A 115343-nucleotide genomic window follows, 5' to 3' on the forward strand; every position below is an offset into this window, starting at 1 on the left:
CCGCCCCCTTGACCAGGTTGTCAATGGCGGATATCAGGATCAGCCGACCGGTTGCATGGTCTAAGTGGCAACCGATATCACAGCAGTTCGTTCCCCTGACATGGGCCATGGCAGGAAATTTGCCCGGGGGTAAAATCCGTACAAAGGGTTCATCCTTATAGTATTTATCGTAGGTTTCTTGGATGTTCTCCAAAGAGACTTTCGGGTTCACCTGGGTATAGATGGTGGAAACCATTCCCCTTGTCACAGGTACCAGGTGGGGAACAAAGGTCAGGTTGATATTTTTACCGGCCGCCAGTCCTAAGACTTCTTCTATTTCAGGGGTATGTCTGTGATTTCCGACCTTGTATGGGGTAAAAGATTCATTGACCTCACAATAATGGGATCCCAAAGACAGAGACCTGCCTGCACCGCTGACCCCTGATTTTGAGTCTGAAATGATGCCTTTCGTATGGATCAGTTTTTCTTTGATCAGGGGCAGAAGGGGCAGAAGAATCGAGGTGGGGTAGCAGCCGGGGTTGCCGATGATTCTGGCCTTTTTAATCTCTTGTCTATAGTGCTCACACAGACCGTAAACGCTTTCCTTTAACAGATCAAGATCGGAGTGGGGCTGGTATGCGGCTTCATAGGCCTTGGCATTGGTAAACCTGAAGTCTGCCGACAGATCCACCACCTTAATTCCCTTGTCAATTAATTGGGGGGCAAATGCCATGGAGACCTTGTGGGGCAGGGCCAAAAACATGAGATCTACCTTTTGAGACAGGGCTTTGGCGTCAAATTCTTCACAGATCAAAGATTCAAACCCTCTCATGGAAGGGAAGATATCAGTAAAGGGTTTACTCTTGTAAGAATTGGAGGTGACGGCCCTAAGGCAGGCCTTTGGGTGGTTAGAAATGAGCTTGACCAACTCTGCCCCTGTGTATCCTGTGGCTCCTGCTATACCTGTTCGAATCATTTTTTTCTCTTTATCATTTTGAATTGTCATGGTTTGGGCCATAGTTTTAAGACAGAACCGTGAATTTTGCAAACCAAAATCTTAAATTCTCCATAAGATTTCCAGGTTAACGCACCACCAGGGTGTGGTTTTCATCAGCCAATGCCTGGTCAATGATTTTTTGGATCACCTCCCAGTTCCCCTTGCCAAGACCGGCGCCGATTTTAGGATATCCCATGCGCTTGCCTGAAAAATCTGTTTTTAATTGACTAAACAGGGTCTCAATGGCCTTATAATCTGCCAAAACCCCCTTGCCTGAATAGTGAAACTGGGTATATCCATTGATGATAATCACCTTGTTGTTTGGTGTTTCAACCACGGCCTTGGAATAGGTGCCAAGCTTTGTTTTTTCTCCGGAAGCCGTTGACTGATCTGCCTGAAATGCCTGGGGAAAATAGTCACGGATTTGACGGGCAATGCCTGCCCCCATGGCACAAAAACAATTGCATCCGTGGATGATCAGGTCAAATTTCCCTGCCAGGGTCAGTTCGATCAAATCTCCTGTTATACATTTCATGGGTCTGGGCCTTATGCTTAAGCTGCCTTTGCAGCGTTGGGTATGAATCATGGAAAATAAAAAAGGCTGCAAAAACCGTTCCCCGGCATCCCCAGGGCAGGACCCCTGTTTTGTGGTCATATGTCACAAGGTTAGTGCTGTTATATCATTGGTGCGGTGAAATATCATCATTCATTGAAACAGCTGCCAGGAGGTAAGGCCTGGCAGCGTTGGATTTCAAAAAGGGGAGGTTTAATGGATCAATGCAGGATTTGGCTGAGGAAAAACCGGGTCCGTTCATGTTCTGGATTTTCAAAGAAATCAATGGGGTTGTTTTCTTCGAGAATCATTCCTGCATCCATGAGCATTACCCGCTGGGCAACGGTTTTGGCAAATCCCATTTCATGGGAGACCACGATCATGGTCATGCCTTCGTCACTGAGCTGGACCATGACATCCAGCACTTCTTTGACCATTTCAGGGTCCAAAGCGGATGTGGGCTCGTCAAAGAGCATGACCTTGGGTTTCATGCAAAGGCTTCTGGCAATGGCCACCCGCTGCTGCTGACCACCGGAAAGCTGACCCGGATATTTATTGGCCTGTTCTGCAATCTTGACCTTTTCAAGGTAGAACATGGCAATTTCTTCGGCCTCTTTTTTCGGGGTTTTTCTCACCCACACAGGACCTAAAACCAGGTTTTCAAGGATGGTTAAATGGGGAAAAAGATTGAAGTGCTGAAAGACCATCCCCACTTCGGTCCTTATTTTTTCTATGTTTTTCAGGTTGTTGGTCAGCTCTATGCCGTCAACAATGATTTTGCCTTTTTGATGTTCTTCCAACCGGTTGATGCACCGGATCAATGTGGATTTTCCGGAACCTGACGGGCCGCAGATCACTATTTTTTCTTTTTTCTTTACTTCCAGGTTGATGTTTTTCAATACATGGAAATCACCGTACCATTTATTTAGATTTTTTATCTGGATAATGGTGTCGTTGTTTTTTACATCATTCATTTTTTCATTCCTAACAATTAACGGTTCTGTTGCAAAAAAGATTTCCAGGACAAAGAGATCGTTCAGGCGTAAAATTTACGCAGCATAAGAAAACAGATTTTCGACGAATTTTTTCTGCTTTAAAATTTCTCCCTTCCTGATATTTTTAACTTGTCCTTTTCTGATCATGTTCATAATTTCATAGCCTTTTAGCGTCCGCCAGGCAGAATGAAATGTCTTGAACCCCATACCAGCTCTGACAAGCTTTTTGATAAACCGGTGGTCTTGCTCAATAATATTGTTCAGATATTTATTCTGTCTTAGGATACAGTCCTTATTCAGAAGCTTTTTTTCTTTCAAAGCCTTTACAGCCGGAGGATATGCAGGATTTCCGTCAACACTCAGAACCCGAGGTCTGGAGCTATTGGAAGCTCGCAGCATCTTTTTAAAAAATCGTTTGGCAGATTCCATATTACGTCTGCTGCGAAGAAGAAAATCGATGGTATTTCCACGGGAATCGACCGCTCGGTAAAGATACTTCATTTTCCCCCGCACCTTGATATATGTTTCATCAATACGGTAAGAATCATTTGATTGCCGCAGATACTTCCTGCTTCGCTTTTCCATTTCAGGAGCATAGCGCTGAACCCATCGGTAAATGGTACTGTGATCCACAGACAAGCCCCGTTCTTGCATCATCTTTTCCAGATTCCTGTAACTCAGTTGATATCTCAGATACCAGCGAACATTCAACAGGATGATTTCTTTTTCATAATGACGCCACTTGAAAGGGTTTTCATTTTTCATATTATCTCTCTGCAAATAAATTAGTGCCAAAACGGACTTGTATCAGACATTAATAATTTTTTGCAACAGAACCCTGCTGGATACAAATAAGGAATCGGAATCATACCGCCTCTTTGAGTTCAGAGGATTTTATTAAAGATCTTTTACTTGTTCCCGATAATTTAATGATTGAATCAATTATTGCGATGGGGTATTCTGACGAGCAGAAGAAAGGGCATGGGGAAAATAGACTTGAATTTGATAAAATCTTCACAAATTATTTTGGCCGCAAAGGATAAATGGAAGTAAAAGAAAAAATTCTCAACATGATCCAGAAACGGGAGAGTGATCTTCCAACGCTGCCGACGGTTGTAGACAGAATCATCTCTGTAGCATCGGATGAAAACACCACCACAGAGAAACTGGCCGAGGTAATTTCCTATGACCAGGGCATGACCAACAAACTTCTCAAACTGGCCAATTCGATCTATTATGCCCAGAGAAACCCTGTGGAAACCATCAAACGCGCCATATCGGTAATCGGATTTGACGAGATCATCGGCATTGCCCTGGGTATGGGAATTTTATCCAGTGTTTCCAGCAAAAATGGGCTGACTCTGGATATGAAAGCCCTGTGGATCCACGGCATTGGCGTGGCCACGGTATCCAAAGAGTTGGCCAAACGGACAAACCCGAGTATTGCCGGCAAAATATTTATTCCTGCCCTGCTCCATGACATGGGGAAAATCATATTTTCAGTCAGTGATGTCCGGTTAGGTTTTTGCTTGCTCAATAATTTTTTGATCTTTGACAATATTGTCCCTGTTTGAACTATGAGAGCCCTGCTCCTCGCAGCCAAACAGGTCATTTAGAATGGCGGTTCGCAGCTGCCGAACTCTTTTGATCGTGACCTTTTCATTAAACTGTTTTTGGCAATGGATTGCCAGTAACAGGTAAGTGATAAGGCCGCCAAGAATCTGAACCATAAGGCCGTATTCACTGCGGGCAATGAGATGATATACCTTCAGATGTTCTTTCCACCATTTGAAAAAATCCTCAATGGTCCACCGGAGTTTATAAATTGTTGCTATTTGTTCCGCTGTTAAATCATGCCTGTCAGTTGCCACATAGTATTTGACGCCAGCAATTTTATAGCCAACAACCCGAACAGGCCTTTTCGTCTGGTTTTGATTCGGAGTACCAAGTTTAACCAGTGCATCATAAAAAATGTAGCTGTCGGAAGGGGTCTCGTGGTTATCAATAATTGTTCTTGTTGTCCTGGTTTTTATACGGCAGACAAAATGTTTGCCTTGCTCCTGAAGCAGGTCAAATTCTTTATGGGATTGATATCCACGATCCATAACACCTGTTTGCCCCTTGGAAAGTATTTTGGGAACAAAAGTGCGTTCAGCGCCGTTGCCTTCAGTCAAAAAGATTTTGTTTGGGATTCCGTGATTAATGTCAAATCCGCAATGTACTTTGGCTTTTTTACTTCCTTTTCTGTAGTTCGCCCAGTGCATTGAAAGGACTGCATTTATGAGACTACCGTCAATGGAAACCAACTCTCCTAACTCGGCGTGTTCACCCGGATGACACTCAAGAGCCTGTTTATAAAGATCCTCAAAGATAAATTGCAGTTGTTCGAGTCCCCTGTGATTGATGGCTTCACAGAAACTACTACGGCTGATACCACCGTCTGGCGCAATATTTTCTTTAGCAAAAACATTCTCCTTGAGATCCTGAATTAAATGTCGGGCAGACTTGTGCTCCTGAAGATGGAAATAAACCAAAGCATTTATCTGGTCTTCGAATGTCATTTTTAAAGGGCGGTCTCCTCGAGATTGTAATTCCGGTGCTTTTGAAAGTGACTTTATCAGAGGGCACCTGAAATTGTCAAAGTTCAGGGACCGTAGTTGTTTTTTAGGGACTGAGATGTGCGTCATTTGAGCTCCTTGAGTTAAATTTTCAAGGAGCTCAAAAATTTTTACGCACATTTGTCAACACAAAACCGACTGTTTTTTCAATGATTTTAGATGCTTTTTATATGCAACAACCTAACCGGACACTACTGGGCCCGGACAAAAAAAAGATTCAAGCCCTGGAAAAAAAAATGACGGATCTGGGTATTTTAAAGGCAGATATTCTGGAAAAGTTCATTCGGGCTTCGGGCAGGGGGGGGCAAAAAGTGAATAAGACTTCCAGTGCTGTCTTTTTAAGCCATGGACCCACTGGAATTTGCGTTAAGGTGGGCAAGCATCGTTCCCAGCATTTGAACCGGTTTTTAGCCTTGCGCGCCCTTGTGGAAAAAATTGAAGCCCTGAAAATCGGGGTCAGGGACAAAGAGGCTGCCAAAATTGCCAAGAAGAAAAAACAAAAGCTGAACAGGAAAAGAAAAACGCGTAAAAAGCTTTCCGCCACCCTTGAAAACTCGGGGATTAAACGTGGATGATTTCCATGGTTGTATCCGCAATATAGGCCAGGCCCATGTCATGGGCCATGTTGAAAATCTTGTCAATTTGACTGTTTATTTTCCTTGCATCTCTGCCTGCGATGGCAAATCCGATTTGGGCCCATTCCAGGCTGTCGTTAAGGTCTGTTTCGGCAATGGAAACATGAAAGGTGTTGGATATTCTTGCGATCATTGATTTAACAATCTTACGTTTTGCCTTGAGCGAGGATATGCCGAAAAGTTTGAGCTTTAGCTGTCCGGTTCCCACGACCATGGGATCTTAGAATGCACCCAGTTGGCAGGGTTTTATCCTGATATCAAGTTTTTCACATGCAGAGCCCATGGCCAGTTTTGAAATCCCATGGGCTTTTGCAATATCCCAGCATTGGCGGCAGGATAACCGTGAGTTTTTCTGGGTATTAAAAATCGTGAGTTCAAGGGCTTTAGAGACGTTCACCTTTGGGTTGATCTTTTTTTTGTCCGGAAAATATCCAAATAGCCCCAGTTGGCAGTGGGCAATACAAAGTTCCATCAGGTCGGTTTGGATTCCGATTTGGGCAGGTGTCTGGCCCAGAACTTTGGCAAGTCTGTGGGCAGAGGCGCAAAAAAGCTGTCCTTGTTTGGCTGCCGCCTTAATTTCTTGTGCAATGGCAGGATCGATTTGCAGTCCTGGATGTTTTCGGGCGTAATGGCCTCTGTCCTCGTGTCCCATGGTGTCTTCTTTGTTTGACTCTTGTTTATGCTTTAAGGTATGAGATCTTTATAACCTAAAATAAAGAGGGGATAAAGGGCTTATTTTATGATTGATGAACTTGCCTCAAATAAATTTCAAATGATTTACATTGCCTCCTGCGGGGAGGGAATCAATGCGTTTCAACTGGTTGAATCTACTTTGGTTCAGTTTCCGGATTCAAATATTACCGTGGTCAAAATGCCCCAGATCAGAACCGAAAGTCAAGTGGACGAGCTCATTGACAGGGTTAAGGATATAGAAAGCCTCATCGTCCATACCATTGTGGATTCAAAGCTTAGAAAATATCTCACCCGTAAGGGTATTGACAATCATATTGTGACCATTGATCTGATGGGGCCGATTCTGTCTAAGATTGAGACCTTTTTAGACAGGCCTCCCCTTGAAACCCCCGGGCTTTACCGGGAAATTCATCATGTGGATTTAAAACAGGTTTCGGCCATTGATTTTGCCCTGGCCCATGACGACGGGCTCAATCCCGAGAGCCTGGCCGATGCAGAGCTTGTCTTGGTCGGGCTTTCCAGGGCCGGTAAAACCCCTTTGTCCATGTACATGGGGGTGATGGGGTGGAAGGTGGCCAATATCCCCTATGTGCCCGGGGTACCCATGCCCAAAACCCTTGATCAGGTGGACAGACGGCGGGTCATTGCCCTGAATATCAATGTGGAGCAATTGCTTGCCCATAGAAAGATGCGCCAGGAAAGCCTGGGGACCAAAGACCTCTACGCCTATGCCGGAAAAGAGGATGTTAAAGCGGAAATTCGTCATGCCCAAAAATATTATATCACCAAAGGCTTTTCCATGATCAATGTGAGCAATAAACCCATTGAGACCAGTGCCGAGGAAATTGCTGAAATGATAACAAGACGATTCAAGGCGGATGCCCATTTTACAAATTAAGGGGATCTCTAATAATCAGGATTTTGGTTTGAGTTCAAGGCGCAGGCAAATTTTAACCATAGGAATATATAGAATATTTGGAAGGTTCAAATTTGCCTGCAACAAACGAATCGAGCCAAAAGACAATTATTAGAAGTGGCCTTAAACCCGTTTATGGGGATTTTTTTACTTGAGATAAAGGCTGGGAATTTTGGGGATGGGTTTAAACTTGTGGTTCAGGTTCATGAGGCTTTCGGCATTGCCAATGGCAAAATATCCCTGGTGCCGGATGCTGTGGTAGAGTTTGTTGACCACTTTTTCACTGGTGCTCATGTCAAAATAAATCATCACATTTCTACAGGACACCGCGTCAAATTTATCCGGGGGCGGTGAATCCGTGACCAGGTTAAACCGCTCAAACCGGATATGGGCTGCAATTTCTTTTTTAATTCGAACAAATCCTTTGAACTTGCCTGATCCTTGTTGGAAATATCTGCGGATTAAGCTTGTGGGAACGTTTTTTAGCTTGTCTGTTCTGTAAATTCCCCGGGTGGCTGTTGCCAGGACTGAATGGGAAATATCCGTGGCCAGAATGGAAAAGGGGCGGCCTATAGCGGCCAGCTGGATGGCTATGGTATAGGGCTCATCTCCGGTGGAACAGGCAGCACACCAGATTTTAAACGGCCTTTTTCCGGCCGCAGGCCAGGTGTTGAGCTGGTTGACGATATGGGCAATACTTTTATTTTCCCTGAAGAAAAAAGAGTGGTTTGTGGTCACCGTGTCAATAAACTCAATGACTTCATTTTCATTGGTTTTCAAATAGTGCAGGTAGTCTTTGAAATTTTTTTTAGTCATTCGCATCCGTTTGGCCAGCTTGGATTTTAAGAGTTCAAGCTTTCCCTCGTGGAGATAGATACCTGACAGAGCATAGACCATATCTTTTAATTCATTGAATTGTTTTTTGGAAAGAACTATGGAATTCATGGGAAAATAATAATATAAAGCCCAAAAGAAAGTAAACAAAAATAAGGGCAATATCTGGAGGTCGATTATAAATCAGGGCAAACAATTTATAGAACGCCGGCGATCAAGGGATTTGTGGACCCGGTTATTTATCCTGGTCAATTATGTTTCCTGGACCATTCTTTTTGTCGCCCTTCTTGTCTTTCACAAGGCCCAGCCTGAATTTGATACCTTGTTTGACCGGTTTTATCAGCTGAATTTAAGAACCCACTGGGATAAGGATTTTGTCCGATATTTTGTTTACACCGCAGGGCTCGGGCTGGGTGCAAGTGCCTTTGGACTTGGTTTGGCCATTTTCAGGGCCCGCAGAAGGACCGATCATAAAATTCCCATCAGGGTTCTGGGCGGACTCTATCTTATTCTTTTAGTTCTGGCATGGATTTTATTGTAGAGACCCCAATTTTGATCAAGAATTATGCCCCAGTATCCGATACCTAATCTTATATGGCCTTTAATTAAGGAATCGTGGTTATGAAACGTATGTTAATATGTATTGCGGCATTGGTTTTGATTTGTGTCAACACCGGTTTTGCCAGGGATTTTATGGTCTCTTTTGTGGAGGAAAATTACAAGGAAACATCCATACCCTATTCCAATACCCCAAAGATTTATCATTCCATCCAGGTGAAATCAAATGCCGGCCCTAAACTGCTGGTGCTTTCAGGTGAAAATTTAGATTACCGAAAATGGCTCCGTCAGTACATTGCCCAGGATAAAACCTTTATGGTCAATGTGCCGGAAAATGAGAATGATCAATTTATTTCAGCCAAGGTGTATGAGGTTGATGTGACACGGGTCCATCCGTTTAACGGGGCCAAATGGGCACCCGAAGAAAAGGTTGGCAGTCGTTCACATGGGGTGCGCATGCTTCACGGGGATCGCCACATCATGGTTCTTGACCAGAATACCAAGCGCAGCAATCTCATTACCTCTGTGATTAACCGCATGGGGTACACGGCCATGATTTCCAGAAACGGTGAACAGGCGTTGCGCCTTTTTCGCACCCAGCCTGAAAAATTTAAAATGATTATTACCAACCATGAGATCCCGGGCATGAAAACAGAACAATTTGTAAACAGCCTGCTTAAAATTGATCACCAGATTCCCATTCTCGTGGAAACCGGGTATAACAATGAAAGGGCCAGGGAAGCGTTTATAACAAAATTTTCAGGCGCAGGAACCGTGACCGTTAAACCCGTGGTATTGGATAATCTTCAGAACACCATCAAACAACTGGTCAAGCCAGTTAAGGCTAAGGGATGATATGGGCCGAATACTTTTTATCGTGACAATGCTTGGGATCTTAATTTTTCCAGGCAGTTTAATGGCTAAAGATTCTGAATACAACCGGTATGATGCAGGGTTTAAAAATTTTTTAACCTGCGAACTGACACGAACCGATGCCGAGGATCATTTTAAGGGCAAAGATTTTACCATTACCATGATCAGCCTTCATTCCATTGTCCAGGAATCGGGCATTGTGATTCTTACGGGCGCGGTTCAATGCTTTGTCAAGGATGAGTATCATACCTTGTATCCGGCCGTGGGCATTGAAATGCTGGCCGGAAAAGAGGTGGTTTTCTATTATACCATTCGAAAAAAAAATTTTTCCATTCTGGCCACAGAACTGATTCGTTTTCCGTACAAAGAAAGGTGTCCCTGGACCCGGTACTGGATTGATCAGGATTAAGCTTTTTTTTAACGAAAAATAAAAAGAGTATAAACGGCCGGGTCCCAAATTTGGGACCCGGCCGTTTGTATTGTTTTTTAGGGATTGAGAATGGCTGCCTGGGAGGCTGCCAGTCGGGCGATGGGCACCCGGTAGGGTGAACAGGAGACATAGGTGAGTCCTGCCTTATGGCAGAAGACCACAGAGTCCGGGTCTCCCCCGTGTTCGCCGCAAATGCCCAGCTTAATGTCGGGCCGGGTTTTTTTCCCGCCTTTCACAGCCGTGGTAATCAAACTGCCCACAGCTTCCTGGTCCAGGGTTTCAAAGGGATCAGAGCTGAGAATGGCATTGTCAATATAATCGTTCATAAAGGATCCGATATCATCCCTTGAAAACCCGAATGTCATCTGGGTGAGGTCATTGGTGCCAAATGAGAAAAATTCGGCATATTCTGCCATTTTGTCTGCAATCAGGGCGGCTCTCGGGATTTCGATCATGGTTCCGAACATATGGGGCAAAGCGTCTATCTTGTACTTGGCAAGGGCCTGTTCATGGCATTGATCAACAATTTTTTTGGTAAAGGCCAGTTCTTTTTCATTGCAGGTCACCGGCACCATGATTTCAGGCTGGGGATTAAACCCATCCAAAATCAGTTCTGCACAGGCCTCAAAAATGGCTTTGACCTGCATATGGGTGATTTCAGGATAGGTAATGCCAAGCCTGACCCCTCTGTGGCCGATCATGGGGTTGGATTCCATGAGCAGTTCACTTCTTTTGATCACCTCTTCAATATCAATTCTAAGGGCAGCTGCAATTTCCTGTTGGTTCTGGGCATTCTGGGGTACAAATTCGTGGAGCGGAGGATCCAGAAGGCGCATGGTCACCGGCATCTTATCCATTACTGAGAGGGTGGCGATGATTTCTTTTTTAACAAAGGGAAAAAGTTCTTCCAGGACTTGTTCTCTTTCATCCAAAGTCTTGCTTAAAATCATTTTCCGCAGCAAAAACAAGGGCTGGTCAGAATCAGACCCGTAGAACATATGTTCTGTTCTGAACAGGCCGATCCCCTCTGCACCGAATTCAAGCGCAGTTTTAGCGTCAGCAGGGGTATCTGCATTGGTTCTGACTTTCATGGTTCGGTATTTGTCGGCAATGGCCATAAATTTTTGGAATTTAGGGTTTTCAGAGGCATCCTTCATTTTAAGTTTGCCGTCGTAAACCACACCCTTGGTGCCGTTGAGGGTGAAATAATCCCCCTCTTTAAACAGGCGGGTGCCCACTTTCAGCTCTTTGGTTTCAAGATTGATTTTCAAGGCACCGGCGCCAACAATGCAGCATTTGCCCCAGCCCCTGGCCACAAGTGCGGCATGGGAGGTCATGCCGCCTCTGGCGGTGAGAATGGCAGCCGCCGCCCGCATGCCTTCAATATCTTCGGGGTTGGTTTCTTCCCTGACCAGGATGACTTTTTTGTCGGCTTTGGCCCATCGGACAGCATCCTCCGAGGTAAAGACGATCTGCCCCCATGCGCCGCCAGGTCCTGCGGGCAGCCCTTCTGCAACATGCACAGCTGTGAGTTCTTCTCCCGGATCAACAATGGGATGGAGCATGTCGTCTAAGATTTTCGGATCCAGGCGGCAGACCATGGTTTTTTCATCGATCATCCCCTGGTCAAGCATGTCCATGGCCATGTTCAAAGCGGCTGTGGCCGTTCTTTTTCCCACCCGGCATTGGAGCATGTAAAGACGGCCTTCCTGGATGGTGAACTCAATGTCCTGCATATCGCTATAGTGGGATTCCAGCCGGTTGCGAATCTCGAACAACTGGGCATAGAGGTCGGGCATGGCCTCTTCAAGTGAGGGCAGGTGCTGGTTCTGATTGTTTTTAGTGTCCGTGTTCAAGGGATTGGGCGTACGGATACCTGCCACCACATCTTCGCCCTGGGCATTGACCAGCCATTCACCGTAAAATTTATTATCTCCTGTGGCAGGGTCCCGAGAAAAGGCCACCCCTGTTGCAGAAGAGTTGCCCATGTTACCAAATACCATGGTCTGGACATTCACGGCTGTGCCCCAATTATCAGGAATGTGTTCAATTCGGCGGTAGGAGACGGCCCGTTTTCCGTTCCAGCTTTTAAAAACCGCGCCAATGGCGCCCATGAGCTGCTGGTGAGGATCATCCGGAAAATCCAAGTCCAGGTCTTCCTTGATTTTTTTTTTGAAGCGTTCACACAGGTTTTTCAAGTCATCCGTAGAAATATCTGTGTCATTTTCATAGCCTTTGTCATTCTTGAGATTGTTCATCATCATCTCAAGGTTGAGACGGATTCCCATCCCGTCCTTGGGGCGTATCTGTTCTGCCTTTTCCATAACCACGTCAGAATACATCATAATCAGGCGGCGGTAGGCATCATAGACAAACCATTCATTTTGGGTCTTTTGGATGAGTCCGGGAATGGTAGCAGAGCATAACCCTACATTGAGAATGGTCTCCATCATACCGGGCATGGAACTTCTGGCACCTGACCTGCACGAGACCAGAAGGGGGTTGGAAGGATCTCCGAATATCATCCCTGTCTGGGCCTCTATATGGGTCATGGTCTTGAGGGTATCCGCCTCTAAGTCTTTTGGAAAACTGCCCTTGAGTTCAAAGTAGTGGTTGCAGCATTCCGTGGAAATGGTAAAGCCCGGAGGAACAGGGAGGCCCAGCTTTGCCATTTCAGCCAGATTGGCGCCTTTCCCGCCGAGAAGGTCTTTTTGGCCGGCATCCCCATCTGTTTTTTCAGGACCGAATTCATATATGTACTTGGTCATTTCATCCTCAGTTTGTTGATGTTGTAAATGTTAAAACACAACTATTAATAATCATGAAAAATCAAGTCAAGTAAAATCTTGTATTTATAATTTTACACGGCAATGCTATGGTACTTAATTTACTAATATCCCTAGGCGCGGCAGTGAACAGGGGATCTAAACTAAGAGGGGCAACCAAAGTCCATACATGCTGAATATTGAGTCCATTTCCAAAGGGTTTGGAGACCAGGTGCTTTTAGAAAATACCGGAATGCAGATCAATCCGGGTGAACGGGTCGGGCTTGTGGCCCGGAACGGACATGGAAAAACCACTCTTTTAAACATGATTGCAGGCCTTGATCACCCGGATGATGGGCGTATCAGTATACCCAACGGGTATCGACTGGGGGTGCTTTCCCAGCATATCCGCTTTGAAAAAAACACCGTTCTTCAAGAGGCCATGCTCGGCCTGCCTGACCATGAGCAGGATCATTTCTGGAAGGCTGAAAAGATTCTTGCCGGTTTAGGGTTTACCAACGAGGCCATGGAAAAGGATCCCATGCAGTTTTCAGGGGGATACCAGGTTCGTCTCAACCTGGCCAAGGTCCTGGTCTCAGAACCGGATCTGCTTATTTTGGACGAACCCACCAATTATCTTGATATCACTTCCATTCGGTGGATATCCAGGTTTTTGATCTCCTGGCCAAGGGAAGTATTATTGGTGACCCATGACAGGGGATTCATGGATAATGTGGTCACCCATATTGTGGGTATTCATCGCAAAAAAATGAAAAAAATTAAAGGCGATACCCAAAAATACTATGTCCAGGTGGCCCAGGACGAAGAAATATATGAGAAAACAAGACAAAATGAAGCCAAGCGGAAAAAAGAGATAGAGTTGTTTATTTCAAGGTTCAGGGCAAAGGCACGACTTGCCAATATGGTCCAGTCCAGGATAAAGACCCTGTCCAAACTCGACGCCAAGGACAAGCTGGCCCAGCTTAAAAATCTTGAATTTACCTTTAACTCCCTTGCCTTTGCAGGCAAACAGGTGCTTACGGCCAAGAATTTAACCTTTGGGTATGATCAAAACCTTCCTTTGATTAAAGATTTTTCTTTAACGGTCTATCCCGGAGACCGGGTGGCGGTCATTGGAAAGAACGGCAAGGGCAAAACCACTTTGCTCAAACTGCTCAACCAGAGCATGACCCCTGGCAGCGGATGGGTAAAGCCCAATCCCGGGGTGGAGTTCGGATATTTTGAACAGACCAATGTCAGTTCTCTAAATCCTGGGTTCACCGTTGAAGAAGAGATGATTCATTCATACCCGGACACGGACCGCCAGGCAGCCAGAAATATCTGCGGGGCCATGATGTTTGAACAGGATGCCGCCTTAAAAAAGATATCAGTCCTTTCTGGCGGGGAAAAAGCCAGGGTCATGCTGGGAAAACTTTTGATCCGTCCCTTAAATCTTCTGATTTTGGACGAGCCTTCCAACCATTTGGATATTGAGGCCTGCGATGCCTTTGTTGCAGCCTTAGATCAGTTTGAAGGGGCCGTGGTTCTGGTCACCCATAATGAGATGTTTCTCCATGCCCTGGCCAATCGTCTGGTGGTGTTTACCCAAGCGGGCATCGAGGTCTTTGAGGGCGGTTACCAGGCGTTTTTGGACAAACAGGGCTGGGAAGATGAAGACCTGGGCGTGGTGAAAAAGAAAAAAATAAAAACCATATCCAAAAAGGAAATGAGGAAAAAAAAGTCAGACCTTGTTGCTGCCCGATCAAAAGAAATAGGCCCCCTTCAAAAACAGATTTCTAAAATCGAAGATGAAATCGAACAAAAAGAAGAAAAAATTGCCCAGGTCAACACGGATCTGCTGGAGGCTTCAGCCCAGATGGACGGTGCAAAAATTCAGGCCTTGTCCAAGGACCTGGCTAAATTTGAGGCTTGTGTGGAAACCTTGTTTGAATCCCTTGAGGAAAAAACCGACCGGGCCGAGGTCATTCAAAAAAAATATGACAAACAATTATCAGATCTTGAAAGGTGTTAATTAAGATGGACAAACCAAATTTTACATTTTATTATGGGATTGTATTAATTGCCGTGGGTCTTGGGGTCATTTTCAGGATACCTGAGGTCGTTCCCCAGGTTGAAGCCATAGAATTTTTTAAAAATAAAATCGGAATCGTGACCTTTTGTTTTTATACTTTGGGTGCTCTTTTGATTCTTGCCGGCGGCATCAGGGTGGTTAAAAATTTTAAAAAAGAATAATCAATAAAGCATTCTAAATTTTAGGTTTTCAGGATAAAATATGGCCAATGGTGTAACCTCAAAATCCGGATCCACCCTCAAATCCACCATCAAAGATCAGTCTGGTGCCGGGAAGACTAAAATCGGTGAAATCCTGTCCAAAGAGGGGCAGATCACCAGTATGCAGCTCAACGAAGCTCTGGATGTCCAGAAAAAAACCCAGGAACGGCTCAGTTCCATTCTGCTCAACAAGGGATATATTGATCCGGATACCATTATCAATGTACTGGGCCGGCTGTATAATTACGACGTCTTGCCATTTTCCAAGATCAAGCCGGATCCGGCCGCCTTTAAGGTGCTGCTCTATGAAACGGCAAAAACAGATCTTGTCTTTCCGCTCAAGCTTACAGGCGAAGATCTTCTGGTCACCATGGCCGAACCCACGGATACCTCTGTGGTCGAGGCGCTGGGAAAAAATACAGGGAAAAATATCCAGGTTTTTGTCTCCACTGAAAATGATATCATCCAGGCCTATCGCGATTTTTATAAAATTTCAGATGAAGAATATAAAAGTTTTCTGCATTTTGAAGATGACATGGATGATGATGAGCCGGTTACCTCTGTGGGTTCTGTTGCAAAAAATATTTCCAGGACAAAGAGATCGTTCAGGCGTAAAATTTACGCAGCATAAGAAAACAGATTTTCGACGAATTCTTTCTGCTTTAAAATTTCTCCCTTCCTGATATTTTTAACTTGTCCTTTTCTGATCATGTTCATAATTTCATAGCCTTTTAGCGTCCGCCAGGCAGAATGAAATGTCTTGAACCCCATACCAGCTCTGACAAGCTTTTTGATAAACCGGTGGTCTTGCTCAATAATATTGTTCAGATATTTATTCTGTCTTAGGATACAGTCCTTATTCAGAAGCTTTTTTTCTTTCAAAGCCTTTACTGCCGGAGGATATGCAGGATTTCCGTCAACACTCAGAACCCGAGGTCTGGAGCTATTGGAAGCTCGCAGCATCTTTTTAAAAAATCGTTTGGCAGATTCCATATTACGTCTGCTGCGAAGAAGAAAATCGATGGTATTTCCACGGGAATCGACCGCTCGGTAAAGATACTTCATTTTCCCCCGCACCTTGATATATGTTTCATCAATACGGTAAGAATCATTTGATTGCCGCAGATACTTCCTGCTTCGCTTTTCCATTTCAGGAGCATAGCGCTGAACCCATCGGTAAATGGTACTGTGATCCACAGACAAGCCCCGTTCTTGCATCATCTCTTCCAGATTCCTGTAACTTAGTTGATATCTCAGATACCAGCGAACATTCAACAGGATGATTTCTTTTTCATAATGACGCCACTTGAAAGGGTTTTCATTTTTCATACTATCTCTCTGCAAATAAATTAGTGCCAAAACGGACTTGTATCAGACATTAATAATTTTTTGCAACAGAACCAAAAAAACGATACTTGTTTTTCACATAGTTCCCCCTCTATGAAACAGATTTATTTGAGTCTCAGGATATCTGCCCCCAGATTCAAAAATTTGTCTTCAATGCCTTCATATCCCCTGTCCATATGATATACCCGTGAAATCAGGGTGGTGCCTTCAGCCACAAGGCCTGCTATGACCAAGGACGCACTGGCCCTGAGATCAGAGGCCATGACAGGAGCGCCCTGAAGCCTGTCCACTCCCCTGACCATGGCAAAATTTCCATTGGAAATGGAGATGTCAGCCCCCAGGCGAAGCAGTTCATTGGCATGGATAAACCGGTTCTCAAATATGGATTCATGGATCACACTATTGCCCTTGGCAATGGTCATTAAGGCCATAAACTGGGCCTGCATATCGGTTGGGAATCCAGGATAAGGAAGGGTTTTGATATCAATGCTTTTGATCTGGGCCTTCCCCTGGACCCGGATTTTATCTTCACCCACATCCACGGTGGTACCCGTGGCTTTGAGTTTGCTGATGATTCCTCCGATATGATCCGGTATGCAGCCGTTTATGGTAACATCGCCTTGTGTGGCTGCCGCTGCCACCATAAAGGTGCCGGTTTCAATCCGGTCGGGGATGACCCTGACCTCAACCGGATTCAAGGTTTTGACCCCTTCAATATGGATAATGGCGGTGCCTGCGCCTGAAATTTTTGCCCCCATCTGGGTTAGCGCTTTAGCCAGGCAGACAATCTCAGGTTCTCTGGCTGCATTGCGAAGCACGCTCTTGCCCTTGGCAAGGACCGCTGCCATCATTAGATTTTCAGTGCCTGTCACTGTGGGAACATCAAAATAGATCTCATTGCCCACAAGTTTCTCGGCCTTGGCCTCAATATATCCGTGTTCAATATTGATTGTGGCCCCAAGGGCCTCAAGCCCGGTTAAATGCATGTTGACCGGGCGTGCCCCAATGGCGCATCCTCCCGGCATGGAGACTTTTGCATGGCCGAACCTGGCCACAAGCGGACCTAATACCAGAATGGAGGCCCTCATTTTTCTGACCAGTTCGTATTCAGCCTCGATTTTATGGATGCCGGATCCGTCCACGGTCATGGTATGGTTTTCAAATTCGCAGCCGGCCCCAAGATCTTCCAGCAAGAGTTTAATGGAGTTGATATCCATAAGTTTTGGAACATTGGTAAAGGTGGTTTTGCCGTTGACCAGGATACTCGAGGCAATTAAAGGCAGGGCTGCATTTTTTGCACCGCTGATCCAGACCTCGCCTGCAAGCTGTCTGCCGCCGTTGATTTGAATTTTATCCATAAGCTTGATTGACTTTCAGGGGTTATTAAAAAAGGGTTTTGGTGATAAGGCCAAAACCCTTTTTTATATTTAAGATGGTACCTGGGACGAGAATTGAACTCGTACAGCCTTGCGGCCGAGGGATTTTAAGTCCCTTGCGTCTACCAGTTCCGCCACCCAGGCACATGGTTGGGTCTAAATATAGTATTTGGCTTTATTTTGCAAGACAAAATCCATTGGCCTGGGCCAATGGATCATGCCCTGAATTATCCAACGACCTGTTTTATATCATGAACAAGCCTTTTTTATCATGGCAAATTGCCCTTTAAAATTTGGATTATAAATAAGCCTGGCACTCTTATCAATAGATAAAACATTAATTTTTCATTATGGGTATGATCACTGATGAATTTAAGGAGAAATGATTCTCTAAACAAAGGATTTTACGGCAACGGGTTTGAGGTTCAGACATCTAATGCATAGCCCACGGACAAGGGAAGATCGGGAAAAGTTCAAATTTAAGATTTTTGATCGTCCATAAATTTTGTTTTGATCTCATCTGTTTAATCGGGTATTGTATTGGCGGCCTTTGTTGATTGACCCTTGCATCCGGGACAAAGGTGAGTGCACATAAAAAAAGTATTGGAGACCCTAATGTCAGAAGTCATACTCGAAAATCTGGAAAAACAACTCAACCAACACCTTGGCCAGACGGTTCCCTTTCACGCGGCCTATGATATTAACCCGGCTCTGGAACTGGCTGGAATCATGGAAAACAAAGGGTACTCTTTTCAGTTGAAAGACCTTTATCCTAAAAGTATGACCAATACCGGGTGGCAGGCGGTCTTTTCCAAGGACGGCCAGAGGTTTTCAGCCGAAGATCCCGCCTCTCCTGTGGCCGTATGCACTGCCGCCATCAGTGCCTTGACCCGCCAGTAGTTGACGGTGCCCTTTTTGTTTTACCCGGGCGGTTATAAACCATAAAAGATCATTAAAATTTGGCAGAATTCACCTGGATCATGGAAAAGGGTTTAATTATTTAATAATGATCATGGATATATTCAAAGTCTTTTTTATATTTTGTTATGGTTTCAAAGATGATCGGGTTCTGTTGCAAAAAATTATTAATGTCTGATACAAGTCCGTTTTGGCACTAATTTATTTGCAGAGAGATAGTATGAAAAATGAAAACCCTTTCAAGTGGCGTCATTATGAAAAAGAAATCATCCTGTTGAATGTTCGCTGGTATCTGAGATATCAACTGAGTTACAGGAATCTGGAAGAGATGATGCAAGAACGGGGCTTGTCTGTGGATCACAGTACCATTTACCGATGGGTTCAGCGCTATGCTCCTGAAATGGAAAAGCGAAGCAGGAAGTATCTGCGGCAATCAAATGATTCTTACCGTATTGATGAAACATATATCAAGGTGCGGGGAAAATGAAGTATCTTTACCGAGCGGTCGATTCCCGTGGAAATACCATCGATTTTCTTCTTCGCAGCAGACGTAATATGGAATCTGCCAAACGATTTTTTAAAAAGATGCTGCGAGCTTCCAATAGCTCCAGACCTCGGGTTCTGAGTGTTGACGGAAATCCTGCATATCCTCCGGCAGTAAAGGCTTTGAAAGAAAAAAAGCTTCTGAATAAGGACTGTATCCTAAGACAGAATAAATATCTGAACAATATTATTGAGCAAGACCACCGGTTTATCAAAAAGCTTGTCAGAGCTGGTATGGGGTTCAAGACATTTCATTCTGCCTGGCGGACGCTAAAAGGCTATGAAATTATGAACATGATCAGAAAAGGACAAGTTAAAAATATCGGGAATGTTCAGAATTCTGTGTCACGGTTTCGGTTCCCGGATCTGTCTCGGCGCCAGCGGAAGTAAAAGCCAGGTCCGAGAATGGGCCTTCAATCTGCCACGTCGGAGGAGTTGGCTTTTGCTGGAGCGGAGTTCCTGGAACCATCTTTTCCATCTGTAAATAAATCCCTATCAAATTCCCAGCTCTTTATCCAGCCGGCCTTCAAAGAAAATTGCCAACTGGGAAATTGTCAGTGACCAGTTTTGAACCGGCATTGTCCATTTCTTACTGGCGTTCTGGATCCCCATGTAAAGCAGCTTTAACAGGCTGTCCTGGTTAGGAAACGATCCCTTTGTTTTGGTCAGTTTTCGAAACTGTCGATGCACAGCCTCAATGGTATTTGTGGTGTATATTATCCGTCGGATCTCTTCTGGATATTTAAAGAAATGACTGAGGCGCTCCCAGTTGTTCCGCCAGGATTTTATCACAATCGGGTATTTGTCATTCCATTTATTTTCCAAGATATCCAGTTCTTCTTCGGCCAGATCCTTATTGACCGCTTTATAAACACGTTTTAGATCTGCCATAAATTCCTTTTTATTTTTGGAACCAACGTATTTCAATGAATTTCGGATCTGGTGGACTACGCAGAGTTGAACTTCTGTGTCCGGGAATATGGTCTCAATGGCCTCGGGAAAACCTTTTAGACCATCAACACAGGCAATCAGGATATCTTTTACCCCTCGGTTTGAAAGGTCTGTTAACACCTGCAGCCAGAAGTTCGCACCCTCATTCTCGGATATGTACAGCCCAAGAACCTCTTTGCGGCCCTCGATATTCACCCCAAGAATTGTGTAAACGGCTTTGCTGCCGACCTTTCCGTTTTCTCGTACTTTATAATGTATGGCATCAAGCCATACGATTGGGTACACATTTTCCAACGGCCTGGCCTGCCATTCTTTAACGGTATGAATAATTTTATCGGTAATAGCGCTAAGGGTGGCATTTGAAATCTCAAGTCCATAGATTTCCTGTAAATGGGCAGCCATGTCATTATAGCTCATGCCCAGGCCGTAAAGGGCTATTATCTTTCTTTCAATTTCATCGCTGAGCGTTGTTTGGTGTTTTTGACGATTTGTGGAGAGAAGGTTCCGTTCCGATCACGCGGGGTTTTTAGCTCAAATTTACCATCCAGGGACTTAATGGTCTTTCTGCTTTTTCCATTACGGCGGTTGGCAGAAATTTCCTGTCCGAGATGGGACTCCAACTCTCCTTCAAGAGCAGCTTCCGCAAGATTTTTGATTAATGATGTAAGGACGCCGCCCTTACCTGTGAAGGGTTTACCTTCCTGAATACCTTTAAGAGCTTTTTGAAAATCAAATTCGGTGTTGTCTTCGGTCATGTCAGTTCTCCTTATTTAGCTGAGTATATCAGCTTTGATTCAACTGACACAGAATTTTGAACGCCCTCAAAATATCAGGAAGGGAGAAATTTTAAAGCAGAAAGAATTCGTCGAAAATCTGTTTTCTTATGCTGCGTAAATTTTACGCCTGAACGATCTCTTTGTCCTGGAAATATTTTTTGCAACAGAACCCTGGGTATAATAACAATGCTGGCGGCGGGTATTTTTTTCCCTGGCCCTGTCTTCAAAATAAAAGGGTAAAAACACATAATCTGTTTTTTCAAGCAGGTATTTTACATGGCCGTGGAGGGCCACCACCGGAGCGCAGAATTCTGCATTGGCAATTTTCTTTCCCTGCTGCACAGGATCCTTAAGATGGGTGCTTGTCTTCACCTTTACCCCGAGATCGGCAAAAAACATCTGCCAGAAAAAAAGATCCTGGGTCATGTGCAGACCATCGGGAATCCCGATGGTCAATCTGTTTTTTGGGGATTTTGGCCCTAACACCGGGGTCGAAACCGTTTTTCTCAGGGCGAAAAGATCGTACTTGTCCTTTTGCTGAACCCGTTTTTGAGTCTCATAATCTCTGCCGCATAAAAACCCGTATGCCTGGGGTTTGCCCCCCACGTCTGCAATGGTGATCTTGTAATGATTGGTACAGAGTTTACAGACTTCCTGGCGTATGGGAATCTTTTGTTTGTACAGGTCAAACCCCCTGAAATCGGACTGGGCTATGGTGTTGTTTTCCGCCTCTTTTTTTGCCAGAAGTGCCACCCCGAGTGCGCCGGTTAAATGACAATATTTAGAGACATGGATGGGCTTGTTGAGCTTTTGTTCAAACGCTGCCACCAAAGCCTTGTTCCTGGCTGTGGCGCCCTGAAAAAGGACCTGGTCACCGATTTTACCAATACTGGCCACCTTGGTCAGATAATTATCGCGAACCGAGTGAAGCACAGAGGCCAGAATTTCATTTTTTTCAAACCCTTTGGCAAAAAAATAGTTGATATCCCTTTCCATAAAAACCGTACACCGGTCACTGGACACCGGCGCTTTCACCCCTTCGGTCCTGGCAGAATATTCAGACAAGGGACAATCTAACTTGGCGGTCTGTTCTTCAACAAAACTGCCGGTGCCTGCGGCACACACCGTATTGCATCACCGAAGAGGTGACCATGCCGTCCCTTAAAAGGGTGAATTTAGCGTCCTGACCTCCGATTTCAATGATGGTATCTACCTTGGGATTTAAATTTACCGCAGCACAGGCATGGGCGGTAATTTCATCAGGTTCGATATCTGCCCCGATAATTTTGGCTGATATCCGCCGGCCCGACCCCGTGGTGCCACAGCCGTTGATGGATAAATCAAGGGAATAGATAGTTATAAAATGATCACAGGCCTTGAATAATTGTTGAACCGCCTGAACCGGCCTTGAGGCTGTTTTAGTGTAAAACCCGGCCAGAGGATCTCCCTTGATATCCACAATAATGGCCTTGGTTGAAGTCGATCCCACATCCAGGCCGAGAAAGCCTGACACTGAGGAACCCCTATCCGGATCTTTGTAAATATCCACCTCAACCTTCTCGTGATCATAGGAGTTAAAACAGGTAAAATCCGGATAATCAGAAAGGGTCAGGCAAAGGGCAGGGTATCTGTAAACAGACTCATTTTCCTGAATTTTAAAATAATCATCAGGACAAGAATAAGAATTGGGGGATATCCGGGCCATCCCATCCATAAGAGAGAGGGCAGCACCCAGGGCTCCATAGGCCAGACTATTGGAATCTGTTTCCAATTTGATTCCGACAATCTGCTCAAGGTGACGGCTTACAGCTGCGTTTAAAGAGACCCCGCCGCAAAAGACGATGCTGCCTTGGACCTTTTTTTGTTTGAACAGGGTATTGGCGATATTTTTGGCCAGACCATAGCAAAGTCCGTCACAAATCTGGTTTAAATCGTATCCTTCCTGCTGGGAATGGATAAGGTCTGTTTTAGCAAATACGGCGCACCGGGTGGCAATGTCCGGCCTTTTTTTTGTATTCTTAAGGGCCATGGATGAAATTTCTTTAGAACCGGACAAATGCAGGCGGCCTGCCTGCTGGTACAGAAAACTGCCCGTACCTGCAGCACAGGAGGTGTTATGCCTGGCGCCGGTATAATTACCCATCTCATCAAAAAGGCTGAGTGAAAAATTTTCCCCCCCGATATTTAAAACAGCGCCTGCCTTGCCATGATGCAGATGACGAACAGAACGGATAATGGCAACCTGATCGTCAACAATAAAATCTGATTGGATAAAAGAAGGGGAGGCCGCAGTTTTTGCCACATGGGTCACCCCGGTGAGCTCATTTTGTTCAACAAGCCGTGCCAATGCCGCTTTCACCTCACCATGATGATAGCAACTGGTTTGAAAAACCAGGGTTTTGTCAGGGGCAACCAGCGCAAGATGAATGGAAACCGAGCCCACATCAATACCGAGTATTAAAGATGATTTTTTCATTTTCAAATTTGCTCCCTGACTTCTTTCCAAAATAAAGTGACCCCGTCAAACCAGCCGTCCATAAATTTTTGCTCGTGATCAACCCCACCCTGGACAGAATATTTGCCAAGGTCGTGGGCCTCATATATTTTCTGAAAATAGGATTTAAACGTCTCATGCCCGATGATCTCGTACGTATGATCGCAATGCAGTACGTACAACAGATTTTCATAATGGGCAGACCTGGCCCATTTCACGCCCTGGGTTTTTCCTGAGTTGTAAAAATTATTTTCCCAATCCAATTTTTCCTGGCGAAGACGCTTGACAATATCGGGCATGTCAAACTCTTCGGAAAAACGCTTTTGCAGTTCTTCTTTCTTCTGAATGGCATCGGTCAACGCCTCTTGAAACATTTTTGAAAAATTAAAAGAGCTTCGCCATTCGGTGAGTTTTTCATGGAGCATATCTGGAATGCTCAAGGTTATTTTCTGGGCCATTTTATCCATCCAAATCGTAAAATTCAAAAATTGAGGTTGCCCTGGCCGACAAAAAAAGTCTGCACCTGGATTTAGATTAAATTTCAATTAAGTGAAAAATCTACATTAAAGGGGGTGCAGTTTAAACCAGCCCAAAGGGGGGAATCACCTCTGTACAATCTTTGTTATACGTATAAATTTTTGGGTCACGTGTCAATCTGATTCACAAAATTTTACAAATTCAGTTCAATTGCCAACATTTTAACTGGGCCCAGGTACTTGTGTTTTTAGGCCAAACTTTATATAAGCCTTTGTATGCTAAAGCAACAATTGGAAATACTTGGAACCCAGACCCTATTTCGCCTGGAATCCTTGGGCAGGCTTATCCTGTTTCTGGGTGCAGGCCTTGTCCAGGCATTTGTCCCTCCCTTTCAGTGGGCAAAAATCATGGAACAACTCTGGTTTATCGGTGCAAAATCCATGTTTGTTATTATATTAACGGCATTGTTCACCGGCATGGTTTTAGGACTTCAAGGCTATCACACCCTTGTCAGCTTTGGGTCGGAAGCAGCCCTCGGGTCAGCCGTTGCCATGACATTGATCCGGGAACTTGGGCCTGTGCTTTGTGCCATAATGATTGCAGCACGTGCCGGATCTGCCATGGCAGCCGAAATTGGGGTCATGCGAATGTCAGAACAGATTGACGCCCTTGAAACCATGGAGATTCACCCGGTCAGGTTCACCTTTTCCCCGAGAATTATAGCGGCCCTGATCAGTTTTCCCCTGCTCACGGCCCTGTTTGACATCACAGGCATATTGGGCGGATATTTAACCGGATCAATCATGCTGGGAATCAATGAAAATATTTATATGGAAAAGGTCGTCCAAAGTATCAGCCTCGGGGATATTACCGGCGGTTTTTTCAAGGCATTGGTCTTTGGCCTGCTGGTCACCACAGTCTGCTGTTACAGGGGGTATTATGCACACCTGGCTGGAAATGAACAAGGATATGGAGCCAAAGGGGTTTCTCTGGCCACAACCAATGCCGTTGTAAACTCTTGTATTCTCATTTTGATTTCAGACTATATCATCACCTCTTTTTTGGTATAAATCATGTCAAAACCCTTTATTGAACTCATCGACATCCATAAATGCTTTGACACCAATGCGGTGCTCAAAGGGGTAAACCTGACGATTGACCAAGGAAAGATCACCACGGTGATCGGAAAAAGCGGCACTGGAAAATCCGTGCTCTTAAAACATATTATCGGGTTGCTTCACCAGGATTCGGGTCAATTGCTCATCAACGGCATTCCCTTGGACAGGATGAATAAAAAAACAAAACACGGATTCCAAAAAGAACTCTCCTACATGTTCCAGGACAATGCCCTGTTTGATTTTTTAACGGTCTATGAGAACATTGCCCTGCCCTTAACGGAAAAAACAAAACAATCTTCAATGGATATCAAAAAGCATGTATTGGAAAAAATGCGGGTTCTCGGTCTGACTGGCACCCAGAACAAATACCCCTCCCAGCTTTCAGGCGGGATGCGAAAACGGGTGGCCCTGGCAAGGGCCTTGATTACAGATCCCAAGGCCGTTCTATTTGACGAACCCACCACAGGGCTTGATCCTGTAAGAAAAAACAATGTCCATTCAATGATTGCCCAATACCAGAAAGAATTCGGATTTACGGCCATTATTGTCACCCATGACATTCCTGAAATATTTGAAATCACCCAGGATATTGCCATGCTGGACAGGGGTAAAATCATCTTCCAGGGAACTACTTTAGAAATTCTCAACTCAGACAATCCAAGTGTTAACTCCTTTATTCAAGGACAAAACTACAGCACAAAGGCCAGTTAGGAAAACCTATGAAAAATAAAAATATTGAATTGTATGTGGGCGTATTTGTTGTCATCTGCTCCATCTGTGTGGGATACCTGGTCCTGGTCATCGGAGATGTTAAGCTCTTCGGCGGAGAGCGGTATGCCCTTTACGGCTATTTTTCATCTGCCAGCGGATTAAAAACCGGGGCCCGGGTCGAGATGGCCGGCGTAGATATCGGAAATGTGGGTGAAATCTCCCTTGAACGGGAACGTCAGGTGGCCAAGGTGGTCCTTCATATCGATACAAGTGTGGAAATTAGCGAAGATAGTATTGCCTCGGTAAAAACTTCTGGTATAATAGGAGAAAAATTTATCGCTATTTCACCTGGCGGGGCTGAGATACTGCTTGAAGATCAAGATGAAATATTTAATACGGAATCTTCACTGGATATTGAATCTTTGATCCGAAAATTTATTTTCAGCAATGAAAACCCATAACCACCTCAGGAATAAAATGAAATCACCCAAAATTTATCCGTTGTTCATTTTCATCCTCCTGTTTTTCACGGGTATTTCATCTGCCAATTTAGATACCAGTTCACAAAAAAAAGCAGACCAGGCCCAAGAGCAGCTCGAGGAACTTGTTGATCAGGTCTTGTCCATTATCCAGGATTCCAAGCTTGCCCAGGACCCTGTAAAATATAAACAGGTCTTGTATGAAAAGGCGATGAAAATCTTTGATTTTAAAACCTTTTCAAGGCTGGCTTTGGGAAGAAAATACAAGGCCTTTTCTCCTGACCAGCAAAAGGATTTTATTTTATACTTTTCAAAGTTGATTTCAAACACCTATTTTCCCAAACTTGCGGGCCAGGATGTTCACAATATCCAAATTTTTTATCTGGACACCCATGCTCTGCCCACCAAAAGGAAAATCTACAGAACAGACATACACACCCAGCTTGTCCATGGCCAGACCCGCATCCCTGTTGTTTACAGAATGATTCAAAAACCGGACCTGGACTGGAAAATTTATGATATTAAAATTGAAGGGGTATCAATGGCTGCCAACTACAACGAACAATACCGGCAGCAAATTTCACTCACCCCCGAACAGATAATCTTTCAGCTTAAGGAAAAGGTTGAACAATGAAACATCTGCCAACACTCATTCTTGCCTGTCTTATAATCCTAGTTCACGGAGCTTACGCCCTGGCAGAAGAAAATCCTGTCCCTCCCCCTCAGACCATGAGCAGCCAGACCGGTACAGATCCTGTTGTTTTGTCCGAGGACAGCCTGGATGATGAAGAGTTCAGCGACGATCTCTTTGACGAGTATGATACGGACACCACGGATGATCAGATGGTATCAGATCCCATCTATTATTTTAACTATGCCATGTACCAATTCAACGATTTTTTATACTTTTACGGTCTCAAACCTGTTTCCCGGGGGTATAAGGCCATTGTGCCCACACCGGCCAGAAGGGGAATCAATAATTTTTTCAACAACCTGCTCTTTCCGGTCCGTTTTGTCAACAACCTGCTCCAGGGCAAGGTTGAAGGCGCTGCAACTGAATTTTCAGCTTTTTTTGTCAATTCAACCCTCGGCATCTTTGGGTTCAACGATTTTGCTCAGAAACATATGGATATCACCTTGAACGAAGAAGATCTCGGACAGACCCTTGGATCCTATAATATCGGAGACGGGTTTTACCTAGTCTTGCCCGTACTCGGTCCTTCCACCCTCAGGGATACCATTGGCAGGGCAGGGGACTGGTTTATCACCCCGGTCAATTATGTGGAGCCCTGGGAATTATCCTGGGGCGTATGGGGAGTGGACAAGACCAACAGAACCTCTTTTAGAATCGGCGATTACGAGGCCCTTAAGCAGGCAGCCCTTGATCCTTATGTGGCCCTGAGAAATGCCTATATTCAAAACCGAAGGTCCCTGATCAGACAATAATTGATCAGACCATAATTCAAGGCACTTATTCGATAAGATCCGGTCTGCGGTTTGGCAGAAAATAACGCATTTTATGGGATCTGACCCGGGTGATGGCGGACAGGTCCATTTCAACCATGTGAATTCCTGGTTTATTTCCCATTTTTTTAGACATGAGATGGCCGTCCGGCCCGATGGCAAGGGCAAGCCCTGGAAATTCAAGTCCTCTTCCATTTTCACCCGTCTGGTTGACTGCAGCAACAAACACACCGTTGTCAAAGGCCCTTGCCGGCAGATGGCGCATCCATGATAAAAACTTTTCCTCTGGGCTCGTCCTTGGAGAGGCATGGGGAATAAAGATCATATCTGCCTTTTTCAATGCCATGGCAGTGGCAAGTTCGGGAAAATGGGCATCATAACAAAGCTGAATACCAAAACAGGCCTTTTTGAACTTAAAAACCTTTACACTGTTGCCCGGGGTAAAATAAGGGGCTTCAAAGGGGGAGAGATGAATTTTACGGTAAAACCCGGGATCATATCCCGGCCGGATCACCAGATGGGTGGCATAGACCTTGTTGTCCGAAGCCCGTTCCAAAAGACCTGCAAGAATCGCCATATTGTATTTTGATGCGGCGCAAGATATCTGGCCGAGCCAGTCTGGCTTAATTGACCGGGCAATGGAGACATCTGCCGGTGCATACCCGGTAAGGTTCATTTCGGGAAAAACAAGGATATCCGCCTTTAACCCGGCGGCAATGGATATGGTATCGAGGGTGGAGTCAAGGTTGCGCTCAAAATCGCCGGCCACACAGGTCTGAATTACAAGGGCTGCCCTGATTGTCGTCATATTTACGTTCAGATCATACTTTAAAGTTGGCTGAAATTTTAAAGACATGGGTGGCCGGAAGGTTGAGAATGGTCGTCACCCCGGTCTCTTTGGCAATGAGTTCAAGATTTTTTTCAATGGTGTCAACGGACGGGGCAATAAAGGTGAACCAGATATTAAACTTGTGGTCCCGCCTGTAATTGTGTGTCACCCCGGGAAACCGGTTTACGGTTTGTGTAAATAGTTCCACCTTGTCTTCTTCCACCTGGGCCGCACATAAGGTGGAATGGTATCCAAGACGGTCCGGGCTGAAATTTCCTCCGATCCTCCGAATCAGCAGATCTTTTTTCATTGTCTTGATCCGCCCGATCACATCCTCTTCCGAGAGTCCGAGTTTTTCTCCAATAATCTTAAAGGGTCTTGGATGGATGGGAAAATCAACCTGAATGCTGTTTAGAATATCTTTATTGGTATGGTCTATCATTGGCCTTGCCACCCCTTTTAAAACAAAAGGCCCTGTTTTTTCAAACAGGGCCTTTAAAACCGAACAGAAAAACTAAAAATCAGTTTGACTATACACAACCGGTAGGTTTGGGCAGACCGGCCATTTTACAGGCACCTTTACCAGGTCCTGAGGGGAACAATTCGTAGATGTGTTTCAGTTTGAACTTGGTCAGTTTAGAAAGAACACGTACCATGGGAGCAATACCATTTTTTTCGTAGTAGTCCTGAAGAACTTTAACCAGCTGCCAATGTTCGTCAGTCAACTCTTCGATACCTTCCTGGCCTTTTACATAATCAACCCATTCTTCGCAGTACAGGTTGTAGTCAAGCAGGAATCCGTCTTCATCTATTTCAAAAGTTTTTCCGGTAAATTCGACTGTTGCCATTTACATTTTCCTCCTAAAAAAAAGTTTTTTCTTACCTAATTCAGTTAAGCCTATCATTAAGACATACCGTCTTCACATCAATAGTTACTTTAATAATTGACGACTAAACATATCTCAGCAGGGTATGGTTGTCAACAAAGAATCCTTGCTGATTGTTAAAAAAAACCACGGGCCTAAACCCATTGTTTTTAATACTCTTTAGGCGTCTTGTTAATCTCTGCCAGGGTAAAAACCGGACCGTCTTTACAGACCAGCTCTTTACCGATATTACACCGTCCGCACATACCAATGCCGCACTTCATCCTGTTTTCAAGGGACATGATGATCTGGTCCGGCCCGTAACCGAGTTTGGTCAGGGCAGGCTGGGTAAACTTGATCATAATCGGGGGCCCGCAGATAATGGCATAGGTGTCTTTGTCCGCCTTGGGGGCGTTGTCTTCAACCACCTGGGGAACAAATCCTGTATGGTATTGCCAGTCAGGATCATCAGTCCCGTCAACCGTGATATGCATGTTGATATCATCACGTTTTTCCCAGTCAAAAAGTTCCTCTCTGTAGAGCAGCATGCCCGGAGATCTTGCACCGTATACCACGTCAATATTTCCAAATTTGGCACGGTTGGCCGGATCGAGCATATAAATAATAGAGGAACGCAGGGTGGTAAATGCAAATCCACCACCGATAATGACCACGTTTTTACCCTCAAGTTTGTCCCAGGGATACCAATTGCCCAAGGGGCCGCGGATTCCCATGATATCTCCCACCTTCATATTATGCAGATGGGAGGTGACCACCCCGGTTCTAAAAACCGTGAATTTTACAAACCCCTTTTCAACCGGTGAAGAGGCAATACCTATGGGTATTTCACCCACACCCGGGATGGACAATTCAGCAAATTGTCCTGCCTGGTAGGCAAACTTTTCTTCATCACCCTCGTTGATAAAAACAAAGGTAAAGGTTTTAAGGGACCTGTCTTCCGTAGCCACTTCAATATTGTCAATGCGAACCGGATACGGCATATATGGATTTTCCATTTTCTTATCTCCTTTGTCCGCTATTCTTGTTTCTCATATGAATTCATTGTTTGGCAGACCTCTCTGATGTCAATGTTCACAGGACAGCTTTTGACGCATCTGCCGCATCCCACGCACATAATCCCCTGGTCATACTTATCCAGAAAATATTTAAGCTTGTGCATGAACCGCTGTCTGACCCGCTGGTTTTTTTCACCCCTGGGGTTGTGACCTGTAGCATGGCGGGTAAAGAGAGGAGACATGCAAGTATCCCAGTTGCGGAACCTTACCGAAGCCTTCTGCTTTGCCTCGTCCTGGATGTCAAAACACCAGCAGGTGGGGCATACATAAGTACAGGTCCCGCAGTTAATGCAGGAAAAGGCAATGTCATCCCAGAAGGGTGCCTGGTGAAGATCAAGTATGGTTTTATCCTTAAGCCTGTCCGTGTCAACAGAAGAACTGATATTGGACTCGGCCTCTTTTTTGAGCACATCCAAAAGCACCTGGCTTTCTTTTTCATCGGCCCCGGTTTCAAATCCGCAGGCAGCGGCAAAGGCCTCTCCCTTGGGAGTGAGCACCTTGGCCAGAAATTTGTCGTCCAGGTCGGCCAGCAGGATATCAAGGCCCTGTTCATCAAAGGGGCCGGATCCTGTGGACGTGGAAAAATCAAAGGGTGAAGGCTTGTTAATACCCAGACCCACAAAGGTGGTGGCCTCATAGGCATCACACCAATACGGATCTTTGTAATCGTCGGTATCAAAGTTAAGTTTCACCAATTGGACGGCCTTGGCATCATAGGGCCTTATACCGATGACTGCCCTTGGGGTGTAATCCGCTTGCGCCCGTTTCATGATGTGATGGTCTTCAACAGACTCGTCCAGGCTTACGGTCAAAATTTTCTCTGTCTGGGGAAAAAGAACGGATTTGGCAGAGAGCACAGAATCCGTGTAACTCATATCCGGCTGAACGTCAGCAGCAAGTTGCCTGATCTGACAGCCGTTTTCATCTTTAACCGGGCCGAAAAGCTGATAGGTTTTTCTGGATTTATCAATGCCTTTGGTCCAGTCTTTTTTATCAATTGTAATGAATTTCATTTTCATATCCTTATTGGGATTTACGCTTATTTGATAAAATCATTTGGATCATCCGGACTATAGGCATCCAGAGGCGGCCGTTTGGTTACGTCCAATCCCGCTTCCCAGCCAAACATATCCAAGGCATCCTTGTTGAGTTTCCGGGTAAAGGCCCTGACATTGATTCCCATGGGACAGGCTTCCACACAGGCCCCGCAATCGGTACACCGTCCTGCACAATGAAAGGCGCGCAGAAAATGGAAGGTATCCACATCTGTCTTGTTCTGGCCCTTGCCCACCCATTGGGGACCGGTTTCATCCACAAAGCAGGTGGGACAATAACACAGGGGACAGGCATTTCTACAGGCATAGCACCGAATGCAGTTTTGGGTCAGATCCTGGAAATACTGCCACCGTTGGTCCCCGTCCATTGCGGCAATCTTGTCCACATCGGGAAAGGGATTTTCAAGTGCCTGCTCTTCAACCAGATCCCCTGCCAATACATCGTAGAGCACAGGATTTCTATGGGTGCAGTATTGACAGTTTTCCTTGAGCACATCATTTTTGTCCACAGTCAGGGTCTGGAGGGTAGAGGTGACCGTCAAGGTGCCGGCCTCTTCCTCAAATCCGGTTATCTCGCCCTCAATTGCAGATGCAATCTTAACCTTGTCCACCATTCCGGAACAGGGCATGCCAATAATATACAGGTTATCCCTTTGGATCTGGTTTTCAACAATATGGGTCACCAAATTCCGGGAGTCGCACCCTTTGGCGATAACGGCAATTTTTCCTTTTTCCTTGGAAGCATAATTGGCAAGGTTCAGTCCGCAGGTGGAATTGAACACAAGTTTTTCAACATCATCCTTAGAGGAGATCACAATAGGACGGGTTGCCATGGGAACGGTCCCTTGGGCAAAGCCAATCACTTTTTCAACCTCACCTTTTTCAAGAAGATCCGCTGCAAGCTCCCTGATTTTTTGTATACAGGTATCCATAAATATCGCCTTTTTTAATTATAGTCCTTCACAAATTTTGTATTGGGTCCAAGGGCCTTTACTTTTTCCGAAATTTCTCTGACCACATCCACAAACTTGGTGGCTTCGGCAGAAGAGATCCAGGAAAAATGAACCCGGTCCTTTTCAATACCCATGTGTTCAAGAAGGTTGCCCATGAGTGCAAATTTTCTACGTGCATAATAATTACCATCCAGGTAATGACATTCGCCGGGATGTCAGCCGGAGACCCAGACCGCATCTGCGCCTTCTCTCAATGCCGACAAAATAAATTTAGGACTCAGTCTGCCCGTACAGGGTATTCTGACCACCCGGACGTCCGCGGGGTATTGCATTCTGCTGACGCCTGCTAGATCCGCTGCACCATAGCTGCACCAATTACACAAAAAAGCAACTATTTTAGTATTGTTCTCAGTCATTGTCTCTCCTTATACTGCTTCATTCAAAGCAAAGATTTGTGCAAGTATCTGGTTTGTATCAAAGCCTTTCAAATGAAGGGCACCGGACCTACAGGATGCCACGCACAACCCGCATCCCTTGCAAAGCACGGGATTTACCGCTGCCTTGCCTTCAAATCTGCCTTCGGTCTCAAAGGCAGGAGCCGAATAGGGACAGATGGATACACAGACGCCGCAGGCACTGCACTTCATGGGATCGACCTGGGCCACATTGCCGGAGGTATGAACCGTCTCTTTGGCCAGCAGGGTCACCGCCCTTGAGGCTGCGGCTTGTCCATGGGCAATGGCTTCGTCAATGGGTTTGGGGTAATGGGCAAGTCCGCATAAGAAAACCCCGTCTGTGGCAAATTCCGAAGGCCCGAGCTTGGCATGTCTTTCAACAAAAAACCCGTCTTCGTTCAGAGGCACCTTAAAGAAATTGGCCAGTCGTTCATCTTTATTGGGCACGATGGCGCTGGCCAGGGTCAATAGATCTGCCTCGATCTGCACAGGTAGGTCAAGCACATGATCAGTTGCAGTGATCAAAATCTTGCCCTCTTTTATCTCCACCCCGGGTTTATTATCCACTGAATAGCGGATAAAAATAACGCCTGCTTCCCGGGCCTGCTGGTACTTATATTCGCGTTCCCCATAGGTTCTGATATCCCGGTACAGGATATAGACATCCATGTCCGGATTGAGTTTTTTAAGCTCTAAAGCATTATCAATGGAATGGGTACAGCATACCCGTGAACAATAGGGCCGCTGTTTTTCCCTTGATCCGACGCATTGAATAAATACGGCGGATTCAAGTTTTTTAAGGGACTCATCCTTTTCAATGAATCTTCTGTCCAGATCCAGGCTGGTCATGATCCTGTCATCTTGACCATAGCAGTATTCATCAGGCGTATGGGCGTGACCACCGGTTGCAACCACGGCAACCCCGTGTTCAAGCGTCGTAACCGTGCCTGATTCTTTTAATTCAGAGGTAAAATTACCCACAAAGCCCTCAACATTTTCCAAACTTGTGTTGAGGTGGAGCTTTACCTTGTCATTGGCCTTAACATCCTTGATCAGGGAGGCAAGCTCTGTAGCAATATCTTCATCCTGATAGGTATGGTACAGATTGTTTGCCTGGCCGCCCAATACCCCGTCTCGTTCAATGAGATGAACCTCATAGTTCTGTTCTGCAAGGTTCTTGGCAGCCACCATTCCTGAAATACCGCCGCCGATAACCATGGCCACGGGTTTGACCTGAAGTTCAGCCTCTTCCAAGGGTTCCATCAGGGCCACCTTGGAGACGGCCATGCGGACAAGATCCTTGGCCTTTTGGGTGGCCAGAACCGGAGAGTCCTTGTGTACCCAGGAGGCATGGTTTCTGATATTGGTCATTTCAAATAAATACTTATTGAGCCCCGCATTGATCAGGGTTTCCTGGAACAGAGGTTCATGGGTTTTAGGGGTACAGGCCGCCACCACGATTCTGTTGAGCTTGTTGGTCTTGATAATCTGGGTCATGGTCTCCTGGGTGTCCTGGGAGCATGAGTATAGGTTATCAGAACAATATTCAACATAGGGCAGGTCAGCTGCATAATCCCTGACTTCGGGAACATTGACCACCCCTGCGATATTGGTGCCGCATTTACAGACAAAGACCCCGATTCTGGGACGCTCTCCCACAATATTGGTTTCAGGAATCTCTTCAGGCACTTTGGTCAAGGTATTTCGGGCCGAGGACAATAGGGCGCCGGCTTCACCGGCTGCAGCAGAAGAGTCGACAACCGCCTGGGGAATATCCTTGGGACCCTGAAAGGCACCGGCCACAAACACCCCTTTTCTGCTGGTTTCCACAGGAGAAAAAGAAGCTGTTTTAGCAAAGTTCCCATCCGTAAGTTCAATGCCTAATTTTTTGGCCATGTCAACGATTTCAGGAGAAATCTCAAGGCCTATGGAAAGAACGATCATATCAAAGGTTTCTTTGATATTTTCTCCGGATTCACTGGTGTAGGTGATATTAAGATCCCCTGTGCTGTCATCGGGAACCACGGTATGAACCCGGCTTCTCAAGAATCTGACCCCCTGGTCCTGGGCCCTGTTATAATATCTTTCAAAGTCTTTTCCATGGGTTCTCATGTCCATGTAGAAAATGGCACAGTCCAGATCATCTCCGGCATGCTCCTTGGCAATAACAGCCTCTTTAAGGGCATACATGCAGCAGACAGACGAGCAGTACTTATTGTCGCATCTGTTCTGATCCCTGGATCCCACACATTGGAACCAGGCCACTTTCTTGGGTTCCTTGTGATCGGACATCCGGGTTAAATGACCTGCGGTAGGCCCTGATGCAGATAAAATCCGCTCAAACTCCATGGCGGTCATGACATTGGGATGGTTTGCATATCCGTAATTGTCAAACTTGGACGGATCAAAGGGCTCAAATCCCGGAGAAAGAACCACGGCCCCTGCATCCAGCTCAATAATCTCGTCCTGCATGGTATGGTCAATGGCATCCATCTGACAGACTTCTGAACAGACCTGGCATCCGCCGGTTTTAAAATGCATGCACACATCCCTGTCAATGGCAGGGGTGTTGGGCACGGCCTGGGCATAGGGTACATAAACCGGTTTTCTGCCCTTGAGTCCCATCTCGTATTCATCGGGGATCAAAGAGGGATGAGCCTTGGTAAATTCTTCCTTGATCTTTTCAAGGGTGATGTGTCCTGTGGGGCAGACCGATGCACAGGCCCCGCAGGCCATGCACACATCCGACTGAACCCCAAAGGGGGTGTTAATGTACATGTCCGTACCGCGGCCGGTTAAGCTGATGGCTGCATTTCCGACCTTTTCACACATGCGCACGCAAAGCCCGCACAATATACAGTCATCTCCCTGGGATTCAAACCGGGGTTTTTCAATGCCGTATTCCTTGGCCAGTCGCTGGAGCAGGGGGACCTCAGGACACCTGGCCAAAAGCATTTCAACAATGAGTTTTCTGCCCTGAATGACAGCATCACTGTTGGTGGTGATTTCCATGCTTTCCCAGATGGGGTAATTACAGGCAGTGACAAATTTTGTCCGTCTGCCGTCAAAAAGTTCCACTGTACAGATCCGGCACATCCCTGCCGGTTCCAATGCCTTGTGGTGGCAAAGGGTGGGGATATCCACACCGTATTTCTCAGCGACGTGAATAATATACTGGCCCTCTTCTCCCTGTACTTCTTTACCGTTGAGTTTAAAAGTTACCATAGATATTATCCCTCGTGATTATTTGATAACGATTGCGTTAAATTTACAGGCATCGTAACAAATTCCACATTTAATACATTTGTCCTGGTCCAGGACGTGGGGTTCTTTTTTGTCACCTGTGATGGCATCCTGTGGGCATTTTTTGGCACAAAGCCCGCACCCGGTACAGGCACTTTCGTCAATTTCATAGACAAAGAGATTCTTGCAGACACCTGCCTTGCACTTTTTATCCCGGATATGGGATTCGTACTCTTCCCTGAAGTATTTAATGGTGGTCAGCACGGGATTAGGCGCTGAGGTGCCCAGACCGCAGAGTGAAAAGTTTCCAATCATCACCCCGAGTTCTTCGAGCAGTTCAATGTCACCTTCCTTGCCGTTGCCCTCGCAGATGGCGGTCAAAATATCCAGGGACTGTTTGATCCCTTCCCGGCAGGGGTTGCACTGGCCGCAGGATTCATCCTTGAGAAAATCCAAGAAATATCTGGCCACATCCACCATGCAGGTATTTTCATCCATGACAATCATGCCACCGGATCCCATAATGGATCCCACACTTGCCAGCTGCTGGTAATCCACTGGGGTATCCATGAGGCCTTCCGGGATACATCCTCCGGAAGGTCCGCCGGTCTGGACCGCCTTGAATTTCTTTTTGCCGGGAAGTCCCTCGCCCATATTAAACACAATATCTTTCAAGGGGATGCCCATGGGCACTTCAAGAAGTCCTGTGTTTCTGACTTTGCCCACCAGGGAAAAGGCCTTGGTGCCCTTGGAGTTGTCCGTACCGAAACCGGCATACCAGGGTGCACCCTTTAAAACGATGGCAGGCACATTGGCATAGGTTTCCACATTGTTCAAATTGGTGGGCTGATCACGAAAGCCCTTTTCAACCGTATGGACGTACTTGGCCTTGGGACGGCCGACCTTTCCTTCAAGGGAGGCCATAAGCGCCGTGGATTCACCGCAGACAAAGGCGCCGGCCCCGGTGGATATCTTGATTTTAAAAGAAAAGTTGGTTCCTGCAATATTATCCCCTAAAAGACCGTAGTCCGTGGCCTGTTTGATGGCCGTAACCAGGCGTTTTACGGCTAAAGGATATTCGTTTCTCACATACATAAACCCCTGGGAAGAACCGATGGCAAGGCCTGCGATGAGCATGCCTTCGATCACAGAATGGGGATCGCCTTCAAGGATGCTTCGATCCATATAGGCTCCGGGGTCCCCTTCATCTGCATTGCAGATAATGGATCTGTCCCCCTCATGTTTGGCACAGGTGGCCCATTTGATGCCGGTGGGAAATCCTCCGCCGCCCCGGCCCCTGAGGCCTGATTCTTTAACAGCGGTGATGATATCCTGGGGTTTGGTATTGTGAAGGGCATTTAAAAAGGCAATATACCCTTGCTTGCCAAAGTATTCTTCAATGGAATCCGGATCCACATACCCGCAGTTTCTCAGGGCAATTTTAACCTGACCCTTGAAAAACGGGGTCTCTTCAAGAAAGGGAATATCCTCTAAAGGGGCGACCTTTTCCTGGGGATTTTCCATGTCATCTTCCAGAAGGGATCTTGGGTCCTTAACCTGGCCGAGGATATGCTTTTTAATTTTTTTATCACTATAGTCGTTATTGATATAGGCATTGATAATATCAACGATTTTGTCTTTGGTGACATTTTTAAACATCATCCGGGGTTGATCCTTGGCAATGACTTCAACTAGGGGTTCAACCTCGCAGTATCCGATGCAGCCGGTCTGACAGATATCAATTTTTTTATTATCTGAAAATGCTTGTTTAGCAGTATCAAAGGAATCCTTGGCACCTGCGGCAATACCGCAGGAGGCCATACCGATGTTTACCTTAACCGTCTCAGGAAGATTGAGCTTTATCCGGTATTCCTCTTTTATGGTTTCCAGATCTTTTACAGACTGAATGGTCATGATTCATACCTCTTAAGATTTATTCGTATTGGTTTAACACCTTTTTAATTTCGTCAGGCTTAATCCGGCCATGCATATCTTCATTGATTTTAATGACAGGGCCTAAACTGCAGCAGCCAATGCAACGAACAGACTCAAGGGTATATCTTTGGTCTTCGGTGGTTCCACCATCTTTTATGTTAAGGGTTGACTCAATCTGTTCTTTGGCGCGTTCCGCCCCCCTGACATGGCAGGCAGTACCCGTACAAATGGAGATGATATTGCGTCCCCTGGGTTCAAGACTGAAGGTTGAGTAAAAGGTAGAGACTTCGTAGATTCGGCTGTAAGGTATGGACAATTTTTGGGATAAGTATAAGAGTGCTGGTTTGGGAAGGTAATTATAACGGCGCTGTATGGCTTGGAGAATCATAATTAAATTCTCTTTGTCCTCGTGAAAATCCGTTTCAATTATCTGGTCTAGCTCCAGATAATCTATTTGCTCACCGCTGTCGTGCTGAGTACTTATTGTGCTCATTGGGTAATTTCTCCTCTCTGGTTCTTCTCCTCACTACTGAACAATTATTAAAAGCATCAAATAAGACTTAACAGGCCTGCTGGGTGACGGGACACGCCTCAACGCAGGCGCCGCAACCGGTGCAGCGATCTGTAAATATGCTTCTTGCTCGTTTTTTAACCTTGACTTTGAAATTTCCAGCAGTTCCTTCAATGGATTCAATGTCGGAATAGGTGATCAGTTCAATGTTTAGATGCCGGCCGACCTCGACCAGTGTGGGTGAGATAATTCACATGGCACAGTCATTGGTGGGAAAGGTCTTGTCCAGCTGGGACATGACACCGCCAATGGACGGACTTTTTTCCACCAGATAGACATAATACCCGGAATTTGCAAGATCCAGGGCTGACAGCATGCCTGAAATACCACCGCCGATCACCACTACAGATCCTATTTTTTCAGAGTTCATTATCTTCTCCTATTTTTTCATTTAAAAAAACAAATGCAACAACTCGTCAAATTTGGGTCCCTGTTTCGTTCTGGGAATGGTGTAATCCTTATTTATTACCTCTCTTTTAATTAATTCTTATTAATCAAAAAAATTATGTTATAAGGTCTTATAGCAAAGCTTGTCAACCATTATTGAAACAAAAAAAGACTTAATTGAACACCAGACCAAGCCCATAAAAACCATGATGAAAAAAATACTGACCATTTGCGGTCCAACAGGCATCGGCAAGACAGGGTTTGCCATCCAACTGGCCCAAAAATTCAACGGGGAAATCATCGGGGCCGATTCCATGCAGATATACAGGCATATGGAGATTGGAACGGCCAAACCCGATGCCAAGGAAAGGGCCATGGCCCCCCATCATCTCATTGATTTTCTGGACCCTGGTTGTGAATTTGATGCCGGAAAGTATGCTGCCGCCGCAGACAAGGCCATTGGTGATATTATTTCCCGGGGAAAACTGCCCATTGTTGCCGGGGGCACAGGCCTTTATATCCGGGCGCTTCTTTACGGACTTTTCAGGGCAGCACCTGTGTGCACCAAAACCCTGGAGCGTCTGACACAAGAACTTGAAGAAAAGGGAAGCCAACACCTTTATGACCGGCTGGTCCGTTGCGACCCTGGTGCGGCTCAAAAAATCCACCCCAACGACCAATTCAGGCTGATCCGTGCATTGGAGGTTTATGCCACCTGCGGCGAGGCCATATCCGGCAAGCAAAAAGAGCACGGATTTAAAGAACCGCGCTACCAAAGCCTGACATTCGGGCTTTCCATGGACCGGCCCCAGCTCTATGAACGGATCAACCAGCGGGTGGACATCATGGTTGAACAAGGCCTGCTTCACGAGGTCAATGCCCTGGTAGAAAAGGGATATTCACTGGATCTCAAATCCATGCAGTCCATCGGCTACCGGCAGATGGGTATGTTTATCAGGGGGGAGGTTGATTTTAACGAAGCCGTCCGGCTGTTAAAGCGGGATACCAGACGGTATGCCAAACGCCAGTTTACCTGGTTTAACAAAGAACCCGGCCTGATATGGATTGATCCCGTTCAAAAGGACAAGGCCTTTGATCTGGTGGATCAATTTTTAGCTGATGAATAATTATTTTTTTGTTCTTTATGCCGATAGCGCATCCATTGCCCTTGCCCCTTTAGCCTGCATGGGGTAATTGCTTCAAAGTTAACTGGATATCTTTTGGATAATTTTTAAAAATCCTCAAGATCGTATACAAGGTATTAAATGTATTCTTGCATTACTCTGAATGAGTAAGGATATTCACCATTAATCTTGACTTTAATCCCAATATTTAAAAACATTGGTTATGTTGTTGTCTGGGAATTTCGACAAAAAGCGGCCATTCATAGACATTCGTCACTCATACCACAATCATAAATTATGTTAGCATTTGGCTTGTTTATCGACGCTCTCAATTTTTAAAAACGATTTTAAACACATCTCTAAAGTTATGGGCAAAATAAAACACGATACCCTCTTTAATGTGGGCCGGCAGTTTTTTAATCTGGGGAATACTTCCTTCAGGTATTATAATTTCATTAATCTTTGATCGACGTGCGGCAATGATTTTTTCTCTAATACCACCGACGTCAAGCACCTCACCCGTCAACGTTATTTCTCCGGTCATGGCAAGGGGGCGTTTGATTGCTTTTCCTGTTGCAAGTGATACCAGTGCCGTTGCAATGGTGATACCGGCGCTTGGGCCGTCCTTTGGGGTTGCACCTTCCGGCACATGGATATGGATAAAAGCCTTATCAAAATATGTTTTGCTGATGTTAAATAGGCTAAGATTTGACCTGACATGACTATAGGCAATAGCTGCAGACTCCTGCATTACGTCACCAAGTTTTCCCGTCAGTTTAAATCCCTGATTATTTTCATGGACCCTTACAGTCTCAATGGGAAGGGTCGCTCCTCCCATGGGGGTCCAGGCAAGGCCGGTGGCAATCCCAATTCCTGACATGGGTTTTTCATTTTTGAAAGTCGGAGACCCAAGTAACTTGTCTAAAGATTTTATCGTGATCCTGATTTTCTCTTTCTTTTCTTTTAATAGGGTCACAATACTTTTTCTGATAATTTTATTTAAAAGCTTTTCAATATTTTTTACCCCGGCTTCCCTGGCAAAACCTTCGATCAGATACCGGATCGTAGAATCTGTGATGGTGATCACTTTGGAAGTGAGATGGTTCCGTTTTAAGAGCTTTGGCCACAGGTGTTTTCTGGCAATCGCAATTTTTTCTTCTGTGATATAGCCGGAAAGATGTATTTTGTCCATCCGGTCCAGCAAGGGCCTTGGAATGGTATCAAGCTGATTGGCGGTGCAAATAAACAACACTTTTGATAAATCCATCCGAAGATCCATATAATGATCCATAAATTCGACATTCTGTTCCGGGTCAAGCACTTCAAGCAATGCAGATGCAGGGTCTCCCTGGTAAGAAACCCCGATTTTATCCACTTCATCCAACATGATCACAGGATTGGATACTCGTGTATCTTTTAAGGCCTGAACCAGTCTTCCGGGCAACGCGCCCACATATGTTCTTCGATGCCCTTTGATTTCTGCTTCATCTCTTATCCCCCCTAAGCTGAAGCGGTAAAATTGCCGCCCAAGGGCTTCTGCAATTGATTTTCCAATAGAGGTTTTACCCACACCCGGAGGCCCCACAAACAGGATAATGGAGCCTGCGATATCCTGTCTGTAGATTCCAGCAGCAAAAAACTCTATGATTCTGTCCTTTACGTCACTCAAGCCCGCATGATCCCGGTCAAGAATCTTCGCTGCCAGCCCAATGTCAACATTGTCCTTGGAATGGATTCCCCAGGGAAAAGATGTGATCCAATCCAGGTAATTTCGGGTCACCCCATATTCCGCAGATCCTATCTCAAGCACCGACAATTTTTCAATTTCATCATCAAACCGCTCCACCACCTGCTCAGTCGGAAAAAGTATTGCAAACTTCTCCTTAAATTTTTCCACATCCGAGGTTTTATCATCTTTGAGTAATCCCAGTTCCTTTTGAATGGCGCGCAGCTGTTCTTTTAAGAAAAATTTGCGTTTATTTTCATTCATTTGCTGATTGAGATCGTTATTAATTTTACTTTGAAATTTTGCAATTTCAATTTCTTTTTGCAGCAGCATCATTGCTTTTTTCATCCGATCTAAAACAAGCGGGGATTCTAAAACTTCCTGTAATTCACTCCCTGAGGCCGTTGTGATGCCTGTGGCAAAGTCAGTCAACGGTGAGGGATTCTCCGGACCAAACATTGACAGATATTGCTTTACCTGTTCGGAATATAATAGGCTCAATGCGGCCAATTGTTTAATGGAGTTAATAATTGCGATGGCATAGGCTTTCAATTCAGTTTCATTTTCTTCTGTTTTTTCAAAATACGTTACCTGGACTGCAAAAGGCGGCTTATCAGAAAGAAACCGCTTAATTCGAAATCGTTCTAGCCCCTGGGCAATAAACTGAACACTGCTATGGGGCGCATTCCCATTTTCCCGGTTTTAAAAAGGCCTGTCTTTTAGAGCAAAAAGAATGATATCCTCTGTTACGCTGAAATGAACATAAATGGATTGTGCTAATGAAGAAAGCTGAAGATTGTAATACTGTTGATGAAGTCCTTGCATGCCTCAAAGAACTGGAAGAAGATCCAAATCGCTTGGTTCGTAACGCTAACGAATTAGAACAGATGGAGCAGGAAATCCTTGAGTATACAAATCGGATAAGCGCCTTTTTTTTAAAAAAAAGATCCAGGCCTCAGTAGATTCCTCTGAACAGGTCGACCAAGAAAAAGAATTGATGTCCAATTGGCCGGGACGGATGAAAAGCGAAGGGCTTGAGACCGTTTGGATTCAGCTTTGTACAGATAGTTCGGTTGATATTCATGTTCGATACTATCGAAGGTCCTGTGACCGCCGAAAAGGAAAAAGATATAAAGGTGCATACGCTGGCTTAATCCTTCTTGGAATCCATGATCGCTGCTCGCCTGCTTTGGCTTCTATGGTGAGTTCTTGGTCAGCCTTATTAAGTTCTTTTGAAGAAGTCCGTCAAGTGCTTTGTGACCGTGGGATGACGTTGGGTATAAAGGTCATCCGTAAACTGACCTATCGGTACGCATAGCGGGCTCGAGCCGAACAACAAGCGGGCCGAATCCCATTAAATGATAGAGATTTACTTGAAGGGCGGCGAGTCGTTATCAGCACTGATGGTGGCCGCACTCGGCTCAGAGAGAAGAAAAGGGGACCAAAAACCCAAAAGGATAGAACCCGATTTCGTGGGGCATGGCGAGAACCCAAGCTTTTGATCATTTATGTAGTGGACGCCCATGGAAAACAAGAAAAAAGCTTTTCACCATTTATTGATGGCTGTTTCAATGGACCGGATGGTGTATTCCACTTGTTAAAGGGTTATTTGAACTCCCTTCATATTCAGAACTCAGACAAAATACTGTTTGTTGCAGATGGGGCACATTGGATTTGGAATCGAATCCCCGGACTGCTAAAAGCATTGGGTTTGGCTCCTGAGCGTGTGTATGAACTTCTCGATTTCTACCATGCAGTTGAGCATCTGGGTACAGTAGCAGGCTTAAGGAAGACCTGGTCATCCAAGGAACGCAAACGCTGGGTATCGAAGCAGCGAGGTCTTCTGCTGAAGGGAAAGGCGATTGAGGTGGTACAGGCCGTCCAGAAGCTTTGTAGAGGCAGAAACAGTAAGGCTATCAAGACGGAACGGGATTATTTTGTGCGCAATGAACTGAGGCTTAATTTCTCAACTGTAAAAGCGTTGAACTTACCTATTGGCAGCGGTGCTATTGAAAGTTCGATTCGGAGAGTCGTGAATTTACGTCTTAAAGGTCCATGCATCTTTTGGTATCGGGAGAATGCAGAAAAAATGATTATGCTGCGATCATTTTATAAAGCAGGGCGTTGGAACTGCCTGAAGCAGATGGCAAACATTCACAATCCAGTGCCAGCGGTATAACCGGGAAAATGGGAATGCGCCCGCTCAACCTGCACAGAAAAAAAATTGTCGACCTGAGATAAGGGTATTATAAAAATGAATTTTAGGCAGCCATAAATGGTTCAGCGAAAATATTGAAAAACTTTGGAGATCTGGCCATGGGGGTCGAGTAGAATCTGCTGAAGGCAGAAATCTCAAGGGTTGTCCTGGGCTTTCTCAAGTCAGTCCTCTCTTTTTGGGTTAACTCTGTTGTCACCCGCTTTTTTCCCTTAAAAATAACATCCGGTTTCAAACTTGGAATGATCATTTTTCAAATAGAAAAATTGTTTTTGTCAACTCAAATGTTGATTTTCATTGACATAAAATGAACGGCAGACTAATAAGAATAACATTGTTTTGACGCGTTCTTTTTAAACCTTTTTCAATGGAGAAGAATTATGAAAACAAGTTTCAGGCTCATCATCCTCACGTCTATCCTTACCCTGTTCATTTTAAGCACCGCATATGCACAGGCATCGGTTGTTGGAAAATGGAAAACCATTGATGACGAAACCAATGAACCCAAATCCATTGTTGAAATCTTTGAAAAAGACGGAAAATACTATGGAAAGATCGTCAAGCTTTTCCTCAAACCCGGAGACGACCAGAACCCCACCTGTGACAAATGCAAGGATGATGACCCGAGAAAAGACAAACCCACCCTGGGTATGGTCATTATGCAGGACATGGTGAAAAAGGGTGAAAAATATGGTGACGGCACCATTTTAGACCCTAAAAAGGGAAAGGTTTACAAGTGTAAATTCTGGACTGAAGAGGGCAACCTGAAACTGCGCGGCTATATCGGGTTTTTTTTCAGAACCCAGACCTGGCTGCCGGCTGAATAAATCAAACCGGGGTCAAAGCGCAGAAATTATCGTAATAGGCCGCCTGATGCCCCATATCAGTCAACCGTTCTCGTGTTAAAAAATTAACAGCACCGCTTTTATGCCAAAATCCCTGGTAAATAAAAGCGGTGTTTTCATATACAGCATCATCACATTCAACCACCGCCTCAATCTGGCCGTTTTCCCCTTTTACCGCAACCTTGTCCCCGGAATTGAGCTTGAACCTGGCGGCCGTCTTTGAATGGATATGAACCGTGGGAATCTTCTGGTTCTCCATAAATCCCTGGGAATGCATGGCGTTTTTGCAATGACAGGTTAAAAGACGAAGGGGAAAATTTTGGGGCGGAATCAACGGGGAAATAAATTCAGGCAAGGGGCTTAAGCCGTCAGCCTCTGCTCGTTCACTGTAAATTTCAACCCTGCCCGAAGGGGTTAAAAATTGTTTTTCCTTCCATGCAATATCATGGGATTGAATCCGGGTATAGGCAAAGGGAAGATCCTTAAATTCCATGTCTGAAAATTCTCGTTCGGTTCTTAATTGATCAATCAAAGGAGCGGCACATTGCTCAAGGAAATCCCGGGAAGATAAAACCCCAAGATCCATTCCCATATGTTTTGAAAGCGCCAAATAAAACTCAAATTCAGGCATCAGCGTTTTGGGCGGGTCTAAGGCTTTCTGGGAATAGTTTAAGATATGGGAATACATGGAGGTGGCAAAAATATCGTCCTGTTCAAACACGGTTGCTCCGGGCAGGATCAAATCAGCTGCCCGGGCTGTATCGGTTAAAAAATGATCTATCACCACTTTAAAGGGAATCTTTGAAAAGCCCTGGATGGCCAGGTTGAGATCCGGGGTCTGAACCAGGGGATTGGCCCAGGAAAAAAAAACCATCTGCAGGGGCGGAGTTTTTGCCTCTGCCAAAAAAGACCCAAGCTGGGGCGCTGGAAAAAAACGTTGGGTTGTCACGGCGGATTCGCTTTTTTCTTCAACACAAGACAGATAAGGGGCCAGAGATTTGGAGGCATAATTAACACCGGCCCCCGGTCTTGCCATATGGCCTGAAACAGCTGCCAGGGTATTGATGCACCGAACAGCATTTCCCCCGTTTTCATACCGCTGCATCCCGTATCCAATATAGATACAAGGCGCTTTGGCCCGGCCATAGGCAAGGGCAAGATCCTGGATTGTTTTTTGGGGAACACCGGTGATCTTTTGGACAAAGGCCGGGGTAAAGGGGGTTACCTTTTGTTCAAACCGTTTAAAGCCTTTGACATGATCCCGGATAAAAGGTGGGTCTGTCAGATTCCGGTCGATCAAAACATGGGCCATTGCAAGGGCAAGGGCACCATCGGTTCCCGGGCGTATTTTTACGTGGGTGTCAAACCGTTGAGCGGTCGGGGTTTCAACAGGATCAACCACAAAAATTGGGGTCCCCTTTTTTTGGGCCCGGGTCAACAGATTATACAAATGAAGGTTGGTCTCCTTTGGATTTCTTCCCCAGACAATAACAAGATCACCCCTCTGTGACAATGTGAGTGAGACACTTACCCATTGATAAATTAGTGTAGGGCGGGTAAGGATTATTACTTATGAAACCGATAAAAATGAACCCACTACCTGAATCCGAAAATCAGGCAGCCCCCAAGGAGGCCCCAATGGAAGGAGCCCATGGGGCGACTGAAGTTGGGGCCTCCTTGGGGAGCCAGGATTCAATCCCTGATCCTGAAGTACCTGAAAAAAAACCCCGGCGTAGATTCGTTGCTTCTTATAAACTGCGTATTCTCCAAGAGATTGAAAATTGTACCGAAATCGGAGGGATCGGCAAGATTCTTCGAAGAGAAGGCCTTTATTCATCAAATTTAACCGATTGGCGCAAAGCTCGGGACAAAGGACTTCTCAATGCCATGGCACCTCGAAAACGAGGAAGGAAACCAAAAAAGAAAAACCCATTGGCCATAGAGGTCGCCAGACTTCAAAAAGAGAAATTCAAATTAGAGCACAAGCTAAAGCAGGCGAAACTCATCATTGAAGCTCAAAAAAAAATTTCTCAGATCCTGGGAATCCAGCAGAATCTGGACGACCTCAAAGGAGAAGACTTATGAATGCCGCCCTAACGTTAAGTTGCGATATTGGAAAAAAGCCTTCATGTGAGGCTTTCGGTATTCCCCGATCATCTTTTTACAGATTTCATTCTCCAAAAAAACATATTGGAGTTAGTCGGACCGGATCTCCCCTTTCTTTGAATTCTGATGAACAACAAACGGTTTTGGATATTTTACATTCTGAAAAATATCAAGATCGAGCCCCATATCAGGTATATGCTTCTCTTCTTGATAACGGGCAATACTATTGTTCCATCAGAACGATGTATCGGCTTCTTCACAAAGAACATGGTTCTGTGCCGGAGCGAAGACGGCAGGTAAATCGCCCGAAATATAAAAAACCTGAATTGCTGGCAACAGGACCTAATCAGGTTTGGTCCTGGGATATTACCAAGTTGAAAAGTGTCACAAAATGGACCTACTTCTATCTATATGTAATCATGGATATTTTCAGCAGGTATGTTGTCGGCTGGATGGTCGCCCATAGAGAACAAACAGCATTGGCCAAAAAGCTAATTGAAAAGTCCTGTGAAAACCAGAAGATATTACCCGGTCAGCTTGGGCTACATGCAGATCGGGGAGCCAGTATGAAATCCAAAGGGGTTGCCCAGCTTCTTGTCGATTTAGGGGTAACCAAAACCCACAGTCGACCACATGTCAGCAATGATAACCCATACTCTGAAGCCCAGTTTAAAACATTGAAATATTGTCCACAATTTCCCAAAACTTTTGGTGCTATTCAGGATGCAAGAGCCTTCTGCCAGGATTTTTTTGGATACTACAACAAAGAGCATTACCATTCTGGTATTGGCCTGGTAACCCCAGAACAATTTCATTATGGCATTGCTAAAGATATTTATGAATCTCGCTGCCGAACATTGGAGGATGCATTTATTCAAAACCCAAAACGATTTAAGGGAAAAATACCGAGGCCACCGGCTTTACCAGAAGAAGCCTGGATTAACAAACCGGAACAAAAAGAGAAGGATATTATTGGAGCTTAATTTTAGGCATAGAGTGTCTCATTGTCATTGACACATTCCGCACTGTTGAGCAGATCCAAAGGATGGCTGGCCATGGCCTTGCCAAAATCATAGTCCTGGGCTTTGAGGCCGGCACTCCAGCAAAGTGATCCTGTAGCACGGGTGTCTCCGCCGAAATGATTGAAAAAAATGTTCTGGATCTTATTTTTTACCCCTCCGTACCCGTCACTGGTGTAGTTGAGAACGGCTTGGGGACCAAACTCTTTTTTAAGATCTGTCAATTTTTGGGCCAGAAGATCAAATACCCGGTCATAGCCAATGGGTTCAAATCCATTTGAACTACGGATCAAAGGAGAAATAATTCGTTTGGGATGGGTGACCCGGGCCGCAAGCTGCCGGGCCTTTGCGCAGACCACCCCCTGGGTCAGGGGATGATCAGGATCCCCTTTCAGATGGACAATCTTATTATTTTTAACCGTGACGATAAACCGGCACAGGTCAAAACAATCCATGGGACAGGAGACAAAGAACTGATTTGTCATAAGACTCCTTACAATTAAATAATAAAAGCCCAGGTCCTCCGCAAAAGGCCTGGGCTTTTATAATCTCAGATAAAATTTAATTCAACACATTACGCAGTCGCAATACCGAACAATTGGCATGCTTGACTAATTTTCTGGCACAGGTATCTGAAAAAGCCTCATTGATTTTGCGTCTGTGGTTGTGGTAGACCACGATGAGATCGGCCTCCCATTTGTCCGCCACTTTGAGAATTTCTTCATAGTGTTTTCCCACCAAAATTCTATGGGAGACCTTTGTTCCGCCGGTACAATTTTTTTCAACAAAATCGTTGAGCGCCTCCTTGAACTGCTGCCGGGCTTCATTTTTAATTTTATCGGTTACAAAAGAGGCCACAATGGGCATGGAGAAATCAGGCATCACACTGACGATCCTGATCTCAGCCCCGCTCAGCGACGCAAGCTCCATGGCGTTTTGAAACACAGCCCGGGAGGTTTTAGGATAATCAATATCCACTGGAACAAGTATTTTGTTAAACATATAGGATTTCTCCTTCATCTCTAAGTTTGATTTAAACTTCTCCAAGCCGCTCTTTGCGCTTTTTTTGGAGCAGGTAGATCAGGGCCATCAAGGCCAGGGCCGGTATGAACATGATCTGCTTGGGCGGCCGGTCTGACGGCAGTTTCACCTGAAGAATCTCCTGGTCAAAATCAATGCCCATTTTTTCGGCATTGGACGAAAATACCACATTGTCCACCAGCACTTTGCCCGGTTTTGGTGGACCTTCAAGTATGAAGACGTTTATCCCAAAGCCTACAGTGATGGTCATGCGCTTTATAGAGGGCTGGATGCTTATTTCAGATACTATAATTGCGAACGAAAGCATTCTGCACTGGACAAGCAAACCCCGGCTGAGGTATTCATGAAAAGCTTTGTCAACAAGGAGGTTCATAAGGAATCATGATTGAATATGCCTCCGGCGGCCCTACGGGGTATTTATTCCGCGCTAAGGCGCGGGGATTTAACGCATTAAGAACAGAAAAATGGAAGAGAGGGCAGCATAAAACTGACTGTATGCTGCCCCCATGTCTCCGTTACCAGTCATGGCGCTCAGGTTGCTTCCCAGCATTGCCTTATCCTCCAGGCTGGCGGCAGGAGGATACCATGGTGCTATAAAATTACAAGAGGATTATGGCACAAAAGTATTTAAACAGGCGGCTCTCAGGCCGCTTAAATCACGAACCATAGGAACGCATTTTCCACTTAAGAAATCCAGTTCCGTGGTCTAAGTTTGGGGGCAGGCGCAGCCAGAGGTCGGAACGCTGTTCATTTTTTTTGGGTTACTCTTTTTTTTTGTTGGAATTTTAACATTAAAAAAAAAAAAGAAACAAAGCTCTTATATATGTTGCCATTGTGAAAAACAATTCAATGGAGATCACGTTAAAATATCCATTTGCTCTTACTGTAATAGTAAACTGATTAAGTCTGAAATTAAAAAATCGGAATCAGATTAGAAAAAAAGGAGAGATTGATTTTCATAAAGACTCAATATTTTTAGCTTTCTTTTTCGTAGATTCCAGATTTTTAAGTTGTTCAATCCCGGAGGGGATGGACATGAAATTTTTCCACCTAACACAAAATCTTAATTCAAGAATTATGTCTTAAATAGGGAGCCTAATAAAAGGAGAACCGTTTTAAGAAATGAATTGGTCTGAAATTTTGAAAAACGCAGCAGGGTTCTGTTTCCTATCAGAGGGCGTTAAAAATTCTGTGTCAGTTGAATGAAAGCTGATATACTCAGCTAAATAAGGAGAACTGACATGACCGAAGAAAACACCGAATTTGATTTTCAAAAAGCCCTTAAAGGCATCCAGGAAGGTAAACCCTTCACAGGTAAGGGCGGCGTCCTTACATCATTAATCAAAAATCTTGCTGAAGCTGCTCTTGAAGGAGAGTTGGAGTCCCATCTCGGGCAGGAAGTTTCTGCCAACCGCCGTAATGGAAAAAGCAAAAAGACCATTAAATCCCTGGATGGTAAATTTGAGCTGGAAACCCCGCGTGACAGGGCTGGAACCTTCTCTCCACAGATCGTCAAAAAACATCAGACAACGCTCAGCGATGAAATTGAAAGAAAGATAATAGCCCTTTACGGCCTGGGCATGAGTTATAATGATATGGCTTCCCATTTACAGGAAATCTATGGACTTGAGATTTCAAATGCCACTCTGAGCACCATTACCGATAAAATCATCCATACTGTCAAAGAATGGCAGGCCAGGCCGTTGGAAAATGTGTACCCAATCATATGGCTTGATGCCATACATTATAAAGTACGAGAAAACGGAAAGGTCGGCAGCAAAGCCGTTTACACAATTCTTGGGGTGAATATCGAGGGCCGCAAAGAGGTTCTTGGGCTGTACATATCCGAGAATGAGGGTGCGAACTTCTGGCTGCAGGTGTTAACAGACCTTTCAAACCGAGGGGTAAAAGATATCCTGATTGCCTGTGTTGATGGTCTAAAAGGTTTTCCCGAGGCCATTGAGACCATATTCCCGGACACAGAAGTTCAACTCTGCGTAGTCCACCAGATCCGAAATTCATTGAAATACGTTGGTTCCAAAAATAAAAAGGAATTTATGGCAGATCTAAAACGTGTTTATAAAGCGGTGAGGGCGTTCAAAATTCTGTGTCAGTTGAATCAAAGCTGATATACTCAGCTAAATAAGGAGAACTGACATGACCGAAGACAACACCGAATTTGATTTTCAAAAAGCTCTTAAAGGTATTCAGGAAGGTAAACCCTTCACAGGTAAGGGCGGCGTCCTTACATCATTAATCAAAAATCTTGCTGAAGCTGCTCTTGAAGGAGAGTTGGAGTCCCATCTCGGACAGGAAATTTCTGCCAACCGCCGTAATGGAAAAAGTAGAAAGACCATTAAGTCCCTGGATGGTAAATTTGAGCTAAAAACCCCGCGTGATCGGAACGGAACCTTCTCTCCACAAATCGTTAAAAAACACCAAACAACGCTCAGCGATGAAATTGAAAGAAAGATAATAGCCCTTTACGGCCTGGGCATGAGCTATAATGACATGGCTGCCCATTTACAGGAAATCTATGGACTTGAGATTTCAAATGCCACCCTTAGCGCTATTACCGATAAAATTATTCATACCGTTAAAGAATGGCAGGCCAGGCCGTTGGAAAATGTGTACCCAATCGTATGGCTTGATGCCATACATTATAAAGTACGAGAAAACGGAAAGGTCGGCAGCAAAGCCGTTTACACAATTCTTGGGGTGAATATCGAGGGCCGCAAAGAGGTTCTTGGGCTGTACATATCCGAGAATGAGGGTGCGAACTTCTGGCTGCAGGTGTTAACAGACCTTTCAAACCGAGGGGTAAAAGATATCCTGATTGCCTGTGTTGATGGTCTAAAAGGTTTTCCCGAGGCCATTGAGACCATATTCCCGGACACAGAAGTTCAACTCTGCGTAGTCCACCAGATCCGAAATTCATTGAAATACGTTGGTTCCAAAAATAAAAAAGGAATTTATGGCAGATCTAAAACGTGTTTATAAAGCGGTCAATAAGGATCTGGCCGAAGAAGAACTGGATATCTTGGAAAATAAATGGAATGACAAATACCCGATTGTGATAAAATCCTGGCGGAACAACTGGGAACGCCTCAGTCATTTCTTTAAATATCCAGAAGAGATTCGACGGATAATATACACCACAAATACCATTGAGGCTGTGCATCGACAGTTTCGAAAACTGACCAAAACAAAGGGATCATTCCCGAACCAGGACAGCCTGTTAAAGCTGCTTTACATGGGGATCCAGAACGCCAGTAAAAAATGGACAATGCCGATTCAAAATTGGTCACTGACAATTTCCCAGTTGGCAATTTTCTTTGAAGGCCGGCTGGATAAAGAGCTGGGAATTTGATAGGGATTTATTTACAGATGGAAAAGATGGTTCCAGGAACTCCACTCCAGCAAAAGTCAACTCCTCCGACGTGGCTGATTGAAGGCCCATTCTCGGACCTGGCTTTTACTTCCGCTGGCGCCGAGACAGATCCGGGAACCGAAACCGTGACACAGAATTCTGAACATTCCCAAAGCGGTCAATAAGGATCTGGCCGAAGAAGAACTGGATATCTTGGAAAATAAATGGAATGACAAATACCCGATTGTGATAAAATCCTGGCGGAACAACTGGGAACGCCTCAGTCATTTCTTTAAATATCCAGAAGAGATTCGACGGATAATATACACCACAAATACCATTGAGGCTGTGCATCGACAGTTTCGAAAACTGACCAAAACAAAGGGATCATTCCCGAACCAGGACAGCCTGTTAAAGCTGCTTTACATGGGGATCCAGAACGCCAGTAAAAAATGGACAATGCCGATTCAAAATTGGTCACTGACAATTTCCCAGTTGGCAATTTTCTTTGAAGGCCGGCTGGATAAAGAGCTGGGAATTTGATAGGGATTTATTTACAGATGGAAAAGATGGTTCCAGGAACTCCACTCCAGCAAAAGTCAACTCCTCCGACGTGGCTGATTGAAGGCCCATTCTCGGACCTGACTTTTACTTCCGCTGGCGCTGAGGCAGATCCGGGAACCGAAACCGTGACACAGAATTCTGAACATTCCCTCCTATCGGGCTTTATTCTTTTTATTTTGGTAAGCTGGGCGCACGGGGGAGGTTATCGAATGTCTCCATCTGATCCATATCTGAAAAACAAGATATCGCCTTTTGGAATAAAATGCTGCATTGCTGCTGGGATATTAATTTTACTGGCAATTCTTTTTTTGTTGGGGTCTCAATTCTGATAGTTTTCTATCTCATTTTTCATCCTTCATCCATGAAAGTGTATAATTCTGGATGGTATTGGCATACTTCAAACATTAAAACCCGATTCTTCTAACTGAAGAATAATTTAGCCGGCTCATGAAAATTCTTTGGGTGCGTTTGATGCACATTTCCCGATGCTGCTACCCATAAAACTGGATGCGCTCATATTCTTTACAATATCTTTACTTTTACATTTTGGACAAAATATTCCTTTTTCGTCTCCTGAAAAAACAACCCTCTCAAACTCTTTTTCACATTGCTTGCACGTATATTCAAAGATGGGCATAAGGCCTCCTCATAAATTTTATGGTCATTGAAATGGAAAATATGTCTTTATTGCCGTTTATCAAGGAAGACTTTAAAGAACAGTCCCTTTACCTAACTTTGGATGACCTGAAGAAACTGCTCCCTGAATAACTCGGCTCCCCCCATTGCCGGATGCCTTACCTTCACTGCAGATATGCCAATCATAGTTAAGATCGAGTCTGCTTTATTTCCCAAAGCAATGATCTTATTAAAGTTAAAGGCTTGTAATAGGGCTTTTAAGACAGGTGCTCCTTCTTTTATCTCTGATCTGCCCGGTGTCCTGTTTGACAGCATTCCCTTTGAGCCTTTATACGGATGCCATGGGAAAGCATTCCATAAAACAAAATTTCTGGTATCCAGGTTTTCATCAATTAATTTTTGCCAAACGATAGTGGCCGTGGGTTCGTTGAATCCGTGTTTATGTTTTTTATTGTTGCTTGTTCTGTGAAGTTGTGAATGGCAGATATGATCCGGTAAAATGCCTTGATTTATTTTATGACCCAAAACAATCCGCTCTGATGTCATTGGGATGCCGGTGAAATGACCGCCTTGATACCCCAAAGCCTCTGCTAAAAGAAGATATTTCGCATTCCTGCGTTCTTCCAGATACGCTTGTAAATTGTAGAGCCTTTTTTCGGAAGATGTCTTGTCAATGTCATTTATGGTATCAATCTCAAACCAGGGATTGAAAACCTGTTTTGTCTTCTTTTTTTTTAACAGCGTTATAAAGGCGTCCATTAGTTCCAATTCTCCACAATGATAATTCTTTTCAATCATCTCCCATTCAATATAATCCTTTAAGGCACATAGTAAGCCGGCTCAAAGGTTATAAAATAGAAGCATTTCGTTGAACAATTATAATAATTGGTAATTTATACCACCTGGGTTTGCAAATGTCACCTGGCATGGATTCTGAGATATGAGGTTTTTCCAGTTGCAGATATATAAAGGAAAAAATTGCTATTTATATCACAAGGATTTACTCGAATAAGCTGTCCTGTTCTAATTTTTTTTCATGAATGAATTGTTAAGACATTCATGAAAGAAGGATTAAAACAGATGGGCCTGCCGTATTTCTTGGTTAAATTATTAAGGCACTGCCATAAAAAATCAGTGATGTCCGGTTAGGTTTTTGCTTGCTCAATAATTTTTTGATCTTTGACAATATTGTCCCTGTTTGAACTATGAGAGCCCTGCTCCTCGCAGCCAAACAGGTCATTTAGAATGGCGGTTCGCAGCTGCCGAACTCTTTTGATCGTGACCTTTTCATTAAACTGTTTTTGGCAATGGATTGCCAGTAACAGGTAAGTGATAAGGCCGCCAAGAATCTGAACCATAAGGCCGTATTCACTGCGGGCAATGAGATGATATACCTTCAGATGTTCTTTCCACCATTTGAAAAAATCCTCAATGGTCCACCGGAGTTTATAAATTGTTGCTATTTGTTCCGCTGTTAAATCATGCCTGTCAGTTGCCACATAGTATTTGACGCCAGCAATTTTATAGCCAACAACCCGAACAGGCCTTTTCGTCTGGTTTTGATTCGGAGTACCAAGTTTAACCAGTGCATCATAAAAAATGTAGCTGTCGGAAGGGGTCTCGTGGTTATCAATAATTGTTCTTGTTGTCCTGGTTTTTATACGGCAGACAAAATGTTTGCCTTGCTCCTGAAGCAGGTCAAATTCTTTATGGGATTGATATCCACGATCCATAACACCTGTTTGCCCCTTGGAAAGTATTTTGGGAACAAAAGTGCGTTCAGCGCCGTTGCCTTCAGTCAAAAAGATTTTGTTTGGGATTCCGTGATTAATGTCAAATCCGCAATGTACTTTGGCTTTTTTACTTCCTTTTCTGTAGTTCGCCCAGTGCATTGAAAGGACTGCATTTATGAGACTACCGTCAATGGAAACCAACTCTCCTAACTCGGCGTGTTCACCCGGATGACACTCAAGAGCCTGTTTATAAAGATCCTCAAAGATAAATTGCAGTTGTTCGAGTCCCCTGTGATTGATGGCTTCACAGAAACTACTACGGCTGATACCACCGTCTGGCGCAATATTTTCTTTAGCAAAAACATTCTCCTTGAGATCCTGAATTAAATGTCGGGCAGACTTGTGCTCCTGAAGATGGAAATAAACCAAAGCATTTATCTGGTCTTCGAATGTCATTTTTAAAGGGCGGTCTCCTCGAGATTGTAATTCCGGTGCTTTTGAAAGTGACTTTATCAGAGGGCACCTGAAATTGTCAAAGTTCAGGGACCGTAGTTGTTTTTTAGGGACTGAGATGTGCGTCATTTGAGCTCCTTGAGTTAAATTTTCAAGGCGTACAAAAATTTTTACGCACATTTGTCAACACAAAACAGACTGTTTTTTCAATGATTTTAGATGCTTTTTATATGCAACAACCTAACCGGACACTACTGATTTTCAGTATATTTCAAAAAGGAATATACCCAGGTCAGACAATTTGCCATGGAAAATAAAAAGCCCCTGTACTTCAGTGAAAATGCGGTTTTAAAGCTCGACCATGCCGTGCTGTCGGCTTTGCTGATGAAACGATGGAATTTTCCAAATTCCATCATCATCCCATGCCGATTCCACCACAACCCGGAATCCTCTCCTGCCCAACTCAGACACCAGGCCCTGATCATCAACCTTGCCGATTATTTGACCCAGAAAGCCGGGGTCGGCCATTCAGGAAATCCCGTGCCGGTCACCATTAAAAATGCGCCCAAAAAAATCGGTGTAAACGAATCGGTTCTACGGCTGATCATAGATCAACTCAAGCGCAAAGAAACAGAAATAAAAGAATTTTTTAAAATCACCACCTCATGAAGAACCTGTTTTAATCTAAATATCCTTTATTTTCCGTTCTCCTATACACCCCCTTGCGGCATTGTCAAAATCATCCAGGCTTGCCTCAAGAGCCTGTGAGACCATGGTTGCGGTTTCAATTTTTGTATCCCCCTGAATGTCAACCGCAGTCAACACATCCATAATGGGGTTCTGTTGCAAAAAATTATTAATGTCTGATACAAGTCCGTTTTGGCACTAATTTATTTGCAGAGAGATAGTATGAAAAATGAAAACCCTTTCAAGTGGCGTCATTATGAAAAAGAAATCATCCTGTTGAATGTTCGCTGGTATCTGAGATATCAACTGAGTTGCAGGAATCTGGAAGAGATGATGCAAGAACGGGGCTTGTCTGTGGATCACAGTACCATTTACCGATGGGTTCAGCGCTATGCTCCTGAAATGGAAAAGCGAAGCAGGAAGTATCTGCGGCAATCAAATGATTCTTACCGTATTGATGAAACATATATCAAGGTGCGGGGGAAAATGAAGTATCTTTACCGAGCGGTCGATTCCCGTGGAAATACCATCGATTTTCTTCTTCGCAGCAGACGTAATATGGAATCTGCCAAACGATTTTTTAAAAAGATGCTGCGAGCTTCCAATAGCTCCAGACCTCGGGTTCTGAGTGTTGACGGAAATCCTGCATATCCTCCGGCAGTAAAGGCTTTGAAAGAAAAAAAGCTTCTGAATAAGGACTGTATCCTAAGACAGAATAAATATCTGAACAATATTATTGAGCAAGACCACCGGTTTATCAAAAAGCTTGTCAGAGCTGGTATGGGGTTCAAGACATTTCATTCTGCCTGGCGGACGCTAAAAGGCTATGAAATTATGAACATGATCAGAAAAGGACAAGTTAAAAATATCAGGAAGGGAGAAATTTTAAAGCAGAAAGAATTCGTCGAAAATCTGTTTTCTTATGCTGCGTAAATTTTACGCCTGAACGATCTCTTTGTCCTGGAAATATTTTTTGCAACAGAACCAATTAAAAAATAGATAAAATTTGAAAACATATCACCGCCCTTTTATAAGACCGTTCCGAAATCGGCGAATTGTTCCAGCACAATCCAGGATTTCACATCAAAAAGAAGGTCCGGCGACGATAGCAGCTGCCTTGACTCCTTTGGGGACAGCAGAACCGTCTCTATTTCCTCTGAACTTTCATTAAAATCACTGCACGGGACACCCTCGCATTCCACATACATCAGACAGATGCTTTCATCGGTCATCCCGGATGAAGAAAAAATAGGAGGGCTCAGCTTGAGCACCCGGGTCAGGCTCAGCCCGGTTTCCTCGTAAAGCTCTCTTTTACCGGCGCTTTCAACAGTCTCTCCCGGGTCAACCAGCCCTGCGGGAAAACCAAACTGGATCCCCTGCAAAGGGATTCGAAACTCTTTGATGACCACCAATTTTCCAAGGGTCTTATGATAGGGCACCACCACTACGGCATCGGGGCGAATTTTATTTCCCCTTGAGGCATAGATCCAGGTCTTGTCGGATTGATTCTTGTCCTGGTACCGGACCGACACCAGATTCAGATGTTTCTGGTCGGTTATTTTCGTGGTGTTACAGATCTTCACAGCCTTCTCCTTTTGGTCTCTTTAGGAAAAATAAGCATCAAAGGGATGAACGGCCACCCCAAAGCCAAGAGTTTTACAAAGATGGAATCAAATAACAAGAAATTTGAAGGCCGGGATGAATATTTAGGCCCGAAAAAAATTCAGATATACATTAAATATCGAAAGGAAAGCCAGAAATGACAGGCACTGCCCAGGATAACAAAACAATGCCAGATTTCATGGAACCCTAGTATGCCCGGAAAGGGGTTGGGCTTTTTAAGGGCGTAAATCACAGCCCCCACACTGTAGAACACCCCGCCCAGCGCCAGCCAGAACAGGGCAATGGGTGCAAGCGTTTTAACCAGAGGATAGGCCGCCACCGTGCACAGCCATCCCATCATCAAATAAATAAGGGTGGAAATCCATCTTGGGGCGTTCATGAAAAAAATTTTTAAAAAAATCCCCACAATGGCAATGGCCCAGACCGTGGCGAACAGGCTCCACCCCCAGGGTCCCCTCAAGGGAACCAGACAAAGCGGGGTGTAGGACCCGGCAATCACCATAAAAATCATGATATGATCGATGCGGCGAAAAATCATCAAGGCCTTTTCGGAAATCCGCAGCCCATGGTAGAGAAAACTTGAGGTATACATCATAATCAGGGTGGCACCGAAAATGGAAAAGGAAACCACATGCCAGACATCTGCCTTTAAAACGGCAAAAACCACCATCAATGTGAGTGCGGCAATAGACCCTAAAGCACCTGCCCCGTGGGAAATGGCATTTACCGGTTCCCTTAATATTTTTTTATAAACACACATAAGATACCCATCTAATCAATATAGAACCAAGGCTCAAGATCTTTTCTGAAATTTACAAAAATTTTACCAAAACCGCATCAAATCCCCCCAAAAAACACCGACAAAAAAGTAAGATCTCCCGGCACTCGATTAAAAAAAACAGGTCATACGGTAAAAACCTTTGAAATTTCAAATTCCTGTGCTAATAGTGGCAAAGGTTTTCGTAACATACATCATTTGTGGTTCTGTTGCAAAAAATATTTCCAGGACAAAGAGATCGTTCAGGCGTAAAATTTACGCAGCATAAGAAAACAGATTTTCGACGAATTCTTTCTGCTTTAAAATTTCTCCCTTCCTAATATTTTTAACTTGTCCTTTTCTGATCATGTTCATAATTTCATAGCCTTTTAGCGTCCGCCAGGCAGAATGAAATGTCTTGAACCCCATACCAGCTCTGACAAGCTTTTTGATAAACCGGTGGTCTTGCTCAATAATATTGTTCAGATATTTATTCTGTCTTAGGATACAGTCCTTATTCAGAAGCTTTTTTTCTTTCAAAGCCTTTACTGCCGGAGGATATGCAGGATTTCCGTCAACACTCAGAACCCGAGGTCTGGAGCTATTGGAAGCTCGCAGCATCTTTTTAAAAAATCGTTTGGCAGATTCCATATTACGTCTGCTGCGAAGAAGAAAATCGATGGTATTTCCACGGGAATCGACCGCTCGGTAAAGATACTTCATTTTCCCCCGCACCTTGATATATGTTTCATCAATACGGTAAGAATCATTTGATTGCCGCAGATACTTCCTGCTTCGCTTTTCCATTTCAGGAGCATAGCGCTGAACCCATCGGTAAATGGTACTGTGATCCACAGACAAGCCCCGTTCTTGCATCATCTCTTCCAGATTCCTGTAACTCAGTTGATATCTCAGATACCAGCGAACATTCAACAGGATGATTTCTTTTTCATAATGACGCCACTTGAAAGGGTTTTCATTTTTCATACTATCTCTCTGCAAACAAATTAGTGCCAAAACGGACTTGTATCAGACATTAATAATTTTTTGCAACAGAACCGCCCGGCGTGCCCTTGAAGTTAAACAGGCCTCTTTTATTCTAGACACCTATGTTGAAGCCTTGTTCGTCAATGATTTTAAAAAAGAGGCATTGGATGCCGCCAAGCGAGCATTGGCACTTGCTTCGGAAAAACGAGCCTATTACCGGGACCAGGTGGTTCGGTTTGAAAATCGGCTATAGCCGGAATATTCCATGAAATTTTAAGTGTTTTGCCAAAAAGCTATATTATTACAACCGGTTATGTCTTTTTTTAAGTCGTTTTCCATTATACAAAACCTCACCCTCCGGCAAAGCGGTTTACCTCATCTGCTGGGTTACAGTCCGCTCGCAGTAAAGGAATAGGGCTTCTCGGTCTGTGCCTTGCAGCTAAGGCAAAAACGCTTTGTGAAATATGGGGGCTAAATTCCCACCGGGAAAAAGGCTATCCCGGCGATGTGAACCACCTGCTTGATCATCCGGTCCCCCCGGCTTTCCACGATCAGGGACATGGTGTCCGTCAGTGAGATCAGCTTGCCAAACAATCGTTCAAAGCTCAGGTTTTTTTCCGGGCCGTCACAGATATTGGTGGTCAGATAGAGGCTGTTGTCTGGGGTTCGCCGGGTTTTGAGCCGCCAGACCAGAATTTCAATGTTCCGGGCGGAATTGTAAAGATTCTGGGCATCCAGAAAATCAAGTATGAACAAATCACATTTTTCATTGTATGCGGTGAAAAGCATGGTGAAAAGCCCGTACATCATTGCATATACCCGGTCCCCCCTATACTCGGGTTCAAATCCCTTGAGAATGGCGTCCGTGCTTCGGGTCTCGTTCAGTTCCGGTTCAGGAGGCAAGGGCGGGCATTGGAAAATTTTGGATATCTGGGAGTCAATGGTGGCCCCGGGAGATTTTGCAAGTTCCAGGGAATTCATTTTATAGAGTTTGCGGGTCAGGGTTTTCAGCAGGATAAGGGTCTGGTCTATGTGAATGTCCGATACCTGGTTGATATCGGTTTTGGCCAGGGTCTCAACCTTGAAATCCGTTGAGACACACCCGGCCGTCGCAAATACGAAGCAAACTATTAAGATTGGATATTTAAGAAGCGTTTCCAGACTTCAGCTCTTCAATTCCCTGGTGCATGGTTTTTACTGCCAGCTGGATGCAGTGGTGCTTTTTTTCAGGGATATTTTCAAGCACTTTGAAAACATCTCCGTCATTGATGGATAAGGCCTGGTCTAAGGTTTTGCCTTTGGCCAGGTCCACCGCGGCCATGGCAGCTGAAATAGCACCGGCACAGCCTGTGATTTCATACCGGACATCCTGGATGACCTGGTGGGTGTCTACCTTGATGTAAATCTTCATTGTATCTCCGCAGGATCCCACTTTTTCAGAGATCTGATCTGCGTTTTCAATCATACCCATATATTTTTTTTCAAGGTAATAATCAATTGCCGGTGCCGCATAGCCGGCGTCTGACAGCATTTTGCGTTCCGCATCCGATGTTGTAATTTCAGTGACCACTTAAATTTCCCTTATTTTACGCCCTAACCAAAAACAAAATATTTTACCGGGCAATGGAATAAAATATTCTTTGAGTTCATAAATATAATAACCTTCCTAAAATAATGAATTTCTTTTTGATGTCAAGGGAAATGAAGCAGATGATAAAAAACCCATGGAAAATCTCTTGACAGAATTTGCCGGGTTTGGGCAATAATAGGTTGTAATTTAAGTAAATTCTAATAAGGGGGGCCTCATGGAAGAAGAAAAAAATAAGGCGTTTTTTCTAAAGGAGAGGATTGTCCGGCTCAAGCTTTTTGACGGCACCTTGATAAACGGCCAGGTGAATATCAGCCGAAATCACGGATATGAACGTCTTTCTGATTTTATCAGTGATAAAAAAGATCCCTTTCTGGTGGTCTTCAATGCCACACTTTACGATAAGACGATTGAAAATTCTGAAAAGCATAAAACATTGTTTGTTAATAAAACTCATATTCTTTGGGTGGAACCCGACGAAGAGCAGAAATAGTGCTTGTGATTATAGACGGTTATGATATGGTATTAAAAATATACTCGTTTGATCAGCCCTTAATCGTTAAAAGTTGTAGCTTTATATACCATATTCATTATCACCTTGGCTAAAGGAGATCAGGTTATGAAAGAGTTGATTAAGTTTATTGCACAGGCACTGGTTGATGACCCGGAACAGGTTGATGTTCAAGAGATTAAAGCCCAGCAGACTCTTGTGCTGGAACTTCGGGTAGCCAAAGAAGACCTTGGGAAAGTCATTGGAAAAAAAGGAAGAACAGCCCAGGCCATGAGAACAATTCTATCCTGCGCCTCTGCCAAGGAACAAAAAAGGGTGATTTTAGAGATCGTAGAGTAAATGTTTATGGAATAAATCCTTTTTGGATTTAAAGATCTTACGAACAGCCATTTACCGAAAATGGGTTAAAGGCCGGAATTTTTCCGGCCTTTTTGTTCCTCTATCAGATGGGCAATCTTTTTTGAGGCGGGCATGCGCTTGGTTTGGTATTCCAGACAAAAGGCCTGTCGCTTTGTCATGAAAGGGCTTTGGGCCACACAGGTCACAGGCAGCCGGCCTCTGGTATACTTTGATGCCCGTCCCAGGTTGTGGGTTTTAATCCTGGCATCAAGGTCTTTGGTCACCCCGCAATACAAACTTTTATCCGAGCATTCCAGCAGATAGACCTGCCAGTCTTTTTTTTCTTTGTTCATGGTCTGGGTCTGATATCATTTTTCCCCTTGAAAATCCAAAGGGGCCTTTTATCTATAAGTTTCAAAAATTTGTTGAAGTTTCTGGTTTCCCGGACACAACTCTTTTTGGGTCAAAGTATTCAATGGTTTGTCAGTTGTTTCAAGAATTTCATGGGTCTCTTTAAGACTTTGATTGATGTGCAAAATTCCCGTGGGGATCCGGCCTTGTTCACGGTGGTCCTCGATCTCATTGATGGCCGTACGCCTATTGGTGACATCAAAGGCTGCGTCGGTTTTGTGAAGATGGATGAGGGTTCCGTCGTGCAGGGTGACAGACTGGGTTTTCCCTTGTTCACAGCTTGCCGTGATTTCCTCTTTTTCAGGGATGAAATCAACCGTGGCCGTGGCCTCCATATGGTCGCGGACCCAGTGGTAGCTTTTGGTCGAGGCCGGGGTGTTGTTAAAGGTCACACAGGGGGAAATCACATCCACCAGGGCAAAGCCTTTGTGCCGTATGCCGGCCTTTAAAAGCGGAACCAATTGCTCCTTGTCTCCTGAAAATCCCCTGGCCACAAATCCGGCCCCCATCTGAACGGCTGTTGCGCACAGGTCAATGGCTTCAAATGGATTTGGCCGTCCTTTTCTGCTGGAGGATCCCCGGTCAGCCGTGGCTGAATCCTGGCCCTTGGTGAGCCCGTAGCAGCCGTTGTTCATGACGATATAAACCATGTTCAGATTGCGCCGGATCAGGTGAACAAATTGTCCCATACCAATGGAGGCGGTGTCACCGTCGCCGGAAACACCGATGAACAAAAGGTCTTTGTTGGCCATGTTGGCACCGGTGGCAATGGCGGGCATGCGGCCGTGGACCGTGTTAAACCCATGGGATTTGTTGAGAAAATAGGCCGGTGTCTTGGACGAACACCCGATTCCGGAGAGTTTGACCACCTGGTGGGGGGCTATGGATAATTCAAAGCAGGCCTGGATAATGGCGTTGCTGATTGAATCATGGCCGCAGCCGGCGCACAGGGTGGAGTCTAATCCTTCATAATCTCTGCGGGTATAGCCTAAATCGTTTTTCGGCAGGTTGGGATGACGGAACACAGGACGTCTGGAATTCATAGAACACCTCCTTTGGCCGTCTGCGACAGCACAGTTTCAATGGATCGGCTGATATATCTTGCATCAATGGGGGTTCCGTCGATATGGGCAACAGAGACCAGTTTGTCCAGAAGAATGCCCAGTTCGTTGATGAGCAGGGTCTGCATCTGGCCGTCCCGGTTTTGTTCAATCACAAAGGTTTTGTCATGCTGGTCAATAAAGTCCAGAACCTCATCTTGAAAGGGAAATCCCCTCAACCGCATGGTGTCCAGGGCAAATCCTTTTTTCTCCAGCATCTCTATGGCCTCATAGGCCGCATAGGTGCTGGTGCCGAAAAAGATAACCCCCCAGGCTGATCCGGGGTCATTGCATTTGATTCGGGGCTTGGGCACAAGGGTTTTTGCGGTATTCCATTTTTTGGACAATCGCTCCATACACCGTTTATAGGCGTCAGTATCCTCGGTATAGGCCGCATATTCGTTGTGGGAGGATCCCCGGGTAAAATAGGCGCCTTTTTCCGGATGGGTGCCGGGCAAGGTCCTGTAGCAGACCCCATCGCCGTCCCGGTCCAGGTATCTGCCCCAGTCTTCGGTCATGGCGTCAAGCTGGTCTTTGTCAAGCACTTTTCCCCGGCAGTATTTTCGGTTGTCATCCCAGACCATGGGCAGACAGACATGGTCATTCATACCCAGGTCCAGGTCACTCATGAGAATCACCGGGGTCTGAAGTGATTCTGCAATATCAAAGCTGTCCGCCGCCATTTCAAAGCATTCTTTAGGATCGCAGGGAAAGAGCAGTACATGTTTGGTATCGCCGTGGGAGGCATAGGCACAGGCCTGGATGTCTGACTGCTGGGTCCGTGTGGGCATGCCCGTGCTGGGGCCTGCCCTTTGAACATCCACCACCACCACGGGGATTTCGGTAAAATAGGCCAGGCCCAGCAGTTCATTCATCAAAGAGATGCCGGGGCCTGAGGTGGCGGTAAAGGCCCGGGCACCGTTCCACCCGGCCCCCACGGCAATCCCCAGGGCTGCCAGTTCATCTTCCGCCTGGATAATGGCGGCCTGGCGTTTTCCCGAGGTGTCCAGCCGGTGCTGGCGGGTCAGCTTGTCAAAGGCTTCAATCACTGAGGTGGACGGGGTAATGGGATACCACCCGGCAACAGTGGCACCGCCGTACATGGCCCCAAGGGCCGTGGCCGTGTTGCCGTCCATGAGAATATGGCTGGACAGCTGGGTGCTGGGTTGTAATGAAAGCTTGCATACCCCGGGAAAATGTTCTGCTGCGTATTCAAATCCCAGTTCCAGGGCCCGGATATTGGGAGCGGCCAGCTTGGGTTTTTTGCTGAACTGTTTTGTAATGGAGTCGGTGAGAATGCTAAAATCCATATCCAGCAGATGGGCCAGCGTCCCCACATAGATAATGTTTTTAAGCAGGGGCCTGAGCTTGGGGTTTTCAATTTCTTGGTTGCAGATATGGGTCAGCGGCATGCCGATAAGGGTGATGTCCGTGCGGTTGTACCGTTCTGACAAAGATCTTGTGGAATCATAGAAAAAATATCCTCCGGGCAGAAGATCCTCATAATCTTTTTCAAGGGTCTGGCCGTTGACAGCCACAATGAAATCATATCCTCCCCGGCGGCCCTGGTAGCCCGCTTCATTCACCCTGACCTCATACCAGGTGGGCAGGCCCTGGATGTTGGACGGAAAAATATTTTTGGGGCTCACCATCACCCCGAGTCTGAAAACCGCCTTTGCAAATAAATTATTGGCACTGGCGGAGCCGGATCCGTTTACATTGGCAAACCGGACAACAAAGTCATTGACAGATTCAAGTTTTTTCATTTTTGCCCTGCCTTTGGGGGATTATAGGTGTATTTTTGCATGTCCCAGGCCGCGGTTGGACACCGTTCTGCGCACAGTCCGCAATGAAGGCAGAGGTCTTCATCTTTTACCATGACGCGTCCTGTGGCAAGTGTATCAGAGACATACAGGGGTTGGCTTTCATTTTTTGCAGGAACTCCAAGGCTGGATCTCAGCTCCTGTTCATCCTTGTTTTTAACAAAATTAATGCAGGTGGTGGGGCAGACATCCACACAGGCATCGCATTCAATGCACAGGTCCGGGGTAAACACCGTCTGGATATCACAGTTGAGACAGCGCAGTGACTCTTTGGACCCCACTTTGGGGTTGAATCCCAGTTCCACTTCAAGGAGGCGGTCCTTGATGGATTTAACCTTGGACACCATGGGCACCGGATGCCGCATCTTGTCCGAGACCTGGCTGTTGTAGAGCCAGTCCTTCATCCCCATTTTCTGGCCGGCAAGGGTGGTCACGGGCAGGGGCCGTTTTTTAAGATCCTTTCCATTGCAGAACAGGTCAATGGAAAGGGCGGCCTCGTGACCATGGGCCACGGCCGTGATCACATTTTTCGGGCCAAAGGCGGCATCACCGCCGAAAAAAACATGATCCAGATCAGACTGAAAGGTGAGTTCATCCACCCGGGGCCGGCCCTGATCATCAAAGGTGAGGCCGATATCTTTTTCAATCCAGGGAAAGGCATTCTGCTGGCCCACGGCCAGCAGGACTTCGTCGCAGGGGATAAACAGGAGTTCTCCTTCTGCCTTGTCCGGCAGCAGCTGTTTGAAATTCATCCCTTTTAAGACCTTGCCTTTCATGACAAAATCTACAGGAGAGAGGTGCTCTAAAATCGGGATATCCTCCCTGACAGCATCTTCAATCTCCCAGGGGGAGGCCTTCATCTGTTCACGCCCGCCCCGGATGATCACCTTGACCTTTTTTCCCCCAAGTCTGCGGGCGGTCCTACAGCAGTCCATGGCCGTATTGCCCCCGCCGATCACCAGGGTGGTTTTGCCGGTTTTTTTGGTGTGCCCGTATTGGACACCGGCCAGCCATTCAATGCCGACATGGACAAACGCTTTGGCAGCCTTTCGTCCGGGCAGATCAAGGTCACGGCCCCTTGGGGCGCCGGTGCCCACAAAAACAGCATCATGGCCTTTGGCGAGAAATTCTTTCATGCTGGGGATATAGGTATTTAAATGGGTATTCACCCCCATGTTCAAAATGGCGTTTACCTCTTGGTCCAGCACTTTTTTGGGCAGCCTGAACGAGGGCACCTGACTTCTAACAAATCCGCCGGCTTCAAGCTGGTCATCATAAAGATCAATGGTATAGCCCAGCCGTACAAGATCCCGGGCCACGGTAAGAGATGCAGGGCCTCCGCCGATCAAGGCGATTTTCTTTCCGTTTTTTTTAGGGGGTGGTCCTGGCATGAGATTGGTCACATCCCCTTTGTTGTCCGCGCAGACCCGTTTGAGCCGGCAGATGGCCACGGCCTTTTCTTCCACCCGGGTCCTTCGGCAGGCCGGCTCACACGGCCTGTCGCACACCCGGCCCAGAATGCCGGGAAAGACGTTGGATTCCCAGTTGAGCATATAGGCCTGGGCATATTTTTTTTCAGCAATCAGTCTGATGTATTCCGGTACCGGGGTGTGGGCCGGACATGCAAACTGGCAGTCGATCACGCGATGAAAATATTCAGGATCGTTAATATCTGTTGGATTCAATGCCTTTTCTCCCGCTGTTATAAAGGTGAATTCAATCGATGCCAAAGATGACAACAAACACAGCCATGGTTTAGCTGTATCATCTTGCCGGATTCATGCGCTTTGATTAAATGTCGTTAATTTTTAAACGAAAAATGAAAAACATCTGCATGAATACCGTCTGTGCTGAAACCATGGTGGAGTTTACCTGTTTTTCATGGAAACGGTCAAGGACGTTTTCTAGTCTGTGAATCTCTTTGCCCGAAAAAGGGTGAAGGCAGATGATGCAGAAGAATTATATTTTTTTTCGATTATGGGTTTGGTGTAAGAGGGGACCGGATAAACCATACTAATTTGATAGGAAATAAAAAATGAAAAAATTCATGGTTTTTGGCCTGGCCGTTTTTGTATTGTTCGCCCCGCTATCTGCCTGCTTTGCAGACTATCACGGGGAAGACCACCTGTGTTTTATGCAGGTTGACATGGACCAGGACGGGCGTGTGACTTTTCAGGAATTTGAAAAGGCCTATGGTAATGATCCTGAAAAATTCCAGGCAATGGACCAGGACCATGATGGTCAACTTACCCATGATGAGTATGAAGAATACGTGTACAATCAGGAAGGTTCTGTTGCAAAAAATTATTAATGTCTGATACAAGTCCGTTTTGGCACTAATTTATTTGCAGAGAGATAGTATGAAAAATGAAAACCCTTTCAAGTGGCGTCATTATGAAAAAGAAATCATCCTGTTGAATGTTCGCTGGTATCTGAGATATCAACTGAGTTACAGGAATCTGGAAGAGATGATGCAAGAACGGGGCTTGTCTGTGGATCACAGTACCATTTACCGATGGGTTCAGCGCTATGCTCCTGAAATGGAAAAGCGAAGCAGGAAGTATCTGCGGCAATCAAATGATTCTTACCGTATTGATGAAACATATATCAAGGTGCGGGGGAAAATGAAGTATCTTTACCGAGCGGTCGATTCCCGTGGAAATACCATCGATTTTCTTCTTCGCAGCAGACGTAATATGGAATCTGCCAAACGATTTTTTAAAAAGATGCTGCGAGCTTCCAATAGCTTCAGACCTCGGGTTCTGAGTGTTGACGGAAATCCTGCATATCCTCCGGCAGTAAAGGCTTTGAAAGAAAAAAAGCTTCTGAATAAGGACTGTATCCTAAGACAGAATAAATATCTGAACAATATTATTGAGCAAGACCACCGGTTTATCAAAAAGCTTGTCAGAGCTGGTATGGGGTTCAAGACATTTCATTCTGCCTGGCGGACGCTAAAAGGCTATGAAATTATGAACATGATCAGAAAAGGACAAGTTAAAAATATCAGGAAGGGAGAAATTTTAAAGCAGAAAGAATTCGTCGAAAATCTGTTTTCTTATGCTGCGTAAATTTTACGCCTGAACGATCTCTTTGTCCTGGAAATATTTTTTGCAACAGAACCAGCTGGAGGCCGGAGTAAAAAATTGAATAGAGAAAGGCGGCCAGAACAGTGAGCCAGCGAACGCCTTCATTGTTGTAGTAATAGGCAAACATATCTCCGGGAGTGATAAATCCGTAACGTTTGCCCCAAAGCCAGTTTCTTTTGGCAAAAAAGGCCCCTGTAATGGGAATGGTTAATACGTAAAAAGAGGCAAAGGCATATACAAACCCTGCTTTCCAGATCAAACCTGGATGCCCGATAAAGGTCCAGCCTGAAAATGAGGCAGCCGTGGCTGCCATCAAAAAGGCAATAAAGGGAATGGAGCGCCCGGCTATGGCGTAACCAGAAGCCTTCTTCTCCGTGAAGAATCCCCTAAGTCCCCACCAAAGGGAATGTTCAGAATTCTGTGTCACGGTTTCGGTTCTCGGATCTGCCTCAGCGCCAGCGGAAGTAAAAGTCAGGTCCGAGAATGGGCCTTCAATCAGCCACGTCGGAGGAGTTGACTTTTGCTGGAGTGGAGTTCCTGGAACCATCTTTTCCATCTGTAAATAAATCCCTATCAAATTCCCAGCTCTTTATCCAGCCGGCCTTCAAAGAAAATTGCCAACTGGGAAATTGTCAGTGACCAATTTTGAATCGGCATTGTCCATTTTTTACTGGCGTTCTGGATCCCCATGTAAAGCAGCTTTAACAGGCTGTCCTGGTTCGGGAATGATCCCTTTGTTTTGGTCAGTTTTCGAAACTGTCGATGCACAGCCTCAATGGTATTTGTGGTGTATATTATCCGTCGAATCTCTTCTGGATATTTAAAGAAATGACTGAGGCGTTCCCAGTTGTTCCGCCAGGATTTTATCACAATCGGGTATTTGTCATTCCATTTATTTTCCAAGATATCCAGTTCTTCTTCGGCCAGATCCTTATTGACCGCTTTATAAACACGTTTTAGATCTGCCATAAATTTCTTTTTATTTTTGGAACCAACGTATTTCAATGAATTTCGGATCTGGTGGACTACGCAGAGTTGAACTTCTGTGTCCGGGAATATGGTCTCAATGGCCTCGGGAAAACCTTTTAGACCATCAACACAGGCAATCAGGATATCTTTTACCCCTCGGTTTGAAAGGTCTGTTAACACCTGCAGCCAGAAGTTCGCACCCTCATTCTCGGATATGTACAGCCCAAGAACCTCTTTGCGGCCCTCGATATTCACCCCAAGAATTGTGTAAACGGCTTTGCTGCTGACCTTTCCGTTTTCTCGTACTTTATAATGTATGGCATCAAGCCATACGATTGGGTACACATTTTCCAACGGCCTGGCCTGCCATTCTTTGACGGTATGGATGATTTTATCGGTAATGGTGCTCAGAGTGGCATTTGAAATCTGGTTCATCAGAAAATCGCGTACCTGGACTGAGAAACATCACTGGGAAGGCAATAACACAGTAAGGATTTTTATGCTTGAAATGATGGTGTGAACATGATCATGTTCTAATTTTTTTGTGTTATTCGCACAAAATCGGAGAATGAATTAATGTCCACAAGCTTCATATACCATGCCTTTGGCCTTCGTGACTACTTTTATAAAACAACGCGTTTCATCGGTGGAATAATCACTTTTGAACTCATACCAAAACCGGAGGCGGTAAAATGCCCGGAATGTAATTCCAGGTCCGTCACCAGGAAAGGGATTGTGACAAGAGATCTCAGAACAATACCGGTAGGTTCAAAACCCGTGATTCTCAGGACGGCTATCCAGAGAATTTGGTGTTCGTTCTGTCAATTTGTCCGGCAAATCAAACTATCCTTTGCCCAGGAGGGGAAAAGCTATACCCGGGCTTTTGAACGGTATGTCTTGGAGTTGTCTCAGTTCATGACAATCAAAGATATTGCCATCCATTTAAGGATCAGCTGGGATACGATAAAGCAGATCCAGAAAGAAGACCTGCTGAGGCGTTATCGAAATATCCCCCTTGAGAAAGTCCGGCAGATTGCCATAGATGAAATTTCCATAGGGAAAGGGCATAAATACTTGACCATCGTGATGGATCTGGAATCCGGTAGAATTCTGCACGTGGGAGAAGGAAAAGGTGGTGAAGCTTTGAAATCTTTTTGGACAAAAGTGAAAATATCGAAAGCAAAAATCAAAGCCGTCAGCATCGATATGTCCCCGGCATACTTGAGTGCTGTTATTGAAAATCTTTCTGGTTCAGCAATTGTCTTTGACAGATTTCATGTTGTTAAATTGTTCAATGAGAAACTGTCGGATTTCAGGCGAAAGCTCTACAACCTTCTTGCCAATACCGGGCAACAAAAACTTCTGAAGGGAGTCCGGTGGCTTTTGTTAAAAAATCCCGAAAACCTCAGTGATGACAAGAAGGAGGCCCAACGGTTAGAAGAAGCATTGAAAATAAATCAGCCGCTATTGGTAGTCTACTACATGAAAGAGGAACTCAGGCAAATATGGAATCAAAAGAAAAAAGAAACAGCTGAAAAGATAGTCAGCAATTGGATCAATCTGGCCAATATTTTCAAAATTCCAATGTTGATGAAATTTGCCAAGACCTTGGCTGTGCACAGGCAAAGAATCCTTTCATACTATGATTACAGGATATCTACAGGTCCTTTAGAAGGGACAAATAACAAGATAAAAACCATGAAACGGAAAGCTTATGGATACAGGGATTCGGAGTTTTTCAGGTTGAAACTTTTGGACCTTCACAATAAAAGGTACGCATTAATCGGATGAACCTGAAATCTCAAGTCCATAGATTTCCTGTAAATGGGAAGCCATATCATTATAACTCATGCCCAGGCCGTAAAGGGCTATTATCTTTCTTTCAATTTCATCGCTGAGCGTTGTCTGATGTTTTTTGACGATCTGTGGAGAGAAGGTTCCGGCCCTGTCACGCGGGGTTTTTAGCTCAAATTTACCATCCAGGGATTTAATGGTCTTTTTGCTTTTTCCATTACGGCGGTTGGCAGAAACTTCCTGCCCGAGATGGGACTCCAACTCTCCTTCAAGAGCAGCTTCAGCAAGATTTTTGATTAATGATGTAAGGACGCCGCCCTTACCTGTGAAGGGTTTACCTTCCTGGATGCCTTTAAGGGCTTTTTGAAAATCAAATTCGGTGTTTTCTTCGGTCATGTCAGTTCTCCTTATTTAGCTGAGTATATCAGCTTTCATTCAACTGACACAGAATTTTGAACGCCCTCAAGATATCTCTTGATTTAAGGGCTGTTTTTGGTAAACTTGCCCCGATTTATCAACCCAGAGGAACCCTGAACATGGTCAAACGGTTAAAATTTATTATTTATACCCGGCCTTTTATTTTTTTTGCCTATTACCTGATTCGGCTTTATTCGCTGACCTTCAGGCTCAAGGTGGAAAATGAAGATCAATGGATGACCCTGGTAAAAGAAAATCACACCGTGCTTTTGTGTACCTGGCACCAGCAGTTTTTTTCCGCCATTCGGCATTTTAAAACCTATTCCAGATTAAATCCAGGCTTGATGATCAGCCAGAGCAGGGATGGGGATTTAATTTCAGGTGTGGCCAACAGGACTGGGTGGCACACCCCGAGAGGATCTTCTTCCAGGGGGGGCAAACAGGCCATGGAGGCCATGATCGATCACATCCATGAGTTTGGATTTTGCGCTCATATTCTTGACGGTCCCAGAGGCCCTATCGGCAAGGTCAAGCCCGGTGCAATCAAAATGGCTCTGGAAACAGATGCCTGGGTGGTTCCCTTTTTTACCCGGGCGGACAAGGCCTGGTTTTTTAATTCTTGGGACCGCTTCATGCTTCCCAAACCCTTTTCCCGGGTAACCCTCTCTTTTTCACAGCCGTTCAAATTCAAGGTCAACCCTGAATCTGATTTTGAATCCCTTCGTTTGGATCTTGAAACTCAAATGACACCCGGGCTTCATATATGATTGAAAAAAAGCGATCGCAAATTTTACGAATTGATTTTATGTTTGCTGCAAGGTGCCAGGGAGTGAAGCCGTAGGGACTTTACTGTGAACGGTCTATAACGCTGCAGATGACGCAAAATTGGTTCGCCCGAAGGGTGACTACCCTCTGAATTGGTTTGGCTAACAATTCTAAGTTTCTGTATTTAAAAGATTAATATTCAATCCCTACAAGTTGGTATGAAATATTCGGGCTAAAAGAAAAAATGCCGGTTTGAGGCTTAAATTAAAGAGGGCGTTCAAAATTCTGTGTCAGTTGAATGAAAGCTGATATACTCAGCTAAATAAGGAGAACTGACATGACCGAAGAAAACACCGAATTTGATTTTCAAAAAGCCCTTAAAGGCATCCAGGAAGGTAAACCCTTCACAGGTAAGGGCGGCGTCCTTACATCATTAATCAAAAATCTTGCTGAAGCTGCTCTTGAAGGAGAGTTGGAGTCCCATCTCGGGCAGGAAGTTTCTGCCAACCGCCGTAATGGAAAAAGCAAAAAGACCATTAAATCCCTGGATGGTAAATTTGAGCTAAAAACCCCGCGTGACAGGGCCGGAACCTTCTCTCCACAGATCGTCAAAAAACATCAGACAACGCTCAGCGATGAAATTGAAAGAAAGATAATAGCCCTTTACGGCCTGGGCATGAGTTATAATGATATGGCTTCCCATTTACAGGAAATCTATGGACTTGAGATTTCAAATGCCACTCTGAGCACCATTACCGATAAAATCATCCATACCGTCAAAGAATGGCAGGCCAGGCCGTTGGAAAATGTGTACCCAATCGTATGGCTTGATGCCATACATTATAAAGTACGAGAAAACGGAAAGGTCAGCAGCAAAGCCGTTTACACAATTCTTGGGGTGAATATCGAGGGCCGCAAAGAGGTTCTTGGGCTGTACATATCCGAGAATGAGGGTGCGAACTTCTGGCTGCAGGTGTTAACAGACCTTTCAAACCGAGGGGTAAAAGATATCCTGATTGCCTGTGTTGATGGTCTAAAAGGTTTTCCCGAGGCCATTGAGACCATATTCCCGGACACAGAAGTTCAACTCTGCGTAGTCCACCAGATCCGAAATTCATTGAAATACGTTGGTTCCAAAAATAAAAAGGAATTTATGGCAGATCTAAAACGTGTTTATAAAGCGGTCAATAAGGATCTGGCCGAAGAAGAACTGGATATCTTGGAAAATAAATGGAATGACAAATACCCGATTGTGATAAAATCCTGGCGGAACAACTGGGAACGCCTCAGTCATTTCTTTAAATATCCAGAAGAGATTCGACGGATAATATACACCACAAATACCATTGAGGCTGTGCATCGACAGTTTCGAAAACTGACCAAAACAAAGGGATCATTCCCGAACCAGGACAGCCTGTTAAAGCTGCTTTACATGGGGATCCAGAACGCCAGTAAAAAATGGACAATGCCGATTCAAAATTGGTCACTGACAATTTCCCAGTTGGCAATTTTCTTTGAAGGCCGGCTGGATAAAGAGCTGGGAATTTGATAGGGATTTATTTACAGATGGAAAAGATGGTTCCAGGAACTCCACTCCAGCAAAAATCAACTCCTCCGACGTGGCTGATTGAAGGCCCATTCTCGGACCTGACTTTTACTTCCGCTGGCGCTGAGGCAGATCCGGGAACCGAAACCGTGACACAGAATTCTGAACATTCCCAAATTAAATGATGGTTTATGATTTCGGTAAAAGCCGGGATTAAAAGGGGATTGACACCAGGGGACAATTCAGGCCAGAATGGTCTGGTCATGGGATATCTATCATTAAACTAGCCAGATGGAGGCGATTTATGGATTCTTTTCCGGAAAAGACGGTTTTTTTTCATTTCAGGTTTAAATTTCTTGCTGTTACTTCCATTGCATTTTTGTTGTACATCATTTTAACCGGGGCTTCGGAACTGGATCAATTCTCTTCGTCCTGGCAATTCAAGCTCATGGGTCCATATTTTTTAATGGCAGGATGTTTTTTCCTAATATTCAGGCGGGTTCCTGTGAAATGTCCTTATTGCGCAAAGCTTGTGCCTACCCGAAAAGACTGGGTTTGTGGCGAGTGCGGTAAATCCCAGGGCAAAGGGAGATATTTAATTGATAAATGTCTTCATTGCCGCCAGATTCAGTCTTCAAGCACTTGCGATCATTGTGGTAAATCCTTTCGTTTATAAAAAAAAGTTAGGGCAGATCTGAGGGTGTTGCCGGCAGACAGATAATAACGGTGGTGCCTTGTTTTGGGGTAGAGGTGACCTTGATATCTGCGCTGCAGTTTAAAAGAATACTTTTGGCGGTTCTGTTGCAAAAAATTATTAATGTCTGATACAAGTCCGTTTTGGCACTAATTTATTTGCAGAGAGATAGTATGAAAAATGAAAACCCTTTCAAGTGGCGTCATTATGAAAAAGAAATCATCCTGTTGAATGTTCGCTGGTATCTGAGATATCAACTGAGTTACAGGAATCTGGAAGAGATGATGCAAGAACGGGGCTTGTCTGTGGATCACAGTACCATTTATGGGTTCAGCGCTATGCTCCTGAAATGGAAAAGCGAAGCAGGAAGTATCTGCGGCAATCAAATGATTCTTACCGTATTGATGAAACATATATCAAGGTGCGGGGGAAAATGAAGTATCTTTACCGAGCGGTCGATTCCCGTGGAAATACCATCGATTTTCTTCTTCGCAGCAGACGTAATATGGAATCTGCCAAACGATTTTTTAAAAAGATGCTGCGAGCTTCCAATAGCTCCAGACCTCGGGTTCTGAGTGTTGACGGAAATCCTGCATATCCTCCGGCAGTAAAGGCTTTGAAAGAAAAAAAGCTTCTGAATAAGGACTGTATCCTAAGACAGAATAAATATCTGAACAATATTATTGAGCAAGACCACCGGTTTATCAAAAAGCTTGTCAGAGCTGGTATGGGGTTCAAGACATTTCATTCTGCCTGGCGGACGCTAAAAGGCTATGAAATTATGAACATGATCAGAAAAGGACAAGTTAAAAATATCAGGAAGGGAGAAATTTTAAAGCAGAAAGAATTCGTCGAAAATCTGTTTTCTTATGCTGCGTAAATTTTACGCCTGAACGATCTCTTTGTCCTGGAAATATTTTTTGCAACAGAACCTCTTAAACTTCAGACAGACCAACAACCCAAAAAATAAGGATACGCCATGAACGATAAAAAGACTCAGCTCATCAAAAATGTTCCCTTTTCCCAGGCCGTTTCAATCAATGATCTTGTGGATTACGAACAAGGACGGGTCGTCAGCCGGACCCTGGCAGCCAAGCCCCATGTCAACATCACCCTTTTTGCATTTGACAAGGGCGAAGAAATCTCGGCCCATACCTCCCCCGGGGATGCCATGGTTCAGATCCTGGACGGGTCTGCCGCCATCACCATAGACGGAGACTCCCTTGAGGCCAAGGCGGGCCAGGTGGTGGTGATGCCCGCCAATGTCCCCCATTCGGTCTATGCGGCAACACGATTTAAAATGCTGCTCACCGTGGTGAAACAACCCCTTGATATCGGGTCATTGTAAGCGGTTTATCCCTTTTTAAGTTTTTTCCACCGATATCGGAAGGTATGGTGATTCATGTTGAGAAGTTTGGCTGCCCGGCTCTCATTGCCTTGGGCCTGGTCCACGGCCAGGGTCATGTACTGACGCTCAATATTGGATAAGATCTGGGTCAGGCAGACCCCTTGCTCCGACAGCCTGACGGGTTCAGACCCCGTGGGCAGGGCCTGGGCAGTCAGACCTGTTTTTTTATCAAACAATCCCAGGTCGGTCATTAGGACCTGGTCGGTTCTGGCCACAAGGACAGCTCGCTCGACAATATTCTTAAGCTCCCTGACATTGCCGGAAAATTCATGGGACAAAAGCATTTCTTGAGCGTCCTTGGAAAACCCCTTCAGGTTTTTTTCAAATTTTTGGTTAAACTCAAAAAGAAAATGCTTGGCCAGGGCCAGAATATCCCGGGGCCGCTGATTCAAAGAGGGGATCTCGGCCCGAACCACACATAGCCTGAAATACAGATCCTTTCGAAATTTTTCAAATTTTACCAAATCATCAATATTCTTGTTTGTGGCAGAAACCACCCGGGTGTCAACCGTCAGTTTTTGTGTACCGCCCACTTTGTAAAACTCCCCGCTTTCCAGAAAGCGAAGCAGTTTGGCCTGGCCTGCCAAACTCAGGTCTGCCACCTCATCCAAGAATAAAGTGCCTTTGTGGGACTCTTCTAAAACCCCTTTTTTCCCTTGGGGCCTGGCCCCGGAAAAGGCGCCTGCCTCGTATCCGAAAAGTTCTGATTCAATGAGATCTTCGGGAAATGCAGAGCAGTTCACCGCCACAAAAGGCCCCTGAAACAGAGGACTTCTGGCATGGATGGCCTTGGCAATCAACTCTTTTCCCGTACCGGTTTCCCCCAGGATCATGATGGGGGTATCCGGACTTTTAGAGACCACATGGATAAAATCCATGATATCCTCAATATTCTTGCTTTCACCGATAAAGCAGGGCTCATTTTCCCTAAGGTATTTTTCCTGAAGCAGGCAGACCTCTTTGGCAAGCGCTATGGTTGACACCGCCTTTTGAATGGTCAATTCCATAATATCCGGATTAATGGGCTTGACAATAAAATCAAAGGCACCGCCTTTCATGGATTGAATCACCAGAGAGATCTCCTCATAGGCTATAATCATGATTACGGGCAGGTTGGGATGATCTGCTTTTAACCTGCCCAGGGCATCAATGCCGCTCATTTTGGGAAGGCCGATATCCATTAGGACCAGGTCGGGTACCTCTTTTTTTAAAGCCGCCAGAAACGATTCTCCGTCTTTAAACAACCGGATCTCATAGGTGCCGGACAAAACCAAATCCAGAGAATCCCAGATGCTTTCTTCATCATCAACAATGGCAATGGTGTATTGAATCATGGATCAGGCCTTTATGGTTTTTGCAGGCAGTTCAATGAAAAAATGGGCGCCTCTTTGACCGGGCGCCTTAAATTTGAGCGTACCGCCGTGGTCCAGGATAATCCGGTGGCTGATGGACAGCCCGATTCCAGAACTATTGGCCTTTGTGGTGTAAAAGGGATCAAAAATTTTGGACTGAAGGGCATAGGGAATACCCGGGCCCGTGTCCTTGACACGGTTCTGTTGCAAAAAATTTTTCCAGGACAAAGAGATCGTTCAGGCGTAAAATTTACGCAGCATAAGAAAACAGATTTTCGACGAATTCTTTCTGCTTTAAAATTTCTCCCTTCCTGATATTTTTAACTTGTCCTTTTCTGATCATGTTCATAATTTCATAGCCTTTTAGCGTCCGCCAGGCAGAATGAAATGTCTTGAACCCCATACCAGCTCTGACAAGCTTTTTGATAAACCGGTGGTCTTGCTCAATAATATTGTTCAGATATTTATTCTGTCTTAGGATACAGTCCTTATTCAGAAGCTTTTTTTCTTTCAAAGCCTTTACTGCCGGAGGATATGCAGGATTTCCGTCAACACTCAGAACCCGAGGTCTGGAGCTATTGGAAGCTCGCAGCATCTTTTTAAAAAATCGTTTGGCAGATTCCATATTACGTCTGCTGCGAAGAAGAAAATCGATGGTATTTCCACGGGAATCGACCGCTCGGTAAAGATACTTCATTTTCCCCCGCACCTTGATATATGTTTCATCAATACGGTAAGAATCATTTGATTGCCGCAGATACTTCCTGCTTCGCTTTTCCATTTCAGGAGCATAGCGCTGAACCCATCGGTAAATGGTACTGTGATCCACAGACAAGCCCCGTTCTTGCATCATCTCTTCCAGATTCCTGTAACTCAATTGATATCTCAGATACCAGCGAACATTCAACAGGATGATTTCTTTTTCATAATGACGCCACTTGAAAGGGTTTTCATTTTTCATACTATCTCTCTGCAAATAAATTAGTGCCAAAACGGACTTGTATCAGACATTAATAATTTTTTGCAACAGAACCTCCTCAAAGATAAATTGCAGTTGTTCGAGTCCCCTGTGATTGATGGCTTCACAGAAACTACTACGGCTGATACCACCGTCTGGCGCAATATTTTCTTTAGCAAAAACATTCTCCTTGAGATCCTGAATTAAATGTCGGGCAGACTTGTGCTCCTGAAGATGGAAATAAACCAAAGCATTTATCTGGTCTTCGAATGTCATTTTTAAAGGGCGGTCTCCTCGAGATTGTAATTCCGGTGCTTTTGAAAGTGACTTTATCAGAGGGCACCTGAAATTGTCAAAGTTCAGGGACCGTAGTTGTTTTTTAGGGACTGAGATGTGCGTCATTTGAGCTCCTTGAGTTAAATTTTCAAGGCGCACAAAAATTTTTACGCACATTTGTCAACACAAAACAGACTGTTTTTTCAATGATTTTAGATGCTTTTTATATGCAACAACCTAACCGGACACTACTGATTTTGAATATGTTTTTTTTTACCAAAGACAAGAAAAAAACACGGGTTTCTTGTTTGACTTGACAGGTCTTTGGAAACCCGTGTTTTGATTTAAAGGGGGAACCCTGTTTTGGGAAGGGTAATGGTAAATGTGGTACCCAGGTCCAGTTTCGAGTCCACCTGAATACTTCCGTTATGGCCTTCAACAATCCGCTTCACAATGGCAAGCCCAAGGCCTGTGCCGTTGATAAATCTTGTTTTTTCATTCTTGACCCGGAAAAATTTATCCCAGATCTGGTCTATGGCCTCCTCGGGAATACCAAAACCGGTATCTTTTACATGGAGCATGGCAGAGTCTTCGTTTTCGTCTGCCCAGACCTCTATGCTTCCATTTTCCGGTGTATAACGGATGGCGTTTGAAATCAGGTTGGATAAGACCTCTTCTATATTGTTGGGATTGGCCATGACCACAATATTCTCGCCCTTGGAACGGGCCGTCAGAGAAATGGATTTTTCATCGGCCATGGATTTGTACAATGCCACATGGGCGTTGATCACAGGAGACAGGTTCAAGGCTTCCCGCTCCTGGTTGATCAGGCCGGACTCTATTTTTGACAGATCCAAAAGCTCAGCAGAAAGCTCGGTTAAAGACGAAATTTTAAGGGAAGTCCTTTCCAGAATTTCCCTTTGTTTTTCCGTCAATTGGCCGGCCAATCCGTCCAGGACCACGTTAAGCTGCATTAAAATGGAATTTAAAGGGCTTTTAATTTCATGGGCCACCATGGATACAAAATCAGATTTAAGCTGGTCCTCCTGACGAAGGGCAGTGATATCATGACACACGGTTACCGTGCCCAGGTTTCTGTTGAGCCTGTCCCGGAAAGGAATACATCGAATCCCGATGATCATCTCTTCTTTGTCCTTATCCAAGGCCACCTTGATCTCCTCGGTAATCTCGGCAAAGGCCTCTTCTGGCTGGGCAATGGCCTTGTCAATCATGGCAAGCAGGGTGGGCTCCTGGACCACCTTTGAAATTTCATTGCCAATCACCTTGGTCTTGTGGCAGCCGATCATCCGTAAAAAGGCCGGATTGGCAAGGGCAATTCTTTTCTGGTGATCCGTTGTCAGCACCCCGTCCCTCAAGGTATTGATCATCACCCGCATCCGGGATTTTTCCGTGGCAATGTCCTGGAGGGACTGGATAAATTCAATGGCCTTGGTAATGATCAGGCGAAGCTCGCTGGGGGAAAAGGGTTTGGGCAAAAAATCAAAGGCCCCTCGTTTCATGGTCTCAATGGAATGCTCAAGTGTGGCATACCCTGTGATCACGATCACCACCGTATCCGGATGCCTGGATTTGATACCCGAGAGCACATCAATACCCGACAACCCGGGCATCATCAAATCTAAAAGCACAATATCAAAATGGGACTGCTGAATCATCTCAAGACCTGTGGTGCCGTTATCTGCGGTTTCAACCTTGCAGCCCTCTTCTGTGAGCATCCGGTTGCAGGCTTCCCTGACCCTTTTTTCATCGTCAACCACCAGCACCCTGGGCTTGAAAAACACATCATCAATCATGGTTTTCAGGGAGGCTTTGCCCCCCTGAACCATGGGATCTTTAGCGTTACTGCTTGTTTCGGACATATGAACAATCTCTTTGGATAATTTATTTACATTATTTTATCTTCGTGGGCACCTGCGGGCGGACAAAATGCCATCCCGTTTTCTCTGGGGACATACAATGGAAATTCCATGATAAATGTGGTTCCCTTGGCCCCGGTTTTCTTTACGCTTATTTTCCCGCCATGCTCTTCAATAATACCGTATACAATGCTCAAGCCTAAGCCCGTGCTTTTGCCCACTTCCTTGGTGGTAAAAAACGGATCAAAGATCCTGGACAAATTCTGGTGGGGAATGCCGATGCCGGTATCCTTGATTTCCAAAAACACTTTTTTCAAGGTTTTGTCCCTGTAGGTATAAATGCTGATGGTACCCTGGTCTTCAATGGCATCGGCCGCATTCATGACCAAATTAATAATCACCTGATTTAACTTGTTAATATCTGCATTGATCAGCATCATATTCTCGGCCAGATATTTTTTAATCCGAATATTTAAAAACCGCTTCTGATCTCTTAACAACTTAAGGCTCTTGAGGACGATATCATTAATCTGGACAATATTTTTCTCAGAATCCGCACTTCGCGAATAGACCAAAAGGCTTTTTACAATATTCCGGCACCGCTTTGCATCCTCCACAATATAGCCCAGATCTGCAATGGCATTTTCATCCAAATCATCCCTTTCCAAAAGAAGGCTGGCGTAAAAAAGAACCCCTGTCAAAGGATTGTTGATCTCATGGGCCACGCCTGCGGCCAGCTGGCCTAAAGAGGCCATTTTTTCCGACTGAGCCAATTGCTGCTGGGTGAGTTTGAGTTCTTTTTCCACCCGGATTTTATCTTTAAAATCGTTGTAAATGGCCATGGTGGCGGATTCATTGCCCTTGTCATCATAAATGATGGCAGCAGACATCTCAACTTCGATCTCTTCTCCCTTTGAATTTACAACAAGGGTTCTTGGAATCAGCAGTTTGCCCTTACCCCCAATTTTCTCATCCCTGAGCATCTTCATGATTTCCTTGGCCTTTCCAGGGGGGTAGAGCTGTTCTACGTGGGTAATTTTCCCGGAACTTCCGTTAAAATATCCGAACAACTCCTTGGCAACGGAATTCATCAACTCAATATTGCCCTTGCGGTCTGCCGCCACAATGGCGGATGCAGAGGCATAAATCACCCGGCTGATAAACTCCTTGACCCCGATGAGCTGGGTTTCAAGGGATTTGGTCCGGGTGATATCCCGGATACTGGAAATCACATAGGCCACACCGCCCTGGTCGTCAAAAATAGGCGAAAAGACCCGGTCCTCCCATTTGTACTGGTGCTTGACCGTATAGGAGTGAACTTTTTTGTCCCGGATCACTTTGGAAATCGGGCAGTCCTCAGAATCGCAGGGCGTGTCCTTGTATAAAAAAGAATGAAAACATTTTTTCCCGATAATATCATGGGATAAAATATCATAGGTGGTTAAAAACTTTTTGTTGGCTCCCACCACAATCCGGTCAGGGTCAATGACCACGGATGGGTAAGACAGGGCATCAAATATACGGGTCCGCCAGAACAGTTCCTCGGATGAAAAAGATCGGTTCATGGGGTCTCAAATCCTTTTTCAAGTGCAGGCAAGGCCCGGCTCCCCTCTCCTTTGGAAAGCACCAGGCTGATGCTGGCACCAGTACACCCTGAAATTTCCAGCTCAAGCCCGGCAGATTCAAGGCAGGCGGCAGCAGTATTAAAAATACCAAACCGATCTCCAAAATGGGGACCTTGAAAGGTAATCAGATCGACCTGTTCTTGGAAAAATTCAACCGGACAGGCCTTTGGTGTCAAAGACGACTCCTGGGCAAGCCAGTACAAATGAATCCTTTTGCCATGGTCGAAAGCCGTTGCAAAAGAAAAGATATCGTCCGTGTTTTGCAAAAATCGGATGGCCTGTTCAAGCTGGTTCCATGGGCAAAAGATCCGTTTAAGGCAGAGTCCCGGAATCAGGGAAAACCCATATGTTTTTATTTTTTCTTCCTGGAAAAAGGCCCGGGTTTCCTGGTAACGTTTTTTTACAAAAGCGGCGGTTTGTTCGTGAAAATCAGGTTCATAGGGCGTATGGGTGGGCGGCAGGTCAAAGGCCTGTTCAAGCATGGCAAGGACTGCAAGCTTGTCTGCCTGGTCAATGACAAAAGAGACCATGGCATTGGATGATACCATATGAAAAAATTTTAAATCATGGCCGGCAAACAAATCCAGAAGATACCCAAGCGTCCTGATTTTTGATCCGTGGGGATAAACGGAAATCATGCACACCGGTTGAATTGCCAAGTCTCGGGGAACCTCGCCTTCAATACAGCATGAAACGCTCGTTCCGAAAACAGCAGTTTCCGTACCCATACAGGGCAAATTAATCTTCTCCCTGGCCAGGGTCTGATATATCAGAGAGTTATCATTCTCTGATTCCGGGCCTTGACGCAGATGAAACATCTGGTGTCCCACCCGGATGCCGTTGATTCTAATGACGGTCATGGCTGTGGACACCCCCAGGGATTTATGCCAGAAAGGCAGCAGAACAGGACAATTCCTGATCTGCCGCCTTTAACGTATCAGCATATGCCTAGGCGAGTGCCAGTTCTAACTGCAGTGGTCGTCTACGATTTCCATGAGCGCATCCAAGTCTATGGGCTTGGGCACGTAGTCGTCTGCAAGGGTGGTTTTGCCGTCGTGATGGGTGTAGCTTGTGGTTTTAACCGAATCTGCAACCGCAGTCAGCATAACCACGACGATCTCTTTGAGCCCGTCATTGGTTTTGATTTCATCACATACCTCCCAACCATTTTTCCTGGGCATCATGACATCCAGAATCACAAGGGCAGGTTTTTGGGCGCCAATTTTTTCCATGGCTTCCACGCCGTCATAGGCTTTTTCCACCTTGTAGGACTTTGCTTCCAACTTCATGGATACGGCTTCCACCAGATCCGGATCATCATCAACAACTAAAACCAGTTTATTCTCACTCATATGAAAATCTCCTTTTATTGAGCTAACAAAAGAACTTTCACCCCTTTTTCCTTATACCTGAGGCCGGGGATATAAGCCAGCCCCTTTTACAATTTCATGTACCCTTTGTTCCCATTCAATGGCCATAATATGGAATCCGTGAACCCCTTTGCACTCCTTGAGCCGTTCAATTTGCTCAATGGCCATCTTGATGCCTTCTTCGGGCTGCTGTTCCTTGGAAACCCCTTCCAGGCGTTTGATCACCTCGTCGGGCACATCCATTCCAGGTACTTTATTTTTCATGTACCGGGCCATGCCCACGGATTTCATGGGCGTGATGCCGGCCAGGATATGGACCTGTTTATCAAGTCCCCTGTCACAAACGCCTTTCATCCATTCTTCAAATTTATCCATGTTGAATATACACTGGGTCTGGATAAAATCAACACCTGCGGCCACTTTTTTGGCCAGGCGCATGACCCGAAGCTCAAAGGGATCGGCAAAGGGATTGGCCGCCGCACCAATGAACATCTTGGGCGGATTTTTAATCTCGGCCCCGCCCTGGAACTTGGCCTCATCCCTCATATTCTTGACCATGGCCAGCATATTAATGGAATCCACATCATAGACAGATTTGGCCATGGGGTGATCTCCGAACTTGGGATGGTCGCCGGAAAGGCAGAGCATGGTATTGATGCCCAAGGCATAGGCACCGATAATATCGGCCTGCATGGCCAGACGGTTCCTGTCCCGGGAGACCATCTGAATAATGGGATCCAGCCCCATCTGCTTGATAATCACACCGCCGGCAATGGAGGACATTCTGACCATGGCGGTCTGGTTGTCCGTAATATTAATACCGTCAACATAATCTTTGATCAAATTGGCTTTTTCTTTTACAATCTCAACGTTGCACCCTCTGGGAGGACCCACTTCAGAGGTAACGGCAAGTTCTCCGGATTCCAGTACTTTTTCCAGTCTGCTTTCAGTTTTCATTATGCCAAATCCTCCCTGATAATTTTTCTGGGTCCGCCGCCGCCTGCGGGGCGCCAGTCTTTTGCTACGTTGAGTTCTTCATACCGGTCTTCAATACCCAATTCCTTGAGCCGTTCCCAGATCAGTCTCCAGGCACAGTCAATACTGAGATCTACCTCGCATTGACCATTGGACGTTCCGCCGCAGGGACCGTTGAGCAAGCTTTTGGAGCATCTTGCAACCGGGCAGATCCCACCGGTAATCCCGAGCATGCAGTCTCCGCATCCCTGACAGCGTTCATCCCAGACGCCCTGGCCTAAAGAGGCGCCCATGAACTTGGTGTTGACGGCAGGAAACACAGGCACTTTGTAGCGAGCTGCAACGGTTTGAACCCCGCAGCCGCAGGCCATGGACAAAATGGCATCCACTTCACCGACATTGGCGACCAATTCTTCAACATATTCAGGATCGCATTGGCGTTCCAGGGTGATTTCTTTGATATCAATGGTTTTCCCGTTTTTCAGGCTGTTCAGATGAAGGGCAGAGGCTAAAAACCCCACCTCTTTTCTGCCGCCGGCAGCACAAACGGTGACACATTCGTTACAGCCGACCAGGAGGATCTTGTCATAGGGCGCGATATACTGGATAATTTCCTGTATGGGTTTTTGTTCTGCTGTTATCATTTTTTTTCTCCGAAGTATTTAAGTTATACGGCCTTGGCTGCTGTTTTAACAGGATTCGGGCCCAATTGTTTTATCTTATCGGTAAATTCACGGGCAGTTTTGGCAAAATGCTCGCCCATGCCGGCAGACATGGTGATCATGGCCACCCGGTCAGGTTCCCATCCTAAATCTTCTAAAATCTTTTGCACTTTGATCACCCTGGCTTTGGCCCGAAGATTGCCGTTTTTAAAATGGCAGTCCCCTTCCAGGCATCCGACCACATAGACGCCGTCCGCCCCTTTTTCAAGGGCTTTCATCAAATGGATGGCATCCACCTTGCCGGTACAGGGAACCCGGATGATTTTCACGTTGGACGGATAGGAAATCCGTTTGCTGCCAGCCATATCCGCGGCTGTATATGCGCAATAATGGCAGCAGAATGCCACAATTTCCGGTTCAAAATTTTCCATTAGTTATACCTCTCAAATAAACCATCTAATTTAGCTAAAATCTGGTCATCTTCATAGGCCAGCAGTTGAATGGCCTTTGCAGGACATTCTGCTGCGCAAACCCCGCAGCCGTGGCACTTGGCCGGATCAATCTCGGAATATCCGTCTGCATTAATAAAGGGAATATCAAAGGGACAGGCCCTGACGCAGATCAGGCAGGAGGCGCACTTGTTGGCATCCACCCGGGCCACAGCAGCCCCCAGGTTGATCTCTTTCTGGGCCAGCATGGTCCTGGCACGGCCGGCAACGGCCAGCGCCTGGGTCACGCTCTCACGGATAATTTTGGGTGAGTGGGCGGTCCCTGCAAGGAAAAATCCCCGAAGGGCCATATCCACCGGCCGAAGCTTGACATGATCTTCAAGAAAATAATTATCCTCGGTTCTGGGCAGATGAAACATCATGGCCAGATCTTCAGTGGTTTCATCATCAGCAATGAACCCGGTGCTCAAGGCGACACAATCGGCCTCAATATCAATATCAGACCCCAGAATAAAGTCATGGACCCTGACAAGGGTTTTACCCTCTTCCTCTCTGACCACGGGCCTGTTTTCCAGGGCAAACCGGATGAACTTTACCCCTTTATCCCTGGCTTCCCTGTAATAATCCTCCTGAAATCCATAGGTCCTGATATCCCTGTACAGAACAAAGATTTCAATATCCGGATGAATCGCTTTGAGACGAAGGGCATTTTTCATGGCCGCCTGGCAGCAGACCCTGGAACAGTTGGGATTTTCCTTTTCACGGGAGCCCACGCACTGGATCATGACCACCTGGTTCATGGCCTTTATCTTTTCTTCATCATTTTCCAGCAGTTCATCAAGGTCCAGCTGGGTCATCACCGGGTCAATGGCGCCTAAACCATATTGAGCCGGCCGGTTGGCAAGCGCCCCTGTGGCCAGGATGGTCACCCCGTGGTCAATCTGCATATAGTTCATGCGCAACCCCGTCTGGATACCGGTCTTGAAAAGTCCGGGCATGCCCTCATGGTCAACAATAATGGACCGGGCCATGACCCTGATATTGTCATGTCCGTTAACCTTGGAGATCAGATCATCAATAAAGGCGGTGACATTTTCACCCTCAATGGTCTTTGAAATGGATCGTGCCAAACCGCCCAAAGAAGGCGCTCGTTCAACAAGATAGGTGTATACGCCCTGGTCTGCCAGTTTCAGGGCAGCAGTCATGCCGGTAACACCACCGCCGACAACTAGGGCCTTCTGGCTCATGGGCAGGGCATTGTCCGTCAGGGGCCGGGCCATTCTGACACCTGAAATACCGATCTGCATGAGTTTAAAGGCTTTTTCAAGGGCTTCTTTGGGTTCGGTGAGATGGGCCCAGGTATTCTGATCCCGGAGGTTGACGATCTCAACCAGGTAACGGTTAAGCCCCACCCGCTTGAGAAGGTCCTGGAATTTGGTTTCATGGGTCCGTGGCGAACACCCGCCAATGACCACACGGTTGAGCCCGTGTTCTTTTATCATGGATTCGATCCGGGTCATGGATTCAGCAGAGCAACCGTAGCCCACGGCTTCAGCAACCATCACATCCGGATTGGTCCGGGCATGATCCAGCACCTGGGCCACATCCACAACCCCGCCGATCTCAAATCCGCAGTCACAGACAAAAACCCCTATTTTGGGATCCTGACCCGTGACATCCCTTTCGGGCGGGAATTCAAATTCAGCCACATCAATTCCGGGAGTGCTCGGCACATCCGCACCGGCCATGGAGGCTGCGGCACTGGCCTGCACCATGGTTTCGGGAATATCTTTGGGGCTCTCGTAGACACCACAGACATAGACCCCGTCTTTTGAGGTTTTCACAGGATTAAAATTATCGGTTTTGGCAAACTTATGAACATTAAGATCAATGCCCAGCCTTCCGGCCAGATCCACAGTGCTTGCCGAGGGCCGAAATCCCGTGGAAAGGACAACCATGTCAAACTCCTCTACTTCATGGGCAGAGGTATCTTCCAAGGCATAGGAAATAGACAGATTTTTGGTATCGGGCAGTTCAACAATGGTATGGGGACGGGAGCGGACCATTCTGACACCGAAATCTTCTCTGGCCCGGTTATAGTACTGCTCATAATCCTTGCCATGGGTCCGCATATCCATGAAAAAAATCGTGGTTTCAATATCTTGTCCAAACCGCTCCTTGGTGACCATGGCCTCTTTGAGGGCATACATGCAGCAGACACCCGAACAATAGGGGACATCAGCATTGTTGATCCCTCTGGATCCCACACATTGGATCCAGGCGACTTTCCGGGGACGCTTTTGATCGGATTTTCTTAAAAGGCTTCCCTGAAACGGACCGGAAGCAGACATAATCCGTTCATACTCAAGCCCTGTCACGACATTGTCAAATTTTCCACCGCCAAAATTATCCAGGGCTTGGGGGTTAAAAAGTTCAGCCCCCACGCTGAGTACCACAGACCCGATATTAATGGTGGTCTCTTGTTCCTGATCATCGGGCAAAATGGCCTGGGCCTTACAGACAGACTCAAGGGCCGCCACGTCATCTACCTTGTCCATATCAATGGAAAAGGCATAGGGGGTTGCCTGGGGGTAGCGCATACAGGTGGGTGCTCTAGGGTCCAGGCCCGGAGTAAATCGAACTGCCTTGGGAAACTTTTTAACGCACTCCCCGCAACCGGTACATTTGTCAATATCAATATATCTTGGCGCAGTTTTAAGGGTTGCCTTAAAATTTCCAGCCTCGCCTGTTAATTTTTCCAATACGGTCATGGGGCTGACCTGGAGGAATTGTTCCCTGGCTGAGGCAGATAAAAAGGGAGAAACCGTACACAAGTCACAATTATTGGTGGGAAAAGTTCGGTCCAGCTGGGTCATCAAACCGCCAATGGCATAATCCGAATCAATGAGCAGTACCTCTTTGCGGGATTCGGCAAGATCAAGCGCTGCCCTAATTCCGCCGACACCGCCGCCAATGACGAGCACACGTTTTTCGCCTGACGCTTTATCGTCTTGTTTAATATTTTGCATGTCCAACCTTAACGTTTATCTGTTTTTATCCATGGATATCCATTGCCTGTAATCCCATACAGACTCAAAATTCCGGCAATGGATGTTGTTATACCCTAAAGACCTGCACTGTCTAAAATTGCAGGCAACCTGTCTTCCCAGCCCAGAGCGGAAATCTTAATCCCCTGGGACACCTGTTTGAGGGCTAAAATCATCTCACCGGCAATGGCTATGCATTCAGCTTCACGATCGCTGGCCTTGCGGATGCGGCGAATAAGGTCCTCTGAAAGACGGGAATTGGGGTCGTTAATAGAAATATACCGTGCCATGCCAACATTCTTTAATAAGAAGACCGAGGCAATCAACGGTACATTGAGGGATGAAAAGGTCTCTAAAATTTTTGAATAAAACTTGATATCAAAAACTGGAGGCAACATGAGAAAACCGGCACCAGCGTCTATCTTCTTTTGGGCGGCCTGTTTTTCCTTTTCAAGCTGGGCCTCGTCTGCAATGGGTGCAATGGTGCATCCGGCAGAAAGGCTGGGAACGCCTTTGAGATCAAATCCGGCCATATCCTTGCCCTGGACCAATGAATTGATCATGGACAAAAGCCCTTGTTCGTCCAAGTCATCAACAATTTTTGAGTCAGGGTGATCACCGTTGACCATCTCTTCACCCTGGACCACAAGAAAGTTGTGGATACCCAGGACATGGGCTGCCAGAAGATCGCCCTGAAGGGCCATGCGGTTACGATCCCGGCCATAGAGGTGAATCATGGGATCAATGCCCTGCTGTTTCATGAGAGAACCGCAGGCCAATGCACTCATCTGCATGACACCTGTGTCCATGTCAGGAATAACAACAGCATCAATTCGTGATTTCAAATGGGTGGCGTGGGTAATGAGATCTGATATATCAATCCCTTTGGGAGGATTCATCTCAGCCAAAACAGCAAAGTCCCCAGAGGAAAGTTTTTCTTGAAAACTCATAGTCAATATCCCTTATAATCATTTGCTGCTCGGGTCTGGCATCGAGCAGCTATTTTCAGCACCAGAGTGCTGCGCAACTGCCATTTACCAATAGTTTGTCCAAACGGTAAAAACCTATAGCAGAATTTATACTATTTGTAAAATGAATAGTTATTCATTCTTCAAAACAGTGTTTTCTATTGAACCATAAGACTTTCGACAAAGGGATTTACTGGACTTTGCTAAAAATTTTCATTTTTTCTTTTTCATTGTTCTATTTTTATTCAGTAGTGTCCGGTTAGGTTGTTGCATATAAAAAGCATCTAAAATCATTGAAAAAACAGTCTGTTTTGTGTTGACAAATGTGCGTAAAAATTTTTGTGCGCCTTGAAAATTTAACTCAAGGAGCTCAAATGACGCACATCTCAGTCCCTAAAAAACAACTACGGTCCCTGAACTTTGACAATTTCAGGTGCCCTCTGATAAAGTCACTTTCAAAAGCACCGGAATTACAATCTCGAGGAGACCGCCCTTTAAAAATGACATTCGAAGACCAGATAAATGCTTTGGTTTATTTCCATCTTCAGGAGCACAAGTCTGCCCGACATTTAATTCAGGATCTCAAGGAGAATGTTTTTGCTAAAGAAAATATTGCGCCAGACGGTGGTATCAGCCGTAGTAGTTTCTGTGAAGCCATCAATCACAGGGGACTCGAACAACTGCAATTTATCTTTGAGGATCTTTATAAACAGGCTCTTGAGGGTTCTGTTGCAAAAAATTATTAATGTCTGATACAAGTCCGTTTTGGCACTAATTTATTTGCAGAGAGATAGTATGAAAAATGAAAACCCTTTCAAGTGGCGTCATTATGAAAAAGAAATCATCCTGTTGAATGTTCGCTGGTATCTGAGATATCAACTGAGTTACAGGAATCTGGAAGAGATGATGCAAGAACGGGGCTTGTCTGTGGATCACAGTACCATTTACCGATGGGTTCAGCGCTATGCTCCTGAAATGGAAAAGCGAAGCAGGAAGTATCTGCGGCAATCAAATGATTCTTACCGTATTGATGAAACATATATCAAGGTGCGGGGGAAAATGAAGTATCTTTACCGAGCGGTCGATTCCCGTGGAAATACCATCGATTTTCTTCTTCGCAGCAGACGTAATATGGAATCTGCCAAACGATTTTTTAAAAAGATGCTGCGAGCTTCCAATAGCTCCAGACCTCGGGTTCTGAGTGTTGACGGAAATCCTGCATATCCTCCGGCAGTAAAGGCTTTGAAAGAAAAAAAGCTTCTGAATAAGGACTGTATCCTAAGACAGAATAAATATCTGAACAATATTATTGAGCAAGACCACCGGTTTATCAAAAAGCTTGTCAGAGCTGGTATGGGGTTCAAGACATTTCATTCTGCCTGGCGGACGCTAAAAGGCTATGAAATTATGAACATGATCAGAAAAGGACAAGTTAAAAATATCAGGAAGGGAGAAATTTTAAAGCAGAAAGAATTCGTCGAAAATCTGTTTTCTTATGCTGCGTAAATTTTACGCCTGAACGATCTCTTTGTCCTGGAAATATTTTTTGCAACAGAACCCTGCCCATGATTTAAACAAGGAGGCTGCTGGCCATGAAAATTCTCGTAATTGATGATGAAAAACCAACCCTGGCAATGTTTAAATTTTTTTTGGCAGCCTATGGCTATGAGGTGTATACGGCCGAGAACGGGGAAGAGGGCATGGATCTTTTCCAAGATCTTAATCCGGACATGGTGTTTACCGATATCCGAATGCCCGGCATGGACGGGCTTGAGGTGCTCAGGCAGATCCGGGCGGCAAGGCCCCAATGCCAGGTGATCATTATCACGGGCCACGGGGACATGGACCGGGCCCTTGAGGCCCTGGACCTGGATGCCTCTGATTTTATCAATAAACCGGTGGAGCGCCAGGCCTTGAATGAGGCATTGGTCCGGGCGGAAAAAAGGGCCAAACGGATATCACCCCAGGAGTTTTGTCTTGAATTTGCACGAAAAAAAGCGGGGCTGACCATCGGGGTAAAGGGCAGGGGTGCAAAACATATCGGAACAAAACTGGCCGAGGCCACCTCGGGTCTCAACAAAGGGGATATCATTGAGTTTGACTTTCATCCTGAGTTTTCCATTGACCGTCAGGGGCTTTATCAATTTACCGATTTTCTCCAGGTGACCGGTGAACAAGGGATCAAAATCAGGATAAAAGGGCTTTCGTATAATTATATCCGGTTTTTTGAAATGGCCGGCATCCATAATCTGGCCGAGCTTTTGCCTGGAAAACCCCAGGAACCCGAATTTTGATCCAGACCGGTACCTATATTCCCACGGTGGCAGACGCCTTGTCCCGTCCCCGGCTGTTCAAGCAGCTCAAATCCCACGGCCGTTGCCGGGTGGTTCTGGTGACCGGCCAGGCAGCCCAGGGCAAGTCAACCCTGGTGGCGGATTTTTTATCGGCCCAGGAAAGCCCGAGCCTTTGGTTTCATTTGAACCAAAGCGCTTCAGATCATGGGGTGTTGTTTGAAATCCTTGCCCAGGGGATGGGGCCGATGGATTCAGGTGCTGGCCAGGCCGTACCCCATGTGACCCTGGGCATTAGAAAGGACCTGCTGCGCCAGGTTGAGATCCTGGTGACCCTGTTGAATCAAAAACCTCCGAATTTGAATATTATTCTGGATGATCTGGAATCTTTGGATCAGGATGGATCTGCCTTTGAACTCATGGAGCGCTTAATTCAGGAGGCCCCTGGGACAACTCGGTTTTTTCTCTTGTCCAGGGTTCAGCCCAGGATCAACCTGAGCCGGCTGAAAATGAAAAAACAGCTGGTCTGCCTGACCAATGCAGATCTTGCCTTCACCCTTGATGAGGCCCTGGCCTTTTTTAACCTTCAGGAAAAAACACCTGAAATCTGTGCCCCCTTAGAGACCCGGGAAATTGAAAAGATCTGGACCATCACCGAGGGCTGGGCCGGAGGCCTGACCCTGGTCTCCGAGTCCATACGCTATTCCCGTGACCTTAATCAGCTGCCCGAGCAGTTGAATTCCGAGGCATTTTCTTATTTTTCATCTGAAATTTACCAGTCCTTGAATCCGGAAATCAGAGATTTTTTGATGAAAACAGCCCTGTTTGAACAGCTGGATACCCAGGTTTTAGCCTCGTTTTTTAAAGAGGTGGATCCGTTTGCTATTTTAACCTGGCTGGAAAAAAAGAATTTATTTATCCAGAAAATCGATGCCTCTGGCCAATGGCCGGTATTTAAATATAATCACCTGTTCAGGGATTTTTTAAAGGCAGACCTTTTCAACACCTTGGGAGAGGCGGGGGTGAACCGGTTAAACTGGCGTGCGGGTTTGATTTACTGGGAAAATAAGGACCATGAAAAAGCAATCCCTTTTTTTATGGCGGCCAAAGCCCATAAAAAGATCGCCGAGATTATCAGAATCAAAGGGACCGGAGATGTGATCAACGGACGGGCAGAACGCCTGTCTGAATGGATCCATGCCCTGCCCAAGGATTTGGTTGAAAAAGATCCCTGGCTGGTGTTGTTTGCCACCATGGCCCGGCGGATCAAGGGCGGTAAAAAAAATATTGTTGCCTTTCAAACAGCCCTTAAAATCTTTAAATCAAACAAAGATATCCGGGGGATTTTACTGGCCACAGCATATCTTATTGAGGCCTCTGTTTTTATCCGGCAACCCTCCCGGGTGATTCTTGAATGGATTAAACAGGGGGAAACCATTCTTTTAACCCTTCAGGGGCAACATCGGTTTACCTGGGCCAGAACCCTGCTCTGGCAGCAGATCGGGCTTGGATACATTGCCGGTAACGGAGATATTCCCAAGGGGATTTCAGCCTGTAAAAATGCCCTTGTTCTGGCCCAGCGTATTGAAAATCAGGATCTGATGCTCAACGCCTCGGTGATTTTGGCTTTGGGGTTTGTCCAGTCCGGATATTTTTCAGGGGCCCGGAATATGCTTGAAAAAATTGGGGCCTTTACCCACCAAGGGCAGTACCCGGAATACCGGGCATTGAAAAATATCACCAATATCAATTTTGCCCTTAAAAAGGGAGATGTCAAAGAGGCCGGTCTTTTGCTGGAAAAATCAGAGGATGATATTGAAAAGTTCGGACTGATTTTTCTCTACCCGGGGTTTGTGGAAGCCAAGGCGGTTTACCAGATCACCGTCGGTCTGTTTGACCCGGCCATCCAGACGGCAGAACATCTTGCTGATTTCTCCATCCTTGAGGGCAATGAGTTTTATCTTGGCATTTCACACAGGATTAAGGCCATGGCTCATCTGGTTCAGGGGGCATATGCCAGGGCCGTGCGTGAGGCAGATCTGGCTGTCAGGGACCTTGGCCGGTCCTGGCGGGGAGATATTCATCTTAACCTGGCACGTCAGATCAAGGGGATCGCTTTGTTTCATCTGGAGAAAAAAGATCTTGCCCAGACCAAACTTGACCCCTGCCTTGCCTATTTTAAATCCATTGGCGCTGATTTAAGCTTTTGTGAAACCGCCCTGGTCTGTGGGATTTTATCCTTTGAAACCGGCCAGGACTCTGAACAAGATTATTTCAGGCTGGGATTTGAAAAGGCGGTTGAAAATAAATATAAAAAATTTCCCCTGTTAAATGAAACCACCCTTGCCCGGGCATTTGTTCTGGCCTCGCTGACCCAAGATATGCCCGATTCCCTGGTCGGGTACTTTAAAAAATTAAAAAGCAAGACCTTGTCCCGTGAAATACAGGGTGAGATCTTTGGTTGTATTGACTTGGCAGACAAGAAACAAAGACCTGCCAGGGCAGAAAAACTGGCCTTGCTCTATCGTGCTGCCATGCCCGATATCTTTGTCAGAACCTTTGGGTCTTTTGAAGTAAAGATCTATGGACATCCCCTGGCCCCCTCCTTGTTCGGAGGGGCGAAACCTTTGCTCTTGCTCAAGGCCATTGTGGCCAAAGGCGGTAAGGATATCCCCAAAGAGGTTCTCATTGATACCCTCTGGCCCGGGGTGGGTATTCGTGCGGGTGAAAAAAATTTCAAGGTTAATCTTCACCGGCTGAGAAAGGCTTTGGAGCCTTTGCCGGTCAAAGAGCTGGGCTATGTTTATATCAGTCTTAAATCCGGGCGTATCTCCCTGGATCCCGGGCTTTTGCATGTGGACACCCAGATGTTTTCAGATCGGATTAACCAGGCCAATCTTTTGGAAAAACAAGGGGCCATGACCCCTGCCATCGAGGTCTATTCAAAGGCCATTGCCTTGTACCGGGGCGATTATATGGCAGATGATCTTTACTTGGAATGGACCACCGGGCTGAGGGATTTTTTCAGAAGAAAATGTGTTGAGGCCTTGGCAAAAAAAGCGGGTATGCACGAAGAGATTGATCAATGGCAGGAGGCGGTAGATACCTGGATGACGGTCTTGAGCATAGACCCCTGCCATGAAGAGGCCTTTCAAAATTTAATGATTCTTCACAAAGATGCCGGGTTAAAAAGTGATGCACTCCGAATTTTTGAACAATGTAAATTGGCCCTTGAAAAAGAGCTGGATACAGGACCGGACGAGATGACCATTGAAATATACAACCGGATAAAGTCTCATTAACCTTGTTCATCGGTTCGAAACCTGAGTAAAAAAAATCCCCCACATTGAAAAAACGTTGGGGATTTTTGCCCAGGCCTTTGGTTTCAAAGGCTGCCTTTTATTATCCAGGCGGGAGGGGGCCTTGTTTTTCTTCCATCATCCCAACAAAGCCCTGGACCGCCTGCTCGATGACAAGATCATGGTTTTCAATAAACAATGGTCTTGCAAATGGCGCGGTCATCCTCATCCATAGTTTGGTGGGGAAAATATTCCAGATAAAATTAATCCGGGTATTTTCGTTTGATTCCAGGAAGTGACAGCTGCCCTCTCCATTGAGGTCGCCTGTCACGGTGAACGATAAAAACGAATAGGGTTTAACATCCTTGATGGTGGCATCAAAACAAATGGTATAGGGAAGGGTGCCTTTCCAGACCGATCTGATATGATTGCCTTTTTTAAGATGAGCTGTTTGGCCGATAGAGTCTATGGTTTCAAGGGCATGACACCATTGAGGCCATTGCTTATAGTTTATCAATTCATTCCAGGACTGCTCCAGAGGGGCATGGATGTCCCAGCTGTTGTTAAAATAGTAATCATTTTTTTTGTTTAAATAATGACTAAAAAAATGGATCATGAAGTTGGTTCTTTTAATTTACCTGATAAAAAGTGGTTTAGGGGTTTGAACGTCAGGATCGCTGCCGGCATAAAGATCAGATCTCCTGCCAAAGCGATGATGGATGCACAAGATATCAAAATACCCAATGAAAAGACATGGGAAAAAGATGAAAAAAGCAGGCCCAGGGCGGCGAAAAAAAGAACTGCTGTCGTGGAAACAAGCGATCGGACGGTTTTATGGTATGCTGTTTTCAAACAGGTGTGAATCTTGACCTTGGGTTTGGCAAGGCGTATCTCTTTGTTCAATTGGGCAAGATAATGAATGGAATCATCAACCGATAGACCAAAAGAGATCACAGCGGCAAATATGGTCAGCGGGTCGAGCGGGATATGACACCAGCCCATTATTCCAAATATGCTGACCAGGGGAAACATGTTGGGTATCAGGCTCAACGCACCGATTACAATGGATTTAAACTGGATCATCATCAGTATGGTGATGACAAAAAGGGCCACACCCAGGGTCTTGATCTGGGACGAGACCAAATCTGTGGTCTGGGAGCGCAGTAAAAGCATCTGGCCGGACAGGGAAATTCCTGCTTTGCCTGCAAAGGTGTGTTTTGTTTGTTTGTCTACCCGGCGGAGAATGGTTTCAATCTGATCTGATGTTCTGTTTTGAATATGTACAATGATTCTTATTTTTTTTGTTTTTGAATTATAATAGGCTTCCAGGTCATCATTCTTATGGCTCTGGGCCAGGAGCTGGTCAAATATTTTTTCAGGCCTGATTTCTCCGATAAAAAATTTAAGTGCCATTCGGAAAATTAAGGGGGTTATGGACTCAACCGCCTTAACCCCCTGGATGGTGTTAATCTCTTTTTCGTATTGGATGAGGTCATACCAGAATCTTTTGGTTTGGAGCATGCTCGCATTTGGCTCGAGGATGACCGAAAAAGAGGTGGTCGTGGATATCTGCTGTTCAATATAATCAAGGTCTTTTGCCTCTTGGGTGTTTTTAATTGCGGCATGGGTTAAATGCTTTACGGTTTGAATTTCAGGAATTGCCCATGACATGACAAGGATAAAGGCCATTCCCAGCCCTGCGCAACGCTTGGGGTTTCTAAATCCAATAATCATATAGGTATTGATCAGGCGTTCCAGCAATCTCGGGGATGCGTTAAGATTTTTTTGAGGACAAGAGGTTAAAAGAACCGGCAATAAAAAAGCGGTGATCACAAGGGTTAAACAAAAGGCCAGCATCACCCCGATGGAAATAATGATGCCGGCTTGACACACCATGGGCACAGGGCTGATTGTCAGGCTTAAAAATCCTGCAGATGTGGTCAAAGCGCACATGAAACAGGGGGATAACACCGTTTGAAATGCGTTTAAGAGAGCCCTGTGTTTTGATTCGGTTTTCAGCTGTTGAAGATAGGCTGAGACAATATGAAAAACCGTTGTGGTGGATACAACCAGGATAAACCCAAAACTTAACCCTGTGGCAAGATTTAAGTCAATACCCAGAACGCCCATGAATCCCAGCATCCACAACAGGGAGACCAAACTTGTCAGAAAAACCATCACCGCGGCCCACAGGGTTCTAAAAAGATAAAAGGCGATCAGGGTTCCGAACAATAACCCGATACAGCCGAAGGCAAGAGCGCTTTGAAAATTGTAGCGTTCAAATGCAGCGCGCAGGACCGGAATGCCAGAGGCATAGCAGTGGGGATGTTCTGGAAATTCTTCGATCAGAATCTGTTTCATCTGGTCAAGCTGTTTTTCCAGTTGGAATCCGTTCAGGTTTTCATTGTTGATTTTGATAATCACGGCCAGGGTTTTCATGTCATGGGATACCAGGCGGCCAACGCCGGGTATGATTTGTCTTACTCTGGCAAGCTCGGTTTCATTCCAGAAATCAGACCTTCTGACTATTTTAATGAGATTGGAGGATGCGATCGATCCAAGGTCTATTACCTTTAGAACCGAGTCCATGTCCATGAGCTGGTGATGAATTTTATTCATCCGTTTTTGCAGTTGGGGATCTGAAATTTTCAGGCTGTTTTCAATTGCCAGGATAAGGTAATCATCGGTTCCAAAAGAATCTACAAATGCCAGGTAATCCTTGTGTCTTTCAGAATCATCCACCAGGAAAGAAACACCTGAACCATCAATGCTGACCCAAGATGCGGGTATCATTAACACCAAGGAGACAATCATTGTGCATCCCATAAGCCAGGCTCTTGTTTGCACTAAAATTTTTGATATCTGCCCTGGCCAGGTATGAAAAAAATTTAAAGGGGGAAGATTTTTTTGACCGTTTATACTCATTGAGCTTACACATAGGCAACTTGATATCTATTGTCAAGCATTGAGGCAGAAGATGATTTATAATCATGCGTATTGAGATTGCCTGCCCTGCCATAGATCCTATTCAAGAGCAAAAATTATTTTTCAACCGTGGAAAGGGAGTAAAAAAGAAAAGAAATTCCGGCTGTCCCGTTGAACGATCATTTAAAACGAGGGGAAGTCAGGGAAACTTTTTTGTCTGCAAAAGATCAATCCAGCCGGTCCAATGCCTGGATAATCATACCCAGGTCCGGGCGGATATTGATATCAGAAACATGGGTCCACTGGATAATCCCCTGTTTGTCCACGAGAATCAGGGCCCGTTCTGCGGTGCCGTCCGTTCTGAGCACCCCATAGGCATTTGCAACCTTTCCGTGGGGCCAGAAATCAGATAGTACCTCAAACCAGAGATTGCCCATCTGTTGAGTCCATGCAAAAAGGGTGGGAATATTATCCACGGTAATGCCAAGCAACAGGGTCTGTTTTTGTTCAAACAAGGGCTTTGCAATATTATAACCGGGCCACTGGTCTGAGCAGACCGGGGTCCAGGCCGCAGGCACAAATGAGAGGAGCAGGTTTTGTTTGCCGCGAAAATCGCTTAAGGTGACCCTTTTGCCTGAAACGGACCTGAGGGTGAAATCCGGTGCCTTGTCCCCTTTGAAAACCTTAAGGCGGCTGTCTTTCGGGACCAGTGGTCCAGGATCATAAATTTTGTCTTCAAACTGCCGGGAGGTCCCCATTAAAGCCGAAGGAAAGGCTAAGAAGAGAAAAATTAAAATACAGGCAAAATAACGCATCTTAATTCCTTTGCTGGGATCTGTTTAATAATCGTTCAACAAAGAGATGTATATCCTTGATTTCACCTGAATGGGTGAAAAAAACCTTGGGCCCTGTTTTTTGGGGGGAGATACCCATGAAAAACGGGGTGCCTTTTTCTCCAAGTATCTTGTGAATGCGAAAATTGCCGTCACTGAACAGGGGAAATTCAATTTTATACTTTTCTTTGAAAAATGCGACTTCAAACGCTGAATTTCCTGCCCCGATTCCGATTATTTTAACAGATGGATTGTCAAGCGCCTGGATTGTTTTGTACAGCTGATTAACTTTTGTGGCTTCCCGCTGGCAGATGGGGCAGTACATTGAAAAAATTTCAACGATTAAAATATCCGCCTTGACCTGGTTCAGGGTAAAGCTTTGCCCCGGTAAAATTCCAAGATAGGTCTGGTGGGCCTTGGTTTGGGGACCTGGGAGATTAAAATCCAGGTTCAGGGGATCTGATTGGCCAAAGCAGGGCACAACAGATATTGCCAGGGCAATGACTGAGATGATAAAAAAACGCATGAAAAATTCCTTTTCAATCGTAAATCTACGTATATGGTCCAATGCTGTTGTCCCCGGGGGTGTATCCTTGTTCCTTTGCCTTGATGTCCAGGTGGAGGGTGGCAATTTGTTCTAACTTGGGGAAAAAACGCCGGCCCATTTCTCTTAAATCAACGGTTTTAATATAATGCCTGCAATGATCGCAGCAGTAAACCCTGTATTCTTTTTCCTCGTTGGAAAAAAAATAATCCTGGTGTTTTTGAGGGGGGGCATCGCAGAACAGGCACCCCATGCGCCGGGTCTGCCAAATATGGGCGCACAGACTGCAGCTCACCTGTTTTTTACCTGATTCATCAAGAAAGGCAAGGTTGGGCAAACTGCCGCAAACAGGGCAATATCCTTTGCTCTGGACAAAATTTTCTTTTAAATATACAGAGAGTTGGGCAGAACAGGCCTGGATGGACGGGGCCATGGCGGTAAATCCGAAAAATCCCAAGGCCTCGGGAGATATTTTGTAAAGGATTGCCATATCACTGATATCCCGGCTGTCTAAAAGCGCGTTAAAAAGTGCTTTAAGGTCTACCTGGCTTTCGGGGTTTTTCAGGCATTGGGCCAGGGTTTCTCCTGCCTGGGACAAATTGGGGGCATGGGCTGCGGCCAGACCGCAGATTGTTTCCATGAGTTTTTTGGATTCGTTCATCTCAATTTTAAACTGGCTGGGGGTAATCAAAGGCATTTCATTTTTGAACTTTAAGGCCAGAATATCCGGTTCAATAACAATGGGATCCAAAGAAATGGTTTGGCTGGCCTCTGCCTGTGCCGTGAAAACCTGGCTGTAAAATTCAATCATCGGTCCATAGGCCGGCCGTGTTTTCCTGAGGGCATTGGCCGTATTCATGATCTGTTCTTGGGTGAGATCAATGTTGATTGGCTGGCTATGATCGGGAATCTTGAGGTCTGGGGGCATTTTGTTTGTCCTTGAAGTCTTCCATTTGTTTAAGATTCTTCCAGGGGATCACTCCCCTGGAAGAAACATAAATGTTTATACTTTCATGAGTCTGCCCAATGGGCCCATCATTTTGCGGATGGCATCTCCCCTGGTCATTTCTCCGGCACTGGCCACGGCATATTCCGCGTACAAGGACGGATCCAAGGCCACAAGATAGATAACATTCACATCCTCTTGATCCAGAAGCATGGCTTTTGGGTGGCGCTGTTGGACTTTTTTCAGCCGCTTTTTTGCTAGGCTCAGCATTTCTTCTCGGTCACCGAAGTCCATGGCCCCGGTGGGACAGGTGGTGACACAGGCCGGCTTGAGGCCGTTGTGAACCCGGTCATTGCACATGTCGCACTTGGTCAGGGTCCCGTCAGGTCCTTTTCTGGGGATATTGTACGGACAAGAGTCAATGATTTCATCCGCATCCAGCTCGGCTGTCTTTGCCGTATAAAGAATTGCCCCGGTGAGTTCATCCCGGTAAATGGCATCTTCATCGGCTGCGGTTTCCATGCACGGGGCGTCCAGGCAATGGCGGCACTGGTCCGGGAAAAAGAGCCAGTGAAGCTTGTTTTCCACCACCTGTTCTGTCATGCGTACAAGTTTATATGTCATATAGGACAGATCCGCAGGGTTCTGGAAACTGCCCAGGTTTTTGGTTTTTTCCGCCGGCAGGTCGTGCCATTGCTTGCAGGCCACCTGGCATGCCCTGCAGGCGGTACACAGGGTGGTATCTATTAGAAATGATTTGTTCATTGCATCCTTCTCCTTACAGCTTTGTCACGTTGACCATAAAGGCTTTGGTTTCGGGAATTCGTGTGTTGGGGTCCCCGGCCGGTGGTGTGAGCAGGTTGGCACTTTCCTCTGTGCCTGTGGCGGGCCAGCGCCATCCGTAATGCCAGGGGATACCCACCTGATGGACCGTGGCATACCCGATCTTAAAGGGTTTGAACCGCTTGGTGACAATGGCTGTACATTCCAGGGATGCCCGGGCAGATGAAACATTGACCCGTTCTCCGTTTTCAATGCCCCTGAGTTTGGCCAGCTCCTCGCTCATCTCCACAAATACGTTGGGGTGAAGTTCCATGAGCCATTCCTGGGGCCGGGTCATCAGACCTGTCTGCCAATGTTCGCTGACCCTGTAGGTGGTGCCCACAAAGGGGAATCTGGGGTCACAGGTGGCATGCTGGTCATCTTTGGTGGCGTAGACCACGGCTGTGGGGTTGATCATCTGGGAGGAAAAATAATTTTTTTCCACCGGGCATTCCAAGGGTTCGTAATGCTCGGGAAAAGGACCGTCAGCCCGTCCCGGCCCAAATATCTGACCATGGCCGTGCTTTCTCATGATAAAGGGGTGTTTGGAGTCGCTTCGTTTGGACCCGTCCGGATTTTCCATGGGGTACCAGCCGCCGTCAGGCACGTCTCCTGTCCATTTTTTGGATACGTATTTTCCGTTTTTAACCTCTCCTTCAAATCTGACCACCCAGTTTTTTTCATCCCAGGGCTGGCCTTTGGGATCCACAGAGGCCCGGTTATAAATGATGCGGCGGTTGACCGGCCAGCACCAGGCAAATTCAGGATAAAGCCCGATTTTATTGACCGCATCCTTGTTGGAGCGACGGGCTGCCATATTGCCTTTTTCCGTATAGGAGTTGCAATAGAGCCAGTTGCCCGAGGAGGTGGAGCCGTCTGCCTGGAGAAAGGCAAAAGAGGGGACCAGGGTGCCTTTTTTATACACCTTGCCCTTGACCTTGGTATCTTTGACAAAATACCCGTTGATCTCCTTGGCTGCTTTATGGGGGTCATAGATCCCGTTGGTTTCATAGTCCCATTTAAGATTTTTAATGGGGTCGGGGAATTTGCCGCCTCGGGCATATTCTTTTTTGATCAAATGGCCAAGGTGCATGATGATATCCCCGTCAGGCAAGCTGTTGCCCATGGGTTTCGGACCCTGGTACCGCCATTGCATCCACCGGCCCGAATTGGTGATGGAACCTTCTTTTTCAACGGATACACAGGCCGGAAGCATGAAGACCTCGGTCTTAATCTCTTTGGGATCCATGCCGGGTCCCTTCCAGAAGGAGCCGGTTTCATTGTCAAATAAATTGACATTGACCATCCAGTCAAGCCGGGTCATTGATTTTCTGATCTTGGAGGCGTTGGAGCCTGAGCAGGCAGGATTCTGGCCCCAGGCAAAAAATCCGTTGATTTTATCCTTGTACATGGCATCAAAAAGATCAAACCAGGAATAGACTTTGTCGTCATCCACCTTGGGCAGCCAATTGTATCCAAACTCATTTTTCGGGGTAGCCTTGTCACCGAAAAAGGATTTGAGCAGGCTCACCGAATATTTGGGATAGTTCTGCCACCAGTTGGCAGACAGGGGATCCTGACTCTTAGGGGTCCATTTTTTATTATAGGCGGCAAGGCTTGTGTTGGAAGCCCTTGCTGTCTTAAGATACCCCGGCCAGATATGCCAGAGCAGGCAATGGTCTGTGGACCCCTGGACATTGGATTCCCCTCTCAGGGCGTTGACTCCGCCCCCGGCCACGCCCATATTTCCCAACAGAAGCTGGATCATGGCCATGGTCCGGATAATCTGGGTGCCCACGGTATGCTGGGTCCAGCCCATGGCATACATGATGGTTCCGGCCTTGCCCCTTGCTCCGGATTCTGCATAGGTCTTGTATACCGTGAGCAGATCTTTTTTCGGGGTTCCGGTCACCATGGAGACCTTGTCCAGATCATACCGGTCATAGTGCTTTTTTAAAAGCTGGAACACAGAGCGTTTGTGTTTCAGGGTTCTGTCTTTTTTGGGGATACCCTTGCCGTCCATTTCAAAGGCCCATTTGGATTTGTCATAGGAGCCTGTGGAAGGGCCTTGTTTAGAAGGCTTGTACCCGGAAAACAGACCGTCCTCAAACCCAAAGGCTTTGCCCACAATAAAGGGGGCATTGGTATAGGCGGCCGTGTATTCCTCGTTATAGAGGTTGTTTTCTAAAATGTATTTTATCATCCCGCCTAAAAAAGCGATATCTGTGCCGGACCTAAGGCTTGTATAAATATCTGCCTTGGCCGAGGTTCTTGTGAACCTTGGGTCCACATTGATGAGTTTGGCCCCTTTTTCCATGGCCTTTGTCACATATTTAAATGAGATGGGATGATTTTCAGCTGCATTGGAGCCCATGATTAAAATACAGTCTGAATTTTTGATATCAATCCAGTGGTTGGTCATTGCACCGCGTCCAAACGACTCTGCCAGAGCCGCTACAGTTGCGCTGTGTCAGATCCTGGCCTGGTGTTCGACATAGACCAGGCCTAAAGAACGCATCAGGGCCTGGTAAATCCAGCATTCTTCATTGTCCATGGCTGCCGATCCCACAGAGGCCATGTTGGTGACCCGGTTGACCACCTGGCCCTTGCTGTTTTTGGCTTCAAATCCTTTGTCGCGAGTCTCTTTGACCCGTTTTGCAATGGTTTTCAAGGCCCAGTCCCAAGAGACCTTTTCCCATTTATCTGAATGGGGTGCCCGGTACATGGGTTCGGTAAGACGTTTTTCGTTTTCCACCAATTGTTTGATGGATGCTCCTTTGGAGCAGAGCGCACCCCGGTTAATGACATGGTCGGGGTCCCCTTCAATGTTGATGACCCTGCCGTCTCCTCGGTTACTTGTATGAACAATGGCACCGCAACCGACTGCACAATAGCAGCAGATGGTGGTGGTTTCCTTGGCATACTGGGTTTTGAGCATCTGGGCGTGGGATTTAATCGGTTTAAGGTCAAATCCAAGGCCGCTGACCGCCACCCCGGCTGCCGTAACCCCTGAAATTTTGATAAAATCTCGTCTGTTGAGTTCCATTAAAACCATGCCTCCTTGACAAAATAATTGATTTAAACCCCTTGTCTGACGGACAAAGGCGCTGTCTGCTGTGGAGGTGCCTGGTCAGGCCAGCAGACAAATCCTTTGACTCGTCAGTGTTTGTAAAATTAAAAAAATTCATAGCACAGCAGGGGTTACAAAAAAGTTACAACGGTCGATATGGGACTCGGACAAGCCAATCTCAGGGATTGTTTCAATAAAGCGTATCATGTATCCTTAAATTTGTTGAATTAAACCAATTGGTGTTAACCATTAGACGTTTATGGAAGTAAAATGGATAAAAAAAAATTGTACGCCCAAACCCATTGGCTTGTCCCGATTTTTTTATTGGGGTTTATACTGGTTCTGGGCATCAGCCTTTTTTCCGTTGTCTATGAGATTGGACAGCACCGGAGTTTTGAAGAAGGGGAAATCCACTATTAGGACCATTTCAGGCACTGCTGCCCAGGCCTGTTCAGATGCGTTCCGGGGGGAAATTCATCTGAATTTGTACTTGTTGTATCATGATGCGGTGGATCGTGAAAAAGTAGATGACCGATTGGCCTCCCTTGAACGCAACATTGCAAAATTGGACCGGCTGACCAAAAGATCCAAGGTCAGAGAATTGTTCGAATCCCTTGAATCCTGGGCCATGAGAGTTCCGGGAACGGTTTCTAACCTTTTTTTATCCAATGACCAGGAAATGAACAAGGGCGGCTCATTTGATTTTTCAGAGCACAAAGCTCAGATTTTAAACGCCTATTCTGTCTTTTCCCATGTTCGAAAATTAGGGGTGAAACTTAATGGCCAGGCATTGGACATGGAAACTGAGGCCAGGAAAAACGCCCGGGAAGCGGCCCAAAAGCGGCGGGGATATTTTTATTCTGCCATTATTGTTATCTTTGGCTGTATTCTGGTCTTGGGGGTTTTATGGATCCAGGCCTATGCCTCCCTGGTTCGGGAGATACAGCAGCGTAAAAATGCAGATGCCGCCCTGAGGCAAAGCGAACAAAAGGTTCAGATCCTCCATGGGCAGACCGAACAATTGAGCCTGGCTGCAGCCCAGGTGATTTCAATGGGGGACAAGGCGCTTGTCTCCCAAAAAATTTGCAATGCCATTGTGGCCTATTCAGATTATCAGCGGGTGATTATTTCCCTGTTCAAGGATGAGTTTCCCTTTCGGGAGATTGTTGGGTTCGCGGGCATTGGCAAAGAACAGGTTGAGCGGCTGAGGAGGATTGAATTTTCCAGAGACTGGTACAACGACGTGTTTGACCAGGGAATTCCTGTTGGCCGGTGTAGCTATTATATTCCCCAGACAATGAAACATCTGTTGAATCAGGAGGCCACCTGTTTCGGGAAAGGCCCTGTGCCGGAAAAGAACAATGCCTGGCACCCTGAGGACAATCTTTTTGTACGGATGAATGATGAAAAAGGGGAATTTATCGGGGTGATTTCCGTGGATGATTCAAAATCCGGAGAAATTCCCAGTGCCCGGACCATACGCCCTTTGGAAATATTTTCAAGCCTGATTTCCCAGATCATCATACTCAAGCGGGAACAGGAGAGGCGTGAAAAAATGGAAGCCCAGCTTAACCAGGCCGTTAAAATGGAATCCATCGGCACCCTGGCCGGGGGGATTGCCCATGATTTCAACAATATCCTTGGCATTATTCTGGGCAATACCGAGTTGGGCCTGGGCAAGATCGCCAATGACCATCCCTCCCATAAGAATTTATCAGAAATCAAAAATGCAAGTTTGAGAGCCGCAGACATTGTCCGGCAGTTATTGAGTTTTTCAAGCAAAACTGAACCTGTGCTGAACCCCATAGATATTGTTCCCCTGATTCATGATACCTTAAAATTCATGCGGTCGAGCATTCCGTCCACCGTGGATATCAAGCAAATGATAATACCCAAGATGGCCGTTGTCATGGCTGATCCTGTCCAGATCAACCGCATTCTTATGAATCTTTGTATTAATGCCTTTCAGGCCATGCCCGATGAAAAGGGTGTCATAGAGGTCACAGCCCGTGTGATTGAGATTTTGGAAAAGGATGCGTTGTCCATGAACGGGGTTTTCCCCGGGTTCTATCTAAGGATTCGGGTTTCAGATTCAGGCCAGGGCATTGATCCGGATATCCTGGACCGGATTTTTGATCCGTATTTTACCACCAAAGATGTGGGCAAGGGATCTGGCATGGGCCTGTCTGTGGTGGTCGGTATTGTCAAGGCCCACAATGGTGAGATCCAGGTGGACAGCACACCGGGGCAGGGCTCTCAATTTTCAGTTTACCTGCCGTTGGTATTTTCTCCGCCCCAAAATTTGTCGGAAGGGGAGAAAAAAATACCAGGCCCGGGCCACGAACATATTTTATTTGTGGATGATGATCCTGCCATCACGGACATGTATGCAACGCTTCTCAATCGCCTGGGGTACAGGACAAAAGTATCAAACCATCCATTAAAGGCCCTGGCCCTGTTTAAGGCCGCACCTGACCAGTTTGACCTGGTGATTACAGATATGACCATGCCCTCAATGACCGGTGCGGAACTGGCCAAGGCAATTCTGGACATTACCAAAGATCTGCCCATTATTATTTGCACCGGACATTCTGACCTCCTGGATGAGGCTGCTGCCATTGAGCTTGGGGTCGCAGCCTATGTGACCAAGCCCATTACCTGCCAGAAGATGGCCTCGACCATTCGTCAGGTTCTCGAATCAGGCAGGTCCTCTGTTCACCCATGATATATCATGGGGGTGGTGAAATTTCGTTTTTGCTGTGGTGGCCGTGTTAATGTTTTTTTTGGAAAATAAAACAAAATAAACCTTAAACGCCCTGTGCAACAAGGCGTGGCAAATGGGTCGACCTTTAAAAAAAACAGGGTTGCACGGTTTTTGCTCTGATCTATGCATATTATGAGATTTCTCAATACATACGGAGGCGTATCATGCATAGACAATTTACCTTAAGTTTTTGGCTGATATTTTGGCTGGTGCCTTTAATGATAGCCTTTTCAACCCTTTCCGGCCATTGCCAGGACAGGGGTGAAAACAGCGCTCCCGGGTTCAGGGTCCGTATTTTTCCCATTCCCCGTTCTCTTGTCCAGAGCCCCATGCCCATATCGTTTAACGGCATGTCAGAGCTGGGTTACAATTTAAAGTCGTTTTCAGGTGTATCAACAAAACAGAGGATGGTCCCGGATTCTTTTTCCCGCCTGTCCCCCTTGGGGTTGACCCGCGGCTTAACTCATATCAAGGCCTATTTACGCCACTATTTAAATTTGCCCGACCTGAATTCAAACCAGGCCACATTAAACGCCTATCCCTTGGCCTCGGAACATAAAATACAAGAAGATCGGCTCTCACTTGAATTCCAGGCGGATGTGTCGGATTTGAGCGGTGCCCTGCTGTTTGTCCTGAAAATTTAAAACCGTTTACGGCATTGGGTAATTTTTTGTCCATTCCCGGTTAATATGAAGGCAGTCCTCTGATATTCCGGGCGGTAATGGGAACAGATCTTGGAATTTTAATAATAAATTTACTGCCCCGGTTTTTGGTGGACACAACTTTAATTTCTCCCCTGTGCTGGTTGATGACCTTGTTTGCGATGAACAGGCCTAAACCTGTACCCTTGTTTCCCTTGGATGAAAAAAAGATGGTGAAAATATTTTTCAAGGTGGATTTGTCCATTCCCTGGCCGTTATCCTGAATGCGGAACAATACCTTTTCTTTGTCCACCCGGGCCTGGAAAAGGATGGTATGGACTTTGTCCTCAGATTCACGGTCATCAATACAGGCTTCAATTCCGTTTTCAAGAATATTGACCAAGGCGGTCTGGAGGCTGTTTTTATCAATTTCAAAAATATCGTCATTCACCAGGGTCTCAAATTTTTTGTCCAGTACAATCCCTTTTTTGTAGGCTTTCATGGCCACAAGTCCCAGGGTTTCTTCCAAAAAATTTTTGCATGACACCTTTTCCCATTCCAGGGATCTGGTTTTGGTATAATAAAGGATGTCCAGCACCAGTTTTTTGATTCTGGAAGTCATATCCTTGGTCATAAGATACCCTTCCTTTACCTTTTCCATGCGCTGGGAATCAAATCCGGTTTCCATGAGATAAAGACCTCCGTCCAGGCTGGTGAGCAACCCCTTGATGCCGTGGGAAATGGATCCGATCATAAATCCCAGGGAGGTGAGATGGTCTTCTAGTCTGCGGGCTTCTGTGATATCCATGAGCACCACCAGGGCCTGGGAGACCTCTCCGTTATCATCCCTGATGGGGGCGGTATAGCAAAGGACGGCATGTTTTACCCCGTCCGAAGATATGATTTCCATTTCAGAGGATTGATTGGTCCCGTCCTTAATGGTTTTTTGTACCGGGCACTCCCGGCAGGGTTCATCCCTGTTTTTGCAGATTCCAAAGCAATATTCCCCGATATGATGGCCAAAGTACTCTTCAAATTTACGGTTGGCGTCTGTGATATGGTAATCTCCGTCCTGAACAAAAACAAAACAGGGCACCTCGTTGAACAATTGCTGGTAATTTTGCTGGGACCTTGCAAACCGGCTTTTATAGCAGTTATCGTTAAAACAGATATGCTGGTGCATATAAATGCGTTCCAGGGCACGGTTGATGTAAAACTCAAAGGTTGAACAGGAACAGGGCAGAATGAGAAAATCCGATGCCCCGCTCTGCAATGCTTGAATGCCGGTGTCGGTATGATCAAGGTCAACGGCTGCAATGATGTCCATGTTGATCTTGGTTTTGGCGATTTTGGCAATTTTTTTTAGGCACCCTTGTTCGTGCTCGTCAATAAAGACAACTGAAATATCGCTTTCTTCTGCAAGGGTTGTCAGATCATAATCTGAGTCACGGGTCATGGATATAAAGTTGAGCTGGTTAAAAAATTTTGATTCTTTAATATCAGGAATGGCATTTTCCCAATAGTTGATCATATGAATATAAAGCTTCATGTCCTTTGGGTTTCCTTTTTGGGTTGACTCTTTTTTTGCTTCCACCAAGGATATCAGGAATTTTAATTAAAAAAAATTAAAAAATATGTTGCTTTTTTTAAACAGGGATGTAAAAATAAAGCTCAACAAGGGAAGGTATAAAATTATGGAAAATAAAGTTGACATATTATTGCAACGTCTCATGACATCCACTGGAATTTCTTCCCAGTCCGAGCTTGCCAAAGAACTTGGGATCAACCGTTCGGGCATCACCCACGCCAGAAACAAAAATCATATCCCTGATAATTGGATTGTCAAGCTGTTCAGGCGGTTCAGAGTGAATCCCGAATGGGTGGACACGGGAAACGGTCCAGTGTTTTATGATGGCGGGCAAACAGAGACTGGCGGGGGAGTGGATTTCAAGCAGATCCCCAAGGTGGCAGCAAGGCTTTCTGCCGGAACCGGTTCTTTTGAGTGCGATCAGGAGGTCTCTGAATTTCTTTCTTTTCCGACACCTTGGCTTTCCCGCAAAGGGTCGGCAGCCTCAATGGTGGCCATGGAGGTGTTTGGCCAGAGCATGGAGCCCCTTATCCGTGAAGGAGACACCGTTCTTATTGACCAGTCCCAGACTAAAATTATGGCAGGGGCCATTTATGCGGTGGGTGTGGATGATACCATCCTGGTCAAGCGTCTTGAAAAACATCCTGATGCCCTCGTACTCTGTAGTGATAATACCGACTTTCAGCCCATTTATCTGGATGCCCATGCATTGGATAAGGTCAGGGTTTTGGGCCGGGTGATTTGGAGCAGCAGGGAATACCGGTAAAATTTTTTTGCCCTCTTTGTTTAGTTTTTTCAACAAAAAATAAAAATTTCATACACGAGGAGTTAAAAATGCAACAAAAAAAAACAACAATACCGATGATGTCAAGGGTGAAACTTAAGGTAAAATTAATAGGTTGGGTCTTGGTCTGGATTGCCGGCCTTTTAATGGCCGGCAGTGACGGGCCTTGGATGCCGTATTTAAACATCATGGGGCTTTTGTTATTTTTAGGTGCCTGTGTGGGACTTGGGCGGGTGCTGCCAGCTCTTGAATTACACGGGCCGGTTTCGCCTGACCCGTATTTGCCCAGGGTGCAACCTTTGAAAACATCCTCAAAGCCCATGGGGATTCGTCCCAGATATGCAAGAGAGCTTGGGGGGTTCTGTTGCAAAAAATTATTAATGTCTGATACAAGTCCGTTTTGGCACTAATTTATTTGCAGAGAGATAGTATGAAAAATGAAAACCCTTTCAAGTGGCGTCATTATGAAAAAGAAATCATCCTGTTGAATGTTCGCTGGTATCTGAGATATCAATTGAGTTACAGGAATCTGGAAGAGATGATGCAAGAACGGGGCTTATCTGTGGATCACAGTACCATTTACCGATGGGTTCAGCGCTATGCTCCTGAAATGGAAAAGCGAAGCAGGAAGTATCTGCGGCAATCAAATGATTCTTACCGTATTGATGAAACATATATCAAGGTGCGGGGGAAAATGAAGTATCTTTACCGAGCGGTCGATTCCCGTGGAAATACCATCGATTTTCTTCTTCGCAGCAGACGTAATATGGAATCTGCCAAACGATTTTTTAAAAAGATGCTGCGAGCTTCCAATAGCTCCAGACCTCGGGTTCTGAGTGTTGACGGAAATCCTGCATATCCTCCGGCAGTAAAGGCTTTGAAAGAAAAAAAGCTTCTGAATAAGGACTGTATCCTAAGACAGAATAAATATCTGAACAATATTATTGAGCAAGACCACCGGTTTATCAAAAAGCTTGTCAGAGCTGGTATGGGGTTCAAGACATTTCATTCTGCCTGGCGGACGCTAAAAGGCTATGAAATTATGAACATGATCAGAAAAGGACAAGTTAAAAATATCAGGAAGGGAGAAATTTTAAAGCAGAAAGAATTCGTCGAAAATCTGTTTTCTTATGCTGCGTAAATTTTACGCCTGAACGATCTCTTTGTCCTGGAAAAATTTTTTGCAACAGAACCTTTTGCCGCCTCATCCCTTTATCTTTAAATATGTAAATTATTCCGGGTACGCTTTGATGGAATTGAGGTATCATTTTCAACAGGTTGAGTCAAGAAATGACCTGTCCCCCTGAGACCACCCCGTGGCAGCGGCAGGCCGTGGCCACAAAACAAGGCCCCTGGTGGTCACAAAGCCTGTCCAGAAGATCAAACAAAACGTTGGGACGATATCCCCCCACCCCCGGGCCAAGCTGACAACTTTGAATCACAAAGGGTTGAATCCCCAAAAGATCTATTTTAGACAGAAGGGTAAACATATCCTCTTTTCGCGGTTTTCCTGTTTTGGTGCATTTATCGTCCGGCTCATTGCAGTTCGGCGGGCAGATAAAATCAGCATGGCTGACATAAATCTGGGTCTGGGCCCCGCGCATGGGATTGGGCAAAAGCGGGTCAATCTCCTGGGGTAAAAGAACAGGGGTCAGTCTTGTTTCTCCCATTTTCAACACAGACCATTCCCAGGCAAGGTGAACCGGCAGGGCCGGCACAATCCAGTCTGGCCCATGGGTCTTGGTCAGATGCTCATTCAAAAAAATGCTGCCGTCACAGGCCGTGACCGAGCATCCCAATGCCGTTGCCCGCACAAGCGCGTTTTCATCCAGGTCCACCAGGGTGACCTCATATTTTTTTTCCTGGTTAAAAAGCCATTTGGCCGCCCGAAGTCCAAACTGCCCTGCACCAATGATCCATATGGTTTCCATGGTCAAATTATCCTATGCCTGCCCTCTGGTGTCAAGTTAGGTTCACGGTCAAATTAAAATCCTCCCCAATATGGCTCAGGACGTTTAATCGTATTCAAGGCTGGGAGCCTTAAAATTCAGCAGCTAAAATCCACCGGCTAAAATCCAAGAAGAATTCAGGGCCATGGCCCTTATTTAAAAGCCCCCAAAAACCTGCTGACAAATCCCTAGTTGACAAAAGCAGGACTATCGTTTACGTAAACGTTAAGTTTAATATTTTTACAAAAAGGATCCCCATGCCCCCCAAAGTGCCCAAGCGTCTCACCATTTCCCAGATCGCTGACCAATTGGACGTTTCCACCCGGACCATCCGGTTTTACGAGGAAAAAGGATTGATCCTGCCCCAGAGGAAAAAGGGAAATCAACGGATCTACCCCCCCCGGAACAAGGCCAGGCTCAAACTGATCCTCCGGGGAAAGCGGTTCGGATTCAGGCTTGAAGAAATCGCCCAGATGATCAGCATGGCCGACACCGTGCCGGATGAACTCGACCAGATTGAAAAAAGCCTGGCCTTTGGCGAGGCAAAACTGGAACAGATCCGGGAAAGGAAAAAAGAACTGTCATTGTTGGAGCTTGATATTCTGGCCACCCGGAAAAAGCTGGTCAACCGGAAAAAACAGATTGAAAAAGCAGGCCAGACTCCCCTTTAACCCCTTAAAAAAAGGCATTCCCATGTTTGACTATTTATTAAACGAATCACAGCTCAAGCTCAAGGCCGAGGCCCGGGATTTTGTGAAAAGCATTCCCAGACAGATGATACTGGACATGGACAATGACAAGATCCAGTTTCCCAAAGAATTTCTCAAAGAGGTTCTGTTGCAAAAAAGATTTCCAGGACAAAGAGATCGTTCAGGCGTAAAATTTACGCAGCATAAGAAAACAGATTTTCGACGAATTCTTTCTGCTTTAAAATTTCTCCCTTCCTGATATTTTTAACTTGTCCTTTTCTGATCATGTTCATAATTTCATAGCCTTTTAGCGTCCGCCAGGCAGAATGAAATGTCTTGAACCCCATACCAGCTCTGACAAGCTTTTTGATAAACCGGTGGTCTTGCTCAATAATATTGTTCAGATATTTATTCTGTCTTAGGATACAGTCCTTATTCAGAAGCTTTTTTTCTTTCAAAGCCTTTACTGCCGGAGGATATGCAGGATTTCCGTCAACACTCAGAACCCGAGGTCTGGAGCTATTGGAAGCTCGCAGCATCTTTTTAAAAAATCGTTTGGCAGATTCCATATTACGTCTGCTGCGAAGAAGAAAATCGATGGTATTTCCACGGGAATCGACCGCTCGGTAAAGATACTTCATTTTCCCCCGCACCTTGATATATGTTTCATCAATACGGTAAGAATCATTTGATTGCCGCAGATACTTCCTGCTTCGCTTTTCCATTTCAGGAGCATAGCGCTGAACCCATCGGTAAATGGTACTGTGATCCACAGACAAGCCCCGTTCTTGCATCATCTCTTCCAGATTCCTGTAACTCAGTTGATATCTCAGATACCAGCGAACATTTAACAGGATGATTTCTTTTTGATAATGACGCCACTTGAAAGGGTTTTCATTTTTCATACTATCTCTCTGCAAATAAATTAGTGCCAAAACGGACTTGTATCAGACATTAATAATTTTTTGCAACAGAACCCCATCTATCATACCAATGTCATGATGAGCATCGGCGATAAATATGCCGTGGTCTGTCTTGAATGCATCCCCAACAAAGAAGAACGGGCCCAGGTCCGCACCTTTCTTGAAAAAGAATTTGAGATTATTGAGATCTCCATGGATCAGATGGAAAATTATTTTTGCGGCAATATCCTCCAGGTCAACTTGGCAGGGGGGCGTGCCCTGATTGTCATGTCCCAGAAAGCCCATGACGAGTTTAACGCGGATCAGATCAAAAGGCTCCAGGCCCACGGCCGTATTCTGCCCATGGATCTGACCGTCATAGAGACCATTGGCGGCGGCAGTGCCCGGTGCATGATGGCGGAAATTTTTTCAGAAAAAAAATAAGGTCCGGCCTTTTTTTTCAAGGCCTTTTTCAACCATCCTGACGGGGGTAGGCTTTGGTGAAAAACCAATGGGGTGGGCAAGGGAGTATCGCTTTGGCCGGCCTGTGTTTTTATCCTGTGCCGGGGTGGTATTCGTGGGTGAAGTCTAGTATATATAAAATTTTAGTTTATGCGTGAATCTGCTTTTACGGCTTAGAATATAAAGGATGTTTCAATGATTGATGAAAAACGGCTGGGGGATATGTTTACCCTGCTGGCCCAGATAGATTCCGAATCCCATCATGAGGCTGAAATTGCCAAAACCCTTGAATCCATTTTAAAGGGCATGGGGGCCAAGGTTGTGTTTGATGATGCTGCCCAGAAAGTGGGGGGCGACTGTGGAAATCTGATTGCCAAATTCAAGGGCAATGTGGATGTTGAACCTGTTTTTCTTTCCGGCCATATGGACACGGTGGTTCCCGGCAAAGGGGTCAAGGTGCGTTTTGAAAACGGGGTCTTTAAAAGTGACGGCACCACCATCTTAGGCTCGGATGATAAATCTGCTCTGGCCATTATCCTGGAGGTCATGACCGTGATCCAGGAAAACAATTTGCCCTGTCCCCCCGTGGAAGTTGTGTTTACCGTGTGTGAGGAAGTCGGCCTTGAAGGGGCCAAAAATATTGATCTCTCCCTCATGGATTCACGGTTTGGATATATTCTGGATTCCACAGACACCGAAGGCATTGTCACCCGCGCCCCTTCTGCCAATAAGATCACGGCAAAGGTCTTTGGCCGGGCCGCCCATGCCGGGGC

At 45.6% G+C, this 115343-nt stretch carries 108 protein-coding genes, 1 tRNA gene and 11 pseudogenes (2 of these 120 cut by a window edge); 50 read left to right on the forward strand and 70 right to left on the reverse strand.

The genetic code is table 11. The annotated features are described in order from the left end of the window. The 4 genes from HUN05_13385 to HUN05_13400 form a co-directional block, all read right to left on the reverse strand. A protein-coding gene (locus HUN05_13385) for an N-acetyl-gamma-glutamyl-phosphate reductase (GenBank protein ID WDP86001.1) crosses the window boundary here: on the reverse strand, positions 1–955 show its 5' portion. The gene continues 83 nt to the left of window position 1, outside the view; the window shows 955 of its 1038 coding nt (coding positions 1–955); it begins with the start codon at positions 953–955; its stop codon lies off the left edge, out of view. A 106-nt stretch (positions 956–1061) separates the two neighbouring features. Continuing rightward, positions 1062–1511, reverse strand: a complete 450-nt coding sequence (locus tag HUN05_13390) for a macro domain-containing protein (GenBank protein ID WDP88060.1) — start codon at positions 1509–1511, stop codon at positions 1062–1064. 239 nt (positions 1512–1750) lie between these two features. After that, on the reverse strand, positions 1751–2503 hold the full coding sequence (locus HUN05_13395) for an amino acid ABC transporter ATP-binding protein (GenBank protein WDP86002.1): 753 nt from the start codon (positions 2501–2503) through the stop codon (positions 1751–1753). 75 nt (positions 2504–2578) lie between these two features. Then, a complete protein-coding gene (locus HUN05_13400) occupies positions 2579–3289 on the reverse strand; it encodes an IS6 family transposase (GenBank protein WDP86003.1) in 711 nt (236 codons plus the stop codon). A 278-nt stretch (positions 3290–3567) separates the two neighbouring features. On the opposite strand from HUN05_13400, the gene HUN05_13405 reads away from it, so the two are divergent. Next, complete coding sequence (locus tag HUN05_13405; GenBank protein ID WDP86004.1) at positions 3568–4098, forward strand: HDOD domain-containing protein; 531 nt, start codon at positions 3568–3570, stop codon at positions 4096–4098. Here the strand turns inward: HUN05_13405 and HUN05_13410 are convergent. After that, a complete protein-coding gene (locus tag HUN05_13410) occupies positions 4042–5211 on the reverse strand; it encodes an IS4 family transposase (GenBank protein WDP88061.1) in 1170 nt (389 codons plus the stop codon). The genes HUN05_13405 and HUN05_13410 overlap by 57 nt on opposite strands. Before the next feature lie 101 nt (positions 5212–5312). On the opposite strand from HUN05_13410, the gene HUN05_13415 reads away from it, so the two are divergent. Further along, positions 5313–5717: a peptide chain release factor-like protein gene (locus HUN05_13415; GenBank protein ID WDP86005.1), complete on the forward strand. Its 405-nt coding sequence runs from the start codon at positions 5313–5315 to the stop codon at positions 5715–5717. Here HUN05_13415 and HUN05_13420 read toward each other — a convergent pair. Both HUN05_13420 and HUN05_13425 read right to left on the reverse strand, forming a co-directional pair. After that, positions 5704–5991 (reverse strand): DUF503 domain-containing protein, encoded by a 288-nt coding sequence (locus tag HUN05_13420; protein WDP86006.1) that lies wholly within the window; start codon positions 5989–5991, stop codon positions 5704–5706. The two genes, HUN05_13415 and HUN05_13420, sit on opposite strands and share 14 nt — an antisense overlap. 6 nt (positions 5992–5997) lie before the next feature. After that, on the reverse strand, positions 5998–6429 hold the full coding sequence (locus tag HUN05_13425; protein WDP86007.1) for a hypothetical protein: 432 nt from the start codon (positions 6427–6429) through the stop codon (positions 5998–6000). Between the two features lie 87 nt (positions 6430–6516). On the opposite strand from HUN05_13425, the gene HUN05_13430 reads away from it, so the two are divergent. Next, complete coding sequence (locus tag HUN05_13430; GenBank protein ID WDP86008.1) at positions 6517–7368, forward strand: kinase/pyrophosphorylase; 852 nt, start codon at positions 6517–6519, stop codon at positions 7366–7368. Positions 7369–7533: 165 nt separating this feature from the next. Here the strand turns inward: HUN05_13430 and HUN05_13435 are convergent, their stop codons facing one another. After that, a complete protein-coding gene (locus HUN05_13435) occupies positions 7534–8331 on the reverse strand; it encodes a protein-glutamate O-methyltransferase CheR (GenBank protein ID WDP86009.1) in 798 nt (265 codons plus the stop codon). A gap of 112 nt (positions 8332–8443) precedes the next feature. Between HUN05_13435 and HUN05_13440 the strand changes: the two genes are divergently transcribed. The 3 genes from HUN05_13440 (at position 8444) to HUN05_13450 (ending at position 10060) form a co-directional block, all read left to right on the forward strand. Then, positions 8444–8761, forward strand: a complete 318-nt coding sequence (locus HUN05_13440; GenBank protein WDP86010.1) for a hypothetical protein — start codon at positions 8444–8446, stop codon at positions 8759–8761. An 89-nt stretch (positions 8762–8850) separates the two neighbouring features. Continuing rightward, on the forward strand, positions 8851–9633 hold the full coding sequence (locus HUN05_13445) for a response regulator (GenBank protein WDP88062.1): 783 nt from the start codon (positions 8851–8853) through the stop codon (positions 9631–9633). Positions 9634–9661: 28 nt separating this feature from the next. After that, positions 9662–10060, forward strand: coding sequence for a hypothetical protein (locus HUN05_13450; protein ID WDP88063.1), 399 nt, complete (start codon positions 9662–9664; stop codon positions 10058–10060). A 77-nt stretch (positions 10061–10137) separates the two neighbouring features. Here the strand turns inward: HUN05_13450 and HUN05_13455 are convergent, their stop codons facing one another. Then, positions 10138–12849 carry a pyruvate, phosphate dikinase gene (locus HUN05_13455; GenBank protein ID WDP86011.1) on the reverse strand — a complete coding sequence of 904 codons (2712 nt, stop codon included), beginning with the start codon at positions 12847–12849 and terminating at the stop codon, positions 10138–10140. A gap of 187 nt (positions 12850–13036) precedes the next feature. On the opposite strand from HUN05_13455, the gene HUN05_13460 reads away from it, so the two are divergent. The 3 genes from HUN05_13460 to HUN05_13470 are packed head-to-tail and all read left to right on the forward strand — an operon-like array spanning position 13037 to position 15769. Further along, positions 13037–14878: an ABC-F family ATP-binding cassette domain-containing protein gene (locus HUN05_13460; GenBank protein ID WDP86012.1), complete on the forward strand. Its 1842-nt coding sequence runs from the start codon at positions 13037–13039 to the stop codon at positions 14876–14878. Positions 14879–14883: 5 nt separating this feature from the next. Continuing rightward, a complete protein-coding gene (locus tag HUN05_13465) occupies positions 14884–15099 on the forward strand; it encodes a hypothetical protein (GenBank protein ID WDP86013.1) in 216 nt (71 codons plus the stop codon). 40 nt (positions 15100–15139) lie between these two features. Next, on the forward strand, positions 15140–15769 hold the full coding sequence (locus tag HUN05_13470) for a hypothetical protein (protein ID WDP86014.1): 630 nt from the start codon (positions 15140–15142) through the stop codon (positions 15767–15769). Here the strand turns inward: HUN05_13470 and HUN05_13475 are convergent. The 3 genes from HUN05_13475 to HUN05_13485 form a co-directional block, all read right to left on the reverse strand. Beyond that, positions 15757–16467: an IS6 family transposase gene (locus HUN05_13475; protein WDP86015.1), complete on the reverse strand. Its 711-nt coding sequence runs from the start codon at positions 16465–16467 to the stop codon at positions 15757–15759. The genes HUN05_13470 and HUN05_13475 overlap by 13 nt on opposite strands. Before the next feature lie 122 nt (positions 16468–16589). Then, positions 16590–17843 (reverse strand): UDP-N-acetylglucosamine 1-carboxyvinyltransferase, encoded by a 1254-nt coding sequence (gene murA, locus HUN05_13480; protein WDP86016.1) that lies wholly within the window; start codon positions 17841–17843, stop codon positions 16590–16592. Between the two features lie 75 nt (positions 17844–17918). After that, positions 17919–18005 (reverse strand) — tRNA-Leu (locus HUN05_13485). A 471-nt stretch (positions 18006–18476) separates the two neighbouring features. Here HUN05_13485 and HUN05_13490 point away from each other — a divergent pair. Together HUN05_13490 and HUN05_13495 are read left to right on the forward strand one after the other, a co-directional pair. Continuing rightward, complete coding sequence (locus tag HUN05_13490) at positions 18477–18761, forward strand: hypothetical protein (GenBank protein WDP86017.1); 285 nt, start codon at positions 18477–18479, stop codon at positions 18759–18761. A gap of 238 nt (positions 18762–18999) precedes the next feature. Then, a pseudogene (locus HUN05_13495) lies at positions 19000–19712 on the forward strand (IS6 family transposase). A gap of 105 nt (positions 19713–19817) precedes the next feature. Here the strand turns inward: HUN05_13495 and HUN05_13500 are convergent. The 3 genes and pseudogenes from HUN05_13500 to HUN05_13510 form a co-directional block, all read right to left on the reverse strand. Then, a pseudogene (locus HUN05_13500) lies at positions 19818–21028 on the reverse strand (IS256 family transposase). 126 nt (positions 21029–21154) lie between these two features. Then, positions 21155–23525, reverse strand: a pseudogene (locus HUN05_13505) (hypothetical protein). A gap of 2 nt (positions 23526–23527) precedes the next feature. Further along, on the reverse strand, positions 23528–24001 hold the full coding sequence (locus HUN05_13510; GenBank protein ID WDP86018.1) for a hypothetical protein: 474 nt from the start codon (positions 23999–24001) through the stop codon (positions 23528–23530). A 294-nt stretch (positions 24002–24295) separates the two neighbouring features. On the opposite strand from HUN05_13510, the gene HUN05_13515 reads away from it, so the two are divergent. Genes HUN05_13515 through HUN05_13535 form a run of 5 tightly spaced genes read left to right on the forward strand, consistent with a single transcriptional unit; the run spans position 24296 to position 27774 of the window. Continuing rightward, positions 24296–25090 carry an ABC transporter permease gene (locus tag HUN05_13515; GenBank protein WDP86019.1) on the forward strand — a complete coding sequence of 265 codons (795 nt, stop codon included), beginning with the start codon at positions 24296–24298 and terminating at the stop codon, positions 25088–25090. Positions 25091–25093: 3 nt separating this feature from the next. Then, complete coding sequence (locus HUN05_13520) at positions 25094–25849, forward strand: ATP-binding cassette domain-containing protein (protein WDP86020.1); 756 nt, start codon at positions 25094–25096, stop codon at positions 25847–25849. Positions 25850–25857: 8 nt separating this feature from the next. Continuing rightward, positions 25858–26310, forward strand: a complete 453-nt coding sequence (mlaD, locus tag HUN05_13525; protein ID WDP86021.1) for an outer membrane lipid asymmetry maintenance protein MlaD — start codon at positions 25858–25860, stop codon at positions 26308–26310. Between the two features lie 16 nt (positions 26311–26326). Further along, positions 26327–26962 (forward strand): ABC transporter substrate-binding protein, encoded by a 636-nt coding sequence (locus HUN05_13530; protein ID WDP86022.1) that lies wholly within the window; start codon positions 26327–26329, stop codon positions 26960–26962. Continuing rightward, the gene (locus HUN05_13535; GenBank protein ID WDP86023.1) at positions 26959–27774 is read left to right on the forward strand and encodes a VacJ family lipoprotein; all 816 of its coding nucleotides are present in this window, start codon (positions 26959–26961) and stop codon (positions 27772–27774) included. Before HUN05_13530 ends, HUN05_13535 begins: the two co-directional genes overlap by 4 nt. Before the next feature lie 25 nt (positions 27775–27799). On the opposite strand, the gene HUN05_13540 is transcribed toward HUN05_13535, so the two are convergent. The 11 genes from HUN05_13540 to HUN05_13590 all read right to left on the reverse strand — a co-directional run bounded on the left by HUN05_13540 (position 27800) and on the right by HUN05_13590 (position 39145). Continuing rightward, on the reverse strand, positions 27800–28600 hold the full coding sequence (locus tag HUN05_13540) for an amidohydrolase (protein ID WDP86024.1): 801 nt from the start codon (positions 28598–28600) through the stop codon (positions 27800–27802). A gap of 13 nt (positions 28601–28613) precedes the next feature. After that, a complete protein-coding gene (locus tag HUN05_13545; protein WDP86025.1) occupies positions 28614–29063 on the reverse strand; it encodes an Lrp/AsnC family transcriptional regulator in 450 nt (149 codons plus the stop codon). Positions 29064–29151: 88 nt separating this feature from the next. Continuing rightward, the gene (locus HUN05_13550) at positions 29152–29469 is read right to left on the reverse strand and encodes a TusE/DsrC/DsvC family sulfur relay protein (protein WDP86026.1); all 318 of its coding nucleotides are present in this window, start codon (positions 29467–29469) and stop codon (positions 29152–29154) included. A gap of 188 nt (positions 29470–29657) precedes the next feature. Further along, positions 29658–30503, reverse strand: a complete 846-nt coding sequence (locus tag HUN05_13555) for an FAD/NAD(P)-binding protein (protein ID WDP86027.1) — start codon at positions 30501–30503, stop codon at positions 29658–29660. A 20-nt stretch (positions 30504–30523) separates the two neighbouring features. Next, the gene (locus HUN05_13560; GenBank protein WDP86028.1) at positions 30524–31576 is read right to left on the reverse strand and encodes a 4Fe-4S dicluster domain-containing protein; all 1053 of its coding nucleotides are present in this window, start codon (positions 31574–31576) and stop codon (positions 30524–30526) included. A gap of 26 nt (positions 31577–31602) precedes the next feature. Continuing rightward, positions 31603–32550: a 4Fe-4S dicluster domain-containing protein gene (locus HUN05_13565; protein WDP86029.1), complete on the reverse strand. Its 948-nt coding sequence runs from the start codon at positions 32548–32550 to the stop codon at positions 31603–31605. A 14-nt stretch (positions 32551–32564) separates the two neighbouring features. Then, positions 32565–32987: a hydrogenase iron-sulfur subunit gene (locus tag HUN05_13570; protein ID WDP86030.1), complete on the reverse strand. Its 423-nt coding sequence runs from the start codon at positions 32985–32987 to the stop codon at positions 32565–32567. Positions 32988–32996: 9 nt separating this feature from the next. Next, complete coding sequence (locus HUN05_13575) at positions 32997–36251, reverse strand: FAD-dependent oxidoreductase (protein ID WDP86031.1); 3255 nt, start codon at positions 36249–36251, stop codon at positions 32997–32999. A gap of 18 nt (positions 36252–36269) precedes the next feature. Then, positions 36270–38183 carry a 4Fe-4S binding protein gene (locus HUN05_13580; protein ID WDP86032.1) on the reverse strand — a complete coding sequence of 638 codons (1914 nt, stop codon included), beginning with the start codon at positions 38181–38183 and terminating at the stop codon, positions 36270–36272. Between the two features lie 19 nt (positions 38184–38202). After that, positions 38203–38697, reverse strand: a complete 495-nt coding sequence (gene nuoE, locus HUN05_13585) for an NADH-quinone oxidoreductase subunit NuoE (protein WDP86033.1) — start codon at positions 38695–38697, stop codon at positions 38203–38205. Between the two features lie 67 nt (positions 38698–38764). After that, positions 38765–39145 (reverse strand): CoB--CoM heterodisulfide reductase iron-sulfur subunit A family protein, encoded by a 381-nt coding sequence (locus tag HUN05_13590; protein WDP86034.1) that lies wholly within the window; start codon positions 39143–39145, stop codon positions 38765–38767. 226 nt (positions 39146–39371) lie between these two features. Here HUN05_13590 and miaA point away from each other — a divergent pair, with 226 nt between their 5' ends. Further along, the gene (miaA, locus tag HUN05_13595) at positions 39372–40289 is read left to right on the forward strand and encodes a tRNA (adenosine(37)-N6)-dimethylallyltransferase MiaA (GenBank protein ID WDP88064.1); all 918 of its coding nucleotides are present in this window, start codon (positions 39372–39374) and stop codon (positions 40287–40289) included. 325 nt (positions 40290–40614) lie between these two features. Here the strand turns inward: miaA and lon are convergent. After that, positions 40615–42684, reverse strand: a pseudogene (lon, locus tag HUN05_13600) (endopeptidase La). 107 nt (positions 42685–42791) lie between these two features. On the opposite strand from lon, the gene HUN05_13605 reads away from it, so the two are divergent. From HUN05_13605 to HUN05_13620, 4 genes are all read left to right on the forward strand, one after another. Next, positions 42792–42974: a hypothetical protein gene (locus HUN05_13605; protein WDP86035.1), complete on the forward strand. Its 183-nt coding sequence runs from the start codon at positions 42792–42794 to the stop codon at positions 42972–42974. 56 nt (positions 42975–43030) lie between these two features. Continuing rightward, entirely contained in the window at positions 43031–43330 is a 300-nt protein-coding gene (locus HUN05_13610) for a hypothetical protein (GenBank protein WDP86036.1), read from the forward strand. A gap of 180 nt (positions 43331–43510) precedes the next feature. Continuing rightward, on the forward strand, positions 43511–44191 hold the full coding sequence (locus HUN05_13615; GenBank protein ID WDP86037.1) for a hypothetical protein: 681 nt from the start codon (positions 43511–43513) through the stop codon (positions 44189–44191). A gap of 416 nt (positions 44192–44607) precedes the next feature. After that, positions 44608–45054, forward strand: a complete 447-nt coding sequence (locus HUN05_13620) for a DUF2147 domain-containing protein (protein ID WDP86038.1) — start codon at positions 44608–44610, stop codon at positions 45052–45054. Between the two features lies 1 nt (position 45055). Here the strand turns inward: HUN05_13620 and HUN05_13625 are convergent, their stop codons facing one another. Then, positions 45056–46585, reverse strand: coding sequence for a molybdopterin-dependent oxidoreductase (locus HUN05_13625; protein ID WDP86039.1), 1530 nt, complete (start codon positions 46583–46585; stop codon positions 45056–45058). A 59-nt stretch (positions 46586–46644) separates the two neighbouring features. On the opposite strand from HUN05_13625, the gene HUN05_13630 reads away from it, so the two are divergent. Continuing rightward, positions 46645–47157, forward strand: coding sequence for a hypothetical protein (locus tag HUN05_13630; protein ID WDP86040.1), 513 nt, complete (start codon positions 46645–46647; stop codon positions 47155–47157). Continuing rightward, positions 47154–48161: an IS3 family transposase gene (locus HUN05_13635; protein WDP86041.1), complete on the forward strand. Its 1008-nt coding sequence runs from the start codon at positions 47154–47156 to the stop codon at positions 48159–48161. Before HUN05_13630 ends, HUN05_13635 begins: the two co-directional genes overlap by 4 nt. Before the next feature lie 2 nt (positions 48162–48163). Here HUN05_13635 and HUN05_13640 read toward each other — a convergent pair whose 3' ends face one another. The 3 genes from HUN05_13640 to HUN05_13650 all read right to left on the reverse strand — a co-directional run bounded on the left by HUN05_13640 (position 48164) and on the right by HUN05_13650 (position 49611). After that, the gene (locus HUN05_13640; protein ID WDP86042.1) at positions 48164–48682 is read right to left on the reverse strand and encodes a hypothetical protein; all 519 of its coding nucleotides are present in this window, start codon (positions 48680–48682) and stop codon (positions 48164–48166) included. A gap of 76 nt (positions 48683–48758) precedes the next feature. Then, positions 48759–49199: a universal stress protein gene (locus HUN05_13645; GenBank protein ID WDP86043.1), complete on the reverse strand. Its 441-nt coding sequence runs from the start codon at positions 49197–49199 to the stop codon at positions 48759–48761. Between the two features lie 31 nt (positions 49200–49230). Then, a complete protein-coding gene (locus HUN05_13650) occupies positions 49231–49611 on the reverse strand; it encodes a DUF3394 domain-containing protein (GenBank protein WDP86044.1) in 381 nt (126 codons plus the stop codon). A gap of 868 nt (positions 49612–50479) precedes the next feature. Between HUN05_13650 and HUN05_13655 the strand changes: the two genes are divergently transcribed. The 3 genes and pseudogenes from HUN05_13655 (at position 50480) to HUN05_13665 (ending at position 53151) form a co-directional block, all read left to right on the forward strand. After that, entirely contained in the window at positions 50480–51367 is an 888-nt protein-coding gene (locus HUN05_13655; GenBank protein WDP86045.1) for an IS256 family transposase, read from the forward strand. Positions 51368–51395: 28 nt separating this feature from the next. Then, positions 51396–52608 (forward strand): annotated as a pseudogene (locus HUN05_13660) (IS256 family transposase). Between the two features lie 174 nt (positions 52609–52782). Next, positions 52783–53151: pseudogene (locus HUN05_13665) on the forward strand (transposase). A 466-nt stretch (positions 53152–53617) separates the two neighbouring features. Here the strand turns inward: HUN05_13665 and HUN05_13670 are convergent. The 3 genes from HUN05_13670 to HUN05_13680 form a co-directional block, all read right to left on the reverse strand. Beyond that, entirely contained in the window at positions 53618–53809 is a 192-nt protein-coding gene (locus tag HUN05_13670; GenBank protein WDP86046.1) for a zinc ribbon domain-containing protein, read from the reverse strand. Positions 53810–53901: 92 nt separating this feature from the next. Next, positions 53902–54567, reverse strand: coding sequence for a uracil-DNA glycosylase (locus tag HUN05_13675; GenBank protein ID WDP86047.1), 666 nt, complete (start codon positions 54565–54567; stop codon positions 53902–53904). 386 nt (positions 54568–54953) lie between these two features. Further along, entirely contained in the window at positions 54954–56123 is a 1170-nt protein-coding gene (locus tag HUN05_13680; GenBank protein ID WDP88065.1) for an IS4 family transposase, read from the reverse strand. Positions 56124–56300: 177 nt separating this feature from the next. On the opposite strand from HUN05_13680, the gene HUN05_13685 reads away from it, so the two are divergent. After that, positions 56301–56663 carry an HDOD domain-containing protein gene (locus HUN05_13685; GenBank protein WDP86048.1) on the forward strand — a complete coding sequence of 121 codons (363 nt, stop codon included), beginning with the start codon at positions 56301–56303 and terminating at the stop codon, positions 56661–56663. Positions 56664–56678: 15 nt separating this feature from the next. Here the strand turns inward: HUN05_13685 and HUN05_13690 are convergent, their stop codons facing one another. Continuing rightward, complete coding sequence (locus HUN05_13690) at positions 56679–56825, reverse strand: hypothetical protein (protein ID WDP86049.1); 147 nt, start codon at positions 56823–56825, stop codon at positions 56679–56681. 78 nt (positions 56826–56903) lie between these two features. Here HUN05_13690 and HUN05_13695 point away from each other — a divergent pair, with 78 nt between their 5' ends. Then, the gene (locus HUN05_13695) at positions 56904–57614 is read left to right on the forward strand and encodes an IS6 family transposase (GenBank protein ID WDP86050.1); all 711 of its coding nucleotides are present in this window, start codon (positions 56904–56906) and stop codon (positions 57612–57614) included. A 95-nt stretch (positions 57615–57709) separates the two neighbouring features. Here the strand turns inward: HUN05_13695 and HUN05_13700 are convergent, their stop codons facing one another. The 3 genes from HUN05_13700 to HUN05_13710 form a co-directional block, all read right to left on the reverse strand. Further along, positions 57710–58264 carry an NUDIX hydrolase gene (locus HUN05_13700; GenBank protein WDP86051.1) on the reverse strand — a complete coding sequence of 185 codons (555 nt, stop codon included), beginning with the start codon at positions 58262–58264 and terminating at the stop codon, positions 57710–57712. A 140-nt stretch (positions 58265–58404) separates the two neighbouring features. Further along, a complete protein-coding gene (locus HUN05_13705; protein ID WDP86052.1) occupies positions 58405–59064 on the reverse strand; it encodes a hemolysin III family protein in 660 nt (219 codons plus the stop codon). A gap of 273 nt (positions 59065–59337) precedes the next feature. Continuing rightward, positions 59338–60048 (reverse strand): IS6 family transposase, encoded by a 711-nt coding sequence (locus tag HUN05_13710; protein ID WDP86053.1) that lies wholly within the window; start codon positions 60046–60048, stop codon positions 59338–59340. Positions 60049–60085: 37 nt separating this feature from the next. On the opposite strand from HUN05_13710, the gene HUN05_13715 reads away from it, so the two are divergent. Continuing rightward, complete coding sequence (locus HUN05_13715; protein WDP86054.1) at positions 60086–60301, forward strand: hypothetical protein; 216 nt, start codon at positions 60086–60088, stop codon at positions 60299–60301. Between the two features lie 218 nt (positions 60302–60519). Here HUN05_13715 and HUN05_13720 read toward each other — a convergent pair whose 3' ends face one another. After that, positions 60520–61080 carry a hypothetical protein gene (locus tag HUN05_13720; GenBank protein ID WDP88066.1) on the reverse strand — a complete coding sequence of 187 codons (561 nt, stop codon included), beginning with the start codon at positions 61078–61080 and terminating at the stop codon, positions 60520–60522. A 112-nt stretch (positions 61081–61192) separates the two neighbouring features. Continuing rightward, positions 61193–61618 carry an iron-sulfur cluster assembly scaffold protein gene (locus HUN05_13725; protein ID WDP86055.1) on the reverse strand — a complete coding sequence of 142 codons (426 nt, stop codon included), beginning with the start codon at positions 61616–61618 and terminating at the stop codon, positions 61193–61195. Positions 61619–61853: 235 nt separating this feature from the next. On the opposite strand from HUN05_13725, the gene HUN05_13730 reads away from it, so the two are divergent. Both HUN05_13730 and HUN05_13735 read left to right on the forward strand, forming a co-directional pair. After that, positions 61854–62129 (forward strand): hypothetical protein, encoded by a 276-nt coding sequence (locus HUN05_13730; protein ID WDP86056.1) that lies wholly within the window; start codon positions 61854–61856, stop codon positions 62127–62129. Between the two features lie 126 nt (positions 62130–62255). Then, on the forward strand, positions 62256–62486 hold the full coding sequence (locus tag HUN05_13735) for a KH domain-containing protein (protein WDP86057.1): 231 nt from the start codon (positions 62256–62258) through the stop codon (positions 62484–62486). A gap of 65 nt (positions 62487–62551) precedes the next feature. On the opposite strand, the gene HUN05_13740 is transcribed toward HUN05_13735, so the two are convergent. The 4 genes from HUN05_13740 to HUN05_13755 are packed head-to-tail and all read right to left on the reverse strand — an operon-like array spanning position 62552 to position 67505. Continuing rightward, positions 62552–62839: a GIY-YIG nuclease family protein gene (locus HUN05_13740; GenBank protein ID WDP86058.1), complete on the reverse strand. Its 288-nt coding sequence runs from the start codon at positions 62837–62839 to the stop codon at positions 62552–62554. 48 nt (positions 62840–62887) lie between these two features. Next, positions 62888–63940, reverse strand: coding sequence for a 2-oxoacid:ferredoxin oxidoreductase subunit beta (locus tag HUN05_13745; protein WDP86059.1), 1053 nt, complete (start codon positions 63938–63940; stop codon positions 62888–62890). Beyond that, positions 63937–65763, reverse strand: a complete 1827-nt coding sequence (locus tag HUN05_13750; protein WDP86060.1) for a 2-oxoacid:acceptor oxidoreductase subunit alpha — start codon at positions 65761–65763, stop codon at positions 63937–63939. Before HUN05_13750 ends, HUN05_13745 begins: the two co-directional genes overlap by 4 nt. Continuing rightward, complete coding sequence (locus tag HUN05_13755; protein ID WDP86061.1) at positions 65760–67505, reverse strand: FAD-dependent oxidoreductase; 1746 nt, start codon at positions 67503–67505, stop codon at positions 65760–65762. The genes HUN05_13750 and HUN05_13755 overlap by 4 nt, the downstream gene beginning before the upstream one ends. 350 nt (positions 67506–67855) lie before the next feature. Here HUN05_13755 and HUN05_13760 point away from each other — a divergent pair, with 350 nt between their 5' ends. Beyond that, positions 67856–68131, forward strand: coding sequence for an EF-hand domain-containing protein (locus tag HUN05_13760; protein ID WDP88067.1), 276 nt, complete (start codon positions 67856–67858; stop codon positions 68129–68131). A gap of 49 nt (positions 68132–68180) precedes the next feature. Then, positions 68181–68891, forward strand: a complete 711-nt coding sequence (locus HUN05_13765; GenBank protein WDP86062.1) for an IS6 family transposase — start codon at positions 68181–68183, stop codon at positions 68889–68891. 49 nt (positions 68892–68940) lie between these two features. Here HUN05_13765 and HUN05_13770 read toward each other — a convergent pair. Both HUN05_13770 and HUN05_13775 read right to left on the reverse strand, forming a co-directional pair. After that, positions 68941–69336, reverse strand: a pseudogene (locus tag HUN05_13770) (sodium:solute symporter family protein). 146 nt (positions 69337–69482) lie between these two features. Beyond that, positions 69483–70304, reverse strand: a pseudogene (locus HUN05_13775) (IS256 family transposase). A gap of 150 nt (positions 70305–70454) precedes the next feature. Here HUN05_13775 and HUN05_13780 point away from each other — a divergent pair. Then, complete coding sequence (locus HUN05_13780) at positions 70455–71669, forward strand: ISL3 family transposase (GenBank protein ID WDP86063.1); 1215 nt, start codon at positions 70455–70457, stop codon at positions 71667–71669. On the opposite strand, the gene HUN05_13785 is transcribed toward HUN05_13780, so the two are convergent. After that, positions 71658–72068, reverse strand: coding sequence for a transposase (locus tag HUN05_13785; GenBank protein WDP86064.1), 411 nt, complete (start codon positions 72066–72068; stop codon positions 71658–71660). The genes HUN05_13780 and HUN05_13785 overlap by 12 nt on opposite strands. Positions 72069–72208: 140 nt before the next feature. On the opposite strand from HUN05_13785, the gene HUN05_13790 reads away from it, so the two are divergent. The 4 genes and pseudogenes from HUN05_13790 to HUN05_13805 all read left to right on the forward strand — a co-directional run bounded on the left by HUN05_13790 (position 72209) and on the right by HUN05_13805 (position 76442). After that, positions 72209–72856, forward strand: coding sequence for a lysophospholipid acyltransferase family protein (locus tag HUN05_13790; GenBank protein WDP88068.1), 648 nt, complete (start codon positions 72209–72211; stop codon positions 72854–72856). Positions 72857–73191: 335 nt separating this feature from the next. Beyond that, positions 73192–74403 carry an IS256 family transposase gene (locus HUN05_13795; protein WDP86065.1) on the forward strand — a complete coding sequence of 404 codons (1212 nt, stop codon included), beginning with the start codon at positions 73192–73194 and terminating at the stop codon, positions 74401–74403. Between the two features lie 864 nt (positions 74404–75267). Then, positions 75268–75974, forward strand: a pseudogene (locus tag HUN05_13800) (IS6 family transposase). 99 nt (positions 75975–76073) lie between these two features. Next, positions 76074–76442: a cupin domain-containing protein gene (locus HUN05_13805; protein ID WDP86066.1), complete on the forward strand. Its 369-nt coding sequence runs from the start codon at positions 76074–76076 to the stop codon at positions 76440–76442. Positions 76443–76447: 5 nt separating this feature from the next. On the opposite strand, the gene HUN05_13810 is transcribed toward HUN05_13805, so the two are convergent. The 13 genes and pseudogenes from HUN05_13810 to HUN05_13870 form a co-directional block, all read right to left on the reverse strand. Beyond that, a complete protein-coding gene (locus tag HUN05_13810; GenBank protein WDP86067.1) occupies positions 76448–77836 on the reverse strand; it encodes a sigma-54-dependent Fis family transcriptional regulator in 1389 nt (462 codons plus the stop codon). A 3-nt stretch (positions 77837–77839) separates the two neighbouring features. After that, positions 77840–78088: a hypothetical protein gene (locus HUN05_13815; protein ID WDP88069.1), complete on the reverse strand. Its 249-nt coding sequence runs from the start codon at positions 78086–78088 to the stop codon at positions 77840–77842. Between the two features lie 16 nt (positions 78089–78104). After that, on the reverse strand, positions 78105–78815 hold the full coding sequence (locus tag HUN05_13820) for an IS6 family transposase (protein ID WDP86068.1): 711 nt from the start codon (positions 78813–78815) through the stop codon (positions 78105–78107). Positions 78816–78890: 75 nt separating this feature from the next. Next, positions 78891–79214 (reverse strand): annotated as a pseudogene (locus HUN05_13825) (IS4 family transposase). A 218-nt stretch (positions 79215–79432) separates the two neighbouring features. Further along, positions 79433–80968: a response regulator gene (locus HUN05_13830; GenBank protein ID WDP86069.1), complete on the reverse strand. Its 1536-nt coding sequence runs from the start codon at positions 80966–80968 to the stop codon at positions 79433–79435. Positions 80969–80994: 26 nt separating this feature from the next. Next, a complete protein-coding gene (locus HUN05_13835; GenBank protein WDP86070.1) occupies positions 80995–82530 on the reverse strand; it encodes a PAS domain S-box protein in 1536 nt (511 codons plus the stop codon). Beyond that, positions 82527–83450, reverse strand: a complete 924-nt coding sequence (locus HUN05_13840) for a hypothetical protein (protein WDP86071.1) — start codon at positions 83448–83450, stop codon at positions 82527–82529. The genes HUN05_13835 and HUN05_13840 overlap by 4 nt, the downstream gene beginning before the upstream one ends. Positions 83451–83555: 105 nt before the next feature. Beyond that, the gene (locus tag HUN05_13845) at positions 83556–83942 is read right to left on the reverse strand and encodes a response regulator (protein WDP86072.1); all 387 of its coding nucleotides are present in this window, start codon (positions 83940–83942) and stop codon (positions 83556–83558) included. 51 nt (positions 83943–83993) lie between these two features. After that, a complete protein-coding gene (locus HUN05_13850) occupies positions 83994–84917 on the reverse strand; it encodes a methylenetetrahydrofolate reductase (GenBank protein WDP86073.1) in 924 nt (307 codons plus the stop codon). Next, positions 84917–85579 carry a methylenetetrahydrofolate reductase C-terminal domain-containing protein gene (locus HUN05_13855; protein WDP86074.1) on the reverse strand — a complete coding sequence of 221 codons (663 nt, stop codon included), beginning with the start codon at positions 85577–85579 and terminating at the stop codon, positions 84917–84919. Before HUN05_13855 ends, HUN05_13850 begins: the two co-directional genes overlap by 1 nt. A 23-nt stretch (positions 85580–85602) precedes the next feature. After that, positions 85603–86028, reverse strand: coding sequence for a hydrogenase iron-sulfur subunit (locus tag HUN05_13860; GenBank protein ID WDP86075.1), 426 nt, complete (start codon positions 86026–86028; stop codon positions 85603–85605). Next, on the reverse strand, positions 86028–89075 hold the full coding sequence (locus tag HUN05_13865) for a CoB--CoM heterodisulfide reductase iron-sulfur subunit A family protein (GenBank protein ID WDP86076.1): 3048 nt from the start codon (positions 89073–89075) through the stop codon (positions 86028–86030). Before HUN05_13865 ends, HUN05_13860 begins: the two co-directional genes overlap by 1 nt. 95 nt (positions 89076–89170) lie before the next feature. Then, positions 89171–90043 (reverse strand): methylenetetrahydrofolate reductase, encoded by an 873-nt coding sequence (locus HUN05_13870; GenBank protein ID WDP86077.1) that lies wholly within the window; start codon positions 90041–90043, stop codon positions 89171–89173. Between the two features lie 392 nt (positions 90044–90435). On the opposite strand from HUN05_13870, the pseudogene HUN05_13875 reads away from it, so the two are divergent. From HUN05_13875 to HUN05_13890, 4 genes and pseudogenes are all read left to right on the forward strand, one after another. After that, positions 90436–90777 (forward strand): annotated as a pseudogene (locus HUN05_13875) (IS4 family transposase). Positions 90778–90856: 79 nt separating this feature from the next. Beyond that, a complete protein-coding gene (locus HUN05_13880; GenBank protein WDP86078.1) occupies positions 90857–91567 on the forward strand; it encodes an IS6 family transposase in 711 nt (236 codons plus the stop codon). An 86-nt stretch (positions 91568–91653) separates the two neighbouring features. After that, a complete protein-coding gene (locus HUN05_13885; GenBank protein WDP86079.1) occupies positions 91654–92355 on the forward strand; it encodes a response regulator in 702 nt (233 codons plus the stop codon). Beyond that, complete coding sequence (locus tag HUN05_13890; GenBank protein WDP86080.1) at positions 92352–95654, forward strand: protein MalT; 3303 nt, start codon at positions 92352–92354, stop codon at positions 95652–95654. The genes HUN05_13885 and HUN05_13890 overlap by 4 nt, the downstream gene beginning before the upstream one ends. A 100-nt stretch (positions 95655–95754) precedes the next feature. On the opposite strand, the gene HUN05_13895 is transcribed toward HUN05_13890, so the two are convergent. The 7 genes from HUN05_13895 to fdnG form a co-directional block, all read right to left on the reverse strand. After that, positions 95755–96267 (reverse strand): hypothetical protein, encoded by a 513-nt coding sequence (locus HUN05_13895; protein ID WDP86081.1) that lies wholly within the window; start codon positions 96265–96267, stop codon positions 95755–95757. Next, positions 96264–98444, reverse strand: coding sequence for an MMPL family transporter (locus HUN05_13900; protein ID WDP86082.1), 2181 nt, complete (start codon positions 98442–98444; stop codon positions 96264–96266). The genes HUN05_13895 and HUN05_13900 overlap by 4 nt, the downstream gene beginning before the upstream one ends. A 359-nt stretch (positions 98445–98803) precedes the next feature. After that, the gene (locus HUN05_13905; GenBank protein ID WDP86083.1) at positions 98804–99391 is read right to left on the reverse strand and encodes a peroxiredoxin; all 588 of its coding nucleotides are present in this window, start codon (positions 99389–99391) and stop codon (positions 98804–98806) included. A gap of 1 nt (position 99392) precedes the next feature. Continuing rightward, entirely contained in the window at positions 99393–99935 is a 543-nt protein-coding gene (locus tag HUN05_13910; GenBank protein WDP86084.1) for a TlpA family protein disulfide reductase, read from the reverse strand. Between the two features lie 25 nt (positions 99936–99960). Then, positions 99961–100881: a formate dehydrogenase accessory protein FdhE gene (locus HUN05_13915; protein WDP86085.1), complete on the reverse strand. Its 921-nt coding sequence runs from the start codon at positions 100879–100881 to the stop codon at positions 99961–99963. A 75-nt stretch (positions 100882–100956) separates the two neighbouring features. Beyond that, positions 100957–101664: a 4Fe-4S dicluster domain-containing protein gene (locus HUN05_13920; GenBank protein WDP86086.1), complete on the reverse strand. Its 708-nt coding sequence runs from the start codon at positions 101662–101664 to the stop codon at positions 100957–100959. Between the two features lie 13 nt (positions 101665–101677). Then, a complete protein-coding gene (fdnG, locus tag HUN05_13925; protein ID WDP86087.1) occupies positions 101678–104767 on the reverse strand; it encodes a formate dehydrogenase-N subunit alpha in 3090 nt (1029 codons plus the stop codon). Positions 104768–105061: 294 nt separating this feature from the next. Here fdnG and HUN05_13930 point away from each other — a divergent pair, with 294 nt between their 5' ends. The 3 genes from HUN05_13930 (at position 105062) to HUN05_13940 (ending at position 108199) form a co-directional block, all read left to right on the forward strand. Further along, on the forward strand, positions 105062–105211 hold the full coding sequence (locus tag HUN05_13930) for a hypothetical protein (GenBank protein ID WDP86088.1): 150 nt from the start codon (positions 105062–105064) through the stop codon (positions 105209–105211). Further along, entirely contained in the window at positions 105186–107516 is a 2331-nt protein-coding gene (locus HUN05_13935) for a response regulator (protein ID WDP86089.1), read from the forward strand. The genes HUN05_13930 and HUN05_13935 overlap by 26 nt, the downstream gene beginning before the upstream one ends. Positions 107517–107773: 257 nt before the next feature. Further along, positions 107774–108199 (forward strand): hypothetical protein, encoded by a 426-nt coding sequence (locus HUN05_13940; GenBank protein WDP86090.1) that lies wholly within the window; start codon positions 107774–107776, stop codon positions 108197–108199. 40 nt (positions 108200–108239) lie between these two features. Here HUN05_13940 and HUN05_13945 read toward each other — a convergent pair whose 3' ends face one another. Continuing rightward, entirely contained in the window at positions 108240–109745 is a 1506-nt protein-coding gene (locus tag HUN05_13945; GenBank protein WDP86091.1) for a PAS domain-containing protein, read from the reverse strand. A 142-nt stretch (positions 109746–109887) separates the two neighbouring features. Between HUN05_13945 and HUN05_13950 the strand changes: the two genes are divergently transcribed. Together HUN05_13950 and HUN05_13955 are read left to right on the forward strand one after the other, a co-directional pair. Continuing rightward, positions 109888–110550: a helix-turn-helix transcriptional regulator gene (locus HUN05_13950; GenBank protein ID WDP88070.1), complete on the forward strand. Its 663-nt coding sequence runs from the start codon at positions 109888–109890 to the stop codon at positions 110548–110550. 448 nt (positions 110551–110998) lie between these two features. Then, a complete protein-coding gene (locus HUN05_13955; protein ID WDP86092.1) occupies positions 110999–111709 on the forward strand; it encodes an IS6 family transposase in 711 nt (236 codons plus the stop codon). Between the two features lie 142 nt (positions 111710–111851). Here HUN05_13955 and HUN05_13960 read toward each other — a convergent pair whose 3' ends face one another. Then, a complete protein-coding gene (locus HUN05_13960) occupies positions 111852–112499 on the reverse strand; it encodes a potassium transporter (protein WDP86093.1) in 648 nt (215 codons plus the stop codon). A 275-nt stretch (positions 112500–112774) separates the two neighbouring features. On the opposite strand from HUN05_13960, the gene HUN05_13965 reads away from it, so the two are divergent. Beyond that, positions 112775–113188 carry a MerR family transcriptional regulator gene (locus HUN05_13965; protein WDP86094.1) on the forward strand — a complete coding sequence of 138 codons (414 nt, stop codon included), beginning with the start codon at positions 112775–112777 and terminating at the stop codon, positions 113186–113188. A gap of 212 nt (positions 113189–113400) precedes the next feature. Here the strand turns inward: HUN05_13965 and HUN05_13970 are convergent, their stop codons facing one another. After that, a complete protein-coding gene (locus HUN05_13970; protein WDP86095.1) occupies positions 113401–114111 on the reverse strand; it encodes an IS6 family transposase in 711 nt (236 codons plus the stop codon). Between the two features lie 60 nt (positions 114112–114171). Here HUN05_13970 and HUN05_13975 point away from each other — a divergent pair, with 60 nt between their 5' ends. Both HUN05_13975 and HUN05_13980 read left to right on the forward strand, forming a co-directional pair. Further along, positions 114172–114552 carry a hypothetical protein gene (locus HUN05_13975; GenBank protein WDP86096.1) on the forward strand — a complete coding sequence of 127 codons (381 nt, stop codon included), beginning with the start codon at positions 114172–114174 and terminating at the stop codon, positions 114550–114552. A 213-nt stretch (positions 114553–114765) separates the two neighbouring features. After that, a protein-coding gene (locus tag HUN05_13980) for a M20/M25/M40 family metallo-hydrolase (GenBank protein ID WDP86097.1) crosses the window boundary here: on the forward strand, positions 114766–115343 show its 5' portion. It continues 565 nt past the right edge of the window; 578 of the gene's 1143 nt are visible here — the first part of the coding sequence; it begins with the start codon at positions 114766–114768; its stop codon lies beyond the right edge, outside the window.

Source organism: Desulfobacter sp., from assembly GCA_028768545.1.
In the GTDB taxonomy this organism is placed as follows: Bacteria; Desulfobacterota; Desulfobacteria; order Desulfobacterales; family Desulfobacteraceae; genus Desulfobacter.

Coding starts and splice junctions, on each gene's coding strand:
- HUN05_13400 (WDP86003.1), bottom strand. CDS start 3,289: ATGAAAAATGAAAACCCTTTCAAGTGGCGTCATTATGAAAAAGAAATC.
- HUN05_13905 (WDP86083.1), bottom strand. CDS start 99,391: ATGCGTTATTTTGCCTGTATTTTAATTTTTCTCTTCTTAGCCTTTCCT.
- HUN05_13580 (WDP86032.1), bottom strand. CDS start 38,183: ATGACCATTCAGTCTGTAAAAGATCTGGAAACCATAAAAGAGGAATAC.
- HUN05_13860 (WDP86075.1), bottom strand. CDS start 86,028: ATGGAAAATTTTGAACCGGAAATTGTGGCATTCTGCTGCCATTATTGC.
- HUN05_13810 (WDP86067.1), bottom strand. CDS start 77,836: ATGATTCAATACACCATTGCCATTGTTGATGATGAAGAAAGCATCTGG.
- HUN05_13610 (WDP86036.1), top strand. CDS start 43,031: ATGAAAAGCGAAGGGCTTGAGACCGTTTGGATTCAGCTTTGTACAGAT.
- HUN05_13830 (WDP86069.1), bottom strand. CDS start 80,968: ATGTCCGAAACAAGCAGTAACGCTAAAGATCCCATGGTTCAGGGGGGC.
- HUN05_13730 (WDP86056.1), top strand. CDS start 61,854: ATGGAAGAAGAAAAAAATAAGGCGTTTTTTCTAAAGGAGAGGATTGTC.
- HUN05_13670 (WDP86046.1), bottom strand. CDS start 53,809: ATGCCCATCTTTGAATATACGTGCAAGCAATGTGAAAAAGAGTTTGAG.
- murA (WDP86016.1), bottom strand. CDS start 17,843: ATGGATAAAATTCAAATCAACGGCGGCAGACAGCTTGCAGGCGAGGTC.
- HUN05_13565 (WDP86029.1), bottom strand. CDS start 32,550: ATGGATACCTGTATACAAAAAATCAGGGAGCTTGCAGCGGATCTTCTT.
- HUN05_13490 (WDP86017.1), top strand. CDS start 18,477: ATGTCAGAAGTCATACTCGAAAATCTGGAAAAACAACTCAACCAACAC.
- HUN05_13795 (WDP86065.1), top strand. CDS start 73,192: ATGACCGAAGAAAACACCGAATTTGATTTTCAAAAAGCCCTTAAAGGC.
- HUN05_13520 (WDP86020.1), top strand. CDS start 25,094: ATGTCAAAACCCTTTATTGAACTCATCGACATCCATAAATGCTTTGAC.
- HUN05_13390 (WDP88060.1), bottom strand. CDS start 1,511: ATGAAATGTATAACAGGAGATTTGATCGAACTGACCCTGGCAGGGAAA.
- HUN05_13845 (WDP86072.1), bottom strand. CDS start 83,942: ATGAGTGAGAATAAACTGGTTTTAGTTGTTGATGATGATCCGGATCTG.
- HUN05_13780 (WDP86063.1), top strand. CDS start 70,455: ATGTCCACAAGCTTCATATACCATGCCTTTGGCCTTCGTGACTACTTT.
- HUN05_13605 (WDP86035.1), top strand. CDS start 42,792: ATGAAGAAAGCTGAAGATTGTAATACTGTTGATGAAGTCCTTGCATGC.
- HUN05_13760 (WDP88067.1), top strand. CDS start 67,856: ATGAAAAAATTCATGGTTTTTGGCCTGGCCGTTTTTGTATTGTTCGCC.
- HUN05_13540 (WDP86024.1), bottom strand. CDS start 28,600: ATGACGACAATCAGGGCAGCCCTTGTAATTCAGACCTGTGTGGCCGGC.
- miaA (WDP88064.1), top strand. CDS start 39,372: ATGAAAAAAATACTGACCATTTGCGGTCCAACAGGCATCGGCAAGACA.
- HUN05_13920 (WDP86086.1), bottom strand. CDS start 101,664: ATGAACAAATCATTTCTAATAGATACCACCCTGTGTACCGCCTGCAGG.
- HUN05_13805 (WDP86066.1), top strand. CDS start 76,074: ATGAACGATAAAAAGACTCAGCTCATCAAAAATGTTCCCTTTTCCCAG.
- HUN05_13750 (WDP86060.1), bottom strand. CDS start 65,763: ATGAAAAAACTTGAATCTGTCAATGACTTTGTTGTCCGGTTTGCCAAT.
- HUN05_13435 (WDP86009.1), bottom strand. CDS start 8,331: ATGAATTCCATAGTTCTTTCCAAAAAACAATTCAATGAATTAAAAGAT.
- HUN05_13835 (WDP86070.1), bottom strand. CDS start 82,530: ATGAACCGATCTTTTTCATCCGAGGAACTGTTCTGGCGGACCCGTATA.
- HUN05_13445 (WDP88062.1), top strand. CDS start 8,851: ATGTTAATATGTATTGCGGCATTGGTTTTGATTTGTGTCAACACCGGT.
- HUN05_13710 (WDP86053.1), bottom strand. CDS start 60,048: ATGAAAAATGAAAACCCTTTCAAGTGGCGTCATTATGAAAAAGAAATC.
- HUN05_13960 (WDP86093.1), bottom strand. CDS start 112,499: ATGGAAACCATATGGATCATTGGTGCAGGGCAGTTTGGACTTCGGGCG.
- HUN05_13655 (WDP86045.1), top strand. CDS start 50,480: ATGACCGAAGAAAACACCGAATTTGATTTTCAAAAAGCCCTTAAAGGC.
- HUN05_13965 (WDP86094.1), top strand. CDS start 112,775: ATGCCCCCCAAAGTGCCCAAGCGTCTCACCATTTCCCAGATCGCTGAC.
- HUN05_13555 (WDP86027.1), bottom strand. CDS start 30,503: ATGGAAAATCCATATATGCCGTATCCGGTTCGCATTGACAATATTGAA.
- HUN05_13560 (WDP86028.1), bottom strand. CDS start 31,576: ATGAAATTCATTACAATTGATAAAAAAGACTGGACCAAAGGCATTGAT.
- HUN05_13850 (WDP86073.1), bottom strand. CDS start 84,917: ATGAAAACTGAAAGCAGACTGGAAAAAGTACTGGAATCCGGAGAACTT.
- HUN05_13410 (WDP88061.1), bottom strand. CDS start 5,211: ATGACGCACATCTCAGTCCCTAAAAAACAACTACGGTCCCTGAACTTT.
- HUN05_13635 (WDP86041.1), top strand. CDS start 47,154: ATGAATGCCGCCCTAACGTTAAGTTGCGATATTGGAAAAAAGCCTTCA.
- HUN05_13510 (WDP86018.1), bottom strand. CDS start 24,001: ATGGCCCAGAAAATAACCTTGAGCATTCCAGATATGCTCCATGAAAAA.
- HUN05_13695 (WDP86050.1), top strand. CDS start 56,904: ATGAAAAATGAAAACCCTTTCAAGTGGCGTCATTATGAAAAAGAAATC.
- HUN05_13945 (WDP86091.1), bottom strand. CDS start 109,745: ATGAAGCTTTATATTCATATGATCAACTATTGGGAAAATGCCATTCCT.
- HUN05_13970 (WDP86095.1), bottom strand. CDS start 114,111: ATGAAAAATGAAAACCCTTTCAAGTGGCGTCATTATCAAAAAGAAATC.
- HUN05_13870 (WDP86077.1), bottom strand. CDS start 90,043: ATGAGTTTTCAAGAAAAACTTTCCTCTGGGGACTTTGCTGTTTTGGCT.
- HUN05_13630 (WDP86040.1), top strand. CDS start 46,645: ATGAAACCGATAAAAATGAACCCACTACCTGAATCCGAAAATCAGGCA.
- HUN05_13740 (WDP86058.1), bottom strand. CDS start 62,839: ATGAACAAAGAAAAAAAAGACTGGCAGGTCTATCTGCTGGAATGCTCG.
- HUN05_13530 (WDP86022.1), top strand. CDS start 26,327: ATGAAATCACCCAAAATTTATCCGTTGTTCATTTTCATCCTCCTGTTT.
- nuoE (WDP86033.1), bottom strand. CDS start 38,697: ATGAGCACAATAAGTACTCAGCACGACAGCGGTGAGCAAATAGATTAT.
- HUN05_13855 (WDP86074.1), bottom strand. CDS start 85,579: ATGATAACAGCAGAACAAAAACCCATACAGGAAATTATCCAGTATATC.
- HUN05_13840 (WDP86071.1), bottom strand. CDS start 83,450: ATGACCGTCATTAGAATCAACGGCATCCGGGTGGGACACCAGATGTTT.
- HUN05_13885 (WDP86079.1), top strand. CDS start 91,654: ATGAAAATTCTCGTAATTGATGATGAAAAACCAACCCTGGCAATGTTT.
- HUN05_13515 (WDP86019.1), top strand. CDS start 24,296: ATGCTAAAGCAACAATTGGAAATACTTGGAACCCAGACCCTATTTCGC.
- HUN05_13910 (WDP86084.1), bottom strand. CDS start 99,935: ATGCGTTTTTTTATCATCTCAGTCATTGCCCTGGCAATATCTGTTGTG.
- HUN05_13650 (WDP86044.1), bottom strand. CDS start 49,611: ATGAACCTCCTTGTTGACAAAGCTTTTCATGAATACCTCAGCCGGGGT.
- HUN05_13940 (WDP86090.1), top strand. CDS start 107,774: ATGATAGCCTTTTCAACCCTTTCCGGCCATTGCCAGGACAGGGGTGAA.
- HUN05_13535 (WDP86023.1), top strand. CDS start 26,959: ATGAAACATCTGCCAACACTCATTCTTGCCTGTCTTATAATCCTAGTT.
- HUN05_13675 (WDP86047.1), bottom strand. CDS start 54,567: ATGGACGCCTTTATAACGCTGTTAAAAAAAAAGAAGACAAAACAGGTT.
- HUN05_13455 (WDP86011.1), bottom strand. CDS start 12,849: ATGACCAAGTACATATATGAATTCGGTCCTGAAAAAACAGATGGGGAT.
- HUN05_13475 (WDP86015.1), bottom strand. CDS start 16,467: ATGAAAAATGAAAACCCTTTCAAGTGGCGTCATTATGAAAAAGAAATC.
- HUN05_13550 (WDP86026.1), bottom strand. CDS start 29,469: ATGGCAACAGTCGAATTTACCGGAAAAACTTTTGAAATAGATGAAGAC.
- HUN05_13880 (WDP86078.1), top strand. CDS start 90,857: ATGAAAAATGAAAACCCTTTCAAGTGGCGTCATTATGAAAAAGAAATC.
- HUN05_13420 (WDP86006.1), bottom strand. CDS start 5,991: ATGGTCGTGGGAACCGGACAGCTAAAGCTCAAACTTTTCGGCATATCC.
- HUN05_13745 (WDP86059.1), bottom strand. CDS start 63,940: ATGAATTCCAGACGTCCTGTGTTCCGTCATCCCAACCTGCCGAAAAAC.
- HUN05_13395 (WDP86002.1), bottom strand. CDS start 2,503: ATGAATGATGTAAAAAACAACGACACCATTATCCAGATAAAAAATCTA.
- HUN05_13785 (WDP86064.1), bottom strand. CDS start 72,068: ATGACCGAAGAAAACACCGAATTTGATTTTCAAAAAGCCCTTAAAGGC.
- HUN05_13450 (WDP88063.1), top strand. CDS start 9,662: ATGCTTGGGATCTTAATTTTTCCAGGCAGTTTAATGGCTAAAGATTCT.
- HUN05_13415 (WDP86005.1), top strand. CDS start 5,313: ATGCAACAACCTAACCGGACACTACTGGGCCCGGACAAAAAAAAGATT.
- HUN05_13895 (WDP86081.1), bottom strand. CDS start 96,267: ATGATCCATTTTTTTAGTCATTATTTAAACAAAAAAAATGATTACTAT.
- HUN05_13735 (WDP86057.1), top strand. CDS start 62,256: ATGAAAGAGTTGATTAAGTTTATTGCACAGGCACTGGTTGATGACCCG.
- HUN05_13930 (WDP86088.1), top strand. CDS start 105,062: ATGGATAAAAAAAAATTGTACGCCCAAACCCATTGGCTTGTCCCGATT.
- HUN05_13680 (WDP88065.1), bottom strand. CDS start 56,123: ATGACGCACATCTCAGTCCCTAAAAAACAACTACGGTCCCTGAACTTT.
- HUN05_13645 (WDP86043.1), bottom strand. CDS start 49,199: ATGTTTAACAAAATACTTGTTCCAGTGGATATTGATTATCCTAAAACC.
- mlaD (WDP86021.1), top strand. CDS start 25,858: ATGAAAAATAAAAATATTGAATTGTATGTGGGCGTATTTGTTGTCATC.
- HUN05_13820 (WDP86068.1), bottom strand. CDS start 78,815: ATGAAAAATGAAAACCCTTTCAAGTGGCGTCATTATGAAAAAGAAATC.
- HUN05_13460 (WDP86012.1), top strand. CDS start 13,037: ATGCTGAATATTGAGTCCATTTCCAAAGGGTTTGGAGACCAGGTGCTT.
- HUN05_13685 (WDP86048.1), top strand. CDS start 56,301: ATGGAAAATAAAAAGCCCCTGTACTTCAGTGAAAATGCGGTTTTAAAG.
- HUN05_13915 (WDP86085.1), bottom strand. CDS start 100,881: ATGCCCCCAGACCTCAAGATTCCCGATCATAGCCAGCCAATCAACATT.
- HUN05_13620 (WDP86038.1), top strand. CDS start 44,608: ATGAAAACAAGTTTCAGGCTCATCATCCTCACGTCTATCCTTACCCTG.
- HUN05_13425 (WDP86007.1), bottom strand. CDS start 6,429: ATGGGACACGAGGACAGAGGCCATTACGCCCGAAAACATCCAGGACTG.
- HUN05_13955 (WDP86092.1), top strand. CDS start 110,999: ATGAAAAATGAAAACCCTTTCAAGTGGCGTCATTATGAAAAAGAAATC.
- HUN05_13640 (WDP86042.1), bottom strand. CDS start 48,682: ATGACAAATCAGTTCTTTGTCTCCTGTCCCATGGATTGTTTTGACCTG.
- HUN05_13405 (WDP86004.1), top strand. CDS start 3,568: ATGGAAGTAAAAGAAAAAATTCTCAACATGATCCAGAAACGGGAGAGT.
- HUN05_13705 (WDP86052.1), bottom strand. CDS start 59,064: ATGTGTGTTTATAAAAAAATATTAAGGGAACCGGTAAATGCCATTTCC.
- HUN05_13690 (WDP86049.1), bottom strand. CDS start 56,825: ATGGATGTGTTGACTGCGGTTGACATTCAGGGGGATACAAAAATTGAA.
- HUN05_13790 (WDP88068.1), top strand. CDS start 72,209: ATGGTCAAACGGTTAAAATTTATTATTTATACCCGGCCTTTTATTTTT.
- HUN05_13900 (WDP86082.1), bottom strand. CDS start 98,444: ATGATACCCGCATCTTGGGTCAGCATTGATGGTTCAGGTGTTTCTTTC.
- HUN05_13470 (WDP86014.1), top strand. CDS start 15,140: ATGGCCAATGGTGTAACCTCAAAATCCGGATCCACCCTCAAATCCACC.
- HUN05_13545 (WDP86025.1), bottom strand. CDS start 29,063: ATGATAGACCATACCAATAAAGATATTCTAAACAGCATTCAGGTTGAT.
- HUN05_13765 (WDP86062.1), top strand. CDS start 68,181: ATGAAAAATGAAAACCCTTTCAAGTGGCGTCATTATGAAAAAGAAATC.
- HUN05_13430 (WDP86008.1), top strand. CDS start 6,517: ATGATTGATGAACTTGCCTCAAATAAATTTCAAATGATTTACATTGCC.
- HUN05_13465 (WDP86013.1), top strand. CDS start 14,884: ATGGACAAACCAAATTTTACATTTTATTATGGGATTGTATTAATTGCC.
- HUN05_13865 (WDP86076.1), bottom strand. CDS start 89,075: ATGCAAAATATTAAACAAGACGATAAAGCGTCAGGCGAAAAACGTGTG.
- HUN05_13575 (WDP86031.1), bottom strand. CDS start 36,251: ATGGTAACTTTTAAACTCAACGGTAAAGAAGTACAGGGAGAAGAGGGC.